The 115,343-nt window shown below is 54.8% G+C and carries 87 protein-coding genes, 4 pseudogenes and 2 riboswitches (2 of these 93 cut by a window edge); of the genes and pseudogenes, 32 read left to right on the top strand and 59 right to left on the bottom strand.

What is annotated here, in order from left to right:
* The 8 genes from recD to ACH5Y9_RS09070 form a co-directional block, all read right to left on the bottom strand.
* On the bottom strand, positions 1–530 hold the 5' end (the start) of the coding sequence (recD, locus tag ACH5Y9_RS09035; RefSeq protein ID WP_445369356.1) for an exodeoxyribonuclease V subunit alpha. Its footprint begins 1,444 nt before the window's first position; 530 of the gene's 1,974 nt are visible here — the first part of the coding sequence; it begins with the start codon at positions 528–530; its stop codon lies off the left edge, out of view.
* The gene (gene recB, locus ACH5Y9_RS09040; RefSeq protein ID WP_445369357.1) at positions 527–4,198 is read right to left on the bottom strand and encodes an exodeoxyribonuclease V subunit beta; all 3,672 of its coding nucleotides are present in this window, start codon (positions 4,196–4,198) and stop codon (positions 527–529) included. The genes recD and recB overlap by 4 nt, the downstream gene beginning before the upstream one ends.
* On the bottom strand, positions 4,195–7,686 hold the full coding sequence (gene recC / locus ACH5Y9_RS09045; RefSeq protein WP_445369358.1) for an exodeoxyribonuclease V subunit gamma: 3,492 nt from the start codon (positions 7,684–7,686) through the stop codon (positions 4,195–4,197). The genes recB and recC overlap by 4 nt, the downstream gene beginning before the upstream one ends.
* Before the next feature lie 150 nt (positions 7,687–7,836).
* Complete coding sequence (locus ACH5Y9_RS09050) at positions 7,837–9,045, bottom strand: methyl-accepting chemotaxis protein (protein ID WP_445369359.1); 1,209 nt, start codon at positions 9,043–9,045, stop codon at positions 7,837–7,839.
* Positions 9,042–10,418 (bottom strand): diguanylate cyclase, encoded by a 1,377-nt coding sequence (locus ACH5Y9_RS09055; RefSeq protein WP_445369360.1) that lies wholly within the window; start codon positions 10,416–10,418, stop codon positions 9,042–9,044. Before ACH5Y9_RS09055 ends, ACH5Y9_RS09050 begins: the two co-directional genes overlap by 4 nt.
* Positions 10,419–10,489: 71 nt before the next feature.
* The gene (locus ACH5Y9_RS09060; RefSeq protein ID WP_445369361.1) at positions 10,490–11,209 is read right to left on the bottom strand and encodes a response regulator transcription factor; all 720 of its coding nucleotides are present in this window, start codon (positions 11,207–11,209) and stop codon (positions 10,490–10,492) included.
* Between the two features lie 571 nt (positions 11,210–11,780).
* Positions 11,781–12,116: a DUF5615 family PIN-like protein gene (locus ACH5Y9_RS09065; protein ID WP_445369362.1), complete on the bottom strand. Its 336-nt coding sequence runs from the start codon at positions 12,114–12,116 to the stop codon at positions 11,781–11,783.
* Positions 12,116–12,343: a DUF433 domain-containing protein gene (locus ACH5Y9_RS09070; RefSeq protein WP_445369363.1), complete on the bottom strand. Its 228-nt coding sequence runs from the start codon at positions 12,341–12,343 to the stop codon at positions 12,116–12,118. Before ACH5Y9_RS09070 ends, ACH5Y9_RS09065 begins: the two co-directional genes overlap by 1 nt.
* Here ACH5Y9_RS09070 and ACH5Y9_RS09075 point away from each other — a divergent pair.
* Positions 12,342–12,545 (top strand): hypothetical protein, encoded by a 204-nt coding sequence (locus tag ACH5Y9_RS09075; RefSeq protein WP_445369364.1) that lies wholly within the window; start codon positions 12,342–12,344, stop codon positions 12,543–12,545. The genes ACH5Y9_RS09070 and ACH5Y9_RS09075 overlap by 2 nt on opposite strands.
* A 137-nt stretch (positions 12,546–12,682) precedes the next feature.
* Here ACH5Y9_RS09075 and ACH5Y9_RS09080 read toward each other — a convergent pair whose 3' ends face one another.
* The 11 genes from ACH5Y9_RS09080 to ACH5Y9_RS09130 all read right to left on the bottom strand — a co-directional run bounded on the left by ACH5Y9_RS09080 (position 12,683) and on the right by ACH5Y9_RS09130 (position 25,164).
* Positions 12,683–13,081: a cupin domain-containing protein gene (locus ACH5Y9_RS09080; RefSeq protein WP_445369365.1), complete on the bottom strand. Its 399-nt coding sequence runs from the start codon at positions 13,079–13,081 to the stop codon at positions 12,683–12,685.
* 91 nt (positions 13,082–13,172) lie between these two features.
* Positions 13,173–16,448 carry an efflux RND transporter permease subunit gene (locus ACH5Y9_RS09085; RefSeq protein WP_445369366.1) on the bottom strand — a complete coding sequence of 1,092 codons (3,276 nt, stop codon included), beginning with the start codon at positions 16,446–16,448 and terminating at the stop codon, positions 13,173–13,175.
* The gene (locus tag ACH5Y9_RS09090) at positions 16,445–17,542 is read right to left on the bottom strand and encodes an efflux RND transporter periplasmic adaptor subunit (RefSeq protein WP_205450286.1); all 1,098 of its coding nucleotides are present in this window, start codon (positions 17,540–17,542) and stop codon (positions 16,445–16,447) included. Before ACH5Y9_RS09090 ends, ACH5Y9_RS09085 begins: the two co-directional genes overlap by 4 nt.
* A gap of 10 nt (positions 17,543–17,552) precedes the next feature.
* Positions 17,553–18,890, bottom strand: coding sequence for a TolC family protein (locus ACH5Y9_RS09095; RefSeq protein WP_445369367.1), 1,338 nt, complete (start codon positions 18,888–18,890; stop codon positions 17,553–17,555).
* Between the two features lie 122 nt (positions 18,891–19,012).
* The gene (locus ACH5Y9_RS09100; protein WP_445369368.1) at positions 19,013–20,284 is read right to left on the bottom strand and encodes an NAD(P)/FAD-dependent oxidoreductase; all 1,272 of its coding nucleotides are present in this window, start codon (positions 20,282–20,284) and stop codon (positions 19,013–19,015) included.
* Positions 20,285–20,329: 45 nt separating this feature from the next.
* Positions 20,330–20,539, bottom strand: a complete 210-nt coding sequence (locus ACH5Y9_RS09105) for a YgaP family membrane protein (RefSeq protein ID WP_445369369.1) — start codon at positions 20,537–20,539, stop codon at positions 20,330–20,332.
* Positions 20,536–20,691, bottom strand: coding sequence for a cytochrome bd-I oxidase subunit CydX (gene cydX, locus ACH5Y9_RS09110; RefSeq protein ID WP_020481307.1), 156 nt, complete (start codon positions 20,689–20,691; stop codon positions 20,536–20,538). Before cydX ends, ACH5Y9_RS09105 begins: the two co-directional genes overlap by 4 nt.
* 11 nt (positions 20,692–20,702) lie before the next feature.
* Positions 20,703–21,842 carry a cytochrome d ubiquinol oxidase subunit II gene (gene cydB / locus ACH5Y9_RS09115; protein ID WP_445369370.1) on the bottom strand — a complete coding sequence of 380 codons (1,140 nt, stop codon included), beginning with the start codon at positions 21,840–21,842 and terminating at the stop codon, positions 20,703–20,705.
* Between the two features lie 24 nt (positions 21,843–21,866).
* Positions 21,867–23,417: a cytochrome ubiquinol oxidase subunit I gene (locus tag ACH5Y9_RS09120; protein WP_445369371.1), complete on the bottom strand. Its 1,551-nt coding sequence runs from the start codon at positions 23,415–23,417 to the stop codon at positions 21,867–21,869.
* Positions 23,407–23,964, bottom strand: coding sequence for a cytochrome oxidase putative small subunit CydP (cydP, locus tag ACH5Y9_RS09125; protein WP_445369372.1), 558 nt, complete (start codon positions 23,962–23,964; stop codon positions 23,407–23,409). The genes ACH5Y9_RS09120 and cydP overlap by 11 nt, the downstream gene beginning before the upstream one ends.
* 423 nt (positions 23,965–24,387) lie before the next feature.
* Positions 24,388–25,164 carry a thiopurine S-methyltransferase gene (locus ACH5Y9_RS09130; protein WP_445369373.1) on the bottom strand — a complete coding sequence of 259 codons (777 nt, stop codon included), beginning with the start codon at positions 25,162–25,164 and terminating at the stop codon, positions 24,388–24,390.
* A 348-nt stretch (positions 25,165–25,512) separates the two neighbouring features.
* On the opposite strand from ACH5Y9_RS09130, the gene ACH5Y9_RS09135 reads away from it, so the two are divergent.
* Entirely contained in the window at positions 25,513–25,944 is a 432-nt protein-coding gene (locus ACH5Y9_RS09135; RefSeq protein ID WP_033156337.1) for a desulfoferrodoxin family protein, read from the top strand.
* Positions 25,945–26,419: 475 nt separating this feature from the next.
* Positions 26,420–28,054 (top strand): SulP family inorganic anion transporter, encoded by a 1,635-nt coding sequence (locus ACH5Y9_RS09140; RefSeq protein WP_445369374.1) that lies wholly within the window; start codon positions 26,420–26,422, stop codon positions 28,052–28,054.
* A 698-nt stretch (positions 28,055–28,752) separates the two neighbouring features.
* Here the strand turns inward: ACH5Y9_RS09140 and ACH5Y9_RS09145 are convergent.
* The 4 genes and pseudogenes from ACH5Y9_RS09145 to ACH5Y9_RS09160 form a co-directional block, all read right to left on the bottom strand.
* On the bottom strand, positions 28,753–29,298 hold the full coding sequence (locus tag ACH5Y9_RS09145; RefSeq protein WP_445369375.1) for a M15 family metallopeptidase: 546 nt from the start codon (positions 29,296–29,298) through the stop codon (positions 28,753–28,755).
* Between the two features lie 3 nt (positions 29,299–29,301).
* Complete coding sequence (locus ACH5Y9_RS09150; RefSeq protein WP_445369376.1) at positions 29,302–29,904, bottom strand: nucleotidyltransferase family protein; 603 nt, start codon at positions 29,902–29,904, stop codon at positions 29,302–29,304.
* A pseudogene (locus tag ACH5Y9_RS09155) lies at positions 29,885–30,172 on the bottom strand (XdhC family protein); the annotation flags it as partial. The pseudogene ACH5Y9_RS09155 and the gene ACH5Y9_RS09150, both read right to left, overlap by 20 nt.
* Positions 30,173–30,339: 167 nt before the next feature.
* Positions 30,340–30,723 carry a hypothetical protein gene (locus ACH5Y9_RS09160; protein ID WP_445369377.1) on the bottom strand — a complete coding sequence of 128 codons (384 nt, stop codon included), beginning with the start codon at positions 30,721–30,723 and terminating at the stop codon, positions 30,340–30,342.
* Positions 30,724–31,437: 714 nt separating this feature from the next.
* A riboswitch (cyclic di-GMP riboswitch) is annotated at positions 31,438–31,512 on the top strand.
* A 625-nt stretch (positions 31,513–32,137) separates the two neighbouring features.
* Between ACH5Y9_RS09160 and ACH5Y9_RS09165 the strand changes: the two genes are divergently transcribed.
* The 3 genes from ACH5Y9_RS09165 to ACH5Y9_RS09175 all read left to right on the top strand — a co-directional run bounded on the left by ACH5Y9_RS09165 (position 32,138) and on the right by ACH5Y9_RS09175 (position 36,114).
* Positions 32,138–32,689, top strand: a complete 552-nt coding sequence (locus tag ACH5Y9_RS09165) for a hypothetical protein (RefSeq protein WP_445369378.1) — start codon at positions 32,138–32,140, stop codon at positions 32,687–32,689.
* A gap of 197 nt (positions 32,690–32,886) precedes the next feature.
* Positions 32,887–33,720 (top strand): hypothetical protein, encoded by an 834-nt coding sequence (locus ACH5Y9_RS09170; RefSeq protein WP_415880712.1) that lies wholly within the window; start codon positions 32,887–32,889, stop codon positions 33,718–33,720.
* A gap of 192 nt (positions 33,721–33,912) precedes the next feature.
* On the top strand, positions 33,913–36,114 hold the full coding sequence (locus ACH5Y9_RS09175; protein WP_445369379.1) for a cytochrome-c peroxidase: 2,202 nt from the start codon (positions 33,913–33,915) through the stop codon (positions 36,112–36,114).
* Positions 36,115–36,368: 254 nt separating this feature from the next.
* Here the strand turns inward: ACH5Y9_RS09175 and ACH5Y9_RS09180 are convergent, their stop codons facing one another.
* From ACH5Y9_RS09180 to ACH5Y9_RS09215, 8 genes are all read right to left on the bottom strand, one after another.
* The gene (locus tag ACH5Y9_RS09180) at positions 36,369–37,490 is read right to left on the bottom strand and encodes an XdhC family protein (protein WP_445369380.1); all 1,122 of its coding nucleotides are present in this window, start codon (positions 37,488–37,490) and stop codon (positions 36,369–36,371) included.
* Between the two features lie 294 nt (positions 37,491–37,784).
* Positions 37,785–38,585, bottom strand: a complete 801-nt coding sequence (locus ACH5Y9_RS09185) for a 2,3-dihydro-2,3-dihydroxybenzoate dehydrogenase (RefSeq protein ID WP_051669890.1) — start codon at positions 38,583–38,585, stop codon at positions 37,785–37,787.
* Positions 38,582–40,645 carry an MFS transporter gene (locus tag ACH5Y9_RS09190; RefSeq protein ID WP_445369381.1) on the bottom strand — a complete coding sequence of 688 codons (2,064 nt, stop codon included), beginning with the start codon at positions 40,643–40,645 and terminating at the stop codon, positions 38,582–38,584. The genes ACH5Y9_RS09185 and ACH5Y9_RS09190 overlap by 4 nt, the downstream gene beginning before the upstream one ends.
* Positions 40,645–41,628 carry a FecCD family ABC transporter permease gene (locus ACH5Y9_RS09195; protein ID WP_445369382.1) on the bottom strand — a complete coding sequence of 328 codons (984 nt, stop codon included), beginning with the start codon at positions 41,626–41,628 and terminating at the stop codon, positions 40,645–40,647. Before ACH5Y9_RS09195 ends, ACH5Y9_RS09190 begins: the two co-directional genes overlap by 1 nt.
* On the bottom strand, positions 41,625–42,647 hold the full coding sequence (locus ACH5Y9_RS09200) for a FecCD family ABC transporter permease (RefSeq protein WP_445369383.1): 1,023 nt from the start codon (positions 42,645–42,647) through the stop codon (positions 41,625–41,627). The genes ACH5Y9_RS09195 and ACH5Y9_RS09200 overlap by 4 nt, the downstream gene beginning before the upstream one ends.
* A complete protein-coding gene (locus tag ACH5Y9_RS09205; protein WP_445369384.1) occupies positions 42,644–43,582 on the bottom strand; it encodes an ABC transporter substrate-binding protein in 939 nt (312 codons plus the stop codon). Before ACH5Y9_RS09205 ends, ACH5Y9_RS09200 begins: the two co-directional genes overlap by 4 nt.
* Positions 43,579–44,379: a siderophore-interacting protein gene (locus ACH5Y9_RS09210; protein ID WP_445369385.1), complete on the bottom strand. Its 801-nt coding sequence runs from the start codon at positions 44,377–44,379 to the stop codon at positions 43,579–43,581. Before ACH5Y9_RS09210 ends, ACH5Y9_RS09205 begins: the two co-directional genes overlap by 4 nt.
* A gap of 118 nt (positions 44,380–44,497) precedes the next feature.
* Complete coding sequence (locus ACH5Y9_RS09215) at positions 44,498–45,478, bottom strand: helix-turn-helix transcriptional regulator (RefSeq protein ID WP_445369386.1); 981 nt, start codon at positions 45,476–45,478, stop codon at positions 44,498–44,500.
* A gap of 157 nt (positions 45,479–45,635) precedes the next feature.
* On the opposite strand from ACH5Y9_RS09215, the gene ACH5Y9_RS09220 reads away from it, so the two are divergent.
* Genes ACH5Y9_RS09220 through ACH5Y9_RS09240 form a run of 5 tightly spaced genes read left to right on the top strand, consistent with a single transcriptional unit; the run spans position 45,636 to position 52,607 of the window.
* Complete coding sequence (locus ACH5Y9_RS09220) at positions 45,636–47,609, top strand: TonB-dependent receptor domain-containing protein (RefSeq protein ID WP_445369387.1); 1,974 nt, start codon at positions 45,636–45,638, stop codon at positions 47,607–47,609.
* Positions 47,610–47,615: 6 nt separating this feature from the next.
* Positions 47,616–48,839 carry an isochorismate synthase gene (locus ACH5Y9_RS09225; protein WP_445369388.1) on the top strand — a complete coding sequence of 408 codons (1,224 nt, stop codon included), beginning with the start codon at positions 47,616–47,618 and terminating at the stop codon, positions 48,837–48,839.
* Positions 48,836–50,473 carry a (2,3-dihydroxybenzoyl)adenylate synthase gene (locus ACH5Y9_RS09230; protein WP_445369389.1) on the top strand — a complete coding sequence of 546 codons (1,638 nt, stop codon included), beginning with the start codon at positions 48,836–48,838 and terminating at the stop codon, positions 50,471–50,473. Before ACH5Y9_RS09225 ends, ACH5Y9_RS09230 begins: the two co-directional genes overlap by 4 nt.
* On the top strand, positions 50,470–51,348 hold the full coding sequence (locus ACH5Y9_RS09235) for an isochorismatase family protein (protein WP_033156349.1): 879 nt from the start codon (positions 50,470–50,472) through the stop codon (positions 51,346–51,348). Before ACH5Y9_RS09230 ends, ACH5Y9_RS09235 begins: the two co-directional genes overlap by 4 nt.
* On the top strand, positions 51,309–52,607 hold the full coding sequence (locus ACH5Y9_RS09240) for a condensation domain-containing protein (RefSeq protein ID WP_445369390.1): 1,299 nt from the start codon (positions 51,309–51,311) through the stop codon (positions 52,605–52,607). Before ACH5Y9_RS09235 ends, ACH5Y9_RS09240 begins: the two co-directional genes overlap by 40 nt.
* Positions 52,608–52,664: 57 nt before the next feature.
* On the opposite strand, the gene ACH5Y9_RS09245 is transcribed toward ACH5Y9_RS09240, so the two are convergent.
* The 3 genes from ACH5Y9_RS09245 to ACH5Y9_RS09255 are packed head-to-tail and all read right to left on the bottom strand — an operon-like array spanning position 52,665 to position 56,561.
* Entirely contained in the window at positions 52,665–53,795 is a 1,131-nt protein-coding gene (locus ACH5Y9_RS09245; RefSeq protein ID WP_445369391.1) for an XdhC family protein, read from the bottom strand.
* Positions 53,796–53,838: 43 nt separating this feature from the next.
* Positions 53,839–56,091: a molybdopterin cofactor-binding domain-containing protein gene (locus ACH5Y9_RS09250; protein ID WP_445369392.1), complete on the bottom strand. Its 2,253-nt coding sequence runs from the start codon at positions 56,089–56,091 to the stop codon at positions 53,839–53,841.
* A complete protein-coding gene (locus tag ACH5Y9_RS09255) occupies positions 56,088–56,561 on the bottom strand; it encodes a (2Fe-2S)-binding protein (protein WP_033156353.1) in 474 nt (157 codons plus the stop codon). The genes ACH5Y9_RS09250 and ACH5Y9_RS09255 overlap by 4 nt, the downstream gene beginning before the upstream one ends.
* 488 nt (positions 56,562–57,049) lie before the next feature.
* Here ACH5Y9_RS09255 and smbP point away from each other — a divergent pair, with 488 nt between their 5' ends.
* Both smbP and ACH5Y9_RS09265 read left to right on the top strand, forming a co-directional pair.
* Positions 57,050–57,385, top strand: coding sequence for a small metal-binding protein SmbP (gene smbP / locus ACH5Y9_RS09260; protein ID WP_033156354.1), 336 nt, complete (start codon positions 57,050–57,052; stop codon positions 57,383–57,385).
* A gap of 136 nt (positions 57,386–57,521) precedes the next feature.
* Positions 57,522–57,602: pseudogene (locus ACH5Y9_RS09265) on the top strand (aldehyde-activating protein); the annotation flags it as partial.
* A 15-nt stretch (positions 57,603–57,617) separates the two neighbouring features.
* Here the strand turns inward: ACH5Y9_RS09265 and ACH5Y9_RS09270 are convergent.
* Entirely contained in the window at positions 57,618–58,652 is a 1,035-nt protein-coding gene (locus ACH5Y9_RS09270) for an IS630 family transposase (protein WP_445369393.1), read from the bottom strand.
* Between the two features lie 44 nt (positions 58,653–58,696).
* Here ACH5Y9_RS09270 and fae point away from each other — a divergent pair.
* The 5 genes and pseudogenes from fae to ACH5Y9_RS09295 form a co-directional block, all read left to right on the top strand.
* Positions 58,697–59,140: pseudogene (fae, locus tag ACH5Y9_RS09275) on the top strand (formaldehyde-activating enzyme); the annotation flags it as partial.
* A gap of 122 nt (positions 59,141–59,262) precedes the next feature.
* Positions 59,263–61,374 carry a protein-disulfide reductase DsbD family protein gene (locus ACH5Y9_RS09280; RefSeq protein ID WP_445369394.1) on the top strand — a complete coding sequence of 704 codons (2,112 nt, stop codon included), beginning with the start codon at positions 59,263–59,265 and terminating at the stop codon, positions 61,372–61,374.
* A 20-nt stretch (positions 61,375–61,394) separates the two neighbouring features.
* Positions 61,395–62,012 carry a redoxin domain-containing protein gene (locus ACH5Y9_RS09285; RefSeq protein WP_445369395.1) on the top strand — a complete coding sequence of 206 codons (618 nt, stop codon included), beginning with the start codon at positions 61,395–61,397 and terminating at the stop codon, positions 62,010–62,012.
* Between the two features lie 79 nt (positions 62,013–62,091).
* Positions 62,092–63,087, top strand: a complete 996-nt coding sequence (locus ACH5Y9_RS09290) for a hypothetical protein (RefSeq protein ID WP_445369396.1) — start codon at positions 62,092–62,094, stop codon at positions 63,085–63,087.
* A 60-nt stretch (positions 63,088–63,147) separates the two neighbouring features.
* Positions 63,148–63,312 (top strand): hypothetical protein, encoded by a 165-nt coding sequence (locus ACH5Y9_RS09295; protein ID WP_445369397.1) that lies wholly within the window; start codon positions 63,148–63,150, stop codon positions 63,310–63,312.
* Between the two features lie 77 nt (positions 63,313–63,389).
* Here the strand turns inward: ACH5Y9_RS09295 and ACH5Y9_RS09300 are convergent, their stop codons facing one another.
* Both ACH5Y9_RS09300 and ACH5Y9_RS09305 read right to left on the bottom strand, forming a co-directional pair.
* Positions 63,390–63,875 (bottom strand): DUF6152 family protein, encoded by a 486-nt coding sequence (locus tag ACH5Y9_RS09300; RefSeq protein WP_445369398.1) that lies wholly within the window; start codon positions 63,873–63,875, stop codon positions 63,390–63,392.
* Between the two features lie 192 nt (positions 63,876–64,067).
* Complete coding sequence (locus tag ACH5Y9_RS09305) at positions 64,068–64,361, bottom strand: DUF6152 family protein (RefSeq protein ID WP_445369399.1); 294 nt, start codon at positions 64,359–64,361, stop codon at positions 64,068–64,070.
* A 596-nt stretch (positions 64,362–64,957) separates the two neighbouring features.
* On the opposite strand from ACH5Y9_RS09305, the gene ACH5Y9_RS09310 reads away from it, so the two are divergent.
* Together ACH5Y9_RS09310 and ACH5Y9_RS09315 are read left to right on the top strand one after the other, a co-directional pair.
* Positions 64,958–65,968, top strand: coding sequence for a hypothetical protein (locus ACH5Y9_RS09310; RefSeq protein WP_445369400.1), 1,011 nt, complete (start codon positions 64,958–64,960; stop codon positions 65,966–65,968).
* A gap of 13 nt (positions 65,969–65,981) precedes the next feature.
* On the top strand, positions 65,982–66,884 hold the full coding sequence (locus ACH5Y9_RS09315) for a hypothetical protein (RefSeq protein ID WP_445369401.1): 903 nt from the start codon (positions 65,982–65,984) through the stop codon (positions 66,882–66,884).
* Between the two features lie 316 nt (positions 66,885–67,200).
* Here ACH5Y9_RS09315 and ACH5Y9_RS09320 read toward each other — a convergent pair whose 3' ends face one another.
* Positions 67,201–68,697, bottom strand: coding sequence for a sulfatase-like hydrolase/transferase (locus tag ACH5Y9_RS09320; RefSeq protein WP_445369402.1), 1,497 nt, complete (start codon positions 68,695–68,697; stop codon positions 67,201–67,203).
* A gap of 179 nt (positions 68,698–68,876) precedes the next feature.
* Here ACH5Y9_RS09320 and ACH5Y9_RS09325 point away from each other — a divergent pair, with 179 nt between their 5' ends.
* From ACH5Y9_RS09325 to ACH5Y9_RS09335, 3 genes are all read left to right on the top strand, one after another.
* Positions 68,877–70,064 (top strand): CDP-alcohol phosphatidyltransferase family protein, encoded by a 1,188-nt coding sequence (locus tag ACH5Y9_RS09325; RefSeq protein ID WP_445369403.1) that lies wholly within the window; start codon positions 68,877–68,879, stop codon positions 70,062–70,064.
* The gene (locus ACH5Y9_RS09330; protein WP_445369404.1) at positions 70,061–71,044 is read left to right on the top strand and encodes a lysylphosphatidylglycerol synthase transmembrane domain-containing protein; all 984 of its coding nucleotides are present in this window, start codon (positions 70,061–70,063) and stop codon (positions 71,042–71,044) included. The genes ACH5Y9_RS09325 and ACH5Y9_RS09330 overlap by 4 nt, the downstream gene beginning before the upstream one ends.
* A gap of 185 nt (positions 71,045–71,229) precedes the next feature.
* A complete protein-coding gene (locus tag ACH5Y9_RS09335; protein ID WP_062327261.1) occupies positions 71,230–71,919 on the top strand; it encodes a hypothetical protein in 690 nt (229 codons plus the stop codon).
* 464 nt (positions 71,920–72,383) lie between these two features.
* Here ACH5Y9_RS09335 and ACH5Y9_RS09340 read toward each other — a convergent pair whose 3' ends face one another.
* The 4 genes from ACH5Y9_RS09340 to ACH5Y9_RS09355 form a co-directional block, all read right to left on the bottom strand.
* Entirely contained in the window at positions 72,384–73,481 is a 1,098-nt protein-coding gene (locus ACH5Y9_RS09340) for an IS5 family transposase (RefSeq protein WP_445369050.1), read from the bottom strand.
* 55 nt (positions 73,482–73,536) lie between these two features.
* Complete coding sequence (locus tag ACH5Y9_RS09345) at positions 73,537–74,091, bottom strand: hypothetical protein (protein ID WP_445369405.1); 555 nt, start codon at positions 74,089–74,091, stop codon at positions 73,537–73,539.
* Positions 74,042–74,791, bottom strand: coding sequence for an IS5 family transposase (locus tag ACH5Y9_RS09350; protein WP_445366335.1), 750 nt, complete (start codon positions 74,789–74,791; stop codon positions 74,042–74,044). Before ACH5Y9_RS09350 ends, ACH5Y9_RS09345 begins: the two co-directional genes overlap by 50 nt.
* Positions 74,792–74,988: 197 nt before the next feature.
* Positions 74,989–75,519, bottom strand: a complete 531-nt coding sequence (locus ACH5Y9_RS09355) for an REP-associated tyrosine transposase (RefSeq protein WP_445369406.1) — start codon at positions 75,517–75,519, stop codon at positions 74,989–74,991.
* Between the two features lie 272 nt (positions 75,520–75,791).
* On the opposite strand from ACH5Y9_RS09355, the gene ACH5Y9_RS09360 reads away from it, so the two are divergent.
* Complete coding sequence (locus ACH5Y9_RS09360) at positions 75,792–75,989, top strand: DUF6316 family protein (RefSeq protein WP_445369407.1); 198 nt, start codon at positions 75,792–75,794, stop codon at positions 75,987–75,989.
* Between the two features lie 4 nt (positions 75,990–75,993).
* Here the strand turns inward: ACH5Y9_RS09360 and ACH5Y9_RS09365 are convergent, their stop codons facing one another.
* The 7 genes from ACH5Y9_RS09365 to ACH5Y9_RS09395 form a co-directional block, all read right to left on the bottom strand.
* On the bottom strand, positions 75,994–77,094 hold the full coding sequence (locus tag ACH5Y9_RS09365; protein ID WP_445369408.1) for a glycosyltransferase family 4 protein: 1,101 nt from the start codon (positions 77,092–77,094) through the stop codon (positions 75,994–75,996).
* A gap of 12 nt (positions 77,095–77,106) precedes the next feature.
* A complete protein-coding gene (locus ACH5Y9_RS09370; RefSeq protein WP_445369409.1) occupies positions 77,107–77,484 on the bottom strand; it encodes a 6-pyruvoyl trahydropterin synthase family protein in 378 nt (125 codons plus the stop codon).
* A gap of 186 nt (positions 77,485–77,670) precedes the next feature.
* Positions 77,671–78,711 carry a zinc-binding dehydrogenase gene (locus ACH5Y9_RS09375; protein WP_445369410.1) on the bottom strand — a complete coding sequence of 347 codons (1,041 nt, stop codon included), beginning with the start codon at positions 78,709–78,711 and terminating at the stop codon, positions 77,671–77,673.
* The gene (locus tag ACH5Y9_RS09380) at positions 78,708–79,424 is read right to left on the bottom strand and encodes a RibD family protein (protein WP_445369411.1); all 717 of its coding nucleotides are present in this window, start codon (positions 79,422–79,424) and stop codon (positions 78,708–78,710) included. The genes ACH5Y9_RS09375 and ACH5Y9_RS09380 overlap by 4 nt, the downstream gene beginning before the upstream one ends.
* Positions 79,402–80,058: a GTP cyclohydrolase II gene (gene ribA, locus ACH5Y9_RS09385; RefSeq protein ID WP_445369412.1), complete on the bottom strand. Its 657-nt coding sequence runs from the start codon at positions 80,056–80,058 to the stop codon at positions 79,402–79,404. The genes ACH5Y9_RS09380 and ribA overlap by 23 nt, the downstream gene beginning before the upstream one ends.
* 201 nt (positions 80,059–80,259) lie before the next feature.
* Entirely contained in the window at positions 80,260–81,417 is a 1,158-nt protein-coding gene (locus ACH5Y9_RS09390) for a pyridoxal phosphate-dependent aminotransferase (protein WP_445369413.1), read from the bottom strand.
* Positions 81,418–81,491: 74 nt separating this feature from the next.
* Positions 81,492–82,763: an OmpP1/FadL family transporter gene (locus tag ACH5Y9_RS09395; protein ID WP_445369414.1), complete on the bottom strand. Its 1,272-nt coding sequence runs from the start codon at positions 82,761–82,763 to the stop codon at positions 81,492–81,494.
* Positions 82,764–83,194: 431 nt separating this feature from the next.
* Here ACH5Y9_RS09395 and ACH5Y9_RS09400 point away from each other — a divergent pair, with 431 nt between their 5' ends.
* The 8 genes and pseudogenes from ACH5Y9_RS09400 (at position 83,195) to ACH5Y9_RS09435 (ending at position 96,003) form a co-directional block, all read left to right on the top strand.
* The gene (locus tag ACH5Y9_RS09400) at positions 83,195–84,667 is read left to right on the top strand and encodes an MBL fold metallo-hydrolase (protein WP_319961439.1); all 1,473 of its coding nucleotides are present in this window, start codon (positions 83,195–83,197) and stop codon (positions 84,665–84,667) included.
* A 311-nt stretch (positions 84,668–84,978) separates the two neighbouring features.
* A complete protein-coding gene (locus ACH5Y9_RS09405) occupies positions 84,979–85,638 on the top strand; it encodes a CerR family C-terminal domain-containing protein (RefSeq protein WP_319961440.1) in 660 nt (219 codons plus the stop codon).
* Entirely contained in the window at positions 85,635–86,906 is a 1,272-nt protein-coding gene (locus tag ACH5Y9_RS09410) for an MdtA/MuxA family multidrug efflux RND transporter periplasmic adaptor subunit (RefSeq protein ID WP_319961441.1), read from the top strand. Before ACH5Y9_RS09405 ends, ACH5Y9_RS09410 begins: the two co-directional genes overlap by 4 nt.
* A 3-nt stretch (positions 86,907–86,909) precedes the next feature.
* Positions 86,910–90,051: pseudogene (locus ACH5Y9_RS09415) on the top strand (MdtB/MuxB family multidrug efflux RND transporter permease subunit).
* Positions 90,048–93,173, top strand: a complete 3,126-nt coding sequence (locus ACH5Y9_RS09420; RefSeq protein ID WP_445369415.1) for an efflux RND transporter permease subunit — start codon at positions 90,048–90,050, stop codon at positions 93,171–93,173. Before ACH5Y9_RS09415 ends, ACH5Y9_RS09420 begins: the two are co-directional and overlap by 4 nt.
* Before the next feature lie 10 nt (positions 93,174–93,183).
* Complete coding sequence (locus ACH5Y9_RS09425) at positions 93,184–94,665, top strand: efflux transporter outer membrane subunit (RefSeq protein ID WP_445369416.1); 1,482 nt, start codon at positions 93,184–93,186, stop codon at positions 94,663–94,665.
* 220 nt (positions 94,666–94,885) lie between these two features.
* Entirely contained in the window at positions 94,886–95,293 is a 408-nt protein-coding gene (locus ACH5Y9_RS09430; protein WP_445369417.1) for a hypothetical protein, read from the top strand.
* A complete protein-coding gene (locus tag ACH5Y9_RS09435; protein WP_319961447.1) occupies positions 95,290–96,003 on the top strand; it encodes a rhomboid family intramembrane serine protease in 714 nt (237 codons plus the stop codon). The genes ACH5Y9_RS09430 and ACH5Y9_RS09435 overlap by 4 nt, the downstream gene beginning before the upstream one ends.
* 190 nt (positions 96,004–96,193) lie before the next feature.
* Here the strand turns inward: ACH5Y9_RS09435 and ACH5Y9_RS09440 are convergent, their stop codons facing one another.
* From ACH5Y9_RS09440 to ACH5Y9_RS09485, 10 genes are all read right to left on the bottom strand, one after another.
* Entirely contained in the window at positions 96,194–97,495 is a 1,302-nt protein-coding gene (locus ACH5Y9_RS09440) for a porin (protein ID WP_319961448.1), read from the bottom strand.
* 120 nt (positions 97,496–97,615) lie between these two features.
* Positions 97,616–99,424, bottom strand: coding sequence for an allophanate hydrolase (atzF, locus tag ACH5Y9_RS09445; RefSeq protein WP_319961449.1), 1,809 nt, complete (start codon positions 99,422–99,424; stop codon positions 97,616–97,618).
* Entirely contained in the window at positions 99,421–103,029 is a 3,609-nt protein-coding gene (gene uca / locus ACH5Y9_RS09450; RefSeq protein ID WP_319961451.1) for an urea carboxylase, read from the bottom strand. Before uca ends, atzF begins: the two co-directional genes overlap by 4 nt.
* A 69-nt stretch (positions 103,030–103,098) precedes the next feature.
* Positions 103,099–103,737, bottom strand: coding sequence for an urea amidolyase associated protein UAAP2 (locus ACH5Y9_RS09455; RefSeq protein ID WP_319961452.1), 639 nt, complete (start codon positions 103,735–103,737; stop codon positions 103,099–103,101).
* A gap of 25 nt (positions 103,738–103,762) precedes the next feature.
* Positions 103,763–104,494: an urea amidolyase associated protein UAAP1 gene (locus ACH5Y9_RS09460; RefSeq protein ID WP_319961453.1), complete on the bottom strand. Its 732-nt coding sequence runs from the start codon at positions 104,492–104,494 to the stop codon at positions 103,763–103,765.
* Between the two features lie 18 nt (positions 104,495–104,512).
* Entirely contained in the window at positions 104,513–105,352 is an 840-nt protein-coding gene (locus tag ACH5Y9_RS09465) for an ABC transporter ATP-binding protein (RefSeq protein ID WP_319961454.1), read from the bottom strand.
* A 5-nt stretch (positions 105,353–105,357) separates the two neighbouring features.
* On the bottom strand, positions 105,358–106,167 hold the full coding sequence (locus ACH5Y9_RS09470; protein ID WP_319961455.1) for an ABC transporter permease: 810 nt from the start codon (positions 106,165–106,167) through the stop codon (positions 105,358–105,360).
* Between the two features lie 15 nt (positions 106,168–106,182).
* Positions 106,183–107,178 carry an ABC transporter substrate-binding protein gene (locus ACH5Y9_RS09475; protein WP_445369418.1) on the bottom strand — a complete coding sequence of 332 codons (996 nt, stop codon included), beginning with the start codon at positions 107,176–107,178 and terminating at the stop codon, positions 106,183–106,185.
* A 62-nt stretch (positions 107,179–107,240) separates the two neighbouring features.
* Positions 107,241–107,341: riboswitch (guanidine-I (ykkC/yxkD leader) on the bottom strand.
* Positions 107,342–107,647: 306 nt separating this feature from the next.
* The gene (locus ACH5Y9_RS09480) at positions 107,648–111,919 is read right to left on the bottom strand and encodes a response regulator (protein ID WP_319961457.1); all 4,272 of its coding nucleotides are present in this window, start codon (positions 111,917–111,919) and stop codon (positions 107,648–107,650) included.
* A gap of 1 nt (position 111,920) precedes the next feature.
* Positions 111,921–115,343, bottom strand: the 3' portion of a protein-coding gene (locus ACH5Y9_RS09485) for a PAS domain S-box protein (RefSeq protein ID WP_445369419.1). Its footprint extends 1,665 nt past the window's final position; only the last 3,423 of its 5,088 coding nucleotides appear in the window; its start codon lies beyond the right edge, outside the window — the gene reads right to left on this strand; its stop codon occupies positions 111,921–111,923.

A 115,343-nucleotide genomic window follows, 5' to 3' on the forward strand; every position in this document is an offset into this window, starting at 1 on the left:
CAATCCGGGCTTTCCGAGCTGGCGGGAAACAGCGTTTGCAAGCGTTCCGCCAAGGACGCCGGCAAGCTATCCCGCGCCGGTTGCAAGCGTTGCATAATACAGGCTTGCGTGATTTGTTCGTAGTGCCAGTAACGCCGCAAATACAGCCGGTTACCCGCCAAAACCAACGGCGTATCGCCCGCTCCTGATGACACCAGTCTTGATTGCGATAGCGCCGCTTGCCAGCCTTCAAGGCTATACACTTTTAAGCGCGCCAACTCGACCACCGCCGCGTCCTGCTCGACTACCCAAGCGTCATCGGCCGGGATAGCCAGCGTCATCCCTGGCTGCTCACAGAGTTTTGCCAAGTCCAAATACACTTCGCCTCTATCCAGCTGATGGCTGACCAAGGCTCCTGCCCATAGCACTTGGTCAGACGCCGCTGGATCGAGATCCAACAAAAACCCCACGAAGGCCCGATTCAAATGACTCAACCAGCCTTTCGCTACCCAGTGCTGCATACTGTCTATTACCGCCGCTTGCCGGATCATGACGAGGCTCCAAACAACGCATCCAAGCGCTCAATCAATAGCCTGGGTGGTTTTTCGAATACCTGCCCTGCCCTTGGCCCTTTCGCGCCTCTTAAGAATAAATACAGCCCGCCTCCGATGTGCGTCTCGTAGTCGTAAGCATTACCCAGCCTGACTTTCAGCAAGCGATGCAAGGCCAGTAAATACAGGCAGTATTGCAGATCGTAACGTTTAGCCAACATCGCTGCCACCAAGGCCTCCTGCGTGTAAGCCGCATCGTCGGCACCCAAACTGTTGAATTTATAATCGACCACGTAGTACCGCTGATCGTGCACGAACACCAAGTCGATAAAACCTTTTAACAGCCCGTTTACTTGGCCGGGCAGTAAGCCCGGACGGGCTTGCCCGCCGAAGGTGTGGCGGCTGACCAAGCGGTCCAGTTCCTCAGTGTCCACGGTATCGGCGCCCAGCAGAAATTCCAGCTCGGCTTGATAGGCATTAGCTTCTAACGCAGCCAAACTAACATTGGCGTCCTCCAGCAAGGGCATGTTCAACCAGTGCGACAAGGCGGAACCGATGACGGCATGTTTGTTCTCCCATTCGCCGCCGACAAATCGTTTTTGAATCAATTCTTGTCTTAAGGCAGGATTTGCGGCCACATTGGCAAAACCCCATTGCGCGCATTCCTCCAGCAAGTCGTGAATCAACACGCCGGGACCGGCGCCTCTGGGCAAAGCGTGGACACCGGACAATGGCTTACTGAGCGCAGCAGCAATTTCGGCTTCGTCGTTTTGCTTATCGTCGTGGGCGGTTTCAAACTCCGGCAACAGCCGAGACTGATCTTCCGCAGGCGTCAGGTGGTCCGCGATGTGCAAAGCACTATAACTGGCTATCCACCAGTTACTGGAAATTTTGCCAAGCGGCACGCGCGCATCAAAGCCACCCCTTTCAACCAAGACCGGGCTATAGCGCGCGTCGTCAATTTCCGGTAAGGGCGTTATCGAAATCGCGTCACAGCTGCCTTTCAGTTCAATCAATTGCTCGGCTAAGGCGCTGATGGGCATTTTGGCCTGCCAGTTAAGCAAGGCGCCCATGGCCGATTTTTCCAACTGGCAATCCTTGGTACTGCCGGATTTGACCGGTGCAATACCCAACCAACAAGCATGCCGGGCTCGGGTCATTGCTACATACAGCAAACGCAAATCTTCCTGCAACCGCTCTTCGTCGCTGATGGCTTTAATGCGCTCTTGCTTATGCAAGTCGATTTGCAAATCTTGGTTTTCGTCGTGATAACGATAATAGGCATTGAAGCGGCCGCCCACTTCCCGGAAGCTGCAAATAAACGGCAAAAATACCAGCGGATATTCCAGGCCTTTGGATTTATGAATCGTGACCACTTTAATCAGATTGGCATCGCTCTCCAGCCTGATGATGCCGTCATCGCCGGCTTGGCTGCCACCGGCCTCGATAGCCTCGGCCAGATACCTGATCAAGGCTTGCTCGCCTTCCAACTGAGTGCTGGCGCGTTGTAACAATTCGGCGAGATGCAGCAGATTGGTAATCGACCTTTCGCCTTCACTGTTGTCAGTCAGACGCGCGTGTAAGCCGTAATCGTTAATCAATTGCCGCAGCGCGGGCAAAATGCCGTCGCGTTGCCAGTGTTGTTGATACGTCAGAAAGCGTTCCAGATGCAATTCCCAGCCGGGTTCGTCCAAGGCCAGTGCGTGCAGCGCTTGGTAAGACCAAGCGAAGGTCGCCGAACTTAAGGCCGCGCGCACCTTGCGCTCATTACGCGGCTCGGCCAGAGCATTTAACCAAAGCAACATGTCGACCGCTTCGCCGCTGGCAAAGATGGAATCGCGCTCGGACAGATAAACGCTGCGCAAGCGGCGGCGCGCCAAAGCGTTGCGTATCGCCGTTGCTTCGGTGCCGCTGCGAACGAGGATGGCGATGTCCCCAGGCTGCAAGGCCTGCATGCCGGATGCAGATTTAAACCCGGCTTGCCCTGCATCAGCCGCATTCAACAATTTAACAATCTGGCTGGCCGTCACCTCCGCCAGCCTTTCCCGATAAGCCGGCATGCCGACCGCGCCCTCGGTTTCCCAATGCCACAGCGTTAAGGCTGGGGCGGCTTGCTTATCGATAACCCATTCCTCGTCGCGGCCTTGGGCCTTCACCGGCAAAAAAGGTAAAGGATCATCTTGCGCGGTTTTAAAGCGAAACGCGCCCCGCTCTTGCTGATCGGCTTGCAAAAACACCTGATTCAGCGCATCGACTAAAGCCTGGGTGGAACGGTAATTGGTGCCCAGGGTGTAATGCCGGCCTTTGGTATCGCGGTGAGCCTTAAGATAAGTGTAAATATCCGCGCCGCGGAACGAGTAGATAGCTTGCTTCGGATCGCCGATCATCAAACACGCACAATCAGCGCCGACCGGCGTGGCGTAGAGCGTGGAAAAAATCCGGTATTGCACCGGGTCGGTATCCTGAAACTCGTCGATCAAAGCGATGGGATACTGCTCGCGAATCACCTCTGCCAGCCTGTCGCCGTTGCGGCCTTGCAGCGCGTTATCCAGACGTATCAGCATGTCGTCGAAGGTCATCCTGGCGATGCGTTGTTTTTCAAAATCGTAACGCTGCCTGATCCAATGCACCGCATGTTTGATCAGTTCGACTTTTAAACTGGGTAGCGCCGCCAGTTGGGCGGGCAAGCGACCAATCGCCGCAAAACCGGGATGGTCCGGCGGTGTTTTCCCTGGATTGGCTAATTGTGCCATGCCGGCTGGCGATAGATTCTCAAAGCCCTTGCCAATGTCCAGCGTATCCTGCGCCGGGTCCAGGCTCCAGGCTTCGATTTTGTCCAGCCAGTTGCGGCGATTAGTGGCGTTGTAATTTTTTGCCGGCAGCACTTTGCTTTCGATAGCTGCCTCCAATAGTTCGCGCACTTCAGGCAGCCAACTGAGCCAAGGCGCCTTTAACGCTTGTAACGCCGACTGCCTGATGGACGCCACCGCAGAAATCAATTCTTTAATCGGCTGACCGTCGGCCACGCCCATCGGTATCGGCTCAGCGTTACCCAGCAGCGAACGTATCGCCAGCAGTAATTCGTCCGGATGTTTGAACGCCGCATACAGGCTACGAAAATCGGCGTCGTTGGACATGTCGTAATAGAAACTGCGCCAATAGTCCCGCACTACCTCATTCAACAATTCAGTATCGTCGGTATTGACCTCCTGGCGAAACAAACTGCCGCTATCGAAAGCATGCTGTTGCAACATGCGGTTACACCAACTGTGGATGGTATACACCGCCGCCTCGTCCATCCAGTTGGCCGCCAATTCCAAGCGGCGGGCGCAGGCCGGCCAGTCTACTTCAGGATAAGCGCCACGGATGTCTTGCAAGAAGGCATCCTTCGTCGGCAATTGCTGACGAAAAAACCGCGCCGCCTGACTCAAGCGCTCGCGTATGCGTTCCCGCAGTTCCTTGGTGGCGGCCTCGGTGAAGGTCACCACCAAAATATCCGGCGGCAATAGATACCGGCTGGGTTCGACGCTATCGGGATGGTGTCCCAAAATCAAGCGCACATATAAGGCCGCGATGGTATAGGTCTTACCGGTGCCGGCACTGGCTTCGATCAGCCGCGTACCCGACAACGGAAATTCAAGGGGGTTGAGCGGGATAGCAGTGGTCATACCGACGCCTCCCCTGCCGCTGGTAATTCGCGGATATGCGCCAACATCGGCCGATACAAATTATCCGCCCAATATGCAAAATCCTTTTCTGCGTCAAACGCCGTCAAACTGGCAAAATTGGGAAAGAAGCGCGCCAGATAGGCGTCGTATTGCACTTCGCCGGCATTCCAGTCATCGCCGTCATATCTGGCTTGGGCTTTTTCCCGCGCAGTTTCCGGCGGGGCGGCAAGCCAACTAAATGCGGTGCGGCAAGCCACGGGCAATGGGGCTTGCACGCCCTCGTGATAAGCAGCAACCAGATCTTGCAACTGTTGGTAAGCGTCGTCTTGCTCGACAATGGGCATTTCAATCGCCGTGTCGGCACCGATAACCAAGGTGGTTACCGGCAAGCTATCGGCGCAAGCCGCCAAATGCTGTAGCCACTGCAACAATAAATTCGGATACTTGATGGATTTGTCTTTATTCAACAGATTTTGCGCCGTCAAATGCAGCAGACCAACTTGCTGGTTGTGCCGGCGCAGTTGACTAAGATCGCCGGTCAGTTGCACCGTCACGCCGCCGGCCAATACAAAAGGGGCTAACTGCAACACATGCGGCTCTAAAACCTCTGACCATACAAAAGCCAACTCGCGATAACGCTCCCAAGCCGCTGTGACCGGCTCGGCTAAGGCCTGGAAACTCGCCTGGGCAAAACCGCCCAAAGGCAATTGGCCTTTCTGCGTCATCACGGCCTGCTGCCTGCTTAGGTATTGTTCCAAGTCGTCCGGATGCTCTGCGGTTAAACCTTGCAGTAATTCATCGCTGAATAAATAGGCTTGCAGATTATCGACTCCAAACGGCTCGCAGTCTTCGCTGGTAACGGCCAGGCTATCAAAGCCAAATTTCAGGGTTTGGTTACAAAAACTTTTCACCGGCGCGCGTAAAAACCGCGCAAGTGATTCCAGGCTCAAGGCGTAGGTTTTATCATCCGAGCTGGGGACGATTTGCCCGTTAAGCGGCTGAGCGGCGGCTGGTACAAACCATTCCCTGGCATAGGTAAAAAGACAGGGATCGCGGTGCTTTTGCACATAGGCTTCGCTAAAAGGTTGCAAGGGATGCGCGACGGTAATTCTCTCCAACAACGCGGGCTTATCGGCAAGCGCCCAGCCCTGCGCCAGTACATCGCGCAATTGACTGATTAAAACCGAAGGCGGCCGCTCGCTGTTATCGCGGATACTGCGGCCTACCCAGCTGATATACAGCTGTTCGCGCGCCGACAGCAACGCTTCCAGAAACAGATATTGATCGTCTTGCCGGCGCGAGCGGTCACCTGGGCGGTATTGACCGCGCTGGCTCATCAAATCGAAACTGCGGGCCTGTTGATTGCGCGGATAGTCGCCGTCGTTCATGCCCAACAAGCAAATCAACCGAAACGGAATAGCCCGCATCGGCATCAAGGTACAGAAATTCACCCGGCCGCTGAGAAAGCGTTGATGCAAGGACGGTTCGTCAACGCCAGCCAGCCAAGCTTCGCGTACCACAGGGATGGGCAGGAAATCGGTCTCGCTTAAACCGGCTTGTGCGCAGTGTCTGGACCAGCTCGTTAAGGCACTTGTTAGAGTTTCCAGCGTTTTTCGCTCGCGCTCGTCGCTTACTTGAAAAAAATCGTTCAGCAGTTCGGACAATAGCTGCTGCCATTGGGCCGGCGGATATTCCAGCCGTAATAGCTCTGCGTATTTTTCCAGGGTTTCCAACAGAAACGCCAGACCGCCCAGCCATTGCGCATCCAGACCGCCGATTTCTTCGTAAGGCTGAATCTCATCGAATGCGGCACCGGCACCGACCGCATACCCCAGCAGCATGCGCCTCAACCCAAACTGCCAGGTATTGGCATGCAAGTTAGCGGGCATATTGACTCGTTCCGTGCGCTGCCGGGCGTTCAAGCCCCAGCGGATGCCGGATTCTTCGATCCATTGATGCAGTTTAGGTATAGCGGTTTCGTCAATCTCAAACCGCGCCCGCAAGGCCGGCACTTCTAGCAAGCCCAGAAATTCGCTAACCGCAAACCGCGACTCGGGTAAATTCAACAAAGCTTCCACGGCAAGCAATAGCGGATTTTGTCCGCGCTGTTGCTGATCGGCCAGACTATAGGGAATATAACGCGGATCGTCGCTTTGAATTTGGCCGAATACCGCATGGATATGCGGCGCATAGGTATTGATGTCCGGTACCATCACAATGATATTGCGCGGATACAGAGGCTTGCCATTTTGTTGCGCACTCTCGAAGCACGCCAACAGTTGATCGTGCAGAATTTCGACTTCACGCTGCGGACTGTGGGCGATGTGAAACTGGATCGACTCGTCGGCGTTGGCCAGCAAAACAGGTTGCTCGGGCACGGGCTCCATATCCAGTATCGACTGTTGCAGATGTTGCAGCAAACTCCGCTGCCCCGTTTCGCCGTAGTCCTTGAACATGTCGATTTTACTATCGGGCCAATGCCAGTTGGCGTAGGCCTGGGTTTCATCGAAATGATCCAACAAACGAATATAATCCCGGCCTTGTTTGCCCCAGGCCGCCAATAAGGGCGGCGCCTGTAGATGCAGTTCCGCATCGCTTAATGCCGCGCTCATACCCGATTTATACGTCTGCCGGCGGCGCTCGGCTTTTAGCAGTTCCTTGTCTTCGATGATGTCGGCCCAATAGTGCTGGCAAGGGTTATGCACAAACAACACGATCTGACAAAATCGGCCCAATTTAGCCAGCACTTCCAGCGATTGCTGCGGTAGGGAAGACAGACCGAATAACACGACGCGGCGCGGCAGGCCGGCAGGCCGGGCAGTCAATGTATCGATTCTAGCCATGAACTGGGCATGCACCGCTGCCCTACTGGCGAACGGCGAGGACTCTTCGCCCAAATCTTCAAGCACGGCCCGCCACAAAGCGGCTTGCCAAAGTTGCGCGCTGGGTAGCGGTTTGCTTTCACCATGGCCGTTGCGCAACACATCCTGCCCCGCAGCCCAATCCGACACCCAATCGGAGCGATACACCTGATATTGATCGAACAGGTCCGCCAGTTGTTCGGCAAGTTGGTGTCGTTTGCGGCAATGGCTGTCGTCGGTCAAAAAACTGGCCAGGGTTTCGAAGCTGGGTTGTTGCAACAAGCCCGGCAACAGTCGATATAACCGCCAGATCAGCGGGTCTTTGGCTAAAGGTTGCTCGGTGGGAATCTGCTCGCCCAATACGGCCCGGTAAACACTCCAGATAAACAAGGACGGCAATTGCATCTTCATCACGGCGGCAATGCCCAGCGAGGAATTTTGCGCCAGACTTTGCTTCAACCAATGCCCCATGCCGTTGCTCTGCACCAGAAAAATCTCGTTTTCCAAGGGCAGCAAGGGATGTTGTCTTAGCCAGTACTCGACCACATCGCGGAGTTCTTCCAGTTGATTGGAGTGGATGACGGCAATGCCGTTATCTAGGGTGTGGGCGTGACCTGCTGCGGGCATGATAGGCTGAAATAGTTTAGATGAGCGCTGCGCCTATTATCGCCGCTTTTGACTGGAGCATCGAGACCTTGCGAATTAGCCGCAATACAGTCTTAGCTATTCAGTTACCTTTGTATCCCCTTTGCAGAAGTAGCGGCTCGATTGTGAAATCTAGAACAACTCAATCTCGGTGGCATGCTGGGTGGATTTAGGATTTTCGCCTTGCGGCTGCTTTTCCGTTTCCGACAGCAATAATTTTAAGGCGGCAATGCGCTGTTTGAAGCGCGCTAAACCGTCGCGCTCTTCCCGGTCGTGATGCAATCTTAAAAGCGCGTGCAAATAATGGCCGACATTTTTGGTATCCACGGCTATCTTAGCCATCATCTGCGTGACGATGTCTTCAAATTGCATAGCCATCACCCCTTCCTGAGCCAGCCGCTGTATTTCATTGCTTGCCACAGTGATGTTAGTTGAATGCCCATTCGCCTGGGATGTCATCTGAATCAATTCCTGACCCAGGCTGCCTAGGCTTTCGCGTGAGCGTTCCGCCAGGCTTAGATCAGTCTGCGCTGCTTGCGATACCTGCCGATCCACTTCTTGCAAGGACTGGATGATATCATCGAGAGTGGCGCGGATTTCATCGCTGAATTGCCGGGTCTGAGCAGCTAGCTTTCTAACTTCATCGGCAACAATACCAAAACCGCGGCCGGCGTGACTGGCCCGCGCCGCTTCAATTGCCGCATTCAAGGCCAGTGTGTCGGTTTGCCTGGTCAGTTTGGTTACCCCGTCAAGCGAATCTTCGATGCGTAAAAACTTGCTCTGCATCTGATTAAAACTGACGGCTATGCCCACGCTGGAGTCATTGACTTCCTGGATTTTTTTAACGAATTCATCAATCAGTGCATGCGTTTCGTCGAAAAACTTATGTAAACCGGCCTGCTGCCGTTGTTGCTCGTCATCGGCGCCGGCCATTTGCAATATTTCATCCACTAGGGCGGTCAAAACCTTGCGTTGGTTGGTCGATTGCTGTTCCAGACCTGTCAAACTATTGGATAGTTTATGCGCGGAGCTTTGGATGGTATCGCGAGCCAAAGCCAGGTCTTGTTCCAAAATGCTGAAGCGATGTTCTGCGTAGTCCATGGCGCGATCAGACAAAAACTGGTACTCCGTCATCACCGACTCAAGTTCGTCTAACCGCTTCTGTTGGCGGTCTTGCCAATGTTTACGGCCGCGATAGGAAAAAACTAAAGCGCCCATCAATAAAGCTACTGATAGCAAAGTAAAGTCAACCGGCGTTTGCAACGCTTGCCGACTCCAAATCCAGCAAACACTGTTTATGACAACAGCCAGACACAGCAAAACAGTATCTATGCGTTTCATATCGGCATGACAAGATGTTGGATCGGACCAGACGAGGTATCGGCAACCACCCGATTGCGGCCTTGATGCTTGGCAAGGTATAGCGCCTTGTCGACGCGATCAAGGAATTGGCTTTCGTGCTCGGTAATGGAAAACTGTCCGACGCCTATGCTGATAGTGATGTGTATCTGCTCGACAAAGGAATGGTCTTCTATCGTGGTACGCAAGCGATTTGCAAACTCGACGGCATCCTGAAGAAGTGTATGCGGCAGCAAAATCGCAAATTCTTCACCGCCCCAACGAATGGCATCGTCGCTGCATCTGACCACACTCATCAGTTTCAAACTGATGGCTTTCAAGATTTCGTCGCCAATCAAGTGGCCGTGCGTATCGTTAATGTGTTTGAAGAAATCGATGTCCAATAGCAACAGCGAAAACGCCGGGGCATCATAACGCCGCATGCGGCCGATTTCATCGGCTAGCCTTTTATCCAGCATCCGTCTATTGCCAAGTCCGGTGAGAGGATCGGTCAACGAGGATTTTTCAAAGCCCTTGGCCTTGGCGTCCAGAATAGCCACCAGCTCTTTGAGTTCACCGGCATGATGTTTAATTAAATCAATCCAGGTGCCATAGGCAAATCCCACCAGTTCACTCTGCGTAACGACACCTACCAACTGGTTTTCCTGATTCACCACGATGGAGCGTTTGATGTGACAGGTTTTTAACTGCGCGAGCGCGTCTTGAATAGTTGAACTGACCTGGGTGGTAATGACCGGACTCGTCATGTACTCCCGGAGCGGTCTGTCGGTGGTATCCGCGGCGGAAATCAGTTTAAAAATATCCTTGGTGGTAATGATGCCTACCGGTATTTTGGCTTCGACCACAATGATGGAATCCTCCATTTTTTGCAGATGGTTCAGCACATCGTCCAAAATCCAGTCCGCGGTAAAGGTAACAGGCTCTATTCTGGTCACCAACTCGCCGATGGTTTTCTTTTGCACCAGAACGGTAGGATCGACCGCCGATAAAATGTCGGTATCGGTCAATATCCCGACCAGGCTCTCCGCGGAATCCACGACACCTAGATAGCGGTCGCCATTGTTTTCAAGGATTTCGAATGCGGTCAGAATACGTTCATTTTCGAAAACGCAGGTCATCTTGCGTAATGTCAATTCAGCCAAGGTGGCATCACTGCTGCCGCCCGCGTGCAGATGCCGCAGCAAGTCTTCAACGGAAAATACAAAATATTCGTCGCCGATCTCCAGCACCACGCTGCTGACGTTATGCTGGTCTATCAACTGCGAGACCGAACGAATAGTCATATTTAAAGTCGCGCGCAAAAGTTGTTTTTGCGCAATCGACCCAACCGTTGGAAAAATTGTAAATTCAGTCACGAGCGTCTCAAATTTGGCTATGCCTTGCGGTTATTGCTGGCCGAAAAGGGTTTGTTGGGTAGCAAGGGGGGCTAAGCCGGGGATTTTTGGCGTTTCTCACGCTTGTTGCTTTGTTGGGTGTTCAATATTTTAAACGGCGGGATAGTGACCAAATCATTCGGTCCTTGGCGCGTATTTGACTTGAAGGTATCGTGCAACCTCAGAAGATCCGTAACCGTTTTGGCGTTGGTTTTACGCATTAAATTAGCACGATGCACTTTGACGGTTTTTACGGAAATATCCAGTTTTTCGGATATTTCCTTGTTGGTGTGGCCCAGTACCACCAACTCGCAGGTTTCAATTTCGCGTTTGGTCAGATTACGGAATTGATTGTTGATAGTGGTCGCGAACTCATACTCGAAAAACGCCAGTTCAAGGCATTTGCGGATCTGCTCCAGACTGAAAGGCTTTTCAATAAAATCAAACAAACCGGTTTTTATCGAACGTAAGGTGGTTGAGAGATCGCTTGAGCGGGTGATGCAAATCCGCGGGTATTCCAGTAACAAACTAAACTCGGAACCGGACGGCGATATTTCGACCACGTCCGGGTCAAATACCATCACAAAGGCAATATTTTTGCTGGTTAAATTCGCCTTATTGTCTACGATCCAGCGAGCCAACTCGTCCCGGCTGGCAACATATTCCACGTTGGCTTGCAGACACTCTCTGACCCGATTGATCCCTTTAAAGGACGAGACCTCCCGGTCAGCAACCAAGATTAATCTATCGGTTTCCAAAATCTGCAGCGCCATAGTCTATAAAAGTTGATACAAAGGTTCGCGTTCCAAAGCTTGTCAAGTGTACGTAAGTCCTAAGTTTTGTCTATTGGGCTAAGGTCTTAGATACGTCATCCGCTGCCCTGCTGTTCAGGCTCATTTATGCTTTTACTGAACCGGGCTCCCTACTTATCATTGGTATGCGATTTGGGCTGGTCGAAGCCCAGGTTGGTACGCATTAACTCAAACGGTAATTTAGTGGGCAACCGGGCGATCTTTGGCCTGCAAAGTCAATCCCCATGTGTTTCCAGGCTACGAAAACGACGCTAAATACCAAGCCCGAAAACAGGAAAAACTCGCCATTTATCAGAAGTACAATTTCAATTTGATTGAATTAACGGATACGGACGTGTTGAATCTGGACGCTATTTTGCCGAGGGTTTGTTGAATTTTGGGGTGCAGGGAAATTGATTTTGAATATTTCGCTGATGAGTTTTCTCACCCAATGAACCGTTGCAACGAATCAGCTCTAGCGTTTCAAAACATTTGCAGGGCTTCGTGTTGCTCTGCCCAGCCTACCGCCCTTTACGATATATGAATTTCGCTGTTATCGATAAATTTCGATACAGGCCTTGTCTTCGTCAACCAATGCCGCTTGTATAGCGTTCTGATTAGCTAATAAGCAGTTAATGGTTGCCGCTTTGGATTGATTGCCGGTTTTTAGCCAGATAATTTTTGGTGGTTGGCCAAGTAAATTCGAAAGCTCAAAAAAGTCCGCGTCTTTGGTGACAATGACAAAGCCGTTGGACTTTGCGTAACGCCAAACGGTTAAATCATCGGCGTTTTCCATACCCAACAACGCTATTTGTGTCGTTTCTGGAAAGGCATCCAGCAAAAACGCCACCGCCCGACGGGATAGATTTTCGTCTAATAGCAGTTTCATCAAACAATGGCGGATACATTACGCTCACGATCTGCGGCAAAAGCCAAGCAGGCACGAATGTCGCTGGTTTCCAGTTCCGGATAATCCTCCAATATTTCATCCTCGGACATGCCATCGGCTAACCAAGACAAGACGTCGTAAACGGTAATCCGCAGCCCCCGGATACAGGGTTTACCGCCGCGTTTACCGGGCTCGAGCGTGATAATAGTTCGATACTCTATGGTCATGGCTTACTTCCAAATAACAGTTAACTTAGAGTACCACCAGGCGATTCACACGTCATCCGTGATCATGTCGGTGTTGGACGCTCGCGAACGTTATCGCGGTTTGGCTAAAAATGCGGCGTGTTTGGCCTTCCTGACGGCGATAGCCAATGTGCTGCGCGGTGACGCTTATGAACGCCGGAGCCTGATTGCGTCCGAAATTTGAAAATAAGCCCGAAAACGGGCGGGTTTGCGATGAAAAACCACTTTTTTGATAATAAAACGGTCGAATATTGAAATTTTTGACTCACTTTGACAGTGACTGCCTCTCAAAATGTTTTTTTTCAGAGGTTCCTTAAGGCCTCAATGCTTAGCCGACTTAGCCGCCGCAAGCTCGAATATAATAATTTCCGCCTCGCCTTTACCGACATTTTCCACGGTCATTTCCGCGCCGGTTTCCCAGAACACTTCGCCTTGGCTATAGACTTTGGTCTGGCCGTCATCCACAACCTTCAGTTTTCCCATCACCACATATCTTGGGCCGGGCCCTTCGTGGGTATGCAAGGGGGTTTTATACCCCTTGGGGAAGCGCACCCGCAGTACATGGCTCTCCACTTCTTTACTGGGTAAAGTCACCGGCTTGGTCATTAACAATTCCCGCGAGAATTTGCTGGCGGTCTCGTCGGCTTGCACCATCGGCGACACACACGTCAATAATCCCAACACAGAAAGTAAGTAGCAGACGCGGTTTGATTGTTTCATAAAGGTGGCCTCAACGCTAAGGGATGGGTAACGAGTATACAAAAACGCTAGTTACCGCGCCCGCTGAATTGCCATCGCGGGCGCTAAGAAGCTAGTCTTCGGCTGTCACTTGCTTGGGCATGTCGCGGTTGATCAAGAAATACACCAACGGAATCACCACCAAGGAAAACAAGGTGGAGGCGATAATGCCAAAGATAAAGCTCCAGGCCAGGCCCGAAAAGATGGGATCGAGGACGATCATCACTGAACCTAACACTGCCGAGGCAGCCGTTAAAAAGATCGGATTCAAACGGGTGGCGCCGGCTTCGATGATGGCATCGGCCAGGCTAATATCCGGATTACCGCGATAAATATTTTCGATAAAATCAATCAGGATGATGGAGTTGCGCACCACGATCCCGGCCAAAGCGATCATGCCTATCATGGCCGTGGCGGTGAAATAAACGGGATCCGCATATTGCCCGACATCAGACGCAAACAAGTTGATGAACCAAAACCCCGGCATGATGCCGATCACTGTTAGGGGAATGGCGATCATCATGATCAGCGGCACGCCCAAAGAACCGGTCTGCCCGACCAGCAGGATGTAAATCATCACCATCGCCGCCGCGAAGGCCAAGCCCAGGTCGCGGAACACATCGACAGTGATTTTCCATTCGCCCTCCCCGGCCATTTCCGCGCTGTAACCGGCCGGCAAAGGTTGCTGTTCCAGGGCGTCTTGCAGATCCCACACCGCTTCCACCGGGCTGCGGCCGGCCATTTCAGCCAGCACATACGACACCTGGCGTAAGTTTTTGTGATAGATGGTTTGATCGGCTATTTCGTGGCTGAACCGCCCGATTTCGCTTAAGCGAATCAAATCGCCTTTCGCCGATTTCACCGACAGGTTTAATAAATCGGCTTCAGATGAGCGTTCTGATCTAGGGTATTGCAGGGAAATCAGTAGCGGTTGCCGTTCGCTGGCGATATGCAAAGTACCGGCGATGCCGCCTTCTACCGCCAGTTTCAAACTACTGGCCACCTGCTGATTGGTAATGCCCAATAGCGCTGCTTTGTCCTGGTTCAACACAAATTGCCATTGATCTTGCGGCGCTTGCACATAATCGTCCACATCCACCACGCCCTCGGTCGTTTGCAAATGTTCACGGACTTGTTTGGACACCTTCACCAAGTCCTGATAACCGGCTTCCGGCGGGCCGTAAATTTCTGCGACCACACTGGACAACACCGGCGGTCCCGGCGGCATTTCCACAATTTTTAGGTTGGCGCCGTATTTTTGGCCGATGCGTTCTATATCCGGACGCATCCGCAAGGCAATCGCGTGCGATTGTTGCCCGCGGCGAGATTTATCCACCAGAATGATGCGCAGGTCGCCGACATAAGCGCCCTGGCGCAAATAGTAATGCCGCACCAAGCCATTAAAATCCATGGGCGATGCCAAACCGACACAGGTTTGATAGCTACTGACTTCGTTGACCGTGGCCAGATATTGACCCAGGGCCGTGGCGACTTCATTAGTGGCTTCCAAAGACGAGCCACGCGGCATATCAATCACCAATTGCAGCTCGTTTTTATTATCAAACGGCAGCAGTTTCAACGGTACGACTCGGGTCACGGCCATCAAGGTCGACAACACGAACGCCACAAATACCGCCAGCAAAAACCACAAGGCTTTGGATTTGTGACTTAGTAGCGGCGCCATAATGGCTTGATACACCCTGAAACCACGGGTTTCCTGTAAGCGAAATTCCGGTCCGTGATCTTTACCGTAATCGCCTTTGAGCAATTTATAGCTGGCCCAAGGCGTCACCGTGAAGGCGATCAGCAAGGACATCAACATGGCGATCGGCACGTTGAAGGCCATGGGTGCCATATACGGTCCCATCATCCCGGTAATAAAAAACATCGGCACGAAGGACATGATCACCGCGAAGGTGGCCAGAATGGTCGGCGGGCGAATTTCGTTCACCGCAGTCAGCAAGGCTTGTAACGGTGGCTCTTTGCGCATTTTGTAGTGGCGATGAATATTCTCGACGTCGACAATCGGGTCATCCACCAATAAGCCCAAAGACAGAATCAACGCGAACAGCGTCACCCGGTTGATGGTGTAACCGAAGATCAAATCGCACAGCAAGGTAATCGCAAAGGTCATCGGCACCGCTAATGAGACGATCAGCGATTCCTTAAAACCCAGCGCCAGCGCCAGCAGGACTATGATGGTGAGAATCGCAATGCTCAGATGCATCACCAGTTCATTGACTTTGTGATCGGCGGTTTCACCGTAGTTGCGTGTGACTGTCACCAGCACTTCAGACGGAATCAGCGTGCCGTGCAATTGTTCGGTCAGTTCCAACACCTGTTCGGCCACGCCGACGGCGTTACTGCCGCGCCTTTTGGCGATGGCGATGGTAGCCATTTGCCGTTCTTCGCCGACCACAGGTAAAGGACCATCCTTATGCCCTACCGTCTGCATTTGCTCCACACCGGGACCGAAGCCGATGCGGGTGTAATAGTCGGTGTCTTGCGGGCCATCGACGATCTGCGCCACATCGCGCAAATACACCAGACGGCCGGCGACGTTTTTCAAGACCGTCGCCCCGACCTGCTCCCGGGTTTCATAGTGCGGGCCGGTTTCCAGCAGGATTTCACTGTTATTTTGATTTAAGCGCCCAGCCGGCAGATTGACATTACTCTGCGCCAAAGCCTGTTGAATTTCCGGCAAGCTTAGGCCGCTGGCTTGCAACTTGGCGGGATCGGGGTACACCGAAATCTGCCGAGGCGCCGCGCCGATGACCCAACTTTTGCCCACATCGTCGATGGCGCGTAAGCGCTCGATCAGCTCTTCGGCGATGCGGCGTACCGCCATGATGTCTTCGTTCGCCTTGGGCATGGACAGGCTCAATAGCAAGATCGGCACGTCATCAATTTCCACCGGCTTGACGACCCAATCGCTGACGCCGGGCGGGATGATGTCCAGATTGGCTTGCAGCTTATCGCGGGTTTTGATCAAGCTGTCTTCGATACTCTCGCCCACCCGATAGCGCACCGTCACCAGCGCTTCGCCGGGGCGGGAGGCGGAATAGACATATTCCACACCCTGAATTTGCTTGAGTAATACTTCCAGCGGGGTGGTCACGCGCTTTTCCACTTCTTCGCTGCTGGCGCCGGGGTAATGCACGAACACATCCATCACCGGCACGATGATTTGCGGATCTTCCTCGCGTGGCGTCAAAGTCAGCGCCGCCGCTCCCGCCAACAGGGAAATCAATAAAAACAGCAGCGATAAATGCGAGGTGGTGAATAAGCGGACGATGGCAACCGTCAGGCTGTCTTTTTTCGCTTCCATGGTTTTGTTCAACTCGCTCATTGCTCCAACCCAGCGTTACTCAAGATGGTTTCGCCGGCGCGCAATCCGGAAAGTATTTCGACTTGGTCGCCATACTGTTTGCCGGTGCGAATATGTCGCGTCAATAGCCTTTGCCCATCCAGTACTTTAACCGCTTGCAGTTGGCCGTAATGCAAAATGGCTGCAGACGGGATCATCACGGCTTGTTGTGCACTGGCACAAGCCAGCTCCAGCCAACCGAATTGGCCGTGTTGCAAACCAGGCATGTTAGGTAATTTAACTTTTACTGCCAGGGTGCGGGTTTGCGGATCGATTTCCGGCGCTATTTCGTCTACCGTCGCCGCCAGCGTTTGTTGCGGCGTATCGAAGCGCACTTTCACTTCCATGCCTAACTTAATGACTGCGGCACAGTGGCTGGAAATGGCTGCTTCCAGGCGCAAGTCATCGGGTTTGTGCAAAGTGACGATGGCTTGATTGGGCAAGCCCATGTCGCCCGGCTCTTGTAAACGCTCACCGACTACCGCGTCGAACGGCGCATAGAGTACGTTCTCGCCCAGCATCACTTTGCTTTGTTGCGCGGAACTGGCCGCTTGATTGGCCATGGCTCTGGCACTTTGCGCTTGCGCCAGCACTGCTTCGTAGTTTTGGCGGGTGGCCGCTTGCTTGTTGTATAGATCGATAATGCGTTTTTCTTCGGCATTGGCCTGGGCCGCCTGGGCCTGAGCCGCCGCCTGCCCCGCGCTGGCGGCATTGTAAGCCGCCCGCAGATCGCGATCATCGAGACGGGCGATGACTTGGCCTTTTTTGACTTTGTCGCCCGGATTCACGGTTATTTCCAGAATGCGCGCATTCAATTTCGGGGCAATTTTCGCCGCCAGGCGGGATTTGACCACGCCTTGCCAAGACAAATTGTTCTCCGCAGTCTGCGTGCCTACTTTTAAGGTGTGTGCGCCGGCGGGTATGCTGCTCTCAGGCAGATCCGTGTTGCCGGGTTCGGTCTTATCCTGGCCACCCAAGATGCCCAGGGCAAATAAAATCACCAGCAACAGCGCCGTGATCGCTGCCGCAGGGACCAGCCATCTCGGCGCATTTGATTCAGAAAAATGTTCGGTCATCGTGACTCCTTTATTGCCAGTAACCGGTGGCTTGTTTCAGTTCCGCTTCGGCCCGCAAGGCATCGAAACGTGCAGTGATTTGTCGGGTATGCGCCTTATCGCGCGCCACTTCAGCTTCGATATAACGGGTCACGGTCACGACACCGGCTTGGCGTTGCTCATTCACTAAACGCAGGGCTTCTTCCGCCGCTTTGACCGCAACGGCGCTGACTTCGGCGCGACTCAGCGCGTCTTGTAGTTTGATTTGTGCGGATTTCAGCTGTTGCTCGATGCGCAAACGGGTCTGCCTGGCTGCCTCTTGGGCGGCCGTGAGTTCGTGCTCGGCTTTCTTGATTTTTTCTTGCGTCGCAAAACCGGAAAACACATCCACTTCCACCATCACGCCGGCAGTGACGTTATCGCGGTTGCTGCTGAAGGCCAGATCTTTGCTGTCGGAACCATAACTGACAAAGGCGTCAGCGCGCGGTAGGTGTGCGGCTTGCGCGACATCAAGCTGACGTTCGGCCATCGCCACACGCTTCTGCGCGGCTTGTAGTTCAGGATGGTTGCTCAGCGCCTGATTGAGTAATTCGTCGAAAACCGCCGGACTGGCCGGTAATGCGGCTTGCCGAGTTGTATCGATGGTAAAAGGTGCGTTAACAGGTAAGCCCAGCAAGGTTTTCAACATACTCTGCGCCAGCTCGATGGCGTTTGCAGCTTGTATTTCCGCATCCTTGGCTTCGGCCAATTGTACTTCCAAGGACAATACATCGGACTTTAATACCGTGCCGGCATCAAAGCGAATCCGTGACTGATCCAACTCGCTTTGCACTGCTGTAATCGAGCGCCGACTAATCTCGTGGGCTTCCATTGCCGCCAACTCCCCGTAATAGGCTGCGGTGACGTTATTCACCAACTGATTGCGGGTCGCGGCTTTTTCCAGTTCCGAGGTTTCGATACCCAGTTCTGCCGCCTGTTTGCGGTAGTAGTCCTGTCCACCGCGAAACAACGAATACGTCGCTGTCACTTGCGGCCGATAGTTATCAACCCCGCCGGGATGATTGAAGTCGTTGCCGGCAAAGCTTAGCCGACGCTGGGCAATGATCATCGCAAAGGCTTGCGCCGGATTATCGCTGTGCTGATACGACAAACTGGCTTTGATTTGCGGGTAAAAACTGGCCAAGGATTCTCCCAACTGCGCATTGGCCTGTTCAATACGCGCTTGCATGATGCCCAGCTCCGGATTATTTGCCAGCGCGGTATCAATGGCTTGTTCCAGGCTATATTGACTGGGTTCGGTATCGGCCAAGGCCGTCTCCAAAACCAGCATCAGCACGAAAACTAACCGCCATAAAGTTCGATGTATCATTGAGTAATCTGCATGCAATTAGGGCAAATGGATTGATAGGGAAGTCTAGACGCATAGCGCCATTGGTTGGCCAACGGCACTGTTGCGTTTGTCCTTCCCTATCAGCGCGGCACAAACCAGTGTCAGCCTTTCAACCGCATAATGCCAAACATTTTTAAGGTCAGTTTTTCATAGTAAGGCTCGCTAATACCCTTGCGAACTTTACGCATGAAGTATTTTTCATAACCAATTTTAGCTAAATGCACCCATTTGCCACTGGACGCCCACTGCACGTTACGCGGCGGAATTTGCGGCATGGCCAGGAAAGCGACGCCCGAATCGCCAAAATCCGCCAGACACAATGCATTCCAGGTGCCTTTTTCTTTGGGTTGTTTGCCATCCAGTTCCGCACGAATATTGTGAGCGGTAGCGGTGACCATCGACTCGATCATGTAACCGGTCTTGGGCGTGCCGGTCGGCACCGGAGTTTGCTCAAGCGGTGGAATGGCGATGCAAACCCCAATGGAGTAGACATTTTTATACGTGGGATTACGTTGATTTTCGTCAACTATGACAAAGCCGCGCGGATTCACAAGCTTGTCAATACCGGTCAAGGCATCTACACCTTTAAAGGCCGGCAGAATCATACTGTGCTTGAACGGCAACTCGTGTTTCTTTTTCTCTTGGCCGTTTTCATCCACTTCGGTGACATACATCATGCCGGCTTCGATCTTGTCGATTTTGGCATTGCAAATCCAATTGATATGTTTGTTTCGCATCTCGGCTTCCAGCATCCCTTTGGTATCGCCCACGCCGCCCAAGCCCAAATGGCCGATGTAGGGTTCCGAGGTGACATAAGTCATTTTCACCTTATCGCGGATTTTACGTTGCCGCAGGTCGGTTTCGGCGATGAACATGTATTCATAAGCCGGGCCAAAACAGGAAGCACCTTGGGCGGCACCGACGATAATCGGACCCGGATCTTCGACAAACTTGTCCCAAAATTCACCGGACTCACCGGCATGATCGACGTGGCAGACCGATTGGGTGTGGCCGTTGGGCCCCAAGCCCGGCACTTCGTCAAAGGCCAGTTTCGGACCGGTGGCGATCACTAAAAAATCGTAATCGACTTGCGAGCCATCGGCCAGTTCTACCTTATTGTTTTCAGGGTGAAAACGGGTGACTTTTTGTTGAATGAAGCCGATCTTCTTTTTCTTGAACATCGGTGCCAATTCGACCTTGATATCTTCCGGCTTGCGCCAGTTGACCGCCACCCAAGGATTTGAAGGCACGAAGTGAAAGGTCGGGGTATCGGCGATCACCACTACCTCGTCTTCTTTCCGAGCGTTTTCTTTCATTTCCAATGCCATCGGGATACCGCCGATGCCCGCGCCTACGATTACGATTTTTGCCATGAGACTACTCCAAATTGATAGATAATTATTTTTTTGCCGCTGTTATTAGCAGCTTTCTTTAATGCCCAATTTTTTAAGAATCATTTCCAGCGGGCAGAATCGGGTAAAACCGCTTTGAAACAAATTGGCCCCGACAAATGCGGTAAACCAAAGCCAATTGCTAGACTGAAATAAGGGGCTGCCTTCAACGCCGAGACTCAGCGACAGCAACACAAACAAGCCGGCGACAATACGGACGATACGTTCGGTGGTCATGACAACCTCTCTTTGCTACGTTGCGCCAAGCTCTCGCACGATTGATCGATGCCGTGATGGTCGATGTCGCACACCGATTCCAGCCACATGGCGTTGATGATGGCGAAGGACGCCGCGAAACCGACGCCGAGTATCCAAGCGAAATACCACATGATGTGTCTCCTTAGTAAAGTGTGTGACTGTCTTTAAGCACAGCCGCTTCGGTCACGCTGCCCCACATCACCCGATACACAAAACGGGTGTAGAGCAGCACGATAGGCAGAAAAATGATGGTGATCCAAAACCCCAGCAATAAGGTGTTATGGCTGGAGGTTCCGTCCCATAAAGTCAGACTAGAGCCGGGAGCGGTTGAGGAAATCAACAGGAAGGGAAACAAACCAAAACCGACCGTCAGTGCCACACCGGTAATGCCTAGGCTACTGAGCACGAATGCCCCCATTCTGGACTCGCCCTTGCCTAGCAACCAAGCCAGCCCGATACCGACAAACGCAGTCAGCGGTGCCAGCCACATCCAGGGGTAACTCATAAAATGTTGCAACCAGCTTGCGCCATGGGCTACGACGGTTTTATGCAGGGGGTTGGACGGTGCATCGGTAGCCGCCATTTGGGTAATTTCCGGGCGATCAATACCCACGAATACCCACACAGTAATCGTAGCCAATGCCAATAACAGCATCGGCCCCAAGGCATTGACGATATTGATAGCGCGGTCATGAATCACGCCTTCGCTACGCCATTTCAGAAATAATGCGCCATGGAAAGTAGTTAGCAAAAGGCCGGTGAACCCACACAACAAGGCAAACGGACTCAACAATGCCCAGAACGACCCGTCGTAAAACGCGCGCAGATCTTGGTCGAAATGAAACGGCAGGCCCAGAAGCAAATTGCCTACCAATACGCCGAGCAGTACCGGCGGTAAGCTGCTGCCTATAAACAGGCTCCAATCCCAACTGTTGCGCCAACGTGGGTCTTCGATCTTGCTGCGATAATCAAACGCGGCCGGGCGAAAGAACAAGGAAAACAATACCAGCAACATCGCCGCATACAGCCCGGAAAACAGCGTGGCATACACGGCCGGCCAAATCGCAAAAATCGCGCCGCCCAGCAGCACCAGCCAAACTTGATTGCCTTCCCAGGTGGCGCCGACGGTGTTGATAATCACCCGGCGCTCCACGTCGGATTTACCGATAAATGGCAGCAAGGTGCCAACTCCGAAATCAAAACCCTCGGTCAATGCGAACGCAATGCCGACGACACCGATAAAGACCCACCAAATCAGGCGGATGGTTTCATAATCAAACATAATGAACTCCTGTTGACGAAGGGGTTAGGCGGGTTGCTGTTCGAGACAATAACGTCCTGTATGCAAGCTGCTAGGTCCGAGGCGCACGTACTTCAACATCAGATACATCTCGATAATCAGCAATATTGTGTAGAACAAGGCAAACCCGCCAATACTGAACCACAGTTGCCCGGCGCTGAGGCTGGAAACGCTCATGTGGGTGGGCAATACGCCGGAGATAGTCCAGGGTTGACGACCAACTTCGGCAACAAACCAACCGGTCTCGGCGGCAATCCAGGGTAAGGGGATGCACCACACCGCCATCCGCAACAGCCAGCGTTTTTGATCGGCAACTCGGGTAGCGCAGTAGTAAAATGTCATCGCAAAGATGAACAGCATGATAAAGCCGCAAGCCACCATGATACGGAAGGTCCAGAATAGCGGCGCCACTTTGGGAATGGTGTCGTTGGCGGCTTTCTGGATGGTCGCGGCGTCGGCATCAATGACCTTGTCGGTGTATTTTTTCAGCAATAAGCCATAACCCAGGTCGGCTTTATGGGCCTCGAACGCTGCTTTGGCACTTAGGTCACCGCCACGCAGTTTTTGCAAATTGTCGTAAGCCAGCATGCCGTTTTCGATGCGCACCACGCTCTCTTCACGCAAATCTTTTAGACCTTTAACGTCTTCGTCGATGGAGCGCGTGGCGATCAAACCCAGTACATAAGGCACTTTCAGCGCCATATCGGTTTTCTGATTGTCCTGATCGGGCAAACCAAACACGGTGAAACCAGCAGGGGCCGGGTGGGTATCCCATTCCGCTTCAATCGCTGCCAGCTTCATTTTTTGGGTCTCGCCGGAGGTGTAACCGCTTTCGTCGCCCAAAACGATCACCGATAAGACGGAGGCCAAACCAAACGCCGAGGCGATGGAAAACGAACGTCTAGCGAAGCCGATGTCGCGCTTGTTCAGCAAGTACCAAGAGCTGATGCCTAGCACGAACATCGAGCCCGTGACGTAGCCGGCGGCGACGGTATGCACGAATTTGACTTGCGCCACCGGGTTAAAGAACACGTCGGCGAAGCTAGTCATCTCCATGCGCAGCGTTTCGTAGTTAAACGCCGCACCGACCGGGTACTGCATCCAGCCGTTGGCGATTAATATCCATAACGCCGACAGACTGGTGCCCACCGCCAGCAGCCACGTCACCACCAAATGCTGCACCCGGCTCAACCGGTCCCAACCGAAGAAAAACAGACCCACAAAGGTCGATTCCAGAAAGAACGCCATCCAACCTTCCGCAGCCAGTAAGGGCCCGAAGATGTCGCCGACATAATGCGAGTAGTAAGCCCAGTTGGTGCCGAACTGAAACTCTAGCGTCAAGCCGGTGGTGACGCCCATGGCAAAGTTAATCCCAAACAACTTGCCCCAAAACTTGACCATGTCCTTATAGACTTCCTTGCCTGTCATGACATACACCGACTCCATGATTCCGAGGATAAAGGTCATGCCCAGGGTCAAGGGCACAAAGAGGAAATGATACAGCGCGGTTAGCCCGAACTGCATGCGCGACAGCATGACTATATCGTCACCGAACATGGCGAGACTCCTGGGTGGATGGGGAAGAAAGGGGATTTGTGGCGCCGGGTGTGGCCGGCAAAGCAAAGTGCGCAGCGATGTCCGGTTTGGCAACTGGGCGCTCTTGCCAGCGGAAAATCAGAAACCAGAGGCCTGTAAGTAGAATCACTTTTATCAATAGCGCTACGGCTATTTCCCAGCGTAGCAAGCCGGACTTTGGTAACTCAGTATGGGCAGTATCTGTCATAGCCACCTCTTTGTTTAGAGCCATGGAAATGCTTGCGGGTAAATCGGCCTTGTGCGGCTTACTCAGGGAAAACAACGTTTGCCGAATAGCTCGGCAATATTGGCTAGCAGTGGCCGGCAATCCCTCTTTATTTGTAGTGTAGTTCGGTTTTGAATTCGGCACCTGTCTTAGGCAGTTAGAAACCAAAAGCGCAGAAACGCTGTTTTTGATCGCCATCGTATCTTGGCGACGACCGCCTAGCGGCGGATGGTTGTATCTTGAGGTATCAGTTTCTGAGAGTTGACCGAAAAACATACGCACTTCACAAATATCATTAATCAATAATATTTCTATATCAATTTGCGTGCCAAGCGTGATTTCTCCGATTAATCAAGGTAGGTAAGGACCAATCAGCTATTTAGAGGTGCAAAATACGTTTCAATATGAAACATTGAAACAATATCCAGGAGTCTGAAACAAAAATGAAACGTGGCACACCGATTCTGCAACAGTCTCCCGCTTTGATAAACCGACGCCCTAAATGCTGCCGCACCATTGAATATTGGAGCCCAAGGGCTTAAAGGGACTCCGCTCCTCGCCGGAACGACGATTCCAGAAAATTCAAAAGAGGATCAACCCGGCCCTGTTTATCACTGGTGTTTCGTGCGGATTGCGCGCGTCGAAACCCAAGCGGATGCGCCTATAGACACACCGATTTAAGCGCCGGGTTAATGCTATGCGACTGGCAATTCGGTACTTCTGTTATCACCGAACCAACAGTTTATAGGTTTGCTCCACCATTTTAGTTAAGCCGCGCTCTTTAAAATGCAGCTCGGTCGCTAAAGCGTCGTCACTGGTCAGCAATTCGATTTCACACCAGTGACTGTACAAACGCTCAACCTCGTCAGCTTGGACGCTAAACGGCGGCCCCGGCATTTCGTGTTGCGGATAATCGAATGCTATCAGCAACATTTGCACGTTGGCGAGTAACAGCGAGGACAGTTTCATCACGTAATCGATGCGCATATCCGGCGGCAAAGCCACCAGCGCCGCCCTATCGTAAACCGCATCAAACTCGCCGACATCGGCAGCTTGCAATGCAAAAAAATCCCCGCAGAAAATCTGCAAACCGTCCACCTCGCTGACCCAAAAATCGCCCTGGCGCCGCACCGTTGGTTGCAAATTGTTATCGGCAAAAAACGACTCGACAGCCAGCGGACTTAATTCCACACCCACTACCTGATAACCCATCGCTAATAGCCAAAGCAAGTCCTTGCTCTTGCCGCACAGCGGGACAAACACTCGCGCTTTTTTTGGGATAGACAAGCGCGGCCAATGCGTTTGCAGAATGGGGTTGAACTCATGCTTGTGAAAACCAATTTGGTTCTGTTGCCAACGCTGATGCCAAAAATCGTGATCCATAGCCTGCCCTCTGATTTGATATTGCACGAATAGCCATTCTATTTGACTTGCCGGTTTACTGCTCGGCATTGTTGGCAATAAAAAAGCCGATTTTTCGACAGCGGCGATAGCTGACAGCAATCAGCTCTTCATGTCCGCTGGCGCGGCTTGTCGATACTGAAGATCCTCTTGAGTTTCCGCCGTTAAGTGCCTCATTGACCTGTCGCCAGCCTAGGCCTCTAAGAGCTCAGCCCGAACGGGTAAAAAAGGACCGGAGTAATAAATATAAGCCAACGTAAGAACCCATGGACGTAGATCCAACAAATCGTGATACATTTCGATGCGTCGCGCGGTCAAGCGAGCCGGAGCCGTTGCGAACGCTTCTTCTGCATGGGCAGAATAAAGAACCGGTTCAACACACGCTGCAGAGCAAGCCATGCGGGCTTAACTCGGTAGTCGACAATTTTTAAACCATCACAAGGAATTTTCATGGAACGTCGCGATTTTATTCGATTGAGTGCCGCCGGTGCGGCGATCAGCGCCATTGCCCCCAGTCTGGCCCAAGCCGCGGAAGCCGGCAAGCAACCTACACCGCCGGGCGATGTGTTTTACACCAAGGATGCGCAAGGCCGCTGGGCCGGCAAAGCCGCGACGCATTTGCCGGTGATTGAAGTCGTTAAAGCCGACGATAAAACCACCGTCAAAATCACCACCCCGCACGAAATGAAAGGCTATGAACATTACATCGTCAAACACGTATTGCTGGATAAAGACTATAAATTCCTGAACGAGCGGATGTTCGATCCCAGCAAAGACCCGGTCGCCATTTCCGAATTCAGCCTGGCGGGATACAGCGGTACCGTTTACGCCTTGAGCCTGTGCAACAAGCACGATCTTTGGTTGAATAGCGCCGAGGTATAAAGCCATCAGATCGGCGATAACAAGGAGGTTATCGCCGTTTCGCCACTTATTTCCGTCAAAAGCTCCTGGGTATCGGCGGTCACCGCCCCTCACCCGTCATCCATCTTGCTCCAAAGCGGCCACAAGTCCAAACATCGTTTTTCGGGTTGCGCTTCTACGAAGCGGACTTTTGTAGTTTCCGGCAGTCGGCCTCTTTGAGCCATTGATTATGCGCCGGCCAATGGCATCAAGCCGGCTGTATTCCGGCCATGATTTGGCTTGTCTCAAAGTCCAAATGTAGATGCAGGGTGCGCTCGCGCACCCATAGAGGGTCATCATGGTGGCGACTGACACAAGTTACGCGGTGAGTACCCAACCTGCACAATGGTTTCAAGCGGCTATGATCGATTCGGTTGTCACGACTTGTTTCTTGCGGCAATCGCTACAACCCAGGTGCTATCATGGGTCCCATCGATAAACATTTAAAACCTTTCCAATGATTGCAATTCTTGAAGCCGGTCGCGCGGGTTTATTGTCCAGGGCGCATTGGCTGAATAACTTGTTGGCCGGCGTGATTGTCGGCGTAGTGGCGCTGCCTCTGGCCATGGCTTTTGCGATAGCCTCCGGTGCCAAACCCGAGCAGGGGCTATACACGGCCATCGTGGCCGGTGGGCTGACATCCTTGTTTGGCGGTAGCCGCGTGCAGATCGCAGGGCCAACCGGCGCCTTTATCGTGATTCTAGCCGGCATTACCGGCAAATACGGCATCGGCGGCTTGCAAATTGCCTCCTTGATGGCCGGCATCATATTATTGCTGATGGGGCTTACCAAGTTGGGCGGTGTCATCAAATATATACCCGATCCCGTCATCGTCGGCTTTACCAGCGGTATCGGGGTCATCATTTTTGTGGGGCAATGGAAAGACTTTTTTGGCTTGAGCCCCGCAGCTGGCGCAGAGCAGTTTCATGAAAAATTTTGGTCGTTGGCACAAGCGTTTCCTGGGCTGCACGTTGAAACCACCTTGCTAGGCGGCATGACCTTGGCGGTGTTGCTGATTTCCGGCCGGATTCTGAAACGCATTCCCGCCCCGCTGGTCGCCATGCTGATTGCCACCTGCGCGCAGTGGCAATTGCAATGGGACGGCGTGGCGACGATAGGCAGCGCCTTTGGCGGCATTCCGCAGCAGTTGCCGCAATTCCAACTGCCGGCAATGTCGGTATCGGAGGTGCTGCAGTTAATCGGCCCGGCTTTTACGATTGCCTTGCTGGGCGCGATTGAGTCGCTGCTGTCCGCCGTGGTCGCCGACAGCATGGCCGGCACCAAACATGACGCCAATCAGGAATTGATCGGTCAAGGGATTGCGAACATATGCTCCCCGTTGTTCGGCGGCTTTGCCTCTACCGGGGCGATTGCCCGCACGGCGACCAATGTGCGCAATGGCGCCAATAGTCCACTGGCGGGGATTGTGCATACTTTGACCTTGATCGGTATCGTCATGTTACTGGCCCCTTATGCGTCGTTGATTCCGCTGAGCGCGTTGGCCGCCATTTTGTTTGTCGTGGCCTACAACATGAGTGAGTTGCACCGTTTCGGCCACATGCTCAGAACGGCGCCTAAGTCGGATGTGGCGGTGCTGCTGATTACCTTTTTGCTCACCGTGTTCAGTGATTTGGTCATCGCCGTCAATATCGGCGTGATGCTGGCGGCGCTGCTATTCATGAAACGCATGTCGGAAGCTGTGGGCATAGAGCGGCAAGCACATGACGCCGTCATGGAAGAACTCGATGACGCGGATTTTACGCTGCCAGCCAATACCGTGGTTTTTGCCATGGAAGGGCCATTCTTTTTTGGCGCGGCGGCAAGATTGGAATCCGCGCTGGAAGTGATTCACGGCCATACCGAAATTCTGGTCTTGCGCCTGGAAAAAGTGCCTTTCATCGACGCAACCGGCCTGCAATCGCTGTGGGATTTGCTGGATAATTGCAAACGGCACAAAACCCGTCTGATCCTGTGCGGCGCAAGACCGAATGTGTTCGAAAAACTCCGCCGCGCAGGGCTGGTTGGTCAAGTCGGCAAGCCAAATGTGGTGGACCGAATACAACAGATCGCCATGGATACAATTAAAAAATAACGTCCCTGCTTATCCCTCAACCCAGAGGAGGCTTGCGTAAAAGGTAAATCCGCTCCTTCTCTCACTGGAAAAAGTTTGGGATGGCGGCATATACCGTAACCTCTTCAGATTCATCGCCGGAAAGCTGTGAATTCCGAAACCCGAAAGCGGGCATTCGTCACTGAGTCCAACCGACGCGAAGCTGAGGCGCGAGTGCTAATCTTGAATGTCCGGTTTAAGCGGCTAGGCGCTTTTTATCTGACCTATTAAATGGCTGATTAGTAACTTTCACCCGGCATTGACTTGAAAAGCACGACAGTCCTTTGAAGGCATTGCGGGTAAGGCTTTTTACCAGCCGGTTATACGAGTTTGCTTTGCCCGCAAGGCTCTGGAGTTCGGACGCAACGTAAAACCTTGCGATGGTGACGCGACCGCAGGTGATCAAGCTCAAATTGGATTGTTACCAAGGTGTTTTGCCGTTCTGAGCAGTGAAATCATGTTGCCTGAAAGGCTCTTAGCTTAACTCGCAAGGCTTTTTGGATTGGTCATGAGGCACAAAGCCTTGTGGCGACAGCAAAAAACCCAAGACGAGAGCTTAATTACCTTATGCGCAACCCTATAAGCGATAACCGAATAGCGTCTAGGCTTGCAAGCCTAATTTGGAGACTCGGTGATAACAAGAGACCCACTATTTTGGCGTCAGTAGTTACCAAACGTAGCTACGAATCGCCCCGATAACACCAATGCCAAGGCTCGTAAACATAACCGAAGCGGTTATCGCGCGGGAATGACAGAAAAAATTGAAAGCGTTTTGCGTTGCTTGATAGCCACTGAAAAGCAGCCGTTTGTTCGAACAGTTCGCCCAGCTCCGGGCAGTCGTCGCTGCCAATATCGATAGCATGACCGGTATGGTGTTCGCTGTAACCGGGCGGGGCCAAGACACGCAGAATCTCGTCGATAGTTTGGCCCTTCCCGAGCTTGCGCCGAATAATGTCGGCTTGATAATCCACACTTCGAAAAGCCGAGACCATCAGCAGCGTAATGCCATCCTCGGCGGCGGCTTGTTTCAAGGCTTGCCAAGCGGCTGCCGCAGTCGCTGTGAGATAAAACGCCCTGCCCTGCGGCTTGGTTTCCGCGACGATCAACTCTGCAGGCTCGCGGCATAATGCCAAACCTCTAGCTGCCGGCAGTTCTTCCGGAATGCCTAGTTCGATGAATAACTCGCGAATACGCTGTAAGTAGGCGTCAAGCGGTTGGGCAATCATGGGCTACATCTCATTGAGTGCATGCAAGCGCTGGTAATCGCTCGTGGTGTCGACATCCAGTTCCGCTTCCAGCAACGGCACTTTTACCAGTGTGTCTTCGAAGCGCAGTAACAAGGGCTTGGCTCCACGGTCGCCGGTCAAGCTGGCTAGCTGGGCAAAATAAGCAGCCGGAAACACGGCCGGCACGCCAAACGACTCCGCATACTGACTGACTACGATGCGCTCCGGCGCGTTTTGCCAAGCGCTAAGCAAACTTTGCAGATGCGCGGCGCTAATCAAGGGTTGATCGCACAGCATCAACAATACCGCGCTAGCCGTGTCCGGCACAGCCTGGATACCAGCCCGAATCGAACCGGCCATACCGTCCGCCCAACTCGGATTCAACACCACTTTGCTGCTGTTAAAATCGACCGCGGCTTTTATCGCCTCAGCATTTGCGCCCAATACCACCACCGTCCGCTCCGCCAACACGGCTTGCGCATTGGCCAGCGCATGCGCCAGTAATGGACGCTCCTGCCAAATCAGTAATTGCTTGGGGCTGCCCATCCGGCTGGAGGCACCGGCCGCCAGGATGACGGCATGCACATTATCCATGGCTGCAGGCATGTTTGAGCGCAACCGGCTCTTTCCCCAGTTGCCAGCCGCTACGGCCGTTGAACTGGGACTGAATGCCGGCCACGATGGACAAGACAATCTCTTCCGGAGGTTGCGCGCCGATGTCCAAACCGAACGGGCGAAATACCCGTTCGACTATCAGTGCCGTGTTGTCGCCCAAGCTGTGCAGCAGCCGCTGCTTGCGATGCGCCGGACCCAGCAAACCGACCAACTCGCCGGTTTGGGTAATCAACATGCGCGCGCCGGCCTTTTGGTAGGTCGAGCCAAAGGTTTGTTGCCAAAAATTGGCGTACGTTTTTTATTGGATGATTCCAGCACTGGCTATTCCTATAAAGAGATTGCCGCTCGAGCAGTTAAAAACTGATTAGGGTTTTGTCCGCGATTTATTGACGGCCTCCTAGCACAAAATGCATAAGGTGTGGAAACTCAAGCCTTGGCTTTTTTATCCTTACGGATGCCCCGGACTGCATACGTCCTGGCTTTATCTTTGGCGGTTTCCGCAAAGAAGGTCTTCCAGGTCTCGCCGCCTCTGTCGGCAATTGCCGCCGAAATATCCTTAAATAAACTGATACCTTCCAGCACCATTGTCGGGGTAAAACCATAATCGTGGGTGAGGTAGTAACTGATGCTCATCAGATAGGTTTTTTCTCTACTCATGAGCTTGATCAGACGCTGCTTTTGTTTATCGTAGACATAGTAAGAGGTCAGCGCCAGCAGGCGCAGGCCAAAAAATTTCGTCCACAACAAAATGTAGGCATCGTCTTCATAGAGCTTCTGACCCTTGTTCAAAATGGCATCGGTTTTATTCATATGTATCCTCGGTGAAAGTGTCGGGCATCTTAATTTAAGTTTGAAAATTTTGTGTTGGAAATATTGGATAGTGTCGTCATAACACAGCCGCCCAAAGTGCAATACCGCGTAACTAAAAGGCTGGCAAGAACCAAACGGTGTTTTTAGCTTAACCAGTAGCTATGCCATGCCATCGGCTTAAATGCAAAAAATGCCTTCTCCACCTGATGGCAAAGGCGATTAGAGGAATCAACCTTTTTCTGGGGCTGAGTGATTTTCGTCGGCAATCGGCAGATGACTAAAGCTCAGGAGGGGCCGGCCGTCGATTGCCGACGAAGTCATGATACGCATGAGAACGTTGGATTTTTATTTCGGAATTCGTTCCCAACCTTCGTTCCAGCACCCTGATTTTTAAGCAGCCAGCTTGGTATATCACTACCCGAACTTATGACTTTTACCCTTACGGCGCAAACTCAAAGCTGCCGCCCAAAATCTCTTAAATAAAATAAGGGATATAACCCAAAATACGCGAAATAACACACTCTGCATAGCGTTATAGCCATCTAAAACCCCAGAAAACCGCCACACTTATTACTACTCCACCCTATCAAACAAAACAGCCTATCGCATTGTTTTATATGAACATAACCATAGAAAAACACTAGCAACCCTTGCTCAAATATATTTTGGCGCATGTTTTGCTTTATAAATAGTGCTGCACCCTCCTGGGCGCAGCCACCAAGTCGCCACACTCGTCGCAAGGCGGGGCCGGAAAGCTGCGGATCTGATTCAGATAGTCGAGCTGCCTCTTATGAGCGGGTAAGAGAAGGGTCTAGCCGGTCGAGATTCATACACCGACAACTACCCATAGCGCTCGCTCACTGGTCAGGAATAGTTTGTTGTATCACCTGATTAGCTAAACCCGTTGTTTAACTCACTACGCAAGCAAGCCCGGTATTTAAAACTCTTTGGACTGTCTATCTCGCAACCATGGCGTAGCGTGATCAATCCAGGAATATTGAAATACATAGCGGTTTTAAGGCTGTTCAAATTGCGCGGGAATCCATTGGCCCAGCACTTACCGTACGCAAAGGACCGGAAAGTAAGAGCCTGGCATCGCGGCATCCGGCGCAGGTGTGTTAGGCAACGACTCGCAAAGGGAATTGCGAAACATTGAATGTCGCCGGTAAAACCTACCGGTAAAAATCTTCGTCTTACTATGAAAGGAATTGAAATATGTCTGTTAACACGAAACATGCGCCTGCCTTGAAAAAGGTGGCTGCAACACTTGCTATTTCACTTTTAGGCCTCGGCAATGTACAAGCCGAGACCGTAAACGGCACCATCTATAAAACCGTCGACCCGGTTCACGGCGCCGGCACCACAATCGATTTCTACTCGTTCTCCTTGTCGTCAGCTGCCAATGTGATAATCGATGTCCTGGCGAATGAAGGCTACGCAGCGGGTCTGGGGCGCGCATCCCGGCGCGTATGTCGATATAAACGGCGACGGCGAACTAACACTGGCAGATAGCCAATTCCGCATTTTTCAGGACACAGTCTCACTGACTACCGAAATCGTCAGCGGCGACGACAGTCCAGCCTACACCATACCCGGCAATACCGGCGGATGGGCCGATGGCAGCTTGTTGAGCCGAGACTCTTACCTGGCTACTGCATTGGACGTGGGCAATTACATTATTGCTTTTGGCGATTACTCTCTGACCATCGAAGAAGCCGTACTGGGCTTCAACAAGGGCGACACTATCACCGGTGCGACCGGCGTCAACCCGATAACGGGCGCCACCGGTCAGGATCATTTCGATTATCAAATTACCCTGACCGCCACCGACTACGTCACCGGAGCCAGCCTGCCTTTGACCATCACCGGCGAGGGTGTTAGCGCAGTGCCGGTGCCAGGGGCCGTTTGGTTGTTCGGTTCTGCATTAATGGGATTCGGTGTATTCGGCAAACGCCGCACCGCGTAAGCCCCGGCAAACAAGAGCGAAAAGGTCAGCCGACATCAGCTGTCGACTCACCCCTCGCAATGCATGTCTAAACCCTTTGGAGATGTCTATCTTTTGGCTGCCAGGCCCGAAATACTCAGACAAATCCAAATTAAACAGCAACTTAAATCTACCACAATCGTAAGCAACGATGTGGTAGATATTGGAGACACTCAAAAATGAACATCGATTTACAAACTATTTTTAAAATCACCCTATCGTCCGCCGCGCTAACCCTTGCCGTTGCTCAACCTGCTGCGGCGGCTTGGTCCGGTGCCGATAACACTCTCGAGCTGGGCACCAGCATCTCAAACCCCAGTTTTAATTCCAGCAATTTGGGCTTCGCGGGCAATCCGTCTCTGTCCAATGATGGCTGGGGCATGCAAGGGGCATTTACCAACTTTTATTTAAGCTCGTCAGCCCAATCCGTGACTGTGGACGCGCGTTCGTCCGCGGCAAACTTTCCGGCTTTTTCAATTTTCAGAACCAATGTGGCTTATTCGGGTGAAACGGTCGGCGTCGATACACCGGCCGAGCTAACCGGCCAAATTCACAAATTTAACTCGGTGGGCCAAGCCGGCGATCCAGGCATTATGTGGGCAACCGGCGCGGACGGCATTGTCGAAACCCTGGGCTACGTCAGTTCCTCTAGCAAAAACTACGTTAACTCTTTCGGCGGCGTCATCGACTCCGGCGCCCACGATGTCAGTATCGACAATCTGTATGAAACCGGCGTATCCGGCTCGATAGGCGTCACCGGCAACCCTGCTTTTGCCAACACCAAAAGATACGCGACCTTGACACTGAACGACTTGCAAGCTGGCTGGTATGCCGTGTTCGTCGGCGGTGCAGACGTCCTCGGAAGCAGTGCCGGCATCTCTTTGAACATTTCCGCGTCGGCCGCCCCTTCTACCTACACACCAGCGGCGGTGCCAGTACCCTCCGCTGTCTGGCTGTTCGGCACGGCACTGGCCGGCTTTATAGGCAGAGGCAAACGCAACGCTAAAGCGTAAGCCAACACCCAGCACATAAGCCGATGTTCCTATAAAAAAGGAAGCTTGGCGAGGGACTTCGCCAAAGGAATAAAGGATGGCCGATAAATTACGCTTTGTGGTTTATCGGCCTTTTTTATAGCTTGAGCCCGCTGATGCGGGCGTTTTGGCCGTATTTGTTGCCAACCAACCATTTCTCAGTGGAGTTTCACCATGACATTGTTTCGTCATAGCCAATTAGCGATTGTTTTAGCCGGAGGCGTACTGCTCAGTTTCAGCGCCGCCGCGGTCGAATTGGCATTAGGGCCCATGCCGATAAGCCTGAAGCATTTGCCCGTTCCGCCTGTTCCCGGCCTACTGGACGGCCCGGACCCTATTGTCGTCAACAAGAACGCCGCGATTGCCTTGGGCAAAGCGCTGTTCTGGGATACTAACGTGGGTAGCGACGGCATGGCCTGTGCGTCCTGCCACTTTCACGCCGGCGCCGACGGCAGAGTAAAAAATCAGCTTGCTCCGGGCGGCCAATCCAGCCCCTTAAGCGATCAAACATTCAGCAATGCCATGACGGGTGGTTCTTTGGGACCCAATCATACCCTCAGCATCGGCGACTTTCCGTTACATCAACGGGAAGATCCATTCCAAGAGCATTCTGCGATCCTCTATGACACTGACAATGTAGTCGGTTCCTCCGGTACTTTCGGTGGTGAATTTAGAGCCGTGGACCGCTACACAGCACCTAACGACACCTGTAGCCGCAGCGTGGACAGCCTGTTTCATGCCGGCGCTGTCGGCACCCGCAAAGTAACGCCGCGCAATGCGCCCAGCGTGATCAATGCGGTGTTTAATCATCGCAATTTTTGGGACGGCCGCGCCAACAATGTGTTTAACGGCAGCAGCCCTTGGGGCGACCGAGATTCCGACGCCGGCGTCTGGGTAAAACAGAACGCCACGACGCTCATTAAGCAGCGCCTGCATTTAATCAATTCCTCGCTGGCGTCATTAGCGGTAGCTCCACCGCAAAACACCACCGAAATGGCCTGCCGCAACCGGACCTTGATGGAGCTCGGTAGAAAGCTGCTGTTACGCCGCCCGTTGCAAAACCAAAAAGTACATCCTGAAGACAGTGTACTGGGACCTTACAGCCTCAATAGCAAACCCGGCACGAACACTCTGTATAAGCTGCTGATCATGCAGGCATTCAATCCCAAATACTGGTCGTATAGCGGTAACCCGCCAATTCCGGTCCCCAAAGGGTTTGCGCCCTATAATCAAACCGAAGCCAACTTTGGCATGTTCTTTGGCCTAGCCATCCAACTCTATGAAAGCACATTAATTTCGGACGAATCGCCCTTCGACAACAGCGCCCGCGACGCCGGCAATCAACCCATAGAACTCAGCGCTTCGGAATTGAACGGCTTAAAACAATTCAGAAAAAATCAGTGCGCGCTCTGCCATTTAGGACCCAACTTCAGCGCGGCATCGATTAACGCCAATGCGGCGATTGCCAAAACTCATCCGGAAGCCTTCGGTGAACCGACTTTCTTCATCAGCGCATCCACCAATGTGGTCAATCGCATACCATTGCTTATCAAAAACGCTCCGGTTACCGCATTTTTCGATACCGGCTTTTCTTCCACAGGCGTCACCGAAGAAACGGCCGATATTGGCGCAGGCGGCGTCGACGACTTTGGCAACCCGCTATCGTTCAGCCGGCAATATTTACAGCATTTGGCGGGCAATAATGCCGCTGTACTGGATGAAGATGTCACTAAAGTGAGAGCGTGCGATTTTCAGGAAGCCCTTGCTCTAAATATCAAACTGCCTTATTCGCTGCCGAGCTTGTTTACCATCACCGACGGCATAAGACCCCAGCCACAAAGCACGGAGAACTGTTTCCTGCCCGCAAACAATGCCTTTTTGCCCACGACCGCTGCCGCCTTAGCGGAGTTGAACAAGCCCAATACCCGGAAAATGGTGGCGTCTGTCGACTCGACATTTAAAATCCCCTCGCTACGCAATATCGAGTTAACCGGACCATACATGCACAACGGCAGCATGGCCACGCTGGAACAAGCGATCGAATTTTATTCGCGAGGCGGAAATTTTGCCTACGACAGCAAACAAGTTACTCGGGTATTTCCGCAGCCCAATCTACAACTGGATGCGCAAAACCGAGCCGACCTGATTGCCTTCCTGAAAACCTTGACCGATGAAAGAGTCCGCTACGAAAAAGCCCCCTTTGACCACCCCGAAATCAAAATACCCCACGGCCATGTTGGCGTGGAGCAGACAGTAAGCGGCGGTAATCCGCTGGGAGCCGTTCTGGGTAAAGATGAATTTCTGACCATTGACGCGGTTGGCGCCCAAGGCAATTCATCACCGATACAGCCTTTCGAAGCGTATTTGGCACCCTAACGCGGTTTAAATTTCAGCCCACAGTCACCGGCTAAGGCCGGTGACTTCCAATCCATGCAAGGCTAAAAAAGGTAATAACAGCACCTTAGCTAAGCCACACCGTTATGCATGGCAAGAAAACTAACAAACACCGGCTTCTGAAAAGGGGGATTCCTAGAAAATGGCCCCTATTTATCGGCAAAACGCCGCGATCAATTATTCCCGTAATTTGTACACGCTCAGCGCTGAGGCATTCTCAGTCGCCGGCATGCACATTATCCAGGGCTGCAAGCATGTTTGATCGCAACCGGCTCTTTCCCCAGTTGCAAGCCGCTACGACCGTTAAGCTGGGCCTGAATGCCGGCCACAATAGACAAGGCAATCTCTTCCGGAGTTTGCGCGCCGATGTCCAAACCGACCGGTCCGAATACCCGTTCGGCTATCAGCGCGGCATCGTCGCCCAAGCTTTGCAGCAACCGCTGTTTGCGATGCGCCGGACCCAGCAAACCGATAAACGGCGCCCGACACTGGACGATGGCTTGCAGGTAGCGCTGATCGTATTCGACGTTGTGGGTCATCAGCATGATGGCATTGAAGCGATTTAAATCCAGCTGCGCCGCCACCTGATCCGGTATCAGATGCAATAATTGATCGGCTAAAGGAAAACGCTCGGGTTTGATATGCGCGGGCCGGTGATCGACTAAGGTCACGCGCCACCCCAGGGATTTGGCGCAATTCACCAGCGGTATCGCGTCGGCACCGGCACCGAATATCAGCAACTGCCAAGGCGGTTGCACCGGATCGTAAAAGACTTTGATGTCCTGGCCGTCAAGCGGATGGGTTTCGATGCGCGGTTTTTGTTGCAGTGCCGTTTGCAGCGCCGCCGTGGCAAACGGAAACGGCGCGCTCGGCAAGATCGGCTGCTCGCCGACGATGGCGGCCGACAAGAACTGGCTGCGGCCGGACGGGAAATCTGCATGCGCGGACTCGAACACCGTAACCAATACCCCATGCGCTTGCGCTTCGGCGGCTTCGACCAGCAGATTCAAGGGACTAAATTCTTGCTCAGCTTTCAATAATTGCAGCAATACCCTAACCGCGCCGTTACAACCCAGGCCTAAACCCCAGATCGCGTCTTCGCCGGAACGCATATCGTAAAACAGCGTTTTGGCCTGGCCGGTTGCGAACACCGAAGCGGCCTGCTCGACCAAATCCCGTTCGAAACAGCCGCCGCCCAGCAAGCCGACCAACTCCCCGGTCTGGGTAATCAGCATCCGCGCCCCGGCCTTTTGGTAAGTCGAGCCAAAGGTTTCGATAATGGTCGCCAGCACGCTGTCGGCGCCGTCGTGTTGCAATTGCCGGTAGGCTTCGAGCAGATGATTGATGTTATTGGCCATGATTTACTCGCTTGCAGGTGTGCCGGCGATTGTACTAGCCATATCAACTCCAGCTCAAATCGGTACGCAACAGCGGCAATTGCCTGACCCGCACACCGGTAGCGGCGAATATTGCATTGCACACCACCGGCGTCATTTTCTCGTTTTACATTTAGGTTAAACAGCTTCGCTCATATCGGACATTCGTAGCCATCAGCGTCGGGACCGCCATACCACTTTATGAGCAGACGAACCGCTCGAGTTCCAAACTTCTTACGGGCAATTCATCGTGGCCACACGCGGGCTATTTTGCCGTTAACCTAATGTCGCTCCACCGTCAACCACTAAATCCTGAAGGGTGATATGTCCGGCCCGATCCGACAACAGAAACGCCACGGCGTGAGCTATATCGTCCGGTTGGGCCAGTTTGCCGAGCGGAATGCCCAGCCGATGTTGCGCCAAGGAGCCCTTGATGACTTGCGCGGCGCTACCGGCACCGGCGCGCCAGAAGCGGCGCTGCATGTCGGTTTCGGTCGAGCCCGGCGACACCAGATTGCAACGAATGCCGTATTCCGCCAGTTCCAAGCCTAAACAGCGGGTGAATTGCGCCGCGGCGGCCTTGGATGCAGCGTAGGCCGCCATACCGGTCCGCGGCGTCGATGCTGCATTGGAACCAACCGTCACGATAGCCCCGCGCCGCCGCTCGCGCATCCGACGAGCTACCGCGCGGCTTAGCGCAAATACACCATGACAGTTTACGGCAAAGCTTTCCAGCCAGTCCTCGTCACTGGCATCCACTACATGACCGGGAAGCAGCACACCGGCGACATTCACCAGATAGTCGATTTCGCCGATTTTGGCCTCGACTCCAGCGACTGCGGATTCCAGGCCGGCACGATCGCGTAAATCCAGCGCCAGCGGATATAGCCCGGGCATTGACTGGCAAACTTCACGCAAAGCGTCGCTATCGATGTCTGCCGCAACCACGGTCAAGCCTTCGCCGGCCAACACGGCGGCTACCGCCTGGCCGATGCCTCGCGCGGCACCACTTACCAGTGCAACGCCGGGGCGCGAACCGAATCCGGCGCTAGGTGACGACTGTCTTGCCAGTTTCATGATTCGGCCGTGGCAACCGGCGTAAGACGATCCGCCGTCGTTGTCGATGCCCCCTGCGACGCGCCGAAACGGTGTAAGCCGGCCAGCAAGCACAAGCTCACGCAGGTGACACCTGCCGCCAGCCAGCCGACGCGATCAAAATGCTGCAATACGGCGCCATCCCCGCCAGTCATCCAGCCCGCGCACCCGGCTGCTAAACCGGATGCGGCCTCGGTGCTCGCGGTATTCACCGCCATGTAGCGGCCCCGCAACGGTGGCGGCACTCTGCCAATCAGCCAAACCGAGGCCGGAATAGACCGAGTGGAGGTTAAAGCCATAAACAACACAAACACCGCCGTCGTTTGCCATAATGGCCCTGGTTGTAACTGAGTCAACCACAGATGCGGAATGATGCTGGCGACCATCAATACAGCCAGAATCCCGGCGGCACCGAAACGATCCACCGCACGGCCAATACCGCGCGCCACTACGAAAGTCGCCAATCCGGCGCAAAGATAAATCCAGGACAAATCACGTAAATCAACACCCAATGTGCCGTTCAAGTGTGCGCCCAGATAAGGCACGATCAGAAAACCGGCAAAAACGATGCAAAAGCTCAACACCCAACCCAAGGCCAGTGCCGGCGAACGCAAACTCCCGCGCCCGGCGCCGACGCTAACGGGTGATCGGGGTAAGGCCCGGTACAATCTTAGCCACCACAATGCAGACAGTGCCGCAACCGCTAAAAAAGGAAGCCGCCAGCCGCCCAACGCCGCCAATCCCAGGCCCGAAGGCACACCGATCACGGCACACACGCCGAAGGCCGACATAATGGCACCGATGGCCTGGCCGCGGCGCTCGGGCTCGATGCGGTCGGCTATCATCGCCATCATGGTTGCGTTCATCAACCCTGCGCAAGCACCCGCCAACGCCCGCGCGACCAGCAATTCGCCGAATTGCCCCGCAAGACCACAAGCCAGCGTGGCGACCACAAATCCGGCGTACAAGGCCAACAAGGTGCGCTTGCGGTCGCCGCGATCAATCCATCGACCACCGAGCAGACTGGTCAGCGCCGAGGCCAGCGTATAGACACCAACCAGGGATCCGAAGCGCGCCGGACCCATGTCGAAATCGCGCATCAGCGCCGCGCCCAGCGGCATCAGCACCATATAATCAAGTAAAAGGGTGAATTGAAGTACCGCAAACAACAGCACTAAACGACGCTCCGCCACGCTAGCCGACACTTCGGCGAACGGACCGACCGAAGCCATGCTCACAGGCAAAGGCTGCGCTTGCGGCAACGGCAAATCGGCTTGTCTTACCGGCACGACGACAGGTGTACCGTCGGGTGCGGTCAGGATATGGCTATCGATGCCGTAAAGCTGCCGCAATAAAACCGGATTCAATACATCCACCGGGGAACCGCAGGCCGCTAGTCGGCCGTTATCCAGGGCCACCAACCAATCCGCATGGCGCGCGGCAACCAGGTCGTGCATCACCACGACCACGGTGCGACCGGCATCCGCCAACGCCCGCAACAAGGCGATCAATTCCAGCTGGTGCCCGGGATCAAGCATGCTGCCGGGTTCGTCCAGCAGCAGGACCGGCGTGGACTGGGTCAGCATCATCGCTATCCACGCGCGTTGCCGCTGCCCGCCGGAAAGTTTGTCCAACGGCTGTCCAGCCAATTCCGTCAGGTCGGTAAGACGCAAGGCCTCGCATCGGGCGGCCTCGTCTTCTGCTGACCAGCTCGCCATCCAATGCCGATGGGGGTGGCGTGCCAGCGCCAGCAAATCGTTTACCCTCAGTCCAACCGGTGCTTGCGGAAACTGCGGTAAAAAACCCACGCTACGCGCCAAGTCGGCGTTCGAGAATAGTCGCAAATCGTCTTCGCCCAGCTGGATACATCCTGAATCGGCTTGATGCAGACGAGCCAGGCAACGCAGCAAGGTGCTCTTGCCGCAGCCATTGCCGCCGACAATGGCGGTCACCCGTCCGGCCGGAATTTGCAGACTGAGGTCGCGCAATACGGGTTCCGCACCATAGCCGGCGATTACTTGGTCAACCCGAAACTCCAACATTACCCGGCTCCATAAGCTTTCGGCCGCATCAGCAACCACAATAAAAAAGGACCACCCAAAAAACCGGATAGCACGCCGACGGGAACTTCGACCGGCGCGGCCGCTATGCGCCCGAGCAAGTCTGCACCCGTGACCAGTACCGCGCCGATACTGGCGGAACACCATACCGGTATGCCGCCGTCCGGCGACAATCGCTGTGCCAGCATCGGCGCGGCGAGCGCGACGAAGCCAATAGGGCCGCCGACGCCCACCGCGACACCCGCCAGCGCGGCGGCCAGCATCAGCACGGTAAAGCGCAGCTGACCTAAATTGACCCCCAAACCGCGAATACTGTCGTCGTGCAGACATAACAGCGCCAAAGCGCGGGAAATGACCCAACAGACTGTCAGCAAGATGCCGAGCAGCGCCGCAGCCACCGTGACCACAGGCCAGGCGCGTCCGGCTAAACTACCCACACTAAACGCATACAGACCGGTGGCATGGAAGATGGGCAATGTCGCCAAGGCAATGTCAAAGCCGGCGCGCAGTAAACTGGCAATGCCCAGCCCGACCACGAGGACCCGGTAACCCCGCGTACCCACGCCGCCGGCGGCCAGCAAGGTGAATACAGCGGTTATCAGCGCACCCGCCACCGCACACCACCACGGGCCCAACAAACCGGACGGATTTAGAATCAAACTCAGGGCCAACGCCAGTAACGCACCGTCGTTGATTCCCAAAACATCGGGACTGGCCAAGCGATTGCGCGTCAAGTTTTGCAATAGGGCGCCGGCGGCGCCGAGCCCGATGCCAACCACGAGTGCCGCACATAAGCGCGGCAAGCGAAATTGCGTCACCAGCGTGGACAGCCAGTCGGACCCAGGGCCAAACAAGCCGGCATACACTTGCGATGCCGACAAGCGTGGCGTGCCGGCAACCAGCGCGGCATACGCCAGCACCAGCAATAGCGGTATCGGCGCTAGGCGGCGAGCAGCCTTGGTCATCGCTCACTTCCGGCCGGCATTAAAGCCAGTGTGGCGTCGCGATTTACCATCCAGATCAGTAAGGGCGCGCCGATGCCGGCCAATACGGCGCTAACTGGCGCTTCGAACGGGGCAAGCAACAAGCGCGAGCTTAAATCAGCCGACAGCATCAGCGCGGACCCCAGCAAAATAGAATAGGGAAGTTGGGAGGCGATCATCACGCCGGCCAGCGTCCTGGCGCAATACGGAGCGATTAATCCCAAAAACGGAATAGGACCAGCAAGTGCTACGCTGGTGCCGGTCAACAGTGCCACGACCACCACCGCCCCCACCCTAGCCGGAGCGGGTCTCTGACCCAGCGCGCGCGCCAGATCATCGCCCAAGGCCAGCGCCGATAACGGGCGCACCAGCGCCATGGCCGCAGTCAGACCGACGCCTATCAGCACCAGGCCGGGCCAAAGTAAGCCGGCATGCGGATGGGCTAAGGAACCCAGCAACCAAAACCTATAACGATCTAGATTGGCGGTGCTGACCAAGGCCAGCCACGCCGTCAGACTATGGCAGGTGGCGGTGAGCGCCAATCCGGCCAACACCAGCCGTAAAGGCGATGACTGGCCGCCGCCGGCACGCGCCAACAGCAAGACCAAAAGACTGCCCAAGCTTGCCCCACCCAGTGCCCAGCCGATCTGCGCAGCAGGACTTTGCCCGGCAAACCAAGCGATACCGAGCGCCACCCCAAGTGCGGCGCCACTGTTGACACCCAACAACCCGGTTTCAGCGAGTGGATTGCGCGTGACGGTCTGCAACAAAACCCCGGCTGCGCCCAATGCCGCACCCAGGGCCAAGGCCTTAAGTAGGCGGGGCAGCCGCAATTCGCCCAGTACCAGATCGACATGGGCGTCGCCGGACGCCCCTAGCAGCCAATGCAGACTGTCTTGCCAGCCGACACCACCTGCGCCAAAGCTTAACGATGCGAAGGCCAACAACAGCACGGAAAGTGGCAGCAGAACACCTAAAAGGGCGGATTTAGGCGCCTTCACGATCCGCTCTCCACCGCGTCAAATGCCGATACCACATCTTCAAGGAGCGTTTTGGCAGCCAGCGGACCACCGATGACCGTCCATAAAGCCGCATCCACTTCGCGCACTCGATGCAGCCGCGCTGCCCGCAATTCCGCAAAAGCCGGTTCGTCTCGCAAGGCAGCGACGCCGTGCGGATCCGGTGCAAAATTACCGATGAACAACCAATCGCCGTCGATGTCGGCCAATACTTCCCGGCTTAACGGCGCTCCATGTCCGGCACCGGGTTGACGTTGGGCAGGAGGCCGAGTCAAACCCAAATCTGTCAGAACCCGACCGGCAAACGCATCGCCCAGCATATACATGGGGCCGTTAGGCGTAAGTCTGACAATGCTCACCGATTCACCCCAGTGCGCTTTCAGCTGCTCTCGCAGGCGGGCAGCCAGCGTACGATACTCTTCGAGTACTTGCGAGCCGGCCTGCTGCCGACCCACCGCATCCGCAATACGCCTCACGCTGTCTTGCCAGTGTTCACCAGGATAAAAGCTGACTACGGTCGGCGCAATCGCGCGTAGTTGCTCCAGGAATGCGAGATCGCTCTGACCGCCGGCCAAGATCAAATCCGGGCGTAGCGCGACGATGCGGTCCAAAGACGGCTGGGCGAAATCACCTACGCTGTCTAATCCATTCACCCGTTCGCCCAAATAGCGCGGCGGGTGCTGGCTGCCGCGACCGTTGCTGGCACCGACGGGCCGGAGACCAAGCGCCAGCGCGGCGTCCAAATCCAACTCGCTCAATGCCACCACACGCTGCGCCGCTTGTGGCACGCTTACCGGTCGGCCGATGGCATCGATTAACTCACGAGCTCCCTGTTCCAGCGTAGCCGGCGGCGGGCCATCGCATGCTGCTAATAGTAATATCAGCACGATCCTTACCCTAAACATAGGTCTTTTCATGTATTCCCATCCATGCAGCGGTGCCGCTCTTCGTGGTAATCCTCTTCACTCCAACCCCGACACCAATAGGGCACTGTATAAAGAGACGCGGGGGATAAACCTTGTTCGCGCAGCAGGTATTGGCGAATGGCTAGCACAGAGGCACTCTCGCCGGCTATCGTCGCGAATACCCGTGTCTCCGCCGGCCAACGGATTTGGCGGACGGCGCCCGTCAGCGGGCTCGAAGCGCGCGCATGCAGCCAGTGCAACTGCACGCCCGGCGGATGCTGCAACACCAGTTGATCCGCCGCGTCAGTCACTTCGATCAAGGCCACTCCGCTTGCCGTGGCCGGTAGGGTTTCCAGTACCGCCGCGATAGCCGGCAGGGCGGTTAAATCGCCGGCCAACAAATGAAAATCGGCCGCGGCACTCGACAACGGGGGACCGCCCACGCCGGCAAGACCGATAATGTCGCCGATTGCGGCACGGATGGCCCAGCGCGAACCGGGACCCTCGTCGCCGTGCAGCACGAAATCGACATCGAGCAAATTCTCGGCAAAATCGACGCGGCGCAGGCTATAGGCACGCGCTACGGACCGGAAGCCGTCCGGCCACTGCGCGTCGCCGGTCGAGTTCGCGCCTGAAACAGGTAGCAGCAATTTGAGATGCGCGCCTGGCCCAGCATGAACGATGTCTTGCAAGGCCTCACCGTGAAAACGGATTCGGCGTAAACGCGGGCCTAAACTGAGTGTTTCCCGTACAGTTAAGCGCTGAGGAACGCGGGTAAATCGGCTACGATGCGTACTAGGGGTCGTCATGCAAAAAATCGAGTGGTTAAGCTGACCTGGGATTATACGGTCGGCCACGGGTTAACTGAGACGCGGGGCCGTGGATTGAACGGCTGGCAAAACAGCATGCATTTTTTGCAAAGATAGCTTAACAACGAGCGCGCAAGCTGCCGGGGGGAGTGCCAAATTGGCGCCGGAAAGCCGTTGCGAAGTTGCCGGCGTTGGTGTAACCGGCCAAATGCGCCGCTTCGCTGACGCTGACACCGTCGCATTCCAATGCGTGGCGCGCATGATCCAGCAGCCGGCGACGCTGATACGCGAACACACTACTACCGGTGTATTGGCGAAAGTAGCGCTGCAGGGTACTGGGACTCATGCCGATGCGTTCGGCCAAGGCCTGCATCGACCAGCCGTCGCCCTCTCCGCTATCGAGAAAGGCGCAAAATTCGGCCAATCTCCGCCGCTCGCGCGGCCTAAGCACGCACTCCGGCTCCCGGTGGCCGTCCGTCAGCGCCGCCAAAGACTCGGCGGCGATATCCAAGCAGCGACTTTCCAAGCATAGGCTCATCAGCGGCGTGCCGGAGGCACACAATTCGAACACGCTAGCCGCCAAAGTCCGCAAGCGCGCAGACAATCGCCACTGTTGTGCCGCCAGATGGGTACCGCGCAAGTGGTTCAGCCCCGGGTGTGCAGATAGTACGTGTTCGTGCTCGGCCAGCCAGCGGGTACCGAATGCCAAACTCACCACCTTCCGCCGGGCGCCGCGCCGCAACTGACGGGAAAAGCACTCGCGCCGACTTAAAGCGACGACCAGTCCGCGACGATCGCCGCCTGCGCCTAGCAGAAAGCGTTGATCGCCGTAGCTTACATCCGCTTCGCCAGCCAGCGGCAACACGATCAACAACCCCGGCTGCAACATTCCCGTCACTTCCATATCGAGTTCGTCTCGCACATCTGAGGCGTACAGCGACAAATCGGGCTGCAGCTGAAATTCCCGCAGCCGACCACTGACTATCGGGGAGCCGCTGGGAGCCAAAGATACAGCCGCACCTCCAGGGGTGCTTAGACCCGGTCGCGACAGGGCCGAGCAGTCGATCTTGGATGAGGTGATAGTTGATAGCCGATTCATAGGATTTTGCCCGAGTGATTCATGAATGATGTTCCAAGCCTTCATCTGCGCGGCCCGCAAAGGAATCCGGTTCCCCCGCAAACGCACGTATTTGCTTTGAGTCGGATAATAGCAGCCACTAATGTTAATGTAAATCATTCTTATTTGAAGACCAATCATGAAAACCAGCTCCCCTGTCGGTTCAAAACTTACCCTCCCCTTAACTTTCTTTTTACTCGCGGCAACCGAATACTCGGTGGCTGGCTCAAATGAAGCGGACACGGATAAGACTGTCGTCATGGACACGATTAACGTGACCAGTAAAGCGATCAAAACTGACACAGACACCGAAACAGTGGAAGACACACCCTCAACGTCGATCAAGGACGTATTCGAAAAAAATATCTCGGTCGGCGTCGGCGGCCCTACCGCGACATCTCAAAAGGTGTTTGTCAACGGCATCGAGGAAACCAATCTCAACGTACAGATAGACGGTGCCCGGCAGGTAAACAATATATGGCATCACAACGCCAACCTGCTGATCGACCCGGGCGTGCTAAAAGCAGTCAGCGTGGATGCCGGCGTAGCAGCGGCGGACGCCGGCCCCGGCGCGCTAGGTGGCTCTTTGCGCTACGAAACCAAAGACGTCGATGACATGCTGCAGCCCGGACGGGATTACGGTGCGTTTTTAAGCGGCGGCTTCGCCAGCAACCTAGACACCTTTACCAAATCCGGCGCTGCCTACGGACGGTATCGCGATGTCGAAGCCATGGGCTATGCCTCGCACGCCGAAGGCGGCAACTACGACGCCGGCAATGGTGATCCAGTCCACGGCACCGGCACCAACCTGTTGAGCGCTTTAGGAAAACTAGCCTACACCGCGGAGGGCGGACACCGTTTCGAGGCCTCGGCTCAGCATCTTGCGGACGACGAAATTCGACCGTTCCGCGCCAATTTCGCCGCAGTGCGTGGTCAGACCTTATTGTCGGAAAATATCTTCAACCGCAATACCGCCAACTTCAAGTACAGCACCCGGCAGCCGAGCAAGTTTTACGATCCGGAGGTACGTTTTTACTATAACGATACCTCGCTTTCCCGACCGAATCGGAACGGCGGATTTCGTCCCGGCTATTTCGATTCCACCATCGAAAGCTTCGGGGCGACGGCGTTGAACCGCGTCAAAACGCCGTTGGGCGAACTCAGCGCCGGCATGGATTTTTATCAGGATCGGGCGCTAACCGATAACTTTCGCGATGCTTCGATGACCGAAACGGCCCGAAATTTAGGCGGATTCGCGCAATTACGCGGTGAGCCCGCCGACTGGCTTAAATTTTCCGGCGGCGTCCGTCTTGATTCTCAGGAATTCGAATCGGTAGACCGGAAACTGTTCGACAATACCGGCGCCAGCCCCAACGTGTCTATCGGCATCACACCCTTGCCGGACTTGACGCTGAACGGCAGTTATTCCTATGTCTTCGGTGGCATCCAGCTGGCCGAAGCAGCACTCTTCCACACCATGCCGTATTCGGCTTATTCCGCCGATCTTGCGGCGCAACGCTCCACCAACGCCAAGGCCGGGCTCAGTTACCGCTTGGCAAGCGTCAAGTTTGAGGGCGAAGTGTTTTCGACCCGAATCCAAAATACGCCGGCATATCAAGAGGGCGACGACAGTTTCGTCCGGGTTAACGGCCCGGCAGTCAAAACCGAAGGCTTGAATCTAGGCGTAGGCTATCAACGCGCAAATGCCGATTTCGGCGCGCATTACACCAACACCGAAGTCAGCTACGATCATTCTCAACTCGGCACACTGGCGTTCTACTTAGGCTCGCCCGTCGGCGAAATCATCAAGCTGCACGCCGCCTATGCGTGGTCGGAACTAGGGATAAAAACCGGGGTAAGTTCGGAAATCGCCCTGAAGTACCGCTTCGCACAGGATTCGGGCAATCGCGATCTCAACGGCTATCACACCTACAACGTATTTGCCCAATGGCAGCCGAATTTTTACCGCGGCCTGACGCTGCGCGCCGAAGTCAACAATCTCACCGATGAAGACTATACGGATCGCTACACCGCCGGTACCGCAGTCGGATTCATTACGCCGCTGCAAAATCCCGGCCGTAGCGTACTAGTTTCAACCAGACTGGAGTTCTGAACCCCTATGTATACCGACACAAGTCAGTTGTTTTCCGTAAACGCCGCCACGACCGAGCGGATGGGCGACCAACAGCCCACGGCAATTGAGCTGCTGCATCGCTATGGCGCCGGCTCCAGTTTTTTCTTGGGCTCTCCCGAGCGTACCCTGCTTGGTAGCGGCATCCGGGCTAGGTTAACCCGCCATCCCGGAGAGCCGACAGCCGCCGCTCTGCAACGTTTGTTCGCCGATGTCAGGCAAAAAGACGATACGCCGGCTATTGCGGTGGGCGCGCTGCCGTTTGCTCCCGAAGCCGATCCGGTATTGTTTATTCCCCAGCAAATGGCAACGGCGGACCGCCTCACGCGCCACGCAATAGCCAGGACGAAAGCGACCATACGCAGTTCTGTAACTCAAGAGCGGCCAACACCGGCGGTCTATGCCCAACAGGTGCAACAAGCGTTGGACTTGATACGGCAATCAGCCTTAAAAAAAGTCGTGCTGTCCCGAATGCTGGAAGTGGTGGGCGAGAGCGATGTCGATCAGGCCGGCGTGTTACGCAATCTGGCGGCGCGCAATGCAGCCGGTTACACCTTTGCCGTCGATTTGCCCACTGTATCGGGAGGTGTCCGCCGCTTGATAGGTGCCAGTCCTGAACTATTGTTGCGGCGCAAAGGCACACAGGTATTGGCCAATCCAATTGCCGGTACCGAACCGCGCAGCATCGACCCTGGCGAGGATCTGGCGCGATCCCGCCGCTTGTTGCACTCTGCCAAGGACCGCCACGAACACGCGCTAGTGGTGGCTGCCGTAGCGGACACCTTGCGGCCCTATTGCCGCACCCTAGAGGTGCCGCCGGTTCCGGAGTTGATTGCGACGCCCCGCGTCTGGCATCTTTCCACTCGGATCTGCGGACAATTAAGCCACTATGCCCCCAGCTCCTTTGACTTGGCCATAGCCTTGCACCCGACACCGGCCGTATGCGGCGAACCACGCGATCTGGCTCGCCAAGCCATTGAGCAATTGGAAGACTTTGATCGCGGCCTGTTCACCGGCCTGGTGGGCTGGTGCGACGCCAACGGCGACGGTGAATGGGCAGTGACGATACGTTGCGCGGAAATCGAAGCCAATCGCGCCAAGCTATTCGCCGGCGCCGGCATCGTCGCGGATTCCGAACCTTGGCGGGAAGTGGCCGAAACCTCGGCCAAATTTCGCACCTTGCTGGACGCACTGCAGGGGGATGGCGTATGACGGCATCCGATTTCACGCCGTGGCCGGACGAGTTGGTCAGGTCCTATCGCGAACAGGGTTGGTGGCAAAACCAAACCTTGGGCGCTTTGTTACGCGAATCGGCGCAGCGCTACAGTGAACGTATCGCATTGGTCTGCGGCGCGCGGCGCTGGTCGTACCGCGAGCTCGACGAACGGGCCGATCAGTTGGCGACCGGGTTTGCGCAATTGGGTTTGCGCACCGGCGAACGTGTAGTGGTGCAATTACCCAACATCGCCGAGTTTTTTGCGGTGTGTTTTGGCTGTTTTCGCCTCGGTCTGATCCCGGTGCTGGCGCTGCCTGGGCATCGTCGCGCCGAAATCGCCGCGTTCTGCCAGCTGGCCGAAGCCGCCGCCTACGTGATACCGGATCGCCACGACGGATACGATTACCGCTTGCTAGCGCGGGAAACACTGGCATTGGCACCGTGTTTGCGCCACGTGATCGTGGCCGGCGCGGCGGAGGAATTCGTACCTTTGCAAAGCCTTTATGTGAAGCCGTTGGCGCTGCCGGACCAGGACCCAGCAGCGGTAGCGCTGTTACAACTTTCCGGCGGCAGTACCGGAACGCCCAAGCTGATTCCGCGCACGCACGACGATTATCTTTACAGTGTCAGGACCAGTGTGGATATTTGCGGTTTCGACGCCGCTACCGTGTATCTGGCGGCCTTGCCAGTCGCACACAACTTTCCGTTAAGTTCGCCCGGCACGCTGGGCACCTTATATTCCGGTGGCCGCATCGTGTTGTTGACTCGACCAGAGCCGGACGCAGCTTTTATGCTGATCGCCGCCGAAGCGGTCAGCCATGTAGCATTGGTGCCGTCGCTGCTTTTGGCGTGGCTGGAGCGCGCTACAAGTCTGCGTCCTCCGCTTGGCAGTCTGCGCCTGGTCCAGGTGGGCGGCGCCAGTCTGGCAGCGGAAGTCGCCGCCCGCATTAAACCGGTGTTCGGTTGCGCACTGCAGCAGGTATTTGGCATGGCCGAGGGTTTGGTCACTTACACTCGGCTGGACGACGATCCCGATGTCATTCTGGAAACCCAGGGCCGGCCTATGTCGCCCGGCGACGAGATCCGCATAGTCGACGACGAGGACCGAGTGCTGGCCGACGGCGAGACCGGCCATCTGCTGACCCGCGGTCCCTATACCATTCGAGGCTATTGGCGCGCCGACGAGCATAACCGCAAGGCATTTACCGTGGACGGTTTTTATCGTACCGGCGATTTGGTCAGGCGCCGCGCCGATGGCAGTTTACAGGTGATGGGCCGGAGCAAAGATCAAATCAACCGTGCGGGCGAAAAGATTGCCGCCGCAGAAGTGGAGCAGCATTTGCTCAGCCATCCGCGCGTACGCAACGCGGCGCTGGTGGCTATACCGGACGCACGCCTGGGCGAACGCAGTTACGCCTTCGTCGAATTGGCCGAGCCGGACTCGGAGGAAGCGCCGGCGCGAATCGCGCTAGGGCTGAAATTGCACTTACGCGATCACTGCGGACTGGCCGCACATAAAATTCCCGACCGAATCGAATTCATTGACCGCTTACCGCTTACCGCGCCAGGCAAAATTGCGAAACCGCAGCTGCGGGCGCTGGCGCTTAACCTGACACGAACACCGACATGAGCATACCCCGCATCCCGCCATACGACCTTCCAGAACAACTACCCACCGGAAAAGCGAACTGGCGCTTGGACCCAAGCCGTGCCGTATTACTCGTGCACGACATGCAACAGTATTTTCTGAATTTTTTCGAACCATCCCAGCCGCCGATCCCGGCGCTGCTGCGCAATTGCACCGACCTGATCGCCGCCTGCCGCTCTGCCGGCATGCCGGTTATGTACACGGCGCAACGCGGCGGACAGGCGCCGACCGAGCGCGGGCTGCTCAACGATTTTTGGGGGCCCGGCTTAGCGAACGATCCGGCGCTGGAACGTATTGTCGATGCTGTTGCACCCAACCCGGAAGACACGGTGTTCCCGAAAGCGCGCTACAGCGCTTTCAAGCGCAGCGACCTGGAGACGCACCTGCGCGCGCTGGGGCGCGATCAGCTGGTGATTTGCGGCGTCTATGCCCATATTGGCTGTCTGATGACGGCTGCGGAAGCCTTCATGCTGGATATCCAAGCCTTTTTGGTTGGCGATGCGCTGGCCGATTTTTCACGCGAAGAGCACGAACAAGCCTTGCGCTATGCCGCCGGGCGTTGCGCATGCGTTCTCAGCAGCCGCGATGCAATGGTCGCTTTGGAATCGCTTAGTCCCAGCCTGGACGCATTACGTCGCGAAATTGCGGAAGCGATGGCAATCAACCCGGCTCTATTGGGCGATGACGACGATCTATTGCTGATGGGCTTGGATTCGCTGGCGCTGATGACATTGATGCAGCGTTGGCGCCAACGCGGATTCGCTGCCGAGTTCGCAGAGTTGGCGCCGTTGCCGACACTGAGAGCCTGGCACGCTTTGTGGCAAGACTCTGCCGCCGCGAAGGCAGACAGACGATGATACGCGATCAACCCGGTCTGCCCTTAACCCAAGCACAGACAGGTGTCCTGCTTGGCCAACAACTCGCCGGCGAAGCCAGCGTCTTTTATGCCGCCGAATACACCGAACTAGACGGCCCACTCGATTACGAATTGTTTACACAAGCCCTGCAGGCCACGTTGCGCGAAGCTGACGCGCTGCAGGTCCGCATCGTCGAGATGGACGGGACTTATCGGCAGCAGCGCGTCGAGTATAGCCCGCCGACTTTGGCGGTAGCGCCCGCCGAACAGCTTAGCCAGACGGCATTCATGGCCGAACTGTTCGTGCAACTACAACAAGCCTTCAATCCCGCCGCCGGCTATCTTTATGAGCATAAGCTCTATCGCCGGGGGGCTGAGCGCCACGTCTGGCTACATCGCGCGCACCACCTACTGCTGGACGGCTACGGCTTCCAGCTCATTGCACGGCGAGTTGCCGTTTACTACGAGGCGCTGCTATCCGGCAAGCCTTTGGCAGCGGCTGCTTTTGGCACCCTGGACGCCATTTTGGAAGCCGATCAGGCCTATCAGAATTCGTTTGATCGTGAGGACGACCGCCGATATTGGCTCGCCGAACTAGCCGGGTTGCAACCCAAGTCCCTGTCACCCCATCCCACGCCCGGAATCGGCCGCGGCCGCCGAATCGGAGGGGCCTTGCCGGACGCAGTGTGTCTAAGCCTTAAGCGCCGTGCGCTGGAGCTGGATTTGAGTTGGCCGGAGTTATTGATTGCCGGTTTTGCCGGCTATTTGGCCCGATACGGTTACGGTCGCGACACGGTACTCGGCCTGACTACGATGCTTCGCGCGTCGGGGGCGGTTGCCCGCACTCCGTGCAGCGCCATGAACGTCATGCCCTTGCCGCTCCGGCAGGTCGAAGAACTGGATCTAGCCAATGCGGCTCGCCGCCTGCGCCGGGATTTAGCCCGACATAGACCACATCAACGTTACCGTTTCGAGCATTTGGAATTCGATCTGGAAGATGCCGGTTATCCGCGCGGCCTGCTCGGCACCGAAATCAATGTCATGCCGTTCGAGCCACCGTCGCGTTTCGGACCCTGCCGAGCCCTCACTCATACCTTGGCGGCGGGGCCGGTGGAAGATCTGGCTGCGGTGTTCATGGCCCGAGGCGATGCTATTGTCCTTGATCTGGATGGGCGCGAGGAAAATTACGACGAGCCAACGTTGCGCAAACATTGGCTCGGCATAACCGATTATCTGGCGCAAGCGTTGGAGTCGTCTTAGTCGTCAGGCCCCGCTCGCATAACCCAAATTTAGCCTTATACTCCGGCCTCACCGAATTTACTGGGCTTGGCTATGGCTGCATTCATGCTTGATAGCGACTACGTCATAGCCTAATTGCAAGCCGCTGCGGCCGTTGAGCTGCGCATGGATGCCCGCCACGATAGACAAGGCAATTTCTTCCGGCGTTTGCGCGCCGATGTCCAAACCGACCGGACCGAATACCCGTTCGGCCATCAGCGCGGCATCGTCGCCCAGGCTTTGCAGTAATCGTTGTTTGCGATGCGCCGGACCCAGCAATCCGATAAACGGCACCCGGCAATGCACGATGGCTTGCAGGTAGCGCTGATCGTATTCGACGTTATGGGTCATCAGCATGATGGCATTGAAGCGATTTAAATCCAGCTGCGCCGCCACCTGTTCCGGGGTCAAATGCAATAATTGATCGGCTAAAGGAAAGCGCTCTGGTTTGATATTCGCGGGCCGGTGATCGACCAAGGTCACGCGCCAACCCACCGATTTAGCGGTGATCACCAGCGGTATCGCGTCGGCACCAGCGCCGAATATCAGCAAGTGCCAAGGCGACTGCACTGGGTCGTAAAAGGCTTTGATCTCCTGGCCGTCAAGCTGATGCGTTTCGATGCGCGGTTTTTGTTGCAAGGCTGTTTGCAGTGCCGCTGTGGCAAAGGGAAACGGCGCGCTGGGCAAGATCGGTTGCTCGCCGACGATGGCGGCCGGCAAGAACTGGCTGCGGCCGGACGGGAAATCCGCATGCGCGGACTCGAACACGGTCACCAATACCCCATACGCTTGAGCTTCGGCGGCTTCGACCAGCAGATTCAAGGGACTAAATTCTTGCTCAGCTTTCAATAATTGCAGCAACACCCGAACAGCGCCGTTACAACCCAGGCCCAAACCCCAAATCGCGTCTTCGCCGGAACGCATGTCGTAAAACAGCGTTTTGGCATCGCCAGTTTCGAACACCGCAGATGCCTGTTCGACCAAGTCCCGCTCAAAGCAGCCGCCACCCAGCAAACCGACCAACTCGCCGGTGTTGGTGATCAGCATCCGCGCGCCGGCCTTTTGGTACGTCGAGCCAAAGGTTTCGATAATGGTCGCCAGCACGCTGTCGGCGCCGTCGCGTTGCAGTTGCCGATAGGCTTCGAGCAGATGATTGATTTTATTGGCCATGATTTACTCGCTTGCGGGTGTGCCGGCGATTGTACTAGCCATATCAACTCCAGCTCAAATCGGTACGCAATAACGGCAATTGCCGGACCCGCACACCGGTAGCGGCGAAGATCGCATTGCACACTGCCGGCGCCAATGGCGGCAGTGCTGGTTCACCCAGACCGGTGACCGGATAGTCGGTTTTCAGAAAATGCACATCCACCCGCATCGGCGTATCGGCAATACGGATCATCGGATATTCGCCGAAATTGCTTTGTACGATCCGGCCTTTTTCGATATTCAACTCCTGAAACATCAAGGCTCCCAGACCATCAATGACCGAGCCCTGCACCTGGTTTTCCGCACCACTGAGATTGACGATCTGCGCGCCGATGTCGGTAGCCACCACGACTCTATCCACTTTAAGCTTGCCGTCTTTGGAGACCGTAACTTCCGCAACCTGGGCGATGTAACCCAGATGGCTGAAATGAAAGGCTATGCCCTGCCCTTGGCCGCGCGGGAAAGTTTTCTTGCCCCACTCGGATTTTTCCGCGACGTGCTGCAATACATGCTTCATCCGATTCACATCGTAAGGGATACCTTGCTGGCCGGTGCCGGGAATAAAGCCCTTATCGCCCAGGATTTCCAAGCGAAACTGCAAGGGATCGCGGCCGGCGGCATGCGCCAGTTCGTCGATAAAACTATGAAACACCCAAGCGAACACATTACTGCGGGGCGCCCGCCATGGCCCCATCGGGATATTGCATTCCAACGGCGTTTGTTCCAGCAGACAGTTTTCCACCCAGCGTCCCGGAAATTCGTCGCCGGACAGGTTGGCGCCGCTGCCCAGTTCCAGGGTTTCCTTGCCGTCCTTCACCACTTTATGCGCAAAGGTGACGAAATGGTTATGCCAGGCGACCAGCTTGCCTTTGTCATCCAAGCCACCTTTTAAAAAGTGAAAACCGCCGGCGCGGAATTGATCGTGTTGCAGATCGTCTTCGCGGGTCCAGGTCAGTTTCACCGGTACGCCGATTTGCTTGGCAATGGCCGCCGATTCGACGATGTAATCTGGAATCAAGCGCCTACCAAAGCCGCCGCCGCTGCGGGTGATATGCAGCGTAATTTTCTCTTTAGGAATCCCGAAGGTTTCCGTGACGATCTTTTGCCCTGCTTCCGGGTTTTGCGTCGGCGCCCAAATCTCGATGCCGCCGTCTTTAAACCAGGCCGTGCAATTTTGCGGCTCGATGCTGGCGTGGGAGATAAACGGATAGCTGTAGACCGCTTGTACGGTTTTGTCCGCATCGTCCAAAGCTTGCTTCGCGTTGCCGTCGTTACGCAAGACTTCACTGCCGGCCTGCTCTGATAACTCCTTGGCTTTGGCACTAAAGCCAGCCCAACTTTGCGCGGCCGCCGGGCCTTCGTCCCACACTACTTCTAGTTGCTTACGGGCGGTGAACGCCGCCCAGGTGGAGTCGGCGACAATCGCCACACCCGGTAACAAGCCTTTTAAGCTGTTTCCGCCCTCAACGACAAAGGCATGTTTTACGCCGGGGAGTGTTTTGATTTTATCCAGGTTGGCGCTGACCACCTTGCCGCCAAAAGCCGGACATTTTTGATAGGTCGCATACAACATACCGGGCAATTGCACATCTATGCCGAATAAAGGCTTACCGGAGACAACGGCCGGATTATCCACGCCGCCGATTCGGGTACCCAGTAATTTATAGTCTTTAGGGTCTTTCAACTTCACCGATTCCGGCGCAGGCACCGGAATCGACACCGCCTTTTCCACCAACTGCCCATAAATAAGCTGCCTACCGCTCGCCGGATGATGTACGGCGCTATCTTTGGCGAACAATTCTGTGTCGGGCACCCGCAGGATTTCGGCAGCCGCCAAGATCAGCATCGTCCGCGCCGTTGCGCCGAGTTTATGAAACTCCTGATAATTGGTCCGCGTGGAGCGGGAACCGCCGGCGCTTTGGCTACCGTAAATTGGATCTAAATCGCCCTGCACGATTTGCACATCCAGCCAATTAACCTCAAGTTCTTCGGCAATGATCATCGGCAAGGAGGTCTTGATGCCCTGGCCTATTTCCGGCTGCTTGCTGATCAAGGTCACCTTGCCGGTCGGGGCAATGTGAATAAAGGCATTGGGTTTCAACACGCTGCTTTCCGCAATGGTGGCCGGCTTGGCAACCCGCTTGGCGGCGCTATCGGCCACATTCAGATAAAAACCCAACACCAAGCCGCCGCCGGCCAGCGTGGACTTGCGCAAAAAATCGCGGCGGCTGGCATTTTCCAATTCGTATTCGTTCATATCGACTCCTTGACACCGAGTTCAGCGGCACGGTGAATGCCGGCACGTATCCTTAAATAAGTCCCGCAACGACAGAGATTGCCGGCAAGTTCGACATCGATCTCGGCGTCGGTCGGACGGGGATTTTTTTTCAGCAGCGCGGCGGCGGTCATGATCTGCCCGGCCTGACAATACCCGCATTGCGGCACATCCAGCTCTTGCCAGACTTTTTGCAAGGGGTGTTCACCAGTCGGATGTAGGCCTTCTATCGTGGTGACCCGGCTTTGGCCGATTTTTGAAATCGGCGTCAGACAAGCCCGAGTCGGCTGGCCGTCGATATGCACGGTACAGGCACCACACTGGCCTATCCCGCAACCAAATTTGGTACCGACTAGATTGAGATGGTCGCGCAGCACCCACAACAAGGGCGTGTCGGGATTAACATCCACGGTGTGTTGTGTCCCGTTGACGTTGACTGTGTATTTGCTCATAAAAATTGATGATTGGATGGTTGTAATTATCTGGCGCGCATTCGTAGCAACCCACAGATAAGCAAAATTCGCACCTATATAGGATTGGCATACACCTTACACACAAAGACCATGTAAACAGTTGAATCCCAAGCCATTTATTAGCAAATTCGAGTCTTTAAAAGAACACAAGTCACTTATCGCAATCAGACTTACCCTCTCAGGAGCCAGGAAATAGCTGATATATCAACACCAAGTCAGCAACTTTTGCTGACAGGCAAACACCTAAACTACCTATAAATCAGCATTTTTTCTTTGCAAACAACAAGTTGAAAACTGGCATATAAATTGAGTAAGTAATTTGGCGATACAGCAGATATTGGATTATCTCGTATTGTTAAAACCGCTATATTCTTAAGTTTATTCAGACCTACAAATCATAAATAAACTATTGAGGTATTACTCGGTTTTAAATAGTAAATTAACTAACCATTTCCCAGGGGGATATTATGAAAACGACCGTAGCATTGATTACCAGCGCCTTATTAATTGCCAGCAGCGGCGTATTTGCCGAGGAACATGCTGCCGAATCCTTAAAACATGCCGAGCATGCCGTAACCCACGGCAAAGCCGGCCATGCGGATCAATTGGTGGAGCATGCGGAAAAAGCCCTGGCTCACGTCGATAAAGCGGAAAGCGCCGCCACCGGAGAAGCCAAAGCACACATCAGCGCAGGTAAAAAATCACTGGAAGAAACCATTGCGCACGGCAAACAAAACCATGCCGAAGTAGCCACCAAACATGCCGAAGAAGCCGTAGGCCACTTCAAGGCAGGTAATGTTTAAACTACCGTAACGCAATATATAACAGACAAAACGCAACTAATCGGCTATTGCGGATAAATACCGAAGTAGCCGATTATAAATATTCATTATTTCAAAAATATTACTTACATTTTTTTCAAAAAAGGGACTACTTAAAATGGCAAAAATTACCAATTTGCGGGTTGGAGAATCCTTGGTCGGCGAAGGCAATGAAATCGCTCATATCGATTTACTGCTCATAAAGAAAGTATTGTCACTCGCCAGCATATTGACATTCTGGGTGTCTGAAAAAAGATTTCACGACATCCGGGAGTTTCTGTAAGCGATGCATGGCCGATTGAACGAGTTTCTTTAATTCGATTTTATTTTCCGGCATCTGCTTGGCGACGCGCGGTTTGATATAGCCCCAAACCTGTTCATCCGGATTGAGTTGTGGCGCGTACGGTGGCAGAAAAACCAACTGCAACCGGCCTTGCTGTTGCTCCACAAACGTTTTAACGCTCTTAGCCTTGTGAATCGGATGGCCGTCGACGACCAAGATAATCGGCTGTTCGGCACCGCGTAGCAGACGTTTCAGGAATTCGATAAACACCTCGGCGGTGACGTTGCCTTCTTGCACCATGAAGCGAAAATCGCCTCGTGCGCTGACCGCAGAGATCAGATTCAAACCGTATCGTCGCCCAGTGGTCTTCACGGTCGGCGTCCGACCGACCGGCGCCCAAGTAGTACCGGCATGAAAGTCAGAACGCACGCCGACTTCATCGGCAAAATAAATCACCGCCCCCGTGCGTTTCGCCTCAGCCTGCAATGCTGGAAACTCGTCGGCCTGCCACTTTTCCACCAAGACCGGGTCCTGCTGCCAAGCCCGATACAAGGGCTTTTGCGGGGTAAACCCCAGCAAGCGCATGATTCGTCCCACACTCGGCGCGGTCAGGCGTTTGCCAAACTGGCGATAGATGACTTCCCCGATTAGCGACAAGGTCCACAAGCCAAATTCCAACTTCATTTGCCAGGGGGTTTTGTCCCGCACGGTCTCGGCGATCCAGCGCATTTCGTCGGGCGTCACCAGCGGTGGGCGTCCGGTAATCTTTTTGGCCAGCAGCGCATTTTGACCGCCCGTTGCAAAGTCGGACAACCAACGAAACACCGTGCGAATGTTGACGCCCATCGCTGCCGCCACGCTCGCCACAGTCTGCCCATTTTTCACCGCTTTGACCGCCTGCTGCCGCATCACTTGCAGAGTATGGTGATCAATTTCTCGGCCGTCTGAATCTCGTTTACATTTCATGGGGATATTATCCCATGAATATGACTTAACTTATTTTAAGAGCAGTAATTATCGGCCCACGCGGCTCAGCGGCGGAAACCGCTTTCGCGAATGCATTAACCAATAACAAAGACGGCTTTTCCACTTTATTGGCGGTGGTAGCGCCCAACTTGCTGGTGAAACCCGCCACGATCTTGTTCAACAAAGTCACGATCAAAGGCTCGAAACAAGCCGTGCAAATTTTTGGACCGGCACAACGCGCGGTAGCCATTGCGGTGGCGGAATCGGTGGAAGAAGGCATTATTCCCGCCGACGAAGCCGACGATTTGTTTATTTCCGTGGGCGTATTCATTCACTGGCTGGCTGAAGACGACGCCAAAATCGAAGAATACAACTACAAAGCCACCAAGGAAGCGATTGCCCGTGCTGTCGCCGGTTTTCCAAGTGCTCAGGAAGTGATTGCCGCGAAGCAGGATGCCAAACATCCTTTCGCAGCCAATAAGGTATAAGGCGGGTAATGACGGCGATCAGCGGCTTTCTGGGGTTAGCAATACCCAGGCTTCGGTTATGCATAGTCAAGTCGCCAGCGAACGTTAACATGCCTGTAATTCAACCAAGCTAGGGTGCAAGTGTGCTAATTGTCTATCGCGTCATCCTCGGCATCATTCTGGTTTTAGGGATGCCATGCACCCAAGCCAACCCCAGTCCGGAAGCTGCCACGGATCAGGTAAGCGCCAGCCTGATTGCTTCGCATACTGCCGTGCATCCTGGTGATGAGATCTTGATTGGCGTGCACCAGCAGATTATTCCGCATTGGCACACTTACTGGAAAAATCCTGGCGACTCAGGCCTACCAACCAAAATTCAATACCAACTACCAGCCGGCTGGTCGGTGGGCGAGATCCAATGGCCTACGCCCAGCAAAATCGTACTGGGGCCGGTCGTCAATTACGGCTATCACGACGCGGTCACCCTACTCTCGCCGCTGCGGGTAGCCGAGAACGCGGAACCTGGTACAGAATGGCCCATCTCAGCAAAGGCGAAATGGTTAGTTTGCGAGGAGGCGTGCATTCCCCAAGAGGTGGAATTAGCAATCCAGTTGCCGGTGGTGGCAAAGGAAGTAGCGGTCGGGCCAACCCATCCTTTGATCACAGCCGCCCAAAATACCTGGCCTGTGGTATTACCCTGGCAAGCCAGCTTGTTTGAGGGTCCGGCCGGTACGCTCCGGTTACACCTGACTGGCGAACAACTACCCGCGCCAGACCAGCATGCGCTGGCGTTCTATCCCGACCAATGGGGACCGATCTCCCATGCTGGCGAGCAAATAACAAGCTTAGCCGACGATGGCCTGGACATCCGCCTGCAAACCGGCGATCAGCCATTATCCCCCGGACAAACACTGACCGGCGTGCTGACGGTAGCGAGCGGCGATACTTTGCGCGCTTATCAGATCAGCGCGGCGTGGCCTGGCACGGCAAATCCCGTCCAGGCCGCGCCGGCCACCACTTTGGCCGAGCAAACCTTGCCGACCGCCCTGTTACTGGCCTTGGCCGGTGGTTTGATATTGAATCTCATGCCCTGCGTATTTCCGGTGTTGTCGTTAAAAGCCTTGGCATTGATAGAACAAGCCGTTCACGATCCCGGTAAAACGCGCAGACACGGTTGGGCCTATCTGGCCGGGATCCTGCTTAGTTTCAGCGCATTGGCCGCTGTGTTGGTCGCGCTGAAGGCCGGTGGCGCCGGCATCGGCTGGGGTTTCCAGTTTCAGTCACCGTGGTTCGTGACGATACTGGCCTACTTGATATTTGCGGTGGGCTTGAGCTTATCAGGAGTATTCAATATCGGCACCGGCATCACCGGCTTGGGCCATAAGCTGGCAACGCGGGACGGTTATGCCGGCAGCTTTTTCACCGGTGTGTTGGCCGCGGTCGTGGCCACCCCCTGCACCGCGCCGTTCATGGGCGCAGCCATTGGTTTTGCCATCACCCAAGCACCGGCGGCGATGATCGCCGTGTTCCTGCGTTTAGGCACTGGATTGGCCCTACCCTACTGGCTGCTTTGTCAGTGGCCGATACTCCAGCGCTGGCTACCCAAACCCGGGGCATGGATGGAAACCCTGAAACAAGGGCTAGCCTTTCCGATGTACGCTACCGCCGCTTGGCTGATTTGGGTGCTCGCCCGTCAGGCCGGCCCGGAAGCCGTCGCGGGTGCTCTGGGCGGCTGTGTGTTGGTTGCCCTCGCGGTCTGGTTAATTCAAATTAGCCGAAACACCACCCAACTTAAACGCCGCGTCATCCATACCAGCTCCTGCGTCACTTTACTGCTGGCCTTGCTGGCCGGCGAACTGGGCATCCAGACCTCGTCCCAGCTGAGCTATCCAACAGACAGCAAAAATCAACACTGGCAAGCTTACAGCGCAGAAAAACTGGCCCAATTACGCAGTGAAGGCAAACCGGTGTTCGTCAACTTCACCGCCGACTGGTGCATCACCTGCTTAGTGAATGAACGGGTTGCCTTGAGTAGCGAAGCGGTTCGCGGCGCATTTCACAACGCCGAGGTGACTTACCTAAAAGGCGACTGGACCAACCGTGATGCGGGTATCGCCAAGGTATTGAGCCAATTTGGTCGCAGCGGCGTGCCCTTGTATTTGTATTTCGGACCGGGAGCGCAGGAGGCGATGGTATTACCGCAAATTCTGACCCCCGATCTCGTTATCGGCGCCATTCAAGGCGCTCGTCTTTAACCATCAGCAATGGAGTATTTATGTTTTCTCAGCGTTTGTTCGGATTGATGACCGTTAGTTTAATGCTTTTAATGCCGGCCCCCGCCAAAGCAGAGCCAGTAGTAGGCCAGCCGGCACCGGCATTTTCCGCGGCGGCAGCCGATGGCGGCACCTTGAGTTTGGCGGCGCTACGCGGCAAAACCGTGATTCTGGAATGGACCAATGCCGACTGCCCGTTTGTGCAAAAACATTACCAATCCGGCAATATTCCCAATTTGCAAAAACAGGCCCAAAGCCAAAACATCGTCTGGTTGCAAATCATTTCTTCCGCGCCTGGTAAACAAGGCTTTGTCGACGCGGCAACCGCAAAAAAACTTAATCAAGAGCGCAACGCAACACCCGCCAACACCTTGTTCGATCCGGATGGTGCCGTGGGCAAATTGTACGGCGCCACCAATACCCCGCAATTGTTCATCATCGACCCCAAAGGGGTTTTACTTTATAAGGGCGGCATAGACAGCATTGCCTCGGCAGACCAGGCCGACATCGCGACGGCTGAAAATTATATTTCTTCAGCACTAAAAGAATTGGCGGCAGGTAAACCCATCAGCAAAGCAGCAACCAAACCTTACGGCTGCACCGTCAAATATGCCGGCTGATGCCTGCAGTAGCTGAAATTACCTTTGATGAGTGGGACAGTGACGCAAAACCTTGTGTCTCTGTCCTCGTCATCGCCTTATGAGCAGATTACTGTTCGCCATGCTGATACTGCTATCAGCTTGCGCTCCCCAAGAATATTTCCGTACCAATATCAGTGTAAAACCTTGTCTAGCCAATGCCGGAGCGGATTGCAGCGCCGCCAATTTAGTCGTCAACCCGCAAGATGGTTACACCTTGGGTTTCGTGGAATTCGACGACGACGGCCGTTTCTACGATCAACGCCAGTCCGATGCCGTATTAGCGTGGTTGCAAGACAGCCAACAACCGCAATATGTGGTGCTTTATACCCACGGCTGGCACCACAATGCCAAGGACAGCGATAACAACGTCCGCCGTTTCAAGGAAAGTTTGCGCGACATCAAGCTGCGCAATCCGCATTACCGAGTGATTGGCGTGTACCTGGGCTGGCGCGGCGAAACAGTGGAAACGCCCTGGTTGCGGGCCTTGACCTTTTGGAGTCGGCGGTCGGTCAGCGAACGCCTGGGCCAAAACCAAATTCTGGATTTCTTGTTGAATGTCGAGACTGTCGTCAAACACGATGCCGATCCGGATAACCGTTTGCTGACCATAGGCCATAGTCTGGGCGCATCCGTGATGTTAAACGCCTTGCAACCGATCTGGTTGCAACGTTTGCAAAAGGGACGCGGCGACCAAGCCCGCTTTGGCGACCTGGTGTTGTTGGTCAATCCGGCAGTTGAAGCCAGACGCTTTGCCGATCTGCGCGCGGCCATCCACCGAGTCGCTGCAACGAGTCGCCCCGTGCAGACAAACCCATTGATGGTGGTTGCCAGCTCCGAAGCCGATAACATTACCAAAAACATGTTTACCTATAGCCGGGCCGTGCCGGCCTGGTTCGAGTCGGTATTGGACCCGATTGAACAGGTGGATATACCGGGCGCTTCGCAATGGGATTTGGCCGCGACCGCCGTTGGGCATTTTCGCGGTTTTATTACCCATCGTTTGGAGGCGACAGCTACCGCATCGACAAATCAAGCCTGTACAGTCAATAGGTAAATAAGGCAGATAGTGGCCTTCGACGATGCCGGCGCCGGGCGGAGCGTCCTTGCGGTTGCTGTGCGGTTCCAGGTCGTAATCGGCGGCGCTGGTGGTTTGCCAGATGCCGGAAAAGTCGGGTTTGCCGTTGGCAAGCCGGGGGATTTTAGGGCCGGCCGCACCGGCGTCGCCGGTAGCCAGAAACAGCAATATCAAGCCGCTGGCCAGCATCAGCGCAATCTGTAGCGATGACGGACCGTTATTGGGTGAACTCATTGAGGGTATATTCCGTAATATTTATATTCAAACAAATCCGATTCGGTTTATTGCGCCTGGCCGTTGGCTTGCGCCCCCGGCGCATCCTGAGCGCCGCCGGTTTTAACGCTACGGCCGTCGGACAACACGGTGGTCACCGCATAGCCAAAATCCTTACCGTTCTTGGCGCGGTAACCCTGGATGGTGACTTCGCTGCCGACCGGCAGGCTGGCTTTGGTGATGCCTTTTTGTTTCAGACTGAATGGCGCGCCGAATTCGAATCCCCAATTCTTGGCGCTGCCGTCGGTTTGCTTCACGTCGCAGCAGCGGCACAACATCCTTCGAGCAATTCCGGCGGTATGCCCAAGCCGCGCATGCGCACCGAAAATAGATCCAGCGGCACCACCGAAAGCTTTGGCTGTGCCCCGCGGGGCTATAGGGGCATCCACAAAGTGCTCGGCGGTACGCCGCAAGCGCCCGTGCGCACCGCTGCACGCCTCGTCGGCACCTCCACGGGGCTGGGATGTGCCGACGCACCACTCGGCGGTAACCATGAGGTGATTTTGCGTGCCGCCCGGATACTTGGTAACCCGTCTACATGAATTCGACAGGGAAAATCCGGATTGGCGCACGAATGAATTAATTAATCTGACAATCCAGATGGTATAGCTAGCGAGGATATTCCCCACTCGGGCACGCATCGTCACCTAAATTGCCATGTTCGCGCCTTTGGCCATAAAACGACCTCATAAGGAGGTAATCGGGCGACAATTGAAAAAATACGAGTGGATTGGATTCTTAGAACCTGAATGAGAGGCATGTCTGCTAGAGAACTGGCGACATCGATCAGCCATATCCGACAGGTATAGCCAGCTATGCGGATTGACAAGTTCCAGCTTGGTGACCACGCCTTTTAACTCTATGGGTTGTTCGGCGTCGAACTCGGCGGAAAAGGCGTGGTGGGCATGGGCTGGCGGTGCTGTCAGGGAAAGTAGGCCGCCAACAACTATCACGCTTACCAGTTTGCCTTTCGTGTTCATTCGATATGTCCTCCGCTAATTCGCTAAAAAATCAATCGCGGAAAATAGTTTGCTTAACTTTCCACGTCATCGCCCGCATTCAGCAAAAACCAGGCCCATAATCCATAGCAACGGGATAACTAAGATTGCTTATTTAGCTAAGCCACTGTTTTAGCGTTAATTACTTTGTGAATGACGACCAAGTGGCGATCAAAGACAGGAAGACGATTTATCGGAGAGGACAACTGTTTTGCTGTTAACTGCGAATCGGGCACCTATTCAGATACGATTCAATCAGTAAAAAAATGCCGGCTTTTGAGATTGGCGAACTGTCAAAATCGACGCAAAAGCACCAATCGCTGTAGTTATATAACGTCTGCAACTTGACGATAAGCCGAAGTTGGGTTGCAGAAATAGGCTGGGTTGAATGATAATGAAACCCAGCAAAAATCTATTAAAACTGGGTATCGCTGCCGCTCCGCCCTGCCTTGGATTTAGAGATGGTCTATCCAGATTGACTCAAATATACGGTGTAAACGTCGTCGAAAGAAAATTTTTTTCAAAATATCTGTTCCAGACTAAAACTGATGATTGGGATAATCGCTAACGGAAATAAGGTGCTCGCTTGGTACAGCGCCAGTTTGTTTTTAACTCTCCTGATAGTGATACTTCCTGGACTCACAGAGACGGAAGAAGCTAAAAAAATAAAGGACGCTATACGCATCCAAAAATCACATATATTTGAGCTTGAAAAGCTTTCAATAGAGCTACATAAACAAATTTGCGAAAAATTAACGACAAATCGAGATCATCCCATAAACAATGACGACGAAGATTTTTGCGTTAATAAAATTACTAAGGTAGCTGATGAACAGTTGCAGACGGGCAAAGACCAAAATCCAAGCAGAGAAAATCACTTAAACGCAAAGAATGTTAAGAATAAAGTTGTTCTGGACAAAAGCAGTAAACTTGATATGGTTTTGAACATACAAAAGAATAACTCCGATATTAAACTAAGCATCAATGCGGTTACCCCCTCAAATCAGGCAAGGCATCAAAGCTCAAAAAATACTACGAGGTCTTCAATTCTCGATAAAGACAAGGTCGATCTTTTTTTAAAAGTCAAAAAACAAGTATCCGACTTATATGTGAGTCAATCCGAGTTAGAGAAAAGATTAGAAGGAAAACAATTTAAACTCCCTTTATTGGATTTAAACCTGGAGGATAAGGCAATAATAGCTTTATGGCCTGTTTGTTGTTGCGGATTAAGTATAACTGCCATTTTTTTTCGTATGCGAGTTTTGGAGTCCTATAAGAATTACCATTTTAAACCTTCAGTTAATGACCCCCCTTTTTGGGCTTACCCTTTATCGATACACTTTACGAATGCAGTTGACAATAACTCTTTTATAAAATGGCTAAGCTCAAATATAGCTGCGCTAAGCTATCACTCAATATTTATTTTCATGGCTTTTAAGTTTTTATTTACTACATCGATAGTCGAAATAGTGACTATAGACAAGCCTTCTTTTGCTATCAACTCTTTAGTTCTATTTATAACAATATTGTCTTTAATTTTTCCCTTAGCTTCTTCTATATTAGAGGATTTTAAGAAAACCGTAAAATAATCGCGAAAACTACATGCCATTAATAACCCGTCTAACCCGTCGCAAGTTTATCGGTTGGAGTCTAAGTGTTTTCACTCCCCCAGCCTTGATTAGCGGGCTAAATTGGCTTTATGAGTCTAAACTGACGTTAGAAGCTTCTAAATTTTATGGCAAAGTAGCAAGAAGTCATTCAGCCAGATCTAAACGAAAGGCTTTTCGCAGCATTACGAAATGGACGCTGGAAAAGAAATTTGAGACAAAAGTGGTGATGAACAAGAAAACTCGCGTAATACACTGGCCAAGTGAGTTTTCTATTAGATATAGGGTAGAAAAATATCATTACCCACTCACGACAAATGAATTAGGCAATGCCCTTAAGTTTACTAACCTGTATCAAGCCAAAAATAAATCAGACACTTCAACTCATCCCCAAAAAACCGAAGACGCACTCCCGAGATTAAATAAAGGTCAAATCTGCCATAGTATTGAGGTATTAGCCTTGCAGAAGTTAGACCCTAACAATATATCCCGAGCAGCGAATATGGATGATGCCATAGCATTACTTGTATCAGGGATCAAGGCTATCAGTTTCACGGTGCCAAAAAACAACTCGACGAACTCGGAAAAAGATATCACTAGAGTTTCCGATCCGCGCCGACTAATTGAATTATCTGGACGCTTGATTTGCATAAAACACTCGACTGAGAAAGATAAGGCTTATAATGAAATATCCGAAGTGATTAAAAAGCCCTTCAATCTGGATTTCAATACCTCTTTAAGCAAGAAGGGCATTAATAAAAACTCTACTGCATCGTCATTATCTTGGATCAATGACAAAAATGCTTTTAATAAATGGTATGATAAGAGTCAAAGAGATATTTTCCAAAGACGCCTGAAAGCACGAATCGAGAAAGCAAAAAAATCACTACCAGTTTAGGAATTATGGGCACGTCTTCTAGTGGGAAGGATAATGCAGCGCATAGGGGAGCCGTTCGAATCGGCTCCGTGCCCAACCTATCTATAATCACCCGGTATGATCAATTGCCGCACTTGCTCTATCTACCCTACAATTTTTATTATTTAAATGGCTGGCTTAAATTTTAAACCGACATTCAAGATAACTACACGAACTTCCGCCTTGGGGCGTTTTTAACTTTCCATCTCCATAATCTGTTAGACCTTCACGGATACTATCCAGGCGTATTTAGCCCTACGCGAACTGGCAGCCAAGACTATCAAACAAACGCAAATATTTACTGAGAAAACGCCGTGATAAAGCGGTCCCGCAGCTTGTCCATACCTAGCACGGGTGCGTCATCGGCCGGCAGCATGCCGTCCGTCCATTGCCAATCCTTTATTGCATCCATCACCTTGCTATCCCGGCTGATCAGATGCACCAGCACTACCAGGTTATCGTCACCATAGTTAATCGCGTAGGAGATGATATTCGCCAGCGCATATTCGATGGATTTTCGATATTGTTCGCGGATGCGCTCGGTGTTTTGCCAGACCACTTCCGGGGTCTCACCGACGCGGGCTCGATTGAAAATACTGCCGTCGCCGACCTGATCCCAGTTCACCAATTCCGGCAACGGCGTCCACGGCGCATGCGACGAAATCAATGCCAGCTCGGCCATCAGCGGTTGGCGCGCGCCGGGTTTGCGCTCCAAGGCTTGCAGGGCCGACAGCGTGTATTGGTCAGGCATCGTGATCCAGTTGAAGGTTTGGCCTTGGTAGCCCAAGTCTTGCGCGGCATAGATGCGGTCGTAACCGAAGTATTCGCCTTGCGGCCAGGCCATGGTATGTGCCGGTTGTACCGCCACGGTGCGCCAACCCGCCCTGTGGAACAGGCGATTCAACGACGGGCGTTGGGTCATCACCAAGCGGTCGTAGCGGGTCTGGCTATTGATCCATAAACCGGACATCAGGGTGCCATGCGCCAGCCAGCTGATGCCGCCGTAAGTCGGCGAGGTCAGGTAAGCGCTCCGCGCCGACAAACCGTTTGCGGCCAGATCGGCGCTGCTTTGCTGTAATAGGGGACGGATATGTGCGGCGTAATCGGCTTTGTCGAGCACGGTCCGGCCATACGATTCGATGAACACCACCAGCACATCCTTGCCTTTCAATTTTTCGAACAATGCGCTGTCCGGCACGGCGGCATAAGGGTCGCTATCGACGACGTTGTTGAAACTTTCCTGATCGGCCATGCCGCTGCGGATGCTGGCAACGTGCTGGGCCATTAGGTCGTAAAACGGTTTGCCGGCGTATGACCAATCCGCGAAGGCTGAAGCGCTCCACACTAAAAGGCCGGCTACTAAGCCTGTGCCGCTAATTTGCGCCGAACTTTGCAGCAGCGTTTGTACCCGGCGCAGCAAGGTGTTGGTCAGCCAAAAAATACTCAGCAACAAGGCGATCAGCAAACCGGCGACGAAGATGGCGCCAATTTGGCCAATGGCGCCTTGCAACAGATTCATGCCGTCCGCCGGAAAGCGGGAATCTAGCACAGGGTTGAATGGCCTGTCGAAAACCTGGTATGCCGCGAGGTCGGCCATTTTAAAAATTATCCCCGTCGCCAGCAGGCCTGCGGCACACAGGCGAGTCAGCGATCCGGCCCGGCCCGGCACCAGCAACGCCAGACCGAGCAATAGCGCTTCCAACGGCAGGTAAGCAAAAGCCTCCAACGAGATCGCGCTCAGGCGATTGGGAATAAGCAAGGCCGCCAATACATAAATCACCGCGAAACCATTCAAACCGGTTGCGAGGGGAGCTGTCCGGTCAGTATGGAAAATCCTGTTATCGCCTAGCATCTATAGCCCCGCAAGACGGTTAAATTTGGGCGGTAAAACCGTTGCCGATAAAGTGAATTTAAGTTTGCTGAGACGGGCATGCTAATTCGAATGTGCTGTTGGATATTTAAGGTTGATGCTGCTTGCAAGCAAAAACAACGCCAAACTGGCACGGCATCTGCTTGCGCTTATCGGTCAATCCGACTCAGCAACAGAAACACATGCAACCAACCGAGAATGCCAACTTAAATTTTCTGCAGCAGGAATTGCGCGTAATCGCCCAACTGGGCTTGGGCGTGTTGCTGATCGGTTTTGGTGTATTCAGCGTTGCGGAAGATTGGCAGCTTGCCAGCCTCTGGCTGTTTCGCGCCAGTCTAATCTGGGCTTATGTCTGCCTGTGCGCATGGCGACGTTTACCGTTGAACCGCGCCAGTTTGGACGCGCCACTTTACGGTAGCCTCGGCTGGGGCAATCGTTTAACCATCTTGCGCGGCGGATTTATCGCGCTGACCGGCGGCTTTTTGTTTATGCAGCAAGCGCTTGCCGCTTATCTTTGCTTGCCGGCCTTGTTTTACACGCTGGCGGCTATTATCGATAGGTTGGACGGCTTCGCGGCTCGCCGCAGCGGACAGGTGAGCCTGTTGGGTAATGAATTGGATATTACCTTTGATGCGCTGGGATTGGTGATCGCACCGCTATTGGCAATCGGTTTGGGCAAACTGCATAGCTCTTATTTGCTGTTGAGCGTGGCTTACTATGTTTATCGGTGGGGCTTGCAGCGCCGTAGTCTACTGGGGTTGCCCTTATACGACTTGCCGGGAAATCCTTTGCGTCGGACTTTGGCGGGCTTTCAAATGGCGTTTGTTGCCGTAGCGCTCTGGCCGCTGCTGGATCCCGAGTTGACCGCTATCGCCGGTATTGCCTTCATGCTGCCGGTGCTGTTCGGATTTGCGGCGGACTGGTGGGTGGTGTGCGGTAGGTTAACGCCCCAGGCCTATGAGCGCTTGGCAAATTGGAGCGAGCAGTATTTTCAGCCAGGGCTGAGATTATTACTACCGTTGCTGCTGGTTTTGCTGATACCGGATAGCATCGACACCGGGGGCAAGCTGCTGGCGCTAGGTGCTGCGCTGGTTGTGCTTGGCTTGGCCGGGCGCTTGGGAGCCTTGATCGTGATCGTCTCCTTGGGTTGGCATTATCCGCACGATAGCAATCTTGTTGTGTTTGATTTTCTGATCTTCGCTGCCAGCTGGATTTTGCTGCTGGGCACCGGCCGCTATAGCCTTTGGGCCTGGGGCGACGAGTGGATTCAACGCTATGACGGGGCCGGATGACCTGGCATAGAGCGCTGCCTATTTTGTTATGGTTGCCGGCGTTAATGCTGGTCGGGGCGGTACTCAACCAATTGCCGCTTACCGCTATCACCCGCAGTATCGAGGCGTTATCTATCAGCCAATGGCTGGCCTGGATAGGCTCGAATCTTGCCATTGTTCTAGTGGCTGCCCAGCGCTGGTGGGTGCTGAGTAATTTGCTGAAATTGCCGGTCGGCGTTGCTCAGTTATTGTTGATTCGCCAAGCCGGCCAAGCCGTCAATTTCATCACGCCCGGCCCGCAGTTCGGCGGCGAGCCTTTGCAGATTTTCTGGTTGTACAAGCGTTGCCATTTGCCGCTACACGGGGCGCTGCTGAGTTTGGGCCTGGATAGGTTTTACGAGCTGTGGATCAACTTCAGCATCCTGGTCTTGGCGGTGCTATTGCTGCTGGCCTCACCGGCCGTCGCTGTCACCAATTGGCGGGAAATCTTGCTGAGTCTGACCGCTATCTTGCTGACCTTGTCCCTATTTGGCTGGTTTATTTTAAAGCGACCGGAACAGATATTGGCTGGGTTAAAGCGCCTGGCTCGGCGTTGGCAGCAGCATCCGCGCCTGCAAAACATCGAAACCCATTGGCAGCGCTTGGGTAGTGACTTAAAGGCTGCCGTAACGGCAGGTAAGCCGGCTTTATGCAAAGCCTTTATATTTTCTCTATGCGGCTGGGCCGGTTTGCTATTGGAGTTATGGCTGCTGCTTGGCGTATTTGATTTTGCCGTGGATATGTCCGCGTTTCTGGTGGTTTTGGTGGCGATGCGCCTGTCATTTTTGTTACCGCTGCCGGGCGGCGTTGGATCGTTGGAAGCGGCGCTATTTTGGGCGTTTCACTATTTGAGTTGGCCCGCCGAGGCGGCTGTTGGCTTGATTGCGTTAATGCGTTTGCGCGATGCGATTATGCTCATCGGCGGCTTGGGCTGCTTGCGCGTGTTACAGGCAAGACGGTAGCCAAGTGCTTCTCTAAAGACAGTCAGTCAGCAAACCCTGTCTGTATCGCAATAGCTGGCGCGCATTAACTCTGTTCAACAACGGAATTTCCTGGCGATTAAATACGGCACGATTAGTGCTGTTTTGGGAGCGGGAACCTTGCTCAAGGAATCCGTTTTGATAACCCATAACCAGAGAGAAAATGCATGAAAAAAACTAGCTTTGTTGCCGGCCTGCTCGTTCTGAGCGCCAACACTGCCTTCGCTCAACAAGCCCCCAGCGACGCCCCCAAACCGCCGTTAGGCTTTTTCGTTACCAGTGTTGGCTCCGGCAAAGGCGCGGATTTGGGCGGCCTGGCGGGCGCGGATGCGCATTGCCAAAAACTGGCGAGTGACGTCGGTGCCGGCAACCGCACCTGGCGCGCCTATTTGAGCACCCAGGCCACGGCCGACCAACCCGCCGTCAACGCTCGCGACCGGATCGGCAACGGCCCCTGGGCCAATGCTAACGGCGCGATCGTTGCCAACGATGTTGCTCACCTGCATGGCGACACCGTGGAGTTAGGCCAATTGGGCAACAACGTGCATCGCACCACCAACCTCACCGAAAAAGGCGCGCAGATCAATGGCGTTGGCGCTACCCCTAACCAGCACGACCTAATCACCGGCTCCAAACCGGATGGCCGCGCCTACACCGATGCCGCCGACCACACCTGTAAAAACTACACCAGCAGCGGCGAAGGCAGCGTTCGCGTCGGCCACTCCGACCGCACCAACCGCGGTGCCACCGGCGGCAACGTCTCCTGGAACTCCACCCACGACAGCAAAGGCTGCAGCCAGGAAAACCTGGTCAGCACCGGCGGCGCGGGTTATTTTTATTGCTTTGCGGCGGATTAGGTTGGTTTGAGAGGGTGGGCTGACGAAAGGAAGCCCATCCGTGGCGAGTGATGCGATTCACTTCGTTCTGTCTTCATGTTGAGTTTCGCATTTCTCCACCCTGCCCTGATAAGCCAAATTAATGAGTTAGTACCCAAAAAATGTTTCTTATAATCACCCATGAAAACAACACAAAACCTATTGCATAAAAAGCAGTGCAGATATATCTGAAATAACGGTATTCTATATTCAAATAGTCGTATAACGACCAGAACTGATCTTCCTCTGCCTTAGGGTTTTGATTTTTGCTACTGTCATTAACAGGCTGGTGAAAAACCCGCCGATATTTCCCCTTACCCACGATGTTCGTGATTTTTTCGAGTTGAAATCGGTCATGACATCGAGTTTCAAGCGTTTTGCCCCGGTTTCAAGGGCTTTTTATTCGCCTGAAGCCGTCTGTGGACGGTTTTCAGGCGAACTTCACCCTAGGCGGGTGCACTCCACGCCGGTTTCGGCGTGAACACCAATAGGTTGAGCATGCGCGTCAGGTTGTAGGCGGCAAAGCAAAACAAGGCCTGACCCGCGACTTTGGCTAAGCCGATGTGACGGGTTTTGCGCAGGCCGCCGACCGTTTTGACCCAGCCAAAGGCTTCTTCGACGATTTTGCGGCGCTTGAGACTTTGGGCGTAACCTTTGCCGCGCGCGGTGCGGCCGTCGACGGCACTGCCAATCTTTTTGCGGGCCACATGGGCTTTGATATCACGGGACTCGAGTCCGTTGACGAACGCCGGTTGGTCATAGCCTTTGTCGGCACCGACGCTGCCACCTTGGGGCACGCGGCGTTTGATCATTTTTTGCGCGGCTTCGATTTCGGCGGTGCCGGTGGCTTGAGTGGTTTCGACATCGACAATCAGGCCGTTGCGATTCTCGGACAAGGCATGGGTGATGTAACGCAGTTTGGCCTCGGTGTATTCGCCTTTCTTGTAAAGCCGGGCTTCGGGATCGGTCGTACTGTGGTGGGTGGCGTTGCTGCGCTTTTCGCCGCTGAAGTCGATCTCGGGATTGCGGCCGGCGGGTTTATCGGGACCACTACCATCTTTTTTGACGAAGCTTTTGTGCGAGGCCCAGGCTTCAATGAGGCTACCGTCGACGCTGAAGTGTTCGTCGGACACCAGATTTTGCCATTCGGCTATGGCCAGTACCCGCTCAAAAAATTCGCGACTCAGGGCTTCGGACAGCAGGCGTTCGCGGTTGGCACTGAACACTGTGCGTTCCCACACGGCGTCGTCGATGCCCAGACCGACAAACCAGCGAAACAACAGGTTGTAGTCCAGTTGTTCCATCAACTGACGCTCGCTACGGACCGTATACAGGACTTGTAACAGCAAGGCGCGCAGCAGTTTTTCAGGGGCCATCGAGGGACGGCCTGTGTGCGAGTAACGCTCGGCAAAGACGGCATCCATAGAGGCCAATACGCCATCAACCAGTAGCCGTAAACGACGCAACGGATGCTGTTTGGGAATACGGTCTTCCAGGCTAACATAGCTGAACCAGCTGTTTTGAATGGCATCGTGTCCGCGCATTGAAAGGCTCCAAATTTAGGTAGCCTATTTTAACAGTTGGCCGCTCATCTATGCCTTAGCTTACTTGGCTTTTCGAGTTTTTCACCAGCCTGTTAAATCCAATACGCCGCTTTAAATCTTCGTAATCTTTAGAGCTTTCTAACTCCTTAGCACGAATATTATTTAGATGAAGCTTATATTTTTCTGTCATATACCTAGATAGATGATGTATGTTTCTTCTTGATCCAGTGTACTCGCCATAATCTTTGAAATCTTTTATTAACTCGGGAGCTAAAACTAGAAAAATAACATTACCGATAACAAAGCATAATGACGAATAAAAGAACACCTCCCAGGAGAATGGTAGCTCTATCACAAATTCGTACACACTACCGTCGATAGTTATTTTTATGGATTCATTTATTTTCGACAATAACTTTGCCACAAGTGGAACAACAAATAACCATACATACGTTGAACTAATTATCTTGCTGTTTTGTATAGCGCGAAGTTTATCCCAATTTGTAAATTTCTTAGCCCACAAGGACATTTCTTGAATTTGACTAGGGGCTGTTGCCGTTTTACATGGGTAACCAAATAAAAGCGCAGGCCAAAGCGACAACGCCTTCAAAATTGCGTTTCAATTTGTCATATCGCGTCGCGATGGCTCTGAAATGTTTCAATCGCGCAAAGACATTTTCAACGAGGTGGCGATATTGGTAGAGGCACCAATCCATTCCGTCATTCCCGACGATTGAATTTTGTTTTCTAGGAATGATAGGGACACTCCCTTTCTCTCGAATTTGAATCCGTAGAGGTTCACTGTCATAGCCTTTGTCAGCGACCGTGTAGTCAGCCAAAGGCAGTTTAGCCACTAATTCCGGCGCTTCTTTGCAGTCATGGACTTCACCACCGGTGATCGAGAAATGAATAGGCAGCCCACAGGCATCAACGGCCATATGGATTTTCGTGGTGTGACCCGCAACGGATTTCCCAATCGCGGCATCCTGTTCATGAGCCGCACCACTACTATGCTGATGCGCTTTCACGATACTGCCGTCAATAAAGGTCCATTCCAAATCCGGTGCCACAACCAGGCCTCGAAAGATGCCCATCAGTTTTTCTTGCAGTGACCACGCATTAAACCGTTTGTAGACTGCATTCCACTTACCAAACGTGGCAGGCAGGTCTCGCCAGGGGCAGCCGACTCGCATGCGATAAAAAATCCCTTCTACCGTTTGCCTGAGCGAAGGCTTGTCATAAATCCCCAGGCTTAACAGGATGGCTTTGAATTTATTCCAGTATGCATCCGTAAACATTTGTCGCGGCATAGCTCACTTGTCTTCTGATTGAAAAATCAATCAATGAGGCAGAGCCGTTCGATTTCAAGGCTATCGTTTCAAAATGGCAACAGCCCCTACCGTATTTTTGCATATTTATATTTGTCATTGTCTTTCCAATTTGTTCTTAGCGGTAGGATGGGTAGAGCGAATGCGAAACCCATCAAATTAAAAAATCATAAACGTTCCTATCCCAAATTTAAATCATTTTCCAATCTATCCGCTCCGCCCCAAGCAACCGGAATAATCCCTCGTTTAACATATTGATGAAACAATGAATAAGGCCAATTCGCGACGGTTGTGACATAACCATGTTTCACCGGATTGAAATGAATGTAATCCACGTGCTTAGAAAAGTCGTTATCGTCTTTTATTTGGTGCTCCCAAAATCGTCTTTGCCAGATTCCTCTTTCATTTTTACGAATACGGCTATGGGAAATTTTCTCGCCAATTTCGATATGCCTGGAAAATTCTGATTTGATTTGTCGCCAGCGCAAACTGAAATCATCGTCACCATCGGGTAATGTCCAAATGGCGTGCAGATGCTCAGGCAATATAACAATTGCTTCCATTGTAAATGGATGCTTTTGCTTAACCGTACGGAAGGATTCTCGCAAAATCTCAATATGATCCGTCAGTAGTGTTTGGCTTCTATCCGCCAGATTTACCGTAAAAAAGTAAGTGCCACCCTGGACACGATGGCGACGGTATTCAGTCATTTTTTTCAGCGTAAGTTTGAAGTTAGCGATGGGTTTCGCTTCGCTCTACCCATCCTACGAAGCCCATTGGGTTTAGCCCAAGCTTAGTCCTGTGAGCCATCCCGCCAAATTGTTTACCATACACCCAATCAACAATATCAGTATCTCCAGCAACACTTTTTATCCAGCCCGGCGTAATGGAACCAGACTTGGCAAGGCTTATAAACATGGCATAAATAGTGATACGACATTATCGGCATCACGCCTGTTTAATTCTTGAGAGTGAGTGATCTATGTTTCGCACCCAACGATTTTTGTCTGTAGTTAATCCTGGCACAGGCTTACCCGCCTGGTATTTTTTGACTCGGGAAGGCCGCAAAGGGCCGTTTTCCTCTAAAACCAATGCTCAGGTGGCGCTTAACCACTACATCGATAGCTGTGCCCGACAGGGACTCGCCAGCCGGCGCACGCGGTTGTTGGCCAATGGCTGAGCGTTTATCCGCTTTGCCAAGTCGTGACTTGACCGGATAAAAAAGCGCGGATTTTGGCGCAACTTGCCTCCCATTTGGGATGGCCGGCGTAGGCTTGCAAGGCGTTGGCGCCCAATCGAGCCAGCAGCCGCCGATCATGATGCAAGGTCTTTAACAAATTGCCTAAGGCGACGTGACCTTCGGGTTCGATCAAATAACCGTTTTCCCCTTCGCGAATAATCTCCCAAGCCGCGCCCGCCGTGGTGCCGATCACCGGCAAGCCAAATTGCTGGGCTTCGACATAGACAATGCCGTAACTTTCGTACGCGGACGGCATTACTAATAGATGATGTTGCCGGTACAAATCGGCCAACGTTTGACCTTGCACTGGGCCGAGCAAGGACACGCTTCGCGTCAATCCGGCACCGCGAATCAGGGTTTTAATTTGCGCGGCATAGCCGGGTTCCATGTCCAGCCGTCCGGCCACGTTGAGCTGATAGTTCTGTGCCGGCAATTGGCTAAGGGCTTTGAGCAACACATGCAAACCCTTGCGGCGGATGACGTTGCCCACTAGCAATATCCTTAACGGTCCTGGCTCCAGCGCGCGATTTAAGATACCTGCGCGATCAACGTTTACTTCGGCAAAATTATCGCCAGCCGGTACAGCAATACAGTGTGGCGGCAATTCGCCGGTAAGTAGCTGAATGATTTGGCTTAGCGTGGTCCGGCTGTTGGCGATGATGCCGTCCAGCGTTTGTAAATAGCGGCGCTCGACAATTCTGTACAGCCAGCGGTTATACCAAGGCGCTTGATCGATGCTGGCTAGCAGATGCACCAGGGCAATTATCGGGATGTCGAGTTGTTTACTGATGCGCCGATTCAAATAAAACACGGCCGGATGCGCCATGGCGTCTTGAATCAGAATATCCGGCTTGGCGGCGGCGATTTTATCCAGCAAATCGCCGGTAATATTTTCCGCCAACAGCCGGCAATAATTGCGCGGCGGCAAGCTGATGATGCTGACTTGATCGCCTTGGTTTTGCAGATAAGCCACCAGCTTGCGGTTATACAAATAACCGCCGCTGACGCTATCCATGTCGCCAACGGTCAACAAGCCAACATGCACGGTGTTTACCGGTTAGAACGCCAAGCGGTAAGCCGCCCAACAGGTGGCGTTTTCCCAGAGTTTTACCCGCAATCTGCCGGTGCAGGGCGGATTAATGGTTGCGGCGACTTTTTCACAGATGATGCGGCTGAAGTGTTCGATGCTGGGGTTTAAACCGGCAAACTCCGGCTTGTCGTTGAGCATTTGATCGCGAAAGCCGGCGACAACTTCATCCAAAGCAGCTTCGATGGCGACGATGTCCATCAGGTAGCCGTGCTGGTCCAGTTCCTCGCCGTCGATACGCACTTCGGCGATGTAATGGTGGGCGTGCGGCTGGTTTTCGCTGCCCCAGTCACCGCCGATCAAGTAATGGTTGGCGATAAAGTCTCGGCTGACGGCTACGCTGTACATGTTGGTTTTCCTTGGGTTTTGGTGGTTATTTTGTTACGGGCGGCCAATGCCAATGTATTGTTCCTTCTCTGGTACTAACATGTCATTTAGACGAAGGTTAGACTAGGGTTTTTACCCCCTCACCCCAGCCCTGTCCCGCGAGGAGAGGGGACTAAATTCACGGCGATTGGCTAAAGCTATGGTCTGTTAATAAATAAAAATGGCTTGTAAGACTTGTTCCGGCGCTTGATCCAGCAGCTGGTAAACGTCTGCGGCTTGGTCGATGGGAACGCGATGACTGATCAGTGCTTGCGGCTTCACTCGTCGAATCATCTGCCAAGCCTGCTGGAAGCGTCGGGCTTTATCCCAGCGCCCCGTCAATTCCGGCGCAATGCTGCTGACTTGGCTGCTGATGAATTTGATTCGATTGCGATGGGCCACCCCACCCAGTTGCACAGCAGCGGATTTGTTACCGTACCAACTGCCGATCACGATGCGTCCGGAATAGCTGCATAATTCGATAGCTAGGTTCAATGCCTCCGGCGAACCACTGACTTCAAAGATCAAATCGCAGCCTGAATGTGGGGTTGCCGACAAATCGACCGGCAAGCGTAAAGCGTCTTTCAATTTCGCTATGTGGCTTTCTGACTTTGGATCGAAAGCGTGATGCACGCCCAGCCACTCAGCGTAATTGCGACGTTTGCTAATGTCATCCAAAGCCAACAATTGCGCCAACGGAAAACGTGACAGCACGCTGGATAGCAACAAGCCGACGATGCCCTGCCCTAAAACCACCACCCGCTCCCCCAGCGCCGGACCACCGTCCAGTGCCAGATTAACGGCTGTTTCCATGTTGGCTAAAAATACCGCCGCCTCGGCTTCGACATCATCCGGCAATACGATCAGTTGCTCTGCCGTGGCAATAAAATGGCTGGCGTGCGGCTGAAATGAAAACACGCGCTTATTTAACCAGGCCGCATCAACGCCAGAGCCGAGCTGTTCAACGCGGCCGACACAGGCATAACCATATTGCAAGGGATAAGCGTTTTGCTGCTGCAAAGCTGTCAGTGAGGCATCCAAAGCAATATCGGAGGGCAATTGTCCTCGATAAACCAACATTTCCGTGCCGGCGCTGATCGCGGAGCAAAGACTCTTCACCAATATTTGCCCAGGCTGCAACGGCGGCAATCGCTGCTCGCGGATTTCAACCTCTCCGGGCTTGGTAAACCAAAGCTGACGGGCTCTCATGCTACCGCCATCTCCCGGTAATGCAGATTCCCCCACATGATCAAATCTTGTCCCAGCATCTGCGAATGTAATGGACGAATTTGCGGTAACTGGCTTTTACAGCCTAAGTCCAGATTGCCGACGCCCTTGTACCCGCCGACCAAAGTCGGCGCTATGGTCAATACCAAGGCATCCGCCAATTGTGCTTTTAAAAAGGCGGTGATGACTTGACTGCCACCTTCTACCATCAGCGTGCGGATGCCTTTTTCCCAAAGCCGTTGCAGGGCTGCCGACAGATCAACACGTCCATCGTCATCGCCGGCTAAAGTGATAATTTCGGCGTTGCCGTTGAATTTTCCGTCGGGTTTTAAACAGGTTAACAGCCAACATTCTTTGTCGGTGCGCTGGCACAGGCGAGCGGTCGGCGGCGTGCGTAACCCGCTATCCAGGACGATGGGTTGCGGGTTGTGCCCATCCCATTCCCGTACCGTTAATTGCGGGTCATCGGTCAGCACCGTGCCGATACCGACCAAGATGCCGTCATGCAGACTACGGAGTTGGTGGGTCAAACGCCGCGACTCGGAACCGCTCAAGCCTAAGGTTTCACCGGCGCGCGTGGTAATGCTGCCGTCCCAACTTTGCGCATAACTTAGCGTGACAAACGGCCGCTGCGCTGATTCGGAAAACGCTTGTTGGGCGGTCAGCCAGCGCTCAATCTGCTGGTTCACAATCATGTGCGGCTCGCTCGCTTACCCTGATAGCGGCAGGTTTAACCTGTAATAGATGATCCATACGCCTAACTTTAGTTAGCAAATAGCCTTGATTGTCGGCATTAACCGCAGCTTCCAAAGGCATACGAGCTTTGACAAGGATGCCCTCGCTTTCCAAAGCTTGAATCTTTAACGGATTGTTGGTCATCAGCCGTATCGATTTGACGCCCAGCTCTTCCAGAATACGGGCCGCCAACGAGTAATCTCGTTCATCGGCGCCGTGCCCCAATAGCAGGTTGGCGTCCACCGTGTCGTAGCCTTGGTCTTGCAAGTTATAAGCGCGCATTTTCTGCAACAGACCGATACCGCGACCTTCCTGGCGCAGATAGACTAAAACACCGGCACCCTGGCTGGCGATCAATTGCAGCGAGCGATCCAGTTGTTCGCCGCAGTCGCAACGTCTGGAACCCAGCACGTCGCCGGTAAAACATTCGGAGTGGATACGCACCAATACATTTTCTGCATCGCAGACCTTGCCCATCACAAACGCCAGATGTTCTTTGTTATCCAGGGTGTTGCTGTAATAGCAGAGTTGAAAGTCGCCATAAGCCGTGGGAATTCGGGTGCTGGCGAGTCGGGAAACGGTAGATTTGGACATGGTGTTCGATAAATGCTGAATTCCTTTCATAAATCAACTTACGTGCCAGCTTTCAAGTGCTTGTTTGACATAGTATTTAGCAAATTAACCATCTCTACGCTGCTGCCTCACGCGCAGCGGTTGTTGATTTCCTGTTGTTTTAACAACTACCGGAAAGCACAAGCCACACATTATTTTGCTTAAAAGCCTTTAGCAAATTGATCAAGGGTGGAAGTTACTCAAACGCTTAACCGCTTCATGTAAGGTCGCGTCATCTTTAGCAAAGCAAAACCGAATCAAACCCTCGCCGGCAGCGCTTTGATAAAACGAACTGCCCGGAATGCTGGCGACACCGGTCTGTCCCAGAATAGCTAATGCGGCGGCTTTGGCGGTCGGATAACCAAAATGGCCGATGTCGGCTAACACGTAGTAGGCGCCTTGCGGCACCAGCGGCGTCAAACCGGCCGCATGCAAGCCGGCGCAAATGATGTCGCGCTTGCGTTGATACTGCGCCCTGAGCTGCTGAAAATAGTCCGGCGGCGCCTGCAAACCGGCGGCCGCACCGTATTGCAAAGGCGACGGCGCGCAAACATAAAGTAAATCGTTAACCAAATTTATCGCCTGCGCCAATGCCGGTTCGGCGACCGCATAACCCAGCCGCCAACCGGTAATGCTGAAGGTTTTGGAAAAGCCCATGATACTGACCGTACGCTTGGCCAGATTGCCGACACTGGCCGGGGAAATATGCGGCACGCCGTCGTAGGTGATGTATTCGTAGATTTCGTCGGAAATGACCAGCAAATTGTGCTGCTCGGCCACGCGCTCGATGATTGCCAACTCGGCGGCACTGAAGAGTTTGCCGCTGGGATTACTGGGTGTGCAAACCACGATTGCCCGGGTATTGGGTTTTAGGGCGGCACGCAACGCCGCTTCGTCGAGCGCAAAAGTCGGCGGCGCCAAGGTTAAAAACTGCGGATCCAGGCCGTTGAGCAGAATCGTGTTCAAATGGTAGCCGTAGTAAGGCTCCATCAGCAAAATGCCATCACCTGGGTTTAATAACGCCGTCAAGGTGGCTGCAAATGCCCCCGTTGTGCCGCCGCTAATCACGATCTGACTGTCAGGATCGACGTCCAAACCATTGTCGCGCTTAAGCTTGGCGGCAATCGCCTGCCGTAATGGCGGCACGCCTTCCGAGGCAGTGTAGGTATTGAGGCCGTCTTGAATAGCCTTGATCGCGCCGTCCCGCACCAGGGCCGGCGCCGGCAAATCGCCTAAGCCCTGCCCCAGATTGATCCCGCCGATGCGTTCGCATTCGCGGGTCATCAAACGGATATCGGACGGTTTAAGATTGGCAATCCGGTTAGCAGCGGGAAAAGTCATCGGCATATGTTGTAACAGTCGTTTAAAAAGAAGCGCCTTGACGGCGCTTGAGAGGGAGGAGAGCCCTGAATGGATTAAAACCGCCGCGTCCAACCAAATTGCAGCGAAAACTGGCTCATCGACAAATCTATGGACTGGCCCGGACTCAATGGATTTGGGCCGGTAATGGTTTTCTGCGGCGAATACATGAATGCAAAACTGAGTTCGTCTTGTTTGCTAAGGGCGTGACTTAAGCCGCCGGTCAAGTGCCATTCCTGCACCCCAGGCGCGAGAATATTAAACAGCACCTCGGAGCCTTCAATGGGTTGCTGCCCATAACTTAGGCCGCCGCGCCAAATCCAATCCGGGCTTTGCTGCCACTGCACACCGGCTTTATAAATCGTCATATCGTTCCAGCCAAAACCTCGGCCGTCGGCGTGCCCCAGCAAATTGCCCTGAAAGGTGTTGCCGGCCGATTTAATCTCACTGTAGCGGATATGCTCTACGTCAAAATTGGCGGTCAGCGCTTTGCTAACGTCCCAGGACAAACCAACATTAAAGCTGTCCGGAATATCAAAGCCACCGCCCTGGGCAAATAAGCCGGAGTAGCGTTCAAACTTGGACATATAGATGCGGCTTTTGTAGGACGCACCCAATCGCAAACCTGGCGTTAACTCGGCCAACCCACCTACCCGGAAGCCGGCACCAAACGAATAATCACGCCCTTGGTCGGATAAATGATCCTGTTCACTGGAAAAACCGAATTGACCGAATGTATTCAGGCCCCTGGCCTTGAAAGTCTGCGCCGCGAAAATCGGCGAAATTCCCAATGCGTAGCGGCCTTTGGCGAATGAATGCGCATAGGTGCCCACAATAAACGCCTGCGCCATATCGATACCGGTGCGGCCGGCGCCGAAGGTACCGTTCGCGCCAGTAAACAAGCCATTACCGTTAACTAATGGTTTGTAATCGGTGTTCATACCGCCATTGCCGTACATCGCTACACCGAGGGTTTGCTCGGCATCCAATTTGTAACTCCAACCTAGGGTCGGCACCGGAAAATACTCGCTGTCGCTTTCGACCGACCCGGTCGCCAACATGCCGGCGCCATTGACGCGATATTCACGATGCGGGCTGAATAGTTCAAATTCCAAATCCAGGCGATCACCCACATAGGCCAGACCCGCCGGGTTTATCGCAGAGACAATCGCATCCTGCGCAAAACCGGTACTCGCTCCCGCCAAGGCTTTACTCCGGGCGCCGTAGCTGTGGGCAAAATAGCCGTTGGTGGCATTCGCGGCGGGCACACACACAGCCAACGCGGTAAAAGATCCCAACATGGCCCATGATATTTTTGCAAACGACATAAAAGGTTTCCCTGTGTGACAAGCTTAGGGAAATTCTATCCAGCGCCAGACTCTCTTTAAAAACGATATATTTCGATGTCTATTTCAGATATAGGCATAAAGACAAGATGCGTAAGACGCACTGCATGTTGTTTTTATATTAAGGCCAGACACGGCACACCGAGCTGATTCTGCATAAACACCTAAGCAGCAAACTCTGCTAGTTGAGCAGCATATCGCCCTTCCTATCAACATAAGCCATCCCCCTGGTTGCGCCGGGTTTGCGGCCTACCGTTAAACGGCACAGCTCTTGCTGAGCTCAGCTCCAATTGAAATCAATCAGCGCAGAAAATCCCAGTAGCGACATTGGCCAACCGGCCAGCATTGGCGGCAGACAGCCTATTTTGACCCGTACCGAACCCTACACCTATTTCAAACCAACAGGAGTTGACATGCACAAATTGCTATACCGAACGGCCGGTTTAACCGCGCTTATTTTCACTGGCTGTAGTTCGCTGCAGCAAAACAGCATCCAATTAGCCAGCGATGCCGCGGGCGTCACAAACCTCAAATCCATCGAATTTAGCGGCACCGGCCGTTGGTACCAATTTGGCCAGGCGCCGAATCCCGACCTGCCCTGGCCGCCGTTTGCCGTCAAAAACTACACCGCCGACATCAATTACGAAACCGCCAGCGCCCGCGTGCAAATCAGCCGTTTGCAAGAGATTGAGCCGGGGCGGAATCGGCCACAACCCACCGAGCAAAAGGTTGATCAATACGTCAGCGGTGCTTATGCCTGGAATATTGCCCCGCCTGCGGCCGGCGCCACCAGTGCTAACCCCGTCGTCACCACGCAACCCACCGCTAGCGAAGAACGCGCCGCCGAAATATGGGCCACGCCACAGGGCTTTTTAAGGGCAGCGCAGAGCCATCAGGCCAAAACTGAAGACAAAGGAACCGACACCGAAGTCAGCTTTACTTTGGACGGCAAATACCGCTACCAAGGCACACTGAATGCCCGCCATCAATTAACCAAGGTCAAAACCTGGATTGACAACCCGGTACTTGGCGACACCTTGCTGGAAACCCAATACAGCGACTACAAGGAATTTGACGGCGGCCTGTTTCCCAGCCATATCGTGCGTCTGCAAGGCGGATATCCGGTATTGGACTTGAACGTCACCACGGTAAAAGCCAACCCGCCCGTAGACATTGCGGTACCTGCCGAAGCCGCCAAGAAACCGAACATTATCGTCGCAGCCAATAAGCTCGCGGACGGCGTGTATTATTTGACCGGCGGTACTCACCATAGCGTGGCTATCGAGCAGCTAAACCATATCGTGCTGGTAGAAGCACCGCAAAACGAAGAACGCTCCTTGGCGCTGATCGAAAAACTCAAGGAAACGATCCCCAACAAGCCGATCAAATACGTGATCAATACTCACGCGCACTTTGACCACAGCGGCGGCTTGCGCACCTTCGTCGATGCCGGCGCCACTATCGTCACCCATCAGCCCAATCAGGCTTATTACGAGAAAGTCTGGGCTGCACCGCATAGCATTAACCCCGACAATCTGGAGAAATCCAAAAAAGCGCCAAACTTCCTCAGCTTTGCCGGCAAACAGGTGATTTCTGACGGCAAACGTAATATCGAAATTCATGCTTTATCCGGGAATAGCCACAACGATGCCTTCGTTGCAGTGTATTTGCCCAAGGAAAAGATATTGATCGAGGCCGACGCCTACACCCCGCAAGCCGCAAACGCGCCGGCGCCCACATCTGTGAACCCTTATTCGTTGAATCTGTATGAAAATGTTCAACGGCTTAAATTGGATGTTGGACAGATTGCTGCCTTGCACGGTCCGCGTGTGGTGACCTTAGGCGATCTGCGTAAAGCCATCGGCATCACCAAAGCTTCGCGATAAGCAGATCAACAATTGAGGCACCGGCTGAATGCCGGCGCCTCAATCTCAGCGCAAACAGGCCTGACTTAGAAATCCCAATAAACTTTCGATGCTGGCGAGCGCTGAGCGGGCGCCTCAGCAAAAAGTGGGTTCTGCCCCGCCATCAACACCCCACAACCAATCGCTGCTGAATTTCAAGCAATCCCCCGCCGCAATCGCGGCTAGACCCTTTAAAACGCCACCTTCCCAAAGTTGGCATGTAGCGTGCTTTGTTAAATGCGTATTTTAATTAGCAATTTCACATTTATCCTCTCATCGTTCCAGTACTACGCATGACTGACCTAAAAACCAAGTCGGAGAAAACTCGCGAGCGATTGTTGAATGCCGCCGGCCGCATCTTTGCCGAAAAAGGCTATCAGGACGCGACCATCGCCGAGATTTGCGAGCAGGCCCAAGCCAATATTGCCTCGGTGAATTATCATTTTGGCGACAAGCAAACCCTATATCTGGAAGCTTGGCGGCATGCCTTCAACCAGGAATTGGGCCAGCATCCGCCCGACGGCGGCGTGTCTCGGCAGGCTCCGGTTGAGCAACGGCTGGCCGGCCGTATCAAATCGCTAATCCGCCGCCTGGCCGACGACGAATCTTATTCGTTTGCCATCATTCACAAGGAAATGGCGCAACCAACGCGCTTGCTGGCCGACATTCTGGAAAAGGAAATCAATCCGCAACGTCAGCAAATGTTTGGCTTGCTGCGCGAATGCCTGGGGCAGGACGCTAGCGAACAACAATTGCAATATTGCCACGCCAGCATCATGGGCCAATGCTTTCAATTGCTACGCCTGAAACAGATACAACAAGCCCGGCCGCAACGCGCCCTGCCCAGCGACATGAACGACATCGGCGCCTTCGCCGAGCACGTGGTGGACTTTTCGCTGGCCGGCATCCGTGCCATCCGCTCGCAAACCTTACCTAAGCGTATCCAAGCATGAACCCACAAATTTCCGATTTCCCCTCGTCGAGCAAGCGCCGGCCCTGGCTATGGACCGGCGCGCTATTAGTGGTGAGTCTGGCCGGCGCCGGCGTCTATTTTCAGCACAGCGAAGCCGCCCCGGATACTAAAGCCGAGCGCGGTGGCGGTAAAGGCCGGCGCTTTTTTGAACAACCAGATGCTCCTGCGGTCGTGGCTACCCAGTCCGCCAGCAGCGGCGATTTTCCGGTTTATCTGAACGCGCTCGGCACCGTCACCGCACTACGTACCGTGACCGTCAAGCCGCGAGTGGACGGCGAACTGGTGAACGTGGCGTTCAGCGAAGGGCAAATGGTCAAAGCTGGCGATCTGCTGGCAGAAATCGACCCGCGGCCGTTTCAGGTGCAATTACAACAAGCCCAAGGCCAGCTGACCCGCGACCAGGCCTTGTTGCAAAACGCCGAGTTGGACCGGAGCCGCTATCAAACCCTGCTGGAACAGGATTCGATTGCCGCCCAACAAACCGTCACCCAAGAATCGCAGGTCAAACAATATCGCGGCAATGTCGAGATGGATCAGGCCCTGGTCGATAGCGCCAAGTTGCAACTCGGTTACGCCAAGCTAACCGCGCCGATTTCCGGACGGGTGGGCTTACGGCAAGTGGACCAAGGCAATATCGTCAGGGCTAACGACGCCAACGGCCTCGTCGTCATCACTCAGTTACAACCGATCAGCGTGGTGTTCACGCTGCCCGAGGACAAATTGCCGGAGGTGGTGAAGCGCTATCGCAGCGGCCAGGTCATTAACATAGAGGCCTATGACAGAGGCGGCAAGCTGAAGCTGGCGGAAGGCAAGCTTACCGCGCTTGACAATCAAATCGACCCGACCACAGGCACCATTAAACTGAAAGCTCAATTCGACAATCTCGAACAAACCCTATTCGCCAATCAATTTGTTAACGTGCGCATGCATCTGGATACCTTGCACGGCGTCACGCAGATACCCAGCAGCGCCTTGCAGCACGATACCCAGGGTGCGTTTGTGTATGTGGTCGATGCCGAGAACATCGCCCATCTGCGCCGCGTGGCCCCCGGCCCCAGCGAAGGAGAAAAGGTGGCTATCGAACATAATCTGACGGCGGGCGAACAACTCATCCTTACCGGCATTGATCGGGTCAAGGATGGCGCGGTGGTGGATGTGGCCGAGAAAGATGGGCAAGCAGTCGCCGCCAAACCGGAATTGCAACCCAAGCCGGAAGACGAATCCGGCAGACGCCGGCGGCGCGGATAAGCCATGAGTCTCAGCGATCCGGGTAAGGCCGGCTTCAATCCTTCGCGCTTATTCATCCTGCGGCCGGTCGCCACCTCTTTGTTGATGGTGGCTTTGTTGCTGGTGGGCATACTGGCTTATCGGCTATTGCCGGTCTCGGCACTGCCGCAGGTCGATTATCCGACCATCCAGGTTACTACTCTGTATCCCGGCGCCAGTCCGGAAGTGATGACCTCCATCGTTACCGCACCGCTGGAACGCCAGTTCGGGCAAATGCCGGGCTTGACGCAAATGAGCTCCACCAGTCTCGGGTGGCGCGTCGGTGATTACCTTGCAGTTTAACTTGCACTTGGACCTGGACGTTGCCGAGCAAACCGTGCAAGCCGCGATCAACGCCGCCGCCAACTTTTTACCCGACGATTTGCCGCAAGCGCCAATTTATAGCAAGGTCAATCCGGCCGATACGCCGATCATGACCCTGGCGGTCAGCGCCAAATCGCTGCCTTTATTTAAGGTAGAGGATTTGGTCGATACCCGGCTGGCGCAAAAAATCGCCCAATTGCCCGGCGTCGGCATGGTCAGCATCAGCGGCGGCCAAAGGCCGGCGGTGCGGATCCAGGCCAACCACAAAGCGCTGGCCGCTTACGGCATCAGCCTGGAAGACCTGCGCAGCGCGATTGCCGCCGCCAACGTCAACCAACCCAAGGGCTCGATCAACGGCCCGACCCGCGCCGCGACGATAGACAGCAACGATCAATTGCGTTCGCCGGCCGAATACCGCGAGTTGGTGGTGGCTTACAAAAATGCCGCGCCGGTCAAACTGGCGGACGTCGCCGAAGTTGTCGATGGCGCCGAGAACGTGCGTCTGGCCGCCTGGGCCAACGACAACGCGGCGGTCATCGTCAACATCCAGCGTCAGCCCGGCGCCAATGTGATCGAAGTGGTGGATAGCATCCAAGAATTGCTGCCCAAACTGCAAGCCTCGCTACCGCCCGGCATAGACGTCAAAGCATTAACCGACCGCACCGTCACCATTCGCGCCTCGGTGCATGATGTGCAATTCGAGCTATTGCTGGCGGTGGCGCTGGTAGTGATGGTGATATTCCTATTTCTGCGCAACATTCCAGCGACCATCATCCCCGGCGTCGCGGTGCCGCTGTCTTTAGTGGGCACCTTTGCGGCGATGTATCTGGCCGATTTCAGCATCAACAATTTAACCCTGATGGCGTTGACCATCGCCACCGGCTTCGTGGTCGACGATGCCATCGTGGTCATCGAAAACATCTCCCGCTACATCGAACGCGGCGAAGCGCCGTTGCAAGCGGCTTTGAAAGGTTCCTCGCAGATCGGCTTTACCATTATCTCGCTGACGTTTTCGCTGGTGGCGGTACTGATTCCACTGCTGTTCATGTCGGATGTGGTGGGCCGTTTATTCCGGGAATTTGCGATTACCTTGGCCGTGGCGATCTTGATTTCGGCGGTGGTGTCCTTGACCCTGACGCCGATGATGTGCGCCAAACTGCTACGCCCCGGCACCGGCAACCATAGCGAAGACGAAATCGGCGACGACTGGTTCGGCCGTTTGATCAAGGCCTATGGCCGCAGCCTGAGTTGGGTGATGCAACGGCAAACGGCGACCTTGCTGGTGTTTTTCGTCACCGTGGCATTGACTGCGGCGATGTACGTGTGGATACCCAAAGGCTTTTTCCCCAGCCAGGATACCGGCATCATTCAGGGCTTTTCCGAAGCGCCGCAAAGCGTCTCGTTTCCGGCCATGGCCGAACAACAGCAAAAGCTGGCTAAATTCATACTGGAAGATCCGGCCGTGGAAAGTCTGTCGTCATTTATCGGCGTCGATGGCGTCAACGCCACGCCCAATAGCGGCCGGTTTTTAATCAACTTAAAGCCGCACGATCAACGCCCATCGGCTAACGAAATTATCGCCCGCTTGAAAACCCGTCTGGCCGAATCGCCCGGCAGCGTGTTGTATTTGCAACCGGTGCAGGACTTGACAATGGAAAACCGGGTCAGCCGCACCCAATATCAATTTACCCTGGAAGGCGCCGACATCGACGATTTGAACCGCTGGACCGGCAAGCTGGTGGAGGCTTTACAAGACCGGCCGGAGTTTGCCGACGTGGTCAGCGACGTGCAGGACCAAGGCCGCCAGGTGTTTGTGAAGATCGACCGCGCCACCGCCAGCCGCCTCGGCGTCACTACCGCTGCTGTGGACAACGCCTTATACAGTGCCTACGGCCAACGCCTGGTCTCGACCATTTTCACTCAGGCCAATCAGTACCGAGTGGTATTGGAAGTCGACCCGGCTGAACAGACCGGTCCGCAAGCCTTGAACGAATTGCGGATACCTTCAACCAATGGCACGCAAGTGCCGTTGTCGGCCATCGCCGAACTATCGGAGCGGCCAACCACGCTGGCGATCAGCCATCTGGATCAATTCCCGGTAACCACGGTGTCTTTCAACTTGGCGCCTGGTTATGCGCTGGGCGACGCGGTCGCCGCCGTCGATGCCGCCAAAAGCGAGATCGACTTGCCGCTAGCCATCCGCAGCGAATACCAGGGCGCCGCGCAAGCCTTCAAAGCCTCGCTGGGCAATACTTTGTGGCTGATCCTGGCGGCGATTGTTACCGTGTATATCGTGCTGGGCGTGCTCTATGAAAGCTACATCCACCCCATCACCATCTTGTCCACCCTGCCCTCGGCCGGCGTCGGCGCCTTGCTGGCTTTGCAAGTCTCCGGCGGTGACTTGGGCATCATCGGCATCATCGGCATCATTTTGTTGATCGGCATCGTCAAAAAGAACGCGATCATGATGATCGACTTTGCCTTGGAAGCCGAACGCAAGCAAAACCTGCCGCCCGAGCAAGCGATTTTTCAAGCGTGCTTATTGCGCTTTCGGCCGATTCTGATGACCACCCTGGCCGCGCTATTGGGTGCCTTGCCGTTGATGCTGGGCAGCGGCGTTGGCTCGGAGCTGCGCCATCCGCTGGGTATCACCATGGTCGGCGGCTTGCTGCTCAGCCAATTGTTGACGCTGTACACCACGCCGGTGATTTATCTGGCCATGGACCGGCTGGCGCGGCGGGCTAACGCAGGTCTGGGGCTGAATCCAGTGGAACCCGTAGCAGAGGACCCAAGCCAGCCATGAACCTGTCCGAATTATTCATCCGCCGCCCGGTAGCCACCACTTTATTGACGATTGCCATTGCCTTATGCGGCGTGTTGGCGTTTTTAAACCTGCCTATCTCCTCGCTGCCGCAAGTGGATTTTCCCAGCGTATCGGTGCAGGCGCAAATACCCGGCGCCAGCGCCGAAACCATGGCCGCGACCGTCGCCACGCCATTGGAACGCGCGCTGGGCCGCATCGCCGGTGTCACGGAAATGACCTCTAGCAGTTCCCAGGGCTCAACGCAGATCACGCTGCAATTTGATTTAAATCGCGACATCGACGGCGCCTGCCGCGACGTACAGGCCGCCATCAACGCCGCCGCCAGCATGTTGCCCAGCAATATGCCCAATCGGCCCAGCTACCGGCGCGATAATCCGTCGGACTCGCCGATTCTGATTTTGGCGCTGACCTCGGACAGTTTCACGCGCGGTCAAATGTACGACTCGGCTTCGACGATTTTGCTGCAAAAAATTTCCCAGATTCCCGGCATCGGCCAAGTGCAAATCGGCGGCGCGGCGCTGCCGGCGGTGCGTGTGGAACTGAACCCCAACGCCTTGAGTAAATACGGCATTGGCTTGGAAGACGTGCGCAACACCATCGCCCAAACCAACGTCACCCGGCCCAAGGGCGTACTGGAAAGCGCCACCACCCGCTGGCAGATTCAAGCCAACGACCAGGCCCGCAAAGCCGAGGAATATCTGCCGCTGATTGTTGCGTATCGCAACGGCGCCCCGGTAACGATTGCCGATCTGGGCGAAGCGGTCGATTCTGTGGAAGATTTGCGCAATACCGGTGCCAAAAACGGCAAGCCTTCGGTGCTGTTGATTATCCGCAAACAACCCTTGGCGAATGTGATTCAGACCGTCGATCAAGTGCTGGCGGTAATGCCAGCTTTACGGGCGGCGCTGCCGAGCAATATCGAACTCTCGGTGGTGGTGGATAGATCCTTATCCATCCGTGCATCCATTACAGAAGTCGAACACGGCTTGTTCGTCGCCGTGTTACTGGTGATTCTGGTGGTGCTGGTGTTCCTGCGCAATCCGCGCTCGGCAGCGGTGCCCATCGTCGCGGTGCCGGCCTCTTTGCTGGGGTCTTGCGCGGTGATTTATTTGTGCGGCTTTAGTATCAACAACCTGACCTTGATGGCCTTGACCATCGCCACCGGCTTTGTAGTGGACGATGCGATTGTGGTGGTGGAAAACACCAACCGGCATATCGAGGAAGGCGTGGCGCCGTTCCGTGCGGCGCTGTTGGCCGCCAAGGAAGTGGGCTTCACCGTATTGGCGATGAGTGTGTCGCTGGTGGCGGTGTTCCTGCCGATTTTACTGATGGGTGGCGTGCCTGGCCGGCTGTTTCGGGAATTTGCGGTGACTTTGTCGGCGGCGGTGCTGGTTTCTTTGCTGATCTCGTTGACCATCACCCCCATGCTGTGCGCGCGCTGGCTGGGTAAGGAAGCCAAAGAGCATGGCGCCGTCTATCACGGCATAGGCGCGGCTTTCGATTGGATACAGAACATCTACCGGATCAGCCTGAGCTGGGCCTTGCGCCACGGCCGCATCATGCTGTGCTTGTTGCTGGCGACCATCGCTTTAAACGTTTATTTGTACGGCGCTATCGACAAAGGCTTCTTCCCGACCCAGGACGGCGGCCGCTTGCTGGGCGAGATTCAAACCGATCAAAACACTTCGTTCCAAATCTTGCAAAAGCAGTTCGCACAAATCTCCGATATTTTGCAAAAAGATCCGGCGGTCGCTAATGTCGCGGGCTTTGCCGGCAGTTCGCAAAGCAGCAACAGCGCAAGGATTTTCGTTACCTTAATTCCGCACGAACAGCGCGACGGCGTCGAGGTGGTGATGGAGCGCTTGCGCAAGGCCGCGGGCCGGGTGCCCGGCGCCAGTTTGCATATGTTTCCGGCCCAGGAGCTGCGGATTGGCGGACGCATGTCGTTTGGGATGCTGGATTACACTTTGCAGGCCGACGATCTGAATTTGTTGCGGGAATGGACGCCCAAGGTACAAGCCGCCTTGGCCCGGCTGCCGGAATTGAGCGATGTCAGCACCAGCCAGCAGGACAAGGGCGAACAAATCGGCCTGACCGTCAACCGCGATCTGGCCGCGCGTTACGGCGTCAGTGAGGCCTTGATCGACGACAGCCTGAACAGCGCCTTCGGGCAACGCCAGGTGTCGGTGATTTACAATCCGTTGAATCAATACCGGGTGGTGATGGAACTGGCACCGCAGTACTGGCAATCGCCGGATAGCCTGAAACAACTGTATATCAGTGCGCCAGGCCGAACCGGCACCGACGGCATGCTGGCACAGCCCAAGCAAGTGCCGTTGTCGGCCTTGGCCGGCTTCGCGCCGAGCAATGCGCCGCTATCGGTGCATCATCAAGGCCAGTTTGCCGTGACCGAATTGTCGTTTAATTTAAAACCGGGCATTTCAATGTCCACGGCCGATGCCGCTATTAACCAGGCCTTGCGCGACATTGGCCTGCCGGTTGCCATTACCGGCAGTTTTCAAGGCTCGGGCAAGGCGTTTCAGGAAGCCTTGCGCAGCCAGCCCTGGCTGGTTTTGGCCGCGTTGATCAGCATTTACATCGTGCTGGGCGTACTCTACGAAAGCCTGATACATCCGTTGACGATACTATCCACCCTGCCCTCGGCGGGTGTCGGCGCCTTGCTGGCCTTGATGGCTTGCGACAAGGAGTTCAGCATCATTGCCTTGATCGGGGTGATTTTGCTGATCGGCATCGTCAAGAAAAATGCGATCATGATGATAGACTTTGCGCTGCTGGCCGAGCGCGAGCGCGGCCTGGATTCGCGGGAAGCGATCTTTCAGGCTTGCATGCTGCGCTTCAGGCCCATCCTGATGACCACGCTGGCCGCGCTGTTCGGCGCCCTGCCGCTGGCTTTGGGCAGCGGTTACGGCGCAGAATTGCGCCAGCCCTTGGGGATTTCCATCGTGGGCGGCCTGATTTTCAGCCAGCTTTTGACTTTGTACACGACGCCGGTCGTTTATTTGTACCTCGACCGGTTCAGGCTGTGGCTGCACGGCCGTTTTTCCAACCGCGCCGCCAGCCCAGCGCCACATTCCATCTAAACCGATAGTCATGCGTTTAAGAATAAACCCACCTTTGCTTGCTTCCTTACTGACCTTGCCCTTGGCTGCCTGCACGGTAGGCCCGGATTATGTCCGTCCGCAAGCCAATGTATCCGAAGAGTTTAAAGAAGTAAAAGGCTGGAAACAGGCCCAACCGCGCGATACCGGTTTGCCCGGCAAATGGTGGGAGATTTTTAACGACCCCAAACTAAACGAACTGGAAGAACAGGTTGCCGCCGCCAACCAGTCCATCATCCAGGCCGAAGCCCAATATCGGCAAGCCCAGCATCTGGTGCAATCGGTGCAATCGTCCTTGCTGCCGGTGGCGACATTGACCGGCACCTTCAACCGCTTCCGCGCCGCCACCGGCCAGAACGTCGCGGTGGGCGGGGTGCGCAACCTGTTCGGTCAGGCGGTCGGCGTGGCCTGGGAGCCGGATTTATGGGGCAGCGTGCGCCGCCAGGTGGAAGCCAACACTAGCAATGCGCAGGCCAGCGCCGCGACTTTGCATGCCCTGATTTTGTCCAGCCAATCGGCATTGGCGGACAGTTATTTTCAAATGAAAACACTGGACGCCCAAAAAGCCTTATTGGATGAAACAGTGACGGCTTTTACAAAAACCCTGGAAATTACCAAAAACCGCTATGCCGTCGGCGTGGTAGCCAAGGCCGATGTGGTGCAAGCGGAAACTCAATTGGAAACCGTGCGTGCCCAATCTATCGATCTGGGCGTGCAGCGTGCCAAGCTAGAACATGCCATCGCGGTACTGATAGGCAAATCGCCGGCGGAATTGGCACTGGCGGTGTCGCCATTGAATGCGCAACCGCCGGGCGTTCCGGTCAGCCTGCCGTCGGAATTGTTGGAACGCCGCCCGGACATCGCCGCCGCCGAACGTAAAATCGCCGCCGCCAACGCCCAGATCGGTGTCGCCAAAGCGGCGTATTTTCCGACGCTGAATCTGGCTTCGACCAACGGTTTTCAGTCGCCTACCGCAGACACCTTGTTCACGATGGCCCGCCGCTATTGGTCCTTGGGACCGGCCGGATTGGCTTTGACCTTGTTCGATGGCGGTGCCAAGAATGCCCAGTATAAACAGGCGATAGACGCCTACGACGCCAGCGTCGCCGCCTATCGGCAAACGGTGCTGACCGGTTTTCAAGAGGTGGAAGATAATCTGGCCGCCTTGCGTATCCTGGATGAAGAAACCCAAGTGCAAGACAAAGCCGTCGCCGCTGCGAAACAGGCTTTGGCCCTGACCAACAATCAATATCAAGCCGGCACGGTCAGCTACATCAACGTGATAACGGCGCAAACCGCGGCGCTATCCAATCAACAAACCGCTGTGCAATTGCTCGGGCAGCGTTTGTCGGCCTCCGTGTTATTGGTCAAAGCCCTGGGCGGCGGCTGGAATGAAACCTTGGTTCCCTCTGAAGATGAAGCTGATGGTGACCGCAAATGGACCGACTATTTGATTTTGCCGCTGGTGGATTAATTATCAACCCGGCCTTATTTAACACGGGTACTCGCTTCGGGCTGAACTGGCGAAGCGGGGCGCGTCCTGCGCCAAACACCCGCCCATCCGTTGACACCCTTCTTGCTTGGACTACATTTATCGGCAGTTCGGTTTAGCCGTTAAGCTTTTAAGAACCGGCCACGGCGGGCATCAGCCGAATGCACGCAAATATTTATGTCATTGACCACAAGGAACCTTCATGAACAAAGAAGCGGCGAAGGCGCATATTCTGAAAAATTTAATGTCGGGCGATTCTCTAGTCGGATTTTTCATCGCCCAGCAACCTTTCAAGCTGTGGCTGTTTTTTATAATCGGCCCGCTGGCTGTATTCAGCATGAAGCAGTACTTCATTGCGGTTACCCAAAAAGGTATCCATTTTCATCGTTTAAACTTATTGGGAAAATTCGCCAGCGACGACTTTTTTGCCTTCAATGAAATTGCCACCGTGAAAATCGGCAAGGGCGTGCTGCAAAGGCCGATGAAATTTGCATTTAAAAACGGCCGAAATATCTATATCAAAGCGCAACTAAAAGGCGTGGAAAAAGTAGCCAAGCTTGATGAGGCCACGCAAAAACATATTGAACAACACATTGCCGTCGCTAAATGATTTTGTTTTTTATTGTGACGGCAGCCTATACCGCGCTGCTGCTGTTTTACAGACCATCGCCGAGCAGCCTGAAAGACGCCCCGCTGACTTTCTTGGAAAACTTTAAGCAAATTAAAGCGTCGTTGTTTTCCGGTTTGTTGCTTTTTAGTATTTTTCTAGTGACCAGCGACTTTGGTTTTAATGAGGTTGATGAACAGCTTTATCGTTTATTGGCATTAAACAATATTTCGGCAGCGGCGATTTTATGGCCGCTGCAAGCCATTACGCATTTATTTATCCACATTAACTTTCCACATGTCCTGACCAATGTAGCCGGCTTGGGCATCGCTGCGGCTTACGAACGACAAGTCGGCTCTGGCCGATTTTTAATGGTGTTGCTGGTAGCCAGCCTGTCCTCTATCCCCTCAATCCTGTTCTACTCGGAGCCGATAGCAATCTGCGGTATTTCCGGCGGCGTATTCGGTCTGGCTGCCGCTTACTTCACCGACCAGGAGGGTCTGAGCAGCAAAGAATGGCTGTATGCGGTACTGATCTGTAGCGTATTTTTGGTGTGGCTGTCCGTTGGACACAGCATGGAATCAAAGGCAAACGGGCAATTGCAATTTAAGATCGATTACTACGGTCATGCCCTGGGCGCGCTGGGAGCTATCGTTTATTGCCGTTTGAGACCTAGAAAAACAGCCGACAAGCCCAGGCTGGCAAATTATTAACCCGACCCTATTTACCAAGCTTACACCGTTGGGGCTGAGTTCGCAGAAACCCAGAGTGGTGTGCCCTTCGATAATGCCCTCAAGGGCCGGGTTAATCACTGGTTGGCTTTGAATTGCTTCCAACATTCGTCCGTAAACAACCGTCGTGGCATCGTTTGCTTAGCTGTTGTTTGAAAAACGGCAACAGCCCCTAAAAAGTAACCACCACATCGGCGCCGAAAATAAACTGGCTGTCTTTATTGCGTTCGTCGTAAGCATCGACGCCTTCCGACCAGTCGTAACGCGCTTCCGGCCGCAGCATCAACCATTTCGCCGGCTTCCAGTTTACCCCTAGCGTCGCCGCATAATAATTGGCCGGCCCGGTCGCCAGCACCGCGCAACTGGGGCACATTTGGCCCACCCGAACGCCGTCGTCATCCCTAAACCATTCGCCGCGCAGGCCCACGCCCACCGTATCGGATACGTCGTATTTCAATTGCGAATGAATACCGTACCATTCGGCGTCGGCGAAATTATTCAGCGGGTGTTGTTGTTCGATGCCGTGGTCGTGCTGCAGCACGTAATGCCAGCGTTCGGTAAAGTTATGTTGGAGAACCAGACTGTAAAACGTGCGGTCGTCGCGCTTATTGATACCGGTCTGGCGCTGGAATTCGCGCAAATTGTTGTCGCTGTTGACGTCGCCGGTAATCAGCGTCGCGGTAAACGAGGTTGCCGCATCGTCGCTGGTCCAGGTCGCACCGCCCAGAAAATTCCAGTTTTCCATGTTTTTATCGAACCCGTCCCAAGCGCCGTTGCCGTCCAGCACGCCGTTTAGTTTGGTGTGGCCGCCGGTCACCGCACCCAGTGTCACGCTCAGATTTTGATGGACCGGATAGGTGGTGGTCATGCCGAAATGGGTAAACGGCTCGCCGTATTGAAAGGTATAAGGATGGGTGTAGAAGAAATTATCCGGCGACAATCCAGTCTCGTAACCCATGATCGTGTAAAACCGGCCGATGCGCGTGGTCAGGCCCTTGCCTATCGGCGTAAAAATATCCAGATAGGCATTCGGGATCGCTAGTTTGTAGAAGCGCTCGTCGGAACCGATCAAGCGATTGTCCCAATGGCCGCCGCCGTAAGGGTTGATGGTATTGAAGCGGGCGTCGCTGCCGTACATCAGAGTCAGCTTGCCGCCGACGTCCCAATGGTCGCCGCTGGTATTGACGTCGCGGATCAACTCGCCGCCCAGTTGGTGCAGATTGAACTCGTTGGCCCGGTCGGCAAACACCACGGTGCCGTTGTAACCGTCGCCGGGGTCGTTGGCGTTGTAAACGATACCGGCATCGGCCCAACTGTGGACGCGCAAGCCGGCGGCTTTCATCCAGGGTAAGTCGTTAATCAGCGACAAGCCGTTCAATAAACCGGCGCGTTCCTCGGCCGGCAACGGCGACATCGCCAACAGTAACGGTGCGGCATACAGCCATTCGCGGGTTCGGAAAGATGAGTGTGACATGGTGTTCTCCTGTCGAAAAATGAATCGTCGAAGTTTTTCGGGCGCAAGCGTTCCCGCCAGCCGGAAAATCCGGCTTAATTGGTTGGGGTTATGAAAATTTAAACGGCTAAAACCGGCGGTTTAGTCGGGACGAGCAAGATAGGCGCGCCAGCCGCCGTAATCGGTAATGTCCAGCGCCTCACGCACGGCGGCGGCTTCGCAAACGAAGCCTTGCACGCTAGTGCCGTCCTGCAACTGCACGCTGCCGATACCCAAAGGCGACGGGATTTCGGCGACGAATTCGCCGTAGCGTCCAATCGGCAAAGCCCACACCTCGACGGCAATCGCCGCGCCGGGTTCGGCACGCACCATGCCCGGCCGCTTGCCGTCCGGCAATGCGTAAAGCCGGTAGCTCGGCTCGGTGTGCGTGCTTTGCAGCAACACGCCGCCGCGGCCGGTCAACAGAGGGTTCAGCGGCAAGCCGGATAGATGCGCGCCGCACACTGCAACCCGAACAAAGCCAGCCGCGTCGTCGCTGTCCACTGCGGAAAATTCTGTGCTTAAGATTTGGGAGACGCCCAATGTATGCGGCGCCGATTGCGCGCGCCGTTTCGCCAACGCCAGCAAAGCCCGGTCGGCAAAGGCCGGCGCGCACAGCGTGATACCGAACGGCAGGCCATTGCCGCGAAAACCCGTCGGCAACGCAATGGCGCTGAGGTCGAGTAGATTCATGAAATTGGTGTAATAGCCCAGCCGGCTGTTCAATTCGACCGGTTCGGCTTCGACGGCGGCAATCGGATAAATGGTGCCGGTAGTCGGCGTGACCAATACGTCGATCTGCCGCCAGAGCGCGTCGCTTTGCCGCTTCAATTCCTGCAAGCGGTAAAACGCGCGCCAGGCGTCAGCGGCCGACAAGTTTGCGCCGTTGGCAAGAATGCCTAGCGTCACCGGAAATAAGGCTTCGGGGTTGGTCTGCAACAGTTCGCCGGCCACCAGATAACGCTCGCCCAGCCAGGGTCCGGCGTAGAGCAAGCCGGCGGCATCCAGCAAGGGCTGGATGTCCACTTCGACGGCGCTGCCGCCTTGTTCGACTAGTTGCGCGACGGCCTCCTTAAATAAGACCTCGGCCGCTTCGTCGCTGAAAAATTGCAGTTGCTCCGGTTTCGGCACGCCGAAACGGAAACGGCCGGCAAAGCCCGGCGGCACCGGCAAGGCTTGGTCGGGGCGGTTATAGGCGTCTTCCACGTCGTAAACGTTAGCGACGCGCAGCACCCGTTCCGCGTCGGCGGCCGTCAACGCGAAGATCGATACGCAATCCAGGCTGCGGCAGGCCGGCACCACGCCGGATGTGCTTAACAAGCCCCGCGTCGGTTTGACGCCGACCAGATTATTGAACGCGGCCGGCACCCGGCCGGAGCCGGCGGTGTCGGTGCCCAAGGCAAAGCTGGCCAGACCGGTCGCCACCGCAACCGCCGAACCCGAGCTGGAGCCGCCGGCGATGTACGCCGGATCGAAACTGTTTCGGCACACACCATAGGGCGAGCGGGTACCGACCAAGCCGGTCGCGAACTGGTCCAGATTGGTCTTGCCGACCGGAATCGCGCCGGCGGCGATCAATTGCCGCACCACGAACGCCGATTGCTCGGGCTGGTAGGCATAGGCCGGGCAAGCCGCGGTCGTCGGCAAATCGACCAGATCGATGTTGTCCTTGATCGCAAACGGAATGCCGTATAAGGGCAAGTCGTCCGGCGATTTGTCCACTAAAGCCGCAGCGTAAGCTCGCATCTGCGCCAGCGATAAACGGCTGATCCAGACGCCGTGCGCCGGCGCGGATTCCAGACGCTGCCAGAGCATGTCCACCAGCGCCGTCGGCGTTAGCGCGCCTTCCCGGTAAGCCTGGCTAAGGCCGGCGATGCTGAGTACCTCCGGCAATTCGCTCCAGGTCTTCATGCATCCTCCCCGGCCTGCAGCACCAGCAAATCCTGGCCGGCGCTGATTTGAGCGCCTTCATTGCAAAACACTTTCCAGACCGTGCCGCCTGCCGGTGCCGTTACCGGGAATTCCATTTTCATCGACTCGACTACCACCAAGGTGTCGCCTTGCTTGACGCTATCGCCGGCCTGGACCAAAACCTGCCAGACGTTGCCGGCAATATGACTGGCCACCGCACGGGCACCGGCCGGCAAATCCAGTTCGGTATCGATGGCCGCCGCCGCGACCGCCTGATCATCCGCATACACTTGCCCGGCTTGTTCCCAGCGTTCGCGTTCGGCGTCGAAGGCCGCTTGCTGGCGCTGTTTGCATTCGGTGATCTCGTTGGCGTGTTTGCGCAGAAAGTCGTTGTACTGGCGCAAACTAAAGGTTTCATCACGTATGTCCAGCTTGAGCTTGCCGCTGATTACATCCTGCCGGTAACGCAGCAATTCCTCGGCGGATACCGGGAAGAAGCGAATCTGATCGAAAAAGCGCAGCAGCCACGGCTTGCCGTCGCGAAAATCGGCGGTTTGCCGGTAGCGGTTCCACATCGGCACGGTGCGGCCGACGAACTGGTAGCCGCCCGGACCTTCCATGCCGTAGACGCACATATAAGCGCCGCCGATGCCGACCGCATTCTCCGGGGTCCAGGTGCGGGCCGGGTTGTATTTGGTCGTCACCAAGCGGTGGCGCGGATCGATAGGCGTCGCCACCGGCGCGCCGAGATAGACGTCGCCCAAGCCCATCACCAGATAACTGGCGTTGAATAGGATGTCCTTGACCTGCTCTATGCTGTCCAGGCCGTTGATGCGGCGGATAAACTCGATATTGCTCGGACACCACGGCGCATCCTTGCGCACCGATTGCATGTATTTTTCGATGGCCAGTTGGGTGGACGGGTCGTCCCAGGACAGCGGCAGATGGACGATGCGGGTCGGCACTGCCATATCTTCGATCGCCGGCAATTCGGCTTCGGCTTGCGCCAAAATCCGCATTAATTCGTCCAGCGGCAGGCGGCGGTCGTAATGCACTTGCAAGGAGCGGATGCCCGGTGTCAGATCGACGATGCCGGCGATGCTGCGTTGTTGCAGCCAGGTCATCAAGGCATGCACCCGAAAGCGCAGATTGATGTCCAGTACCAGCGGACCGTATTCGACCAGCAGATTGCGGTCGCCGGCTTGGCGATAGGTCACTGCAACCTGCTCGATATTGGCCGGCACCTGAGCAAGAATGCAGCTTTCCTCGACGCTTGTTGTTACCGGCAGATCCGGTAACACGGCATGGGCCGGATCGGCTAAAGCCCGCTCGACTTGGGCATCCAGACTCGCGGCCTGTTCGCGGTTCAAACGGATAAATCGCACGGTATTACCGGGCTTCAATTGGCCCAGCTTCCAAAGTTCGGCCGCAACCACGGTGGCCGGGCAGACGAAACCGCCCAGGCTGGGACCGTCCGGACCCAGTATCACGGGCATATCGCCGGTAAAATCCACCGCGCCGATGGCGTAGGCATTATCGTGAATGTTCGACGGGTGCAAACCGGCCTCGCCGCCGTCGCTACGGGCCCAACGCGGCTTCGGGCCGGTCAAGCGGATGCCGGTGCGGTTGGAGTTGTAATGCACCTCCCAGTCGGTCGCGAAAAATTCGTCTATGTCCTCGTCGGTAAAAAAGTCCGGCGCGCCGTGCGGGCCGTACAACACACCGATCTGCCAGTGCTCGGAATAAACCAGTAGCGCGGCCGAATTCGGTACGACTTCCTCGGCCATGGCGGCTTCCGCTACGACCGGCAACACGTCGCCGACCCGCAGCACCCGACCGCCGTGGCCGCCGAACTGGCCCAAGGTAAAGGTGGCGCGGCTACCCAGATATTCCGGCACGTCGAAGCCGCCTTGGATCGCCAGATAAGCGCGGCAACCCAGGCCGGCGATAGTGCCCAGTTTCAATACGTCGCCGGCCGCAACCGCAATTGCCTGCCAATAGGGTACGGCTTGACCGTTCAACTCGGCTTGCATCGCCGCGCCGGCCAAGACGATGCGGGTAGCGAAATTGAAGCGTAGGCAGGGGCCGTTGATCGCCATTTCCAGGCCGGCCGCATCCTCAGGGTTCCCCAAAATCCGGTTCGCCAAGCGAAAAGCCAACATATCCATCGGCCCGGACGGCGGTACACCGACGTCCCAATAACCCAGGCGGCCCGGATAATCCTGAATCATGCTTTGGGTGCCGGCTTCCAGCACGTCCAGCGTGCGCGGAAGGTAAGTCAGGCCGGCCAGATAAGCGGTAATCTGGCGGCCGCCGCGGAATACCTCGTCGGCGACGATCTGCCGCAAATAGGCCAGATTGGTTTCGATGCCGGCCAAGCGGGTATCGGCCAAAGCAGCATCCATTTGCGCCAGCGCCTGTTCGCGGTCGCCGGCGTGGACGATGACTTTGGCCAGCAGCGGATCGTAATAAGGCGTGACTTCCAGGCCGTTCTCCAGCCAATGATCGACCCGGACGCCGGCCGGAAAACGGCAATCGGTCAACAAACCGGCCGAGGGCTGGAAGTTCTTATTCGGGTCTTCGGCGTAAACCCTGACCTGCATAGCCCAGCCCTGCGGCGCGTGCCGGTACTGATCCAGAAACGTGCTGTCGCCGGCCGCCAGCCGCAGCATCCAGGCTACCAAGTCGGTGCCGGTGACTTGCTCGGTCACGCCGTGTTCGACTTGCAGCCGGGTGTTGACCTCCAGGAAATAAAATTCGCCGCTGTCCTGGTCGTAAACGAATTCGACGGTGCCGGCGGAACGGTAATTTACCGCCTCGCCCAGTGCCAGGGCATGGCGATAGAGCGCCTCCCGCGTCGCCTCGTTGAGGCCCGGTGCGGGGGTTTCTTCGATCACCTTCTGGTTGCGGCGCTGTACCGAACAATCGCGTTCGCCTAAATGGATCACCCGGCCCGCGCCGTCGCCGAAAATCTGCACCTCGATATGGCGGGCGCGTTCGATGAACTTCTCCAGATACAGGCCGCTGTCTTTAAAATTGGCCGCGCTTAAGCGCTGCACCACGGCAAAGGCCTCTTGCAGTTCGGCGTCGTTGCGGCACAAGCGCATACCGATACCGCCGCCGCCGGCCGTGCTTTTCAGCATCAACGGGTAGCCGATGTCGGCCGCCGCTTGCAAAGCCTGCTCTATGTCCGCCAATAGACCGGTGCCGGGCAGCAGCGGCACACCGCAAGCTTGGGCGATTTCGCGGGCGGTATGTTTCAAACCGAAGCGGCGCAACTGTTCCGGCGTCGGGCCGATGAAGACGATGCCGGCTGCGGCGCATTGCTCGGCGAATTCGGCATTCTCGCTCAAGAAGCCGTAGCCGGGGTGGATGGCCTGGGCGCCGGAGCTTAAAGCCGCTGCCAAAATCCGCTCGCCGCGCAAATAGCTGTCGGCCGCTGCCGCGCCGCCGACGCAGACCGCTTCGTCCGCTTGTTGCACGTGCATAGCATGGGCGTCGGCTTCGGAATATACCGCGACGCTGGCGACGCCCAATTGCTTTAAGGTCCGAATGATGCGGCAGGCGATTTCGCCGCGATTGGCGATCAATACCTTGTTAAACATGAATCCTCGTTTGGCGGGCCGTCCCGCCTTGCTTTGCCAACGCCGGGCCGTCCCGGCGCGGATTACGGTTCAATCCCAGATCAGCAGGCGCACCGGCGTCGGGTTGTAGGCGTTACACGGGTTGTTCAACTGCGGACAATTGGAAATCAGCGCGATGACGTCCATCTCCGCCCGCATTTCCACGTACTTGCCCGGCGCGGAAATGCCGTCGGCAAAGGTCAGCTGGCCGTCAGCCGTGACCGGCACGTTCATGAAAAAATTGATGTTGCTGGCAATGTCGCGCTTGGCCAGGCCGCAGTCGGCGTGACCGATGGCCAATAGAAAGCTGTCGCGGCAGCTGTGCATGTGCTTTTTGTCCAGGGCATAGCGCACCGTGTTGCTTTCTGCGGCACAGGCGCCGCCCAAGGTGTCGTGGCGGCCGCAGGTGTCGGCGACGATAGTCAATAGAACGTTACCCTCGCCGGACATCAGTTCAGTGCCGGCGCTCAGGTACAGATTGCCCTGGTGGCGTATCGTGTCGCTGGCGCTATAGCGTTCTTCATGGTCGGCCGCGCTGTAAAACAGAGTATCGACCGCCTGGTTGCCTTCCAGGTCTAGAATACGGAAGGTCTGACCTTGTTTGATGGTATGCAGCCAGGGTTCGCCGGCCGGCAAGGTGTAATCGTAAATGGCGTTGCTCGGATCGAGCGTGCTCTCGACGATGGGCATGGTTTCGTCCTCGTTAGATCGGTGATTACAGAAAATAGCGTTCGGTATTGCTGAAGCCGCGGCCGTTTTCCGGGCGGAAATTGCGGCATTTATCGTCTTGGTCCGGCAAGGTGCCGCGATAAGCTTCTAACCGCACCGGTTTGGGCTGGTAATGCGGATTGGGGTCCAAGGGATGCGGGCAACTGCTCAGCACCACCAGGGTATTCATTTCGAAGCGCAATTCGACTTGGCTGCCGGGGACTGAATAGCCGGTTTGAAATTGCAGGTTGCCGTCCGCGTCGGCCGCGATCTTGCTGAAGAAATTGACGTTGGCGACCAAGTCGCGCTTGCCCAGCCCCCATTTCTCCAGTTCGATCAACAAACTGTCGCGGCCGTTGCGATACATCGCATTTCTATGGCTTTGATAATTGGCCGTGCCGTATTTGGTCAGAACTTGCGCGGCGTCGGATACGCCGCACACCGTGTCGTGCCAGCCCAATGTGTCGGCGGTAAGCGAGCACAACACCCGGCCCATGTCCGAGTAGCAGACAAAGCCTTCGGTCAGATGAAACGTATGTTGCGCTTTTAAAGTGTCTGCCATGTTGTAGCGTTCGGTGCGTTCGTCGTCGTTGACGAACAAAGCCGACAAGTTGGTGCCGCCTTCGCTGTCGGTCAAGCGCAGCCGGTTGCCGCGCCGCATCCGGAACGAAGTATGGGCGCCGCCCGGCAAGGTCTCGCTCCAAAGCAGGTTTGCAGGATTGATTGCAGCTAAAGTCATGTTGGTCTCCTAATAGGTTTATGGCGCCGGAACCTGGCCCAGGCGCTCAAGCAATTCGTAGTCGGTCTGCATGCCGGAGGTGTCGCGGATGCCGGCCAAAATTTGTTTTTTTAAAGCGATAAATTCCGGGTTCTGCTTCATGTCCTGGTCGCGGTGATCCGGCAGCGGTACCGTGTGCACCGCGGCGATGCGTCCCGGTCGCGGCGCCATCAGCACCACCCGGTGCGCCAGATAAATCGCTTCTTCCACGTCGTGGGTGACGAACAGCACCGTGGTTTTTTCCAGGATGGAAACGTGCAGGATCAGATCGTGCATCACCTCGCGGGTCTGGGCGTCCAGCGCGCCGAACGGCTCGTCCATCAGCAGGATGCGCGGCCGCGCCATCAAAGCCCGGGCAATCGCCACCCGCTGCTGCATGCCGCCGGACAACTGATTCGGATAGGCGTTGGCGACGTGGCTTAGCCCCATCAAGCGGATCAGGGCGTCGGCCCGGCCTTCGGCGGACTCGACATCGCTCAGCGTCGATACGTCGCGGTGCACTTTCAACTGCCGGCAGAACTTGATGTTGTCGGTCACGCTCAACCACGGATACAAGCTGTAATGCTGGAACACCATGGCGCGGTCGATGCCGGGGCCGGCGATAGGCAGGCCGTCGACATTGACACTACCGCCGCTGGCCGGCTCCAGGCCGGCGACGATGCGCAGCAAGGTCGATTTACCGCAGCCGGATGCGCCGACCAGCGTGACGAACTCGCCGGGCGCCATGTCGAGATCGGCGTCCTGTAAGGCGACGATGTCCGCGCCGTTAGCGGCAAAGCGTTTTTGCAAGTTGCGGATTTGAATGATGGGATTCGTCATCGCTGCTATCTCCGGTACAGCCAAGGGAAGCTGCGGCGATGCGCCCAGCGGAAGCATTGGTCGGTAGCCAGTCCGAACAGTCCGATCAGAATGATGCCGGCGAAGATTTTGTCGGTTTGCAAAAAGCGTTGCGCCTTCAGCACCGCAAAACCCAAACCGGAGTTGGCCGCCACCAGCTCGGCCACCACCAGATACGTCCAGGCCCAGCCCATCGTCACCCGCAAGGTATCCAAAATCGCCGGTTTGGCCGACGGCATGATCACCCGCATCACGATTTCGTCGCGGTCGGCGCCCATGGTCTGCGCCGCTTCGATTTGCTCCATTGGCACCCGCCTTACGTCTTCGGCGATCATCAGCAGCATTTGAAAAAAGGTGCCGATGAAGATAATCGCGATCTTGGCGCCCTCGTCGATACCGACCCACAGCATCACCAGTGGAATGAAGGCGGCGGCCGGCATGTAGCGGATGAAGTCGGTCAAGGGTTCGAACAGGGCTTTGACCGGCGCATAGGTACCGACCAGCACGCCCAAGGGCAGCGCGAGCACCGCCGACAATAAAAACCCGGCCACCACCCGGTAAACGCTGATCGCCACGTCGCCGAGCAAATCGCCGTCGTGCAGCCATGCCCAGGCGCTGTCCAACACCAAAGGCGGCGTCGGCAGAAATACCGGGTCTATCGCGCCGCCGGCCGAGGCCCACCACCAAGCCAGCAGCGCCGACAGCAAACCGCTGATTGCAATCAGCCAATGCGTACGCCGTTCCAAACTGCCGCGTATCGCCCACAATGGTCGGCGCGGATTTAAGTTGCCAGTCATCGTCGCCACCCCGAACTAATGAGCGGCGAGCGCTTCGGCCACCAATGAAGCATCGACGCCGACCGCTAAATCCGGCACGCTGTCGATCAAGCGGTTGTCCTTCAAAAACGCGGCGATGGTCGGGCCGACCTCCGCCAACGACGCCGGTTCACTGGCCGGTCCCAAGGCTTTCAGGTTGTCTTCCAATGTGAAGAAGCGGGTGCCGGGCAGAAACACTTTGTAGGCGTCCGGTTTCATACCGACTACTTTGGCCATGACGGCAACGGCTTGGTCGGGCTGCACGCGGATAAAGCGTTGGGTATCCTGCCAAGCTTTGATCATGCCGACCAACTCAGCACGATGGGTTTCGATGGCTTTGACTCTAGCCACCAGCAAATCCGGGATCAGGCCGGGCATATCTTTGGATGTGAACAGCGCCGCTCCCTTGCCGCTGGCCTGGATATTATTGACCCAGGGATTCCACACCACGGTCGCATCGACTCGACCGCTCAAGAAAGCTGCCGCCGCGTCGCCGGCCGACAGGTTTACCGTTTTGATGTCGTCGAAACTCAGGCCGTTTTTACTCAAGGCGGTGGCGAGCACGAAGTGGGAAATTGAATATTGTTCGAGGGCGATGGTTTTGCCTTTCAGATCGGCGAAGCTTTTGATGGCCGAATTGACCATCAAGGCGTCATTGCCGTCGGAGTTGTCGTTGACCAGGATGGCTTTGACCGGCACGTTCTTGCTGAGCGGCGCCATGGTGTCCGACCAGGTCTGGCAATTGGCATCCAGTTGGCCGGCCGACAGGGCCGAGATGGAGTCGGTGTAATTGGCAAACCAGACCAGTTTGACCTTGGCGCCGTATTTTTTGAAATAGCCGTTGTGTTCGGCGACATACCACGCCACCCAGCCGGGCCAGTCGCTGACGCCGACCTTTACCTCGGCGGCAGTCGGTTTAGACAAGCAAAAAAATGCCGCAGCAAGGACAAGCGCAATTAATCGGGACAGGCAGTGGGAGGAAGTAGATGTCATGAGTAGCTCCAGTCGGGTTGAAAAGCTACACGTAGAGGCGGACCGGTTTATAAAACCGTCTGACCTCCCGGGCTTTTATCCCGCCGTGTAGCTCCCCGAAAGAAGCCGGCAACTCTCGGTCGCTGACGCTCGAAATCGAGCCGGAACCCTAGTCACCATTTTGTTAAGGCGCTTTTATGATCGCGCCTCACGTGTTGTAGTTCTATACAGCAAGCTGTATGCCATACATAAATTTATATATAAATCAACAATATATAAAATAACACCGCCTGCAAAATCCAGCGTTTTGCGTTTTAGTGGTGCAAGCAAAAATAAAATCAGATCCAACTTGGTGCGCAAAATTCTAATTAAGCTTACTTATTGGCGTTTTGGCCGGTTTGCGAAAGGCCTTGTTTTAAACAACATCTTGCCCAGCAAAGATGTCGTATTTCCCTTTGCCGGATTACACAAAATCGCCGATTGCAAGCCGCTACAATGACCTGATGTTTTCAGAGGCGTAATAACGCGCGATGCCTTCCCGAACGTCGTTGCGTAATTCATCGTCGTCCCAAGGCTTTTTGTGGAATTTGTATATTTCGCCTTTGTTAACGGCCTCAGTGATAGTGTTTAAATCGGAATAGCCGGAAATAATCATTCGCACCGTCCGCGGATGCATGATTTTAACGCGCGACAAAAACTCCGTACCGGTCATTTCCGGCATACGTTGATCGCAAATAATCACCATAACCGGATGATTGGCCAACAACTCCAGTGCTTCTTGGCCACTGCCGGCCGTCAAAATTTCATAATCATCCCGCCACAAGCAGCGCTTCAGCGCCGACATGATATACGGTTCGTCGTCCACAATAAGAACCTGCGGTTTTTGTTCATCCGAAGGTAAACGTAGTAGGGTTCCGGCCTGCAATAGCTGCCGAATCTCAGCGCCGGGCAACGGCCGACTGAAATAATAACCCTGTATCTGATCGCAGCGCAGCCTTCTCAGGTAACTGGTTTGCCCCTGGCTTTCCACTCCTTCTGCGATGACGGCCAGACCCAAGCTGTGCGCCATGGCGATAGTGGCTTGGACAATCACCGCATCGTTCGAATCGGTGACCACATTGTCGATAAAGCTTTTGTCTATCTTGAGCTTGTCCACCGAGAATTGTTTGAGGTAGGAAAGCGAGGAATAGCCGGTGCCGAAATCGTCAATCGACAGCTGAATGCTCAGGTCCTTCAGCTGTTTCAACAGCGTCAGGGTCTCGCTTACATTCGTCATCAACAAACTTTCGGTGAGTTCTAATTCAATATAACGGGCCGGCAAATCGGTGTCAGCAAATAACTGCTTTAGCAAATCGACCAAGCCACCCGCCTGCATTTGTATGGCAGAGACGTTCACAGCGACGGTAAAGCCTTCAGGGATTAGCCCGGCATCCCGCCATTCCTTGGCTTGCGATACGGCGCGTTTGAGAATCCAATCCCCCAAAGGCACGATCAAGCCGGATTCTTCCGCCAAAGGGATAAATTTATTCGGCGGCATAAAACCTTGCACTGGGTGGTTCCAGCGTACCAAGGCTTCCAGGCCAATGATTTTTCCGCTGGCAAGATCGACCTGAGGCTGGTAATGAAGCTCAAATTGTTCCCGCTCTATGGCGTGGCGCATGTCGTTGGTTAGTGCGATTCTGGCCAGTAACCGCTCATTCATGTCTTGCTTGAAGAAACGAAAACTGGACACCTTGTCGGCTTTGGCGTGATTTAAAGCAATCCCGGCGCGTTGCACCAACTCGCTGGCCGTTTTCGCATCTGAAGGATAAAAACTGATACCGATCTTGGCTTCCAGATGAATTTCATGCTGGGCCAGCACCACCGATTCCGTCACAGCCGCCCGCAGGGCTTCAGCAAATTGTTCGGCTGCCGACGGGCTATCGATGTCCGAACAGGCAATATTAAAATTGTCCTTGGCCATCCGGGTGACGATGCCCTCGCTGCCGGCAGCCTTGACCAAGCGGTTGGCAATGATTTTCAGCGTTTGATCGCCGATTTCGTAACCGTAGGTGTCATCAATCGTATGGAAATTTTCAATATCCAAACGCAATACGGCAATATCGTGCTGCTGATGCTCGGCTTGCGCGATGGCGGCGGCCAGCAAATCTTCGAAGAAAAATTGGTTCGGCAAACCGGTAACCGGATCGTACCGCGATAATTGCACGATGCGCTCCTGCATTTGCCGAGTTTCCGTCATATCGTTAATGATGGCCACAAATAATGGGGGCTGGTCATCGATTAATTCCAGATGAACTTCAACCGGGTACTCGCTACCGTCTTTACGCCGGTGTATCGTTGAGAAATCGCAACGGCTCTTGCTACCCGCCCGCAAAGGCGCGCACAGCTGTTCAAAGGCCTCCTCATTTAGCTCAGGGTTAATATCCAACGGCGTCATCTGTTCAAGCTCTTGTGTTGAATAACCCAGATTGTCCCGCCCACCCTGGTTCACATCAATAAACCGCAGGGTCTGGCTATCGAAAATATGGATTTCATTCGTGGAACGCGCCAACACCTGGCTGAAACGGGCGGCTTTTTTCTCGACGCGCTGGCGTTGGACGATGCGCCACAGGGCGTTCGAGATGAGCTGAACGGTTTCGACATCCAGCTCGGTATAGTCGGTCGCTTTGTTCGCCACACCGGTTAGCATCACCACTTTGCCATTCTCGATCACCGGCACGGAAATCAGCCGACGCAATTCAGGCTGCGCATCGGAAAAACCAGCAGCAGGAAGCCGGGAAAAGGCTTCTGTATTGGCCGTTACGACAAACTCTTTAGGGAGATGGACCGGTATATTATTGAAAACCGCCGGTTGGCGATTTTTGACGGACTCACCCAAGATACCGGCTTGGCTGAGAAGAATACGGCTGTCCGCGATGGTTTTCCCGCTTGATTCCTGCGGCGCTCGAGACTCGGCCACCGGTTCCATACAGTCTTCGTCAGGATTGATAAAGTATACAAAAGCCAGTTGGCTGGCGGTCAGCTCTTCCGCCAGAAGCATGCCGCGCCGGATGAATTCCGCCTCGTTCAAGTCTTCCGACGCCTTTGGCAGTTCCAACAAAGCTTGCGCACGCCGGGCCTGTAAAATCAGCTTTTGTTCGTTCTCTATGCGCTGAGTGACATCAACGCCCACACCATCCCAAACCACGCTGCCATCGGCTTGCCGTTTTGGGCTGGACCGAAATGCAATCCAGCACTGGCGGCCGCCGGGCGGATTGAATAACACGCTGCCTTTATAGACTTTTAATTCCCTGAGGCACTCGGCTTCCTCTTCCCGGTATTGCTGAAGCGACTCAGGCGCCATTTGCGCAAAGAACGGATTGATGTCTTCGATCAGTTGCGCGGGCTTCAAGCCGTGCAGTTTCTCCACTCCGGCGCTGATGTATTGCAGAGCCGTCCGCCCGTCCTGCCAGATTCGGTAACGATACACATAGCCGTCCGGCAGATTGTCGCCCATCACCCGCAATTGATGTTCCCGCTCCCGCAAAGCCAGCTCGGCTTCGACGCGGGCGGTGATGTTATTCAGCAAACCGTCGAAGGACTCCACTTCGCCCTGCTCGTTGCGGCTTAGCCGGGTAAATTCATCAATCCATATCCAATGGCCGTCGCCGTGCAATAAGCGGTATTCCTGATGATATTCGTCCGGACCATGGGCAATGTGTTGAGCGACTTCGGCTTCGACCCGAAACCGGTCTTCGGGCGGCAGCAAATCCAGATACTTCACTTTGCCCAAGCGCAAATCCTCCGGACGATAACCCCAATCCGCGATATTGGCACTGACGTAACTCACCGGCCAATCCTCGGCATTGCGCCAGGTTATCGCGACCACCGGAGACCGGCAGACGATGGAATCCAAGTGTTGTAACTCGGCGGTGTGCAGCTCAATCAACTGCTCGAAATGATGGTTCAAGCGGCTAAGTTCCAAATGCGTGCGTATCCGCGCCCGCACTTCGTCGATGTCAAAGGGCTTGGTGATGTAGTCGGCGGCACCAATCGAGAAGCCGCGCACTTTGTCCACCGTTTTGTCCACCACACTGACGAATAACACCGGAATCCGGGTGCCTACGGCTGTGGCCTTGATACGTCGGCACACTTCATACCCGTCCATTTCCGGCATCAGAATGTCCAGCAGCACCACGTCGGGCGGATGGGAGCCCAGCACTATTTCCACCGCCTTGCGGCCGTTGTTGGCTACCAGGATGCGGTATTCCTCCTTTAGCGCCTCGGCTAATTCGTGGATATTCTCCGGCATATCGTCAACCAGCAGCAGTGCCGGCCGCTCCGCTCTGATCAACATCTGTTCGTTCAAGTAAATTAGCGGCTTGCGGCGATATTGGCGCAATTCCAGTTGCGTCAGTATCCGCTGTTTCAGTAGATCGGGATTGATGGGTTTGGTGATGTAATCGGCGGCGCCCAATTTAAGGCCGGCGGCCTCGTCGGCCGATTCCGACAGGGCCGTGACGAAGATTACCGGAATGTCGGCCGTCATAGGATCGGTCTTCAGCCGCCGCAACACTTCGTAACCGTCCATGCCCGGCATTTTGATGTCGAGCAATACTAGGTCTGGGCCTGGGGCGCGCACCGCCAGTTCCAGGGCTTTTTCGCCGTTGGTCGCGGCAAGAATGGCGTAGTCTTCGCGCAGAATGCTCAATAAAGCATGCAGATTTTCGTTGACGTCATCGACGATCAAAATACTCGGTTTGCTGTTATTCGTCTGGGACATGTTAATCTCGCTGCTCTAATGATGGCCCAGCCAGCAGGCGTTGTTGCACCGCCACCAACATAGCGATGGCTTGATCTATGTTAAACGCATCGACCTCGGCGGCAATCGCCTCGAAATCGGCTTCGAACTCGCTTCCGGCCGTACCCTTGCGTAAATCGCCGATTAACGCTTCGGCTGCGCCTAAATCGCTTTCCAACACAGCCATTAAGCGGGTAATTTTAGCGCTTATGGCCTCGACCGATAGCGGTTGTGCCGGCAATTCGGCCGGCGTCGGCGGCGGGGTAAGACTATCGATGTCGGTCATCACTTGTTGCAATAAGTCGCGCAGCTGCTCAATGTGTTCCGCGGCAGGCCGTTGCTGTTGTTTAAGCCCGGCATCGATGCCGGCAATGCACTCGTAAAACGCATTGGCGCCGATATTGCCGGCTACGCCTTTCAAGGAATGACAATAATTTTCAGCGGCCGTGAGATTATCGGTTTGCAATATACGCTGTAATTCGTCCACTGCGTTGGCGTAATGTTCGCGAAACCGTCTGAGTTGTTTGCGGTAAGCCGCTTCCTTTCCGCCGATGCGGCGAATACCCTCGCTGACTTGCAAACTTTGCAGGCCCAATAACTCGGGAGAACAAACCACCCGTGCCGGCGCTTCATTGACCGCATATGTCTCTGCCAGCGTATCGGTAGAAGCGGCAGGCAGCCATTTTGCCAAACAGGAAAACAAGCTTTGCGGTTCCACTGGTTTGGTTATGTGGTCGTTCATGCCCGCCGCCCGACTTTCCTCGGCATCGCGAGCCATTGCCAACGCGGTCATAGCGATAATCGGCAAACTGGCGAAGCGTTCTCCCCCTGCCTGCCCGGCCAAAGCGCGAATCCGCCGCGTGGCCTCCAGACCGTCCATCACCGGCATCTGGATGTCCATCAATATGCAATCGTACTGATACCGCTGCACCATCGCCAACGCTTCTTCCCCGTTTACCGCCTCATCCGCCGCGATATTCATACTGCGCAACAATTCGACAGCAAATTCGCGATTGATAGCGTTATCTTCCACCAATAAAACGTGGCGGCCAAGCAAATTCGGCGGCGCCTGAGCGGCGGCATACGGCGACTCCTGCCTGTCTAGGACGTCGCTGCGCCCCAATGCCGACAGCATGCTATCCAACAGTGACGACGGCGAAACCGGCTTGATCAGAAAACCGTCCACCCCGGCTTGGTGTGCCAGCAACATCACGTCTTCGCGGCCGTATGCGGTGACCATGATCACCTTAGGCTGCAGCACAATGGCCGCATCGGCATGAATCCGCCGGGTCGCTTCGTCACCATTCATGCCGGGCATCCGCCAGTCCATCAACACCAGATCGAAGGGATGCTCGGAAGCGGTTTCCAGCAAACGAATCGCAGTGGCGCCATCCTCGGCCACGCTGACGTCCAACTGAAAAAATCGCAACATTTCCGCGAGTATTTCTCGGGAAATGTCGTTGTCGTCCACCACCAGCACCCGGATGCCTTTCAGTAACGATCCGGTCTGATCCAGCAATTCCCGGCGACGCGCCTCGGCCTGTTGGGCAATGTGCAGTTGCACCGTGCAACAAATCGTCGTGCCCTGGCCGGGTTGCGAATCTTCCAGCCAGATCCTGCCGCCCATCAGTTCCACCAGATGCTTACTGATCGCCAAGCCTAAGCCGGTGCCGCCAAACTTCCGGGTAGTGGACTGGTCGGCCTGGGTAAACTTCTGAAATAAACGTCCTTGCAACTCACGATCCATGCCGATGCCGGTATCGCGAACCGAAATCTGCAAAATGATCGCATCAGCCTTTTTACTGAGCATCCGGAACGCCAATTCCACTTCCCCGCGTTCGGTAAATTTGATGGCATTGCCGCACAGGTTGAGCAGCACCTGTTTTAAGCGTAGCGGATCGCCTCTTAAGGTGGCGGGGATATTCACATCGTAGCGAATTAAAAACTCCACGCCTTTTTGCTCAGCCTGTAGGCCGATAGCATCGGTGAGTTGTTCCAGCACTCTATCCAGCGCAAACTCGGTAGACTCAAATTCCAGCTTACCGGCTTCGATTTTAGAGAAGTCCAGAATATCGTTGATGATACCCAACAGCGAGTGCGCCGCGCTCTGCGCCTTGGTCAAATGGTTATGCAAGGTTGAGGGTAAATCCTGCTTCAGCGCCAGATACAACATACCCAAAATCGCATTCATCGGCGTGCGGATTTCGTGGCTCATATTGGCCAGGAACTGGCTCTTCGCCAGCGTAGCGGCTTCCGCAGCCTGCCGGGCTTGTTCCAGTTCTACGGTGCGCGCCGCCACCAGCTCTTCCAGATGGTGGCGATAAGAATCCAGTTCGCTCTCCACCCGTTTTTTCTCGGTAATGTCCTCCTTAATGGCCAGATAGTGAGTGACGGCACCGTCCGCTTGCCTTACCGGCGTGATCTGCGCCCATTCGACGTATTCGCTGCCGTCCTTACGGCGGTTAATCAATTCGCCGGACCAGCTTTTACCTTGGGTCAGGGTATGCCACATCTCGTCGTAAGTGGCCTGACCGGTGTGCCCGGATTGCAGTATCCGCGGATTTTGGCGGATGGCTTCCTCACGGCTATAGCCGGTGACCGCCGTAAAGTGCTGATTGACGTACTCGATTTCCGCTTGCAGATTGGTGATGACGATGCTGTTGGGGCTTTGCTCCACCGCAAGCCACAGTTTCCGCAGTTCCGCTTCCGCCTGTTTCAGTTCGGTAATGTCGGTAATCACCGCCACCCGACAGTCACGCTCGGAAAAATGGATGTCGTGCGAGCGAACGATGATGTCGATTACCCGGCCGTCTTTAAGAAGATGCTGCCACTCGCCGATATAGGCAAAACCGCGCAGACTGGCCGCCAAGCTTGCAATGGCTTGTCGCTGTTGTTCAGGGAACAGATCGGTGAGTTTGAGTGCGACGATTTCAGTTTGGCTGTAGCCATATAACTGGATAAACGCATCATTCACCGCGACCATGGCCAGCGTGCCGCGCTCGTAGACCAACATCGGCGCCGGGTTGTGATCAAAAAGGTGGCGGAATTGTTGCTCGATCTGCTTGCGTTCCGTAATGTCCGACCAAATCAGGGACAAATAATTACGGCCTCTGATTTCAATCACCTTGATGCTGACATGGACATTCAACAATGTACCGTTCTTGTGACGGCGCAAGGTATCAAATTGCGCACCGCCGGCTTGCATGAAATCGTCTGCAATTTGGCGAACCTGGGCAGCGTCGAATTCGCCCTGAATATCCGGCAGGCGCAAGCCAGCGAATTCCCCGCGGCTATACCCCAAGTGTTGGCAGGCGGCATCATTGAATTCGATGAACTCAAAAGTTTCGGCATCAATTAGCGTAATCGCATCGGTGGCCTGCGAGACGATGGCGCTGAAAATCCGCTC

Source organism: Methylomonas sp. BW4-1, from assembly GCF_052474385.1.

Bases quoted from the DNA above. Each gene is read 5' to 3' on its own strand.
- recB (WP_445369357.1), bottom strand. From the start codon at position 4,198: ATGACCACTGCTATCCCGCTCAACCCCCTTGAATTTCCGTTGTCGGGT.
- recC (WP_445369358.1), bottom strand. From the start codon at position 7,686: ATGCCCGCAGCAGGTCACGCCCACACCCTAGATAACGGCATTGCCGTC.
- ACH5Y9_RS09050 (WP_445369359.1), bottom strand. From the start codon at position 9,045: ATGAAACGCATAGATACTGTTTTGCTGTGTCTGGCTGTTGTCATAAAC.
- ACH5Y9_RS09060 (WP_445369361.1), bottom strand. From the start codon at position 11,209: ATGGCGCTGCAGATTTTGGAAACCGATAGATTAATCTTGGTTGCTGAC.
- ACH5Y9_RS09065 (WP_445369362.1), bottom strand. From the start codon at position 12,116: ATGAAACTGCTATTAGACGAAAATCTATCCCGTCGGGCGGTGGCGTTT.
- ACH5Y9_RS09075 (WP_445369364.1), top strand. From the start codon at position 12,342: ATGGCTTACTTCCAAATAACAGTTAACTTAGAGTACCACCAGGCGATT.
- ACH5Y9_RS09070 (WP_445369363.1), bottom strand. From the start codon at position 12,343: ATGACCATAGAGTATCGAACTATTATCACGCTCGAGCCCGGTAAACGC.
- ACH5Y9_RS09080 (WP_445369365.1), bottom strand. From the start codon at position 13,081: ATGAAACAATCAAACCGCGTCTGCTACTTACTTTCTGTGTTGGGATTA.
- ACH5Y9_RS09085 (WP_445369366.1), bottom strand. From the start codon at position 16,448: ATGAGCGAGTTGAACAAAACCATGGAAGCGAAAAAAGACAGCCTGACG.
- ACH5Y9_RS09090 (WP_205450286.1), bottom strand. From the start codon at position 17,542: ATGACCGAACATTTTTCTGAATCAAATGCGCCGAGATGGCTGGTCCCT.
- ACH5Y9_RS09095 (WP_445369367.1), bottom strand. From the start codon at position 18,890: ATGATACATCGAACTTTATGGCGGTTAGTTTTCGTGCTGATGCTGGTT.
- ACH5Y9_RS09100 (WP_445369368.1), bottom strand. From the start codon at position 20,284: ATGGCAAAAATCGTAATCGTAGGCGCGGGCATCGGCGGTATCCCGATG.
- ACH5Y9_RS09105 (WP_445369369.1), bottom strand. From the start codon at position 20,539: ATGACCACCGAACGTATCGTCCGTATTGTCGCCGGCTTGTTTGTGTTG.
- cydX (WP_020481307.1), bottom strand. From the start codon at position 20,691: ATGTGGTATTTCGCTTGGATACTCGGCGTCGGTTTCGCGGCGTCCTTC.
- cydB (WP_445369370.1), bottom strand. From the start codon at position 21,842: ATGTTTGATTATGAAACCATCCGCCTGATTTGGTGGGTCTTTATCGGT.
- ACH5Y9_RS09120 (WP_445369371.1), bottom strand. From the start codon at position 23,417: ATGTTCGGTGACGATATAGTCATGCTGTCGCGCATGCAGTTCGGGCTA.
- ACH5Y9_RS09135 (WP_033156337.1), top strand. From the start codon at position 25,513: ATGGAACGTCGCGATTTTATTCGATTGAGTGCCGCCGGTGCGGCGATC.
- ACH5Y9_RS09140 (WP_445369374.1), top strand. From the start codon at position 26,420: ATGATTGCAATTCTTGAAGCCGGTCGCGCGGGTTTATTGTCCAGGGCG.
- ACH5Y9_RS09145 (WP_445369375.1), bottom strand. From the start codon at position 29,298: ATGATTGCCCAACCGCTTGACGCCTACTTACAGCGTATTCGCGAGTTA.
- ACH5Y9_RS09150 (WP_445369376.1), bottom strand. From the start codon at position 29,904: ATGCCTGCAGCCATGGATAATGTGCATGCCGTCATCCTGGCGGCCGGT.
- ACH5Y9_RS09160 (WP_445369377.1), bottom strand. From the start codon at position 30,723: ATGAATAAAACCGATGCCATTTTGAACAAGGGTCAGAAGCTCTATGAA.
- ACH5Y9_RS09165 (WP_445369378.1), top strand. From the start codon at position 32,138: ATGTCCTGGCGAATGAAGGCTACGCAGCGGGTCTGGGGCGCGCATCCC.
- ACH5Y9_RS09170 (WP_415880712.1), top strand. From the start codon at position 32,887: ATGAACATCGATTTACAAACTATTTTTAAAATCACCCTATCGTCCGCC.
- ACH5Y9_RS09175 (WP_445369379.1), top strand. From the start codon at position 33,913: ATGACATTGTTTCGTCATAGCCAATTAGCGATTGTTTTAGCCGGAGGC.
- ACH5Y9_RS09180 (WP_445369380.1), bottom strand. From the start codon at position 37,490: ATGGCCAATAACATCAATCATCTGCTCGAAGCCTACCGGCAATTGCAA.
- ACH5Y9_RS09185 (WP_051669890.1), bottom strand. From the start codon at position 38,585: ATGAAACTGGCAAGACAGTCGTCACCTAGCGCCGGATTCGGTTCGCGC.
- ACH5Y9_RS09190 (WP_445369381.1), bottom strand. From the start codon at position 40,645: ATGTTGGAGTTTCGGGTTGACCAAGTAATCGCCGGCTATGGTGCGGAA.
- ACH5Y9_RS09195 (WP_445369382.1), bottom strand. From the start codon at position 41,628: ATGACCAAGGCTGCTCGCCGCCTAGCGCCGATACCGCTATTGCTGGTG.
- ACH5Y9_RS09205 (WP_445369384.1), bottom strand. From the start codon at position 43,582: ATGAAAAGACCTATGTTTAGGGTAAGGATCGTGCTGATATTACTATTA.
- ACH5Y9_RS09210 (WP_445369385.1), bottom strand. From the start codon at position 44,379: ATGACGACCCCTAGTACGCATCGTAGCCGATTTACCCGCGTTCCTCAG.
- ACH5Y9_RS09215 (WP_445369386.1), bottom strand. From the start codon at position 45,478: ATGAATCGGCTATCAACTATCACCTCATCCAAGATCGACTGCTCGGCC.
- ACH5Y9_RS09220 (WP_445369387.1), top strand. From the start codon at position 45,636: ATGAAAACCAGCTCCCCTGTCGGTTCAAAACTTACCCTCCCCTTAACT.
- ACH5Y9_RS09225 (WP_445369388.1), top strand. From the start codon at position 47,616: ATGTATACCGACACAAGTCAGTTGTTTTCCGTAAACGCCGCCACGACC.
- ACH5Y9_RS09230 (WP_445369389.1), top strand. From the start codon at position 48,836: ATGACGGCATCCGATTTCACGCCGTGGCCGGACGAGTTGGTCAGGTCC.
- ACH5Y9_RS09235 (WP_033156349.1), top strand. From the start codon at position 50,470: ATGAGCATACCCCGCATCCCGCCATACGACCTTCCAGAACAACTACCC.
- ACH5Y9_RS09245 (WP_445369391.1), bottom strand. From the start codon at position 53,795: ATGGCCAATAAAATCAATCATCTGCTCGAAGCCTATCGGCAACTGCAA.
- ACH5Y9_RS09250 (WP_445369392.1), bottom strand. From the start codon at position 56,091: ATGAACGAATACGAATTGGAAAATGCCAGCCGCCGCGATTTTTTGCGC.
- ACH5Y9_RS09255 (WP_033156353.1), bottom strand. From the start codon at position 56,561: ATGAGCAAATACACAGTCAACGTCAACGGGACACAACACACCGTGGAT.
- smbP (WP_033156354.1), top strand. From the start codon at position 57,050: ATGAAAACGACCGTAGCATTGATTACCAGCGCCTTATTAATTGCCAGC.
- ACH5Y9_RS09270 (WP_445369393.1), bottom strand. From the start codon at position 58,652: ATGAAATGTAAACGAGATTCAGACGGCCGAGAAATTGATCACCATACT.
- ACH5Y9_RS09285 (WP_445369395.1), top strand. From the start codon at position 61,395: ATGTTTTCTCAGCGTTTGTTCGGATTGATGACCGTTAGTTTAATGCTT.
- ACH5Y9_RS09290 (WP_445369396.1), top strand. From the start codon at position 62,092: ATGAGCAGATTACTGTTCGCCATGCTGATACTGCTATCAGCTTGCGCT.
- ACH5Y9_RS09300 (WP_445369398.1), bottom strand. From the start codon at position 63,875: ATGGTTACCGCCGAGTGGTGCGTCGGCACATCCCAGCCCCGTGGAGGT.
- ACH5Y9_RS09305 (WP_445369399.1), bottom strand. From the start codon at position 64,361: ATGAACACGAAAGGCAAACTGGTAAGCGTGATAGTTGTTGGCGGCCTA.
- ACH5Y9_RS09315 (WP_445369401.1), top strand. From the start codon at position 65,982: ATGCCATTAATAACCCGTCTAACCCGTCGCAAGTTTATCGGTTGGAGT.
- ACH5Y9_RS09330 (WP_445369404.1), top strand. From the start codon at position 70,061: ATGACCTGGCATAGAGCGCTGCCTATTTTGTTATGGTTGCCGGCGTTA.
- ACH5Y9_RS09335 (WP_062327261.1), top strand. From the start codon at position 71,230: ATGAAAAAAACTAGCTTTGTTGCCGGCCTGCTCGTTCTGAGCGCCAAC.
- ACH5Y9_RS09340 (WP_445369050.1), bottom strand. From the start codon at position 73,481: ATGCGCGGACACGATGCCATTCAAAACAGCTGGTTCAGCTATGTTAGC.
- ACH5Y9_RS09350 (WP_445366335.1), bottom strand. From the start codon at position 74,791: ATGCCGCGACAAATGTTTACGGATGCATACTGGAATAAATTCAAAGCC.
- ACH5Y9_RS09355 (WP_445369406.1), bottom strand. From the start codon at position 75,519: ATGACTGAATACCGTCGCCATCGTGTCCAGGGTGGCACTTACTTTTTT.
- ACH5Y9_RS09360 (WP_445369407.1), top strand. From the start codon at position 75,792: ATGTTTCGCACCCAACGATTTTTGTCTGTAGTTAATCCTGGCACAGGC.
- ACH5Y9_RS09370 (WP_445369409.1), bottom strand. From the start codon at position 77,484: ATGTACAGCGTAGCCGTCAGCCGAGACTTTATCGCCAACCATTACTTG.
- ACH5Y9_RS09375 (WP_445369410.1), bottom strand. From the start codon at position 78,711: ATGAGAGCCCGTCAGCTTTGGTTTACCAAGCCCGGAGAGGTTGAAATC.
- ACH5Y9_RS09380 (WP_445369411.1), bottom strand. From the start codon at position 79,424: ATGATTGTGAACCAGCAGATTGAGCGCTGGCTGACCGCCCAACAAGCG.
- ribA (WP_445369412.1), bottom strand. From the start codon at position 80,058: ATGTCCAAATCTACCGTTTCCCGACTCGCCAGCACCCGAATTCCCACG.
- ACH5Y9_RS09390 (WP_445369413.1), bottom strand. From the start codon at position 81,417: ATGACTTTTCCCGCTGCTAACCGGATTGCCAATCTTAAACCGTCCGAT.
- ACH5Y9_RS09395 (WP_445369414.1), bottom strand. From the start codon at position 82,763: ATGTCGTTTGCAAAAATATCATGGGCCATGTTGGGATCTTTTACCGCG.
- ACH5Y9_RS09400 (WP_319961439.1), top strand. From the start codon at position 83,195: ATGCACAAATTGCTATACCGAACGGCCGGTTTAACCGCGCTTATTTTC.
- ACH5Y9_RS09405 (WP_319961440.1), top strand. From the start codon at position 84,979: ATGACTGACCTAAAAACCAAGTCGGAGAAAACTCGCGAGCGATTGTTG.
- ACH5Y9_RS09410 (WP_319961441.1), top strand. From the start codon at position 85,635: ATGAACCCACAAATTTCCGATTTCCCCTCGTCGAGCAAGCGCCGGCCC.
- ACH5Y9_RS09420 (WP_445369415.1), top strand. From the start codon at position 90,048: ATGAACCTGTCCGAATTATTCATCCGCCGCCCGGTAGCCACCACTTTA.
- ACH5Y9_RS09425 (WP_445369416.1), top strand. From the start codon at position 93,184: ATGCGTTTAAGAATAAACCCACCTTTGCTTGCTTCCTTACTGACCTTG.
- ACH5Y9_RS09430 (WP_445369417.1), top strand. From the start codon at position 94,886: ATGAACAAAGAAGCGGCGAAGGCGCATATTCTGAAAAATTTAATGTCG.
- ACH5Y9_RS09435 (WP_319961447.1), top strand. From the start codon at position 95,290: ATGATTTTGTTTTTTATTGTGACGGCAGCCTATACCGCGCTGCTGCTG.
- ACH5Y9_RS09440 (WP_319961448.1), bottom strand. From the start codon at position 97,495: ATGTCACACTCATCTTTCCGAACCCGCGAATGGCTGTATGCCGCACCG.
- atzF (WP_319961449.1), bottom strand. From the start codon at position 99,424: ATGAAGACCTGGAGCGAATTGCCGGAGGTACTCAGCATCGCCGGCCTT.
- uca (WP_319961451.1), bottom strand. From the start codon at position 103,029: ATGTTTAACAAGGTATTGATCGCCAATCGCGGCGAAATCGCCTGCCGC.
- ACH5Y9_RS09455 (WP_319961452.1), bottom strand. From the start codon at position 103,737: ATGCCCATCGTCGAGAGCACGCTCGATCCGAGCAACGCCATTTACGAT.
- ACH5Y9_RS09460 (WP_319961453.1), bottom strand. From the start codon at position 104,494: ATGACTTTAGCTGCAATCAATCCTGCAAACCTGCTTTGGAGCGAGACC.
- ACH5Y9_RS09465 (WP_319961454.1), bottom strand. From the start codon at position 105,352: ATGACGAATCCCATCATTCAAATCCGCAACTTGCAAAAACGCTTTGCC.
- ACH5Y9_RS09470 (WP_319961455.1), bottom strand. From the start codon at position 106,167: ATGACTGGCAACTTAAATCCGCGCCGACCATTGTGGGCGATACGCGGC.
- ACH5Y9_RS09475 (WP_445369418.1), bottom strand. From the start codon at position 107,178: ATGACATCTACTTCCTCCCACTGCCTGTCCCGATTAATTGCGCTTGTC.
- ACH5Y9_RS09480 (WP_319961457.1), bottom strand. From the start codon at position 111,919: ATGTCCCAGACGAATAACAGCAAACCGAGTATTTTGATCGTCGATGAC.